This window comes from Stenotrophomonas sp. FR010 (assembly GCF_047520755.2).
GTDB classification, from domain to species: Bacteria; Pseudomonadota; Gammaproteobacteria; order Xanthomonadales; family Xanthomonadaceae; genus Stenotrophomonas; species Stenotrophomonas sepilia.
Window position 1 is genome coordinate 1 of the sequence record NZ_JAXBQT020000013.1, and the last position, 107,031, is coordinate 107,031.

The 107,031-nt window shown below is 65.4% G+C and carries 124 protein-coding genes and 2 tRNA genes (1 of these 126 only partly in view); 86 read left to right on the plus strand and 40 right to left on the minus strand.

Features of this window, described 5'->3' with window-relative positions; genetic code table 11:
* Positions 1 to 212: 212 nt before the first annotated feature.
* Entirely contained in the window at positions 213 to 1,910 is a 1,698-nt protein-coding gene (gene ybaL / locus ACM0PK_RS12880; protein WP_414607158.1) for a YbaL family putative K(+) efflux transporter, read from the minus strand.
* Between the two features lie 198 nt (positions 1,911 to 2,108).
* Complete coding sequence (locus ACM0PK_RS12885) at positions 2,109 to 4,496, minus strand: TonB-dependent receptor plug domain-containing protein (RefSeq protein ID WP_414607157.1); 2,388 nt, start codon at positions 4,494 to 4,496, stop codon at positions 2,109 to 2,111.
* A 334-nt stretch (positions 4,497 to 4,830) separates the two neighbouring features.
* Here ACM0PK_RS12885 and ACM0PK_RS12890 point away from each other — a divergent pair, with 334 nt between their 5' ends.
* Positions 4,831 to 6,696: an ABC-F family ATP-binding cassette domain-containing protein gene (locus ACM0PK_RS12890; RefSeq protein ID WP_005418533.1), complete on the plus strand. Its 1,866-nt coding sequence runs from the start codon at positions 4,831 to 4,833 to the stop codon at positions 6,694 to 6,696.
* 78 nt (positions 6,697 to 6,774) lie between these two features.
* Here the strand turns inward: ACM0PK_RS12890 and ampR are convergent, their stop codons facing one another.
* Positions 6,775 to 7,641: a LysR family transcriptional regulator AmpR gene (ampR, locus tag ACM0PK_RS12895; protein WP_329848126.1), complete on the minus strand. Its 867-nt coding sequence runs from the start codon at positions 7,639 to 7,641 to the stop codon at positions 6,775 to 6,777.
* A 174-nt stretch (positions 7,642 to 7,815) separates the two neighbouring features.
* Here ampR and blaL2 point away from each other — a divergent pair, with 174 nt between their 5' ends.
* The 3 genes from blaL2 (at position 7,816) to ACM0PK_RS12910 (ending at position 10,725) form a co-directional block, all read left to right on the plus strand.
* Positions 7,816 to 8,727 carry a L2 family extended-spectrum class A beta-lactamase gene (gene blaL2 / locus ACM0PK_RS12900; protein WP_111007689.1) on the plus strand — a complete coding sequence of 304 codons (912 nt, stop codon included), beginning with the start codon at positions 7,816 to 7,818 and terminating at the stop codon, positions 8,725 to 8,727.
* Positions 8,728 to 8,812: 85 nt separating this feature from the next.
* A complete protein-coding gene (locus ACM0PK_RS12905; protein WP_414607156.1) occupies positions 8,813 to 10,030 on the plus strand; it encodes a cation:proton antiporter in 1,218 nt (405 codons plus the stop codon).
* Between the two features lie 53 nt (positions 10,031 to 10,083).
* A complete protein-coding gene (locus ACM0PK_RS12910) occupies positions 10,084 to 10,725 on the plus strand; it encodes a hypothetical protein (RefSeq protein ID WP_005410764.1) in 642 nt (213 codons plus the stop codon).
* 50 nt (positions 10,726 to 10,775) lie between these two features.
* Here ACM0PK_RS12910 and ACM0PK_RS12915 read toward each other — a convergent pair whose 3' ends face one another.
* Positions 10,776 to 11,519, minus strand: coding sequence for a DUF3011 domain-containing protein (locus ACM0PK_RS12915; RefSeq protein ID WP_072167666.1), 744 nt, complete (start codon positions 11,517 to 11,519; stop codon positions 10,776 to 10,778).
* Positions 11,520 to 11,677: 158 nt separating this feature from the next.
* On the opposite strand from ACM0PK_RS12915, the gene aspS reads away from it, so the two are divergent.
* From aspS to queC, 18 genes are all read left to right on the plus strand, one after another.
* On the plus strand, positions 11,678 to 13,429 hold the full coding sequence (gene aspS, locus ACM0PK_RS12920) for an aspartate--tRNA ligase (RefSeq protein WP_049415340.1): 1,752 nt from the start codon (positions 11,678 to 11,680) through the stop codon (positions 13,427 to 13,429).
* 16 nt (positions 13,430 to 13,445) lie between these two features.
* Positions 13,446 to 13,763, plus strand: coding sequence for a DNA primase (locus tag ACM0PK_RS12925; RefSeq protein WP_065178902.1), 318 nt, complete (start codon positions 13,446 to 13,448; stop codon positions 13,761 to 13,763).
* Positions 13,764 to 13,794: 31 nt separating this feature from the next.
* The gene (locus tag ACM0PK_RS12930; protein ID WP_049415346.1) at positions 13,795 to 14,316 is read left to right on the plus strand and encodes a GNAT family N-acetyltransferase; all 522 of its coding nucleotides are present in this window, start codon (positions 13,795 to 13,797) and stop codon (positions 14,314 to 14,316) included.
* A gap of 75 nt (positions 14,317 to 14,391) precedes the next feature.
* Complete coding sequence (locus ACM0PK_RS12935) at positions 14,392 to 15,024, plus strand: esterase/lipase family protein (protein WP_032954421.1); 633 nt, start codon at positions 14,392 to 14,394, stop codon at positions 15,022 to 15,024.
* 175 nt (positions 15,025 to 15,199) lie between these two features.
* Positions 15,200 to 15,931: a YebC/PmpR family DNA-binding transcriptional regulator gene (locus ACM0PK_RS12940; RefSeq protein ID WP_005418519.1), complete on the plus strand. Its 732-nt coding sequence runs from the start codon at positions 15,200 to 15,202 to the stop codon at positions 15,929 to 15,931.
* Between the two features lie 105 nt (positions 15,932 to 16,036).
* A complete protein-coding gene (ruvC, locus tag ACM0PK_RS12945) occupies positions 16,037 to 16,558 on the plus strand; it encodes a crossover junction endodeoxyribonuclease RuvC (protein WP_005418518.1) in 522 nt (173 codons plus the stop codon).
* Between the two features lie 13 nt (positions 16,559 to 16,571).
* A complete protein-coding gene (gene ruvA / locus ACM0PK_RS12950) occupies positions 16,572 to 17,165 on the plus strand; it encodes a Holliday junction branch migration protein RuvA (protein ID WP_414607155.1) in 594 nt (197 codons plus the stop codon).
* Positions 17,166 to 17,283: 118 nt separating this feature from the next.
* Positions 17,284 to 19,134, plus strand: a complete 1,851-nt coding sequence (locus ACM0PK_RS12955) for a potassium transporter Kup (protein WP_414485319.1) — start codon at positions 17,284 to 17,286, stop codon at positions 19,132 to 19,134.
* 126 nt (positions 19,135 to 19,260) lie between these two features.
* Positions 19,261 to 20,301 (plus strand): Holliday junction branch migration DNA helicase RuvB, encoded by a 1,041-nt coding sequence (gene ruvB / locus ACM0PK_RS12960; RefSeq protein ID WP_005418515.1) that lies wholly within the window; start codon positions 19,261 to 19,263, stop codon positions 20,299 to 20,301.
* Positions 20,291 to 20,722: a tol-pal system-associated acyl-CoA thioesterase gene (gene ybgC / locus ACM0PK_RS12965; RefSeq protein WP_414607154.1), complete on the plus strand. Its 432-nt coding sequence runs from the start codon at positions 20,291 to 20,293 to the stop codon at positions 20,720 to 20,722. Before ruvB ends, ybgC begins: the two co-directional genes overlap by 11 nt.
* Positions 20,723 to 20,732: 10 nt before the next feature.
* Complete coding sequence (gene tolQ / locus ACM0PK_RS12970) at positions 20,733 to 21,512, plus strand: protein TolQ (protein WP_005410752.1); 780 nt, start codon at positions 20,733 to 20,735, stop codon at positions 21,510 to 21,512.
* 24 nt (positions 21,513 to 21,536) lie between these two features.
* Entirely contained in the window at positions 21,537 to 21,965 is a 429-nt protein-coding gene (gene tolR / locus ACM0PK_RS12975) for a protein TolR (RefSeq protein ID WP_005410751.1), read from the plus strand.
* Positions 21,955 to 23,010 (plus strand): cell envelope integrity protein TolA, encoded by a 1,056-nt coding sequence (gene tolA, locus ACM0PK_RS12980; protein WP_069139342.1) that lies wholly within the window; start codon positions 21,955 to 21,957, stop codon positions 23,008 to 23,010. Before tolR ends, tolA begins: the two co-directional genes overlap by 11 nt.
* 286 nt (positions 23,011 to 23,296) lie before the next feature.
* Positions 23,297 to 24,616 (plus strand): Tol-Pal system beta propeller repeat protein TolB, encoded by a 1,320-nt coding sequence (gene tolB / locus ACM0PK_RS12985; protein WP_414607153.1) that lies wholly within the window; start codon positions 23,297 to 23,299, stop codon positions 24,614 to 24,616.
* A gap of 64 nt (positions 24,617 to 24,680) precedes the next feature.
* On the plus strand, positions 24,681 to 25,199 hold the full coding sequence (gene pal, locus ACM0PK_RS12990; RefSeq protein WP_005418510.1) for a peptidoglycan-associated lipoprotein Pal: 519 nt from the start codon (positions 24,681 to 24,683) through the stop codon (positions 25,197 to 25,199).
* Positions 25,200 to 25,202: 3 nt separating this feature from the next.
* Positions 25,203 to 26,021: a tol-pal system protein YbgF gene (gene ybgF, locus ACM0PK_RS12995; protein WP_019660125.1), complete on the plus strand. Its 819-nt coding sequence runs from the start codon at positions 25,203 to 25,205 to the stop codon at positions 26,019 to 26,021.
* Positions 26,022 to 26,134: 113 nt separating this feature from the next.
* Positions 26,135 to 26,836 carry a 7-carboxy-7-deazaguanine synthase QueE gene (queE, locus tag ACM0PK_RS13000; RefSeq protein WP_111201914.1) on the plus strand — a complete coding sequence of 234 codons (702 nt, stop codon included), beginning with the start codon at positions 26,135 to 26,137 and terminating at the stop codon, positions 26,834 to 26,836.
* Between the two features lie 77 nt (positions 26,837 to 26,913).
* Positions 26,914 to 27,579 carry a 7-cyano-7-deazaguanine synthase QueC gene (queC, locus tag ACM0PK_RS13005; RefSeq protein WP_414607152.1) on the plus strand — a complete coding sequence of 222 codons (666 nt, stop codon included), beginning with the start codon at positions 26,914 to 26,916 and terminating at the stop codon, positions 27,577 to 27,579.
* Between the two features lie 90 nt (positions 27,580 to 27,669).
* Here queC and ACM0PK_RS13010 read toward each other — a convergent pair whose 3' ends face one another.
* Entirely contained in the window at positions 27,670 to 28,623 is a 954-nt protein-coding gene (locus tag ACM0PK_RS13010; protein WP_111201916.1) for a DUF2268 domain-containing putative Zn-dependent protease, read from the minus strand.
* A 167-nt stretch (positions 28,624 to 28,790) separates the two neighbouring features.
* Here ACM0PK_RS13010 and ACM0PK_RS13015 point away from each other — a divergent pair.
* The 4 genes from ACM0PK_RS13015 (at position 28,791) to ACM0PK_RS13030 (ending at position 30,735) form a co-directional block, all read left to right on the plus strand.
* A tRNA-Lys gene (locus ACM0PK_RS13015) sits at positions 28,791 to 28,866 on the plus strand.
* A gap of 318 nt (positions 28,867 to 29,184) precedes the next feature.
* Complete coding sequence (locus ACM0PK_RS13020; RefSeq protein WP_049420139.1) at positions 29,185 to 29,604, plus strand: type II toxin-antitoxin system RelE/ParE family toxin; 420 nt, start codon at positions 29,185 to 29,187, stop codon at positions 29,602 to 29,604.
* A 1-nt stretch (position 29,605) separates the two neighbouring features.
* Positions 29,606 to 30,160, plus strand: a complete 555-nt coding sequence (locus ACM0PK_RS13025; protein WP_080355922.1) for a helix-turn-helix domain-containing protein — start codon at positions 29,606 to 29,608, stop codon at positions 30,158 to 30,160.
* 41 nt (positions 30,161 to 30,201) lie between these two features.
* Positions 30,202 to 30,735: a hypothetical protein gene (locus ACM0PK_RS13030; RefSeq protein ID WP_146110230.1), complete on the plus strand. Its 534-nt coding sequence runs from the start codon at positions 30,202 to 30,204 to the stop codon at positions 30,733 to 30,735.
* A gap of 91 nt (positions 30,736 to 30,826) precedes the next feature.
* On the opposite strand, the gene ACM0PK_RS13035 is transcribed toward ACM0PK_RS13030, so the two are convergent.
* Positions 30,827 to 31,981, minus strand: a complete 1,155-nt coding sequence (locus ACM0PK_RS13035; protein WP_065428172.1) for a site-specific integrase — start codon at positions 31,979 to 31,981, stop codon at positions 30,827 to 30,829.
* Positions 31,982 to 32,364: 383 nt separating this feature from the next.
* Positions 32,365 to 32,766: a hypothetical protein gene (locus ACM0PK_RS13040; protein ID WP_414607151.1), complete on the minus strand. Its 402-nt coding sequence runs from the start codon at positions 32,764 to 32,766 to the stop codon at positions 32,365 to 32,367.
* A 92-nt stretch (positions 32,767 to 32,858) separates the two neighbouring features.
* Between ACM0PK_RS13040 and ACM0PK_RS13045 the strand changes: the two genes are divergently transcribed.
* A complete protein-coding gene (locus ACM0PK_RS13045) occupies positions 32,859 to 33,077 on the plus strand; it encodes a hypothetical protein (RefSeq protein WP_049420130.1) in 219 nt (72 codons plus the stop codon).
* A gap of 8 nt (positions 33,078 to 33,085) precedes the next feature.
* On the opposite strand, the gene ACM0PK_RS13050 is transcribed toward ACM0PK_RS13045, so the two are convergent.
* The 11 genes from ACM0PK_RS13050 to ACM0PK_RS13100 are packed head-to-tail and all read right to left on the minus strand — an operon-like array spanning position 33,086 to position 38,432.
* Positions 33,086 to 35,068 (minus strand): DNA cytosine methyltransferase, encoded by a 1,983-nt coding sequence (locus ACM0PK_RS13050; RefSeq protein WP_049420128.1) that lies wholly within the window; start codon positions 35,066 to 35,068, stop codon positions 33,086 to 33,088.
* Complete coding sequence (locus tag ACM0PK_RS13055; RefSeq protein WP_049420127.1) at positions 35,061 to 35,759, minus strand: hypothetical protein; 699 nt, start codon at positions 35,757 to 35,759, stop codon at positions 35,061 to 35,063. The genes ACM0PK_RS13050 and ACM0PK_RS13055 overlap by 8 nt, the downstream gene beginning before the upstream one ends.
* Positions 35,756 to 36,148: a hypothetical protein gene (locus ACM0PK_RS13060; protein WP_180850672.1), complete on the minus strand. Its 393-nt coding sequence runs from the start codon at positions 36,146 to 36,148 to the stop codon at positions 35,756 to 35,758. The genes ACM0PK_RS13055 and ACM0PK_RS13060 overlap by 4 nt, the downstream gene beginning before the upstream one ends.
* A gap of 7 nt (positions 36,149 to 36,155) precedes the next feature.
* Complete coding sequence (locus ACM0PK_RS13065; protein WP_180839901.1) at positions 36,156 to 36,644, minus strand: hypothetical protein; 489 nt, start codon at positions 36,642 to 36,644, stop codon at positions 36,156 to 36,158.
* Complete coding sequence (locus tag ACM0PK_RS13070; protein ID WP_111007519.1) at positions 36,641 to 36,880, minus strand: hypothetical protein; 240 nt, start codon at positions 36,878 to 36,880, stop codon at positions 36,641 to 36,643. Before ACM0PK_RS13070 ends, ACM0PK_RS13065 begins: the two co-directional genes overlap by 4 nt.
* The gene (locus ACM0PK_RS13075) at positions 36,877 to 37,203 is read right to left on the minus strand and encodes a hypothetical protein (RefSeq protein WP_111007518.1); all 327 of its coding nucleotides are present in this window, start codon (positions 37,201 to 37,203) and stop codon (positions 36,877 to 36,879) included. Before ACM0PK_RS13075 ends, ACM0PK_RS13070 begins: the two co-directional genes overlap by 4 nt.
* Positions 37,200 to 37,472 (minus strand): hypothetical protein, encoded by a 273-nt coding sequence (locus tag ACM0PK_RS13080; protein ID WP_164072186.1) that lies wholly within the window; start codon positions 37,470 to 37,472, stop codon positions 37,200 to 37,202. Before ACM0PK_RS13080 ends, ACM0PK_RS13075 begins: the two co-directional genes overlap by 4 nt.
* Positions 37,473 to 37,487: 15 nt before the next feature.
* Positions 37,488 to 37,808 carry a hypothetical protein gene (locus ACM0PK_RS13085; RefSeq protein ID WP_080355944.1) on the minus strand — a complete coding sequence of 107 codons (321 nt, stop codon included), beginning with the start codon at positions 37,806 to 37,808 and terminating at the stop codon, positions 37,488 to 37,490.
* Between the two features lie 2 nt (positions 37,809 to 37,810).
* Complete coding sequence (locus ACM0PK_RS13090) at positions 37,811 to 37,960, minus strand: hypothetical protein (protein WP_180839899.1); 150 nt, start codon at positions 37,958 to 37,960, stop codon at positions 37,811 to 37,813.
* Positions 37,957 to 38,211, minus strand: a complete 255-nt coding sequence (locus ACM0PK_RS13095) for a hypothetical protein (RefSeq protein WP_049420714.1) — start codon at positions 38,209 to 38,211, stop codon at positions 37,957 to 37,959. Before ACM0PK_RS13095 ends, ACM0PK_RS13090 begins: the two co-directional genes overlap by 4 nt.
* Positions 38,208 to 38,432: a hypothetical protein gene (locus ACM0PK_RS13100; protein ID WP_049420713.1), complete on the minus strand. Its 225-nt coding sequence runs from the start codon at positions 38,430 to 38,432 to the stop codon at positions 38,208 to 38,210. The genes ACM0PK_RS13095 and ACM0PK_RS13100 overlap by 4 nt, the downstream gene beginning before the upstream one ends.
* Before the next feature lie 278 nt (positions 38,433 to 38,710).
* Between ACM0PK_RS13100 and ACM0PK_RS13105 the strand changes: the two genes are divergently transcribed.
* Positions 38,711 to 39,004, plus strand: coding sequence for a hypothetical protein (locus tag ACM0PK_RS13105; protein ID WP_049420710.1), 294 nt, complete (start codon positions 38,711 to 38,713; stop codon positions 39,002 to 39,004).
* A gap of 9 nt (positions 39,005 to 39,013) precedes the next feature.
* Here ACM0PK_RS13105 and ACM0PK_RS13110 read toward each other — a convergent pair whose 3' ends face one another.
* Together ACM0PK_RS13110 and ACM0PK_RS13115 are read right to left on the minus strand one after the other, a co-directional pair.
* Complete coding sequence (locus tag ACM0PK_RS13110; RefSeq protein ID WP_049420709.1) at positions 39,014 to 39,367, minus strand: hypothetical protein; 354 nt, start codon at positions 39,365 to 39,367, stop codon at positions 39,014 to 39,016.
* Positions 39,321 to 39,854 carry a hypothetical protein gene (locus ACM0PK_RS13115; RefSeq protein WP_414607150.1) on the minus strand — a complete coding sequence of 178 codons (534 nt, stop codon included), beginning with the start codon at positions 39,852 to 39,854 and terminating at the stop codon, positions 39,321 to 39,323. Before ACM0PK_RS13115 ends, ACM0PK_RS13110 begins: the two co-directional genes overlap by 47 nt.
* 77 nt (positions 39,855 to 39,931) lie before the next feature.
* Here ACM0PK_RS13115 and ACM0PK_RS13120 point away from each other — a divergent pair, with 77 nt between their 5' ends.
* The 24 genes from ACM0PK_RS13120 to ACM0PK_RS13235 all read left to right on the plus strand — a co-directional run bounded on the left by ACM0PK_RS13120 (position 39,932) and on the right by ACM0PK_RS13235 (position 67,431).
* Positions 39,932 to 40,258, plus strand: a complete 327-nt coding sequence (locus tag ACM0PK_RS13120) for a helix-turn-helix domain-containing protein (protein WP_049420706.1) — start codon at positions 39,932 to 39,934, stop codon at positions 40,256 to 40,258.
* A gap of 297 nt (positions 40,259 to 40,555) precedes the next feature.
* Positions 40,556 to 41,110, plus strand: coding sequence for a hypothetical protein (locus tag ACM0PK_RS13125; protein ID WP_219629916.1), 555 nt, complete (start codon positions 40,556 to 40,558; stop codon positions 41,108 to 41,110).
* A 407-nt stretch (positions 41,111 to 41,517) separates the two neighbouring features.
* Positions 41,518 to 43,932, plus strand: a complete 2,415-nt coding sequence (locus ACM0PK_RS13130; RefSeq protein ID WP_414607149.1) for a DUF5906 domain-containing protein — start codon at positions 41,518 to 41,520, stop codon at positions 43,930 to 43,932.
* Positions 43,933 to 44,280: 348 nt separating this feature from the next.
* Positions 44,281 to 44,925: a hypothetical protein gene (locus ACM0PK_RS13135; protein ID WP_414607148.1), complete on the plus strand. Its 645-nt coding sequence runs from the start codon at positions 44,281 to 44,283 to the stop codon at positions 44,923 to 44,925.
* 17 nt (positions 44,926 to 44,942) lie between these two features.
* A complete protein-coding gene (locus tag ACM0PK_RS13140) occupies positions 44,943 to 46,841 on the plus strand; it encodes a terminase gpA endonuclease subunit (protein ID WP_495498531.1) in 1,899 nt (632 codons plus the stop codon).
* Positions 46,841 to 47,140, plus strand: coding sequence for a helix-turn-helix domain-containing protein (locus ACM0PK_RS13145; RefSeq protein WP_049400525.1), 300 nt, complete (start codon positions 46,841 to 46,843; stop codon positions 47,138 to 47,140). The genes ACM0PK_RS13140 and ACM0PK_RS13145 overlap by 1 nt, the downstream gene beginning before the upstream one ends.
* Before the next feature lie 125 nt (positions 47,141 to 47,265).
* A complete protein-coding gene (locus ACM0PK_RS13150; protein ID WP_414607146.1) occupies positions 47,266 to 47,484 on the plus strand; it encodes a DUF6148 family protein in 219 nt (72 codons plus the stop codon).
* On the plus strand, positions 47,484 to 49,016 hold the full coding sequence (locus tag ACM0PK_RS13155; RefSeq protein ID WP_414607145.1) for a phage portal protein: 1,533 nt from the start codon (positions 47,484 to 47,486) through the stop codon (positions 49,014 to 49,016). The genes ACM0PK_RS13150 and ACM0PK_RS13155 overlap by 1 nt, the downstream gene beginning before the upstream one ends.
* Position 49,017: 1 nt before the next feature.
* Complete coding sequence (locus tag ACM0PK_RS13160) at positions 49,018 to 51,258, plus strand: ClpP-like prohead protease/major capsid protein fusion protein (RefSeq protein ID WP_414607144.1); 2,241 nt, start codon at positions 49,018 to 49,020, stop codon at positions 51,256 to 51,258.
* 69 nt (positions 51,259 to 51,327) lie between these two features.
* Positions 51,328 to 51,681, plus strand: coding sequence for a DUF2190 family protein (locus ACM0PK_RS13165; RefSeq protein WP_414607143.1), 354 nt, complete (start codon positions 51,328 to 51,330; stop codon positions 51,679 to 51,681).
* An 80-nt stretch (positions 51,682 to 51,761) separates the two neighbouring features.
* Entirely contained in the window at positions 51,762 to 52,193 is a 432-nt protein-coding gene (locus ACM0PK_RS13170) for a structural protein P5 (RefSeq protein ID WP_414607142.1), read from the plus strand.
* Positions 52,193 to 52,534: a hypothetical protein gene (locus ACM0PK_RS13175; RefSeq protein WP_049400519.1), complete on the plus strand. Its 342-nt coding sequence runs from the start codon at positions 52,193 to 52,195 to the stop codon at positions 52,532 to 52,534. Before ACM0PK_RS13170 ends, ACM0PK_RS13175 begins: the two co-directional genes overlap by 1 nt.
* On the plus strand, positions 52,531 to 53,022 hold the full coding sequence (locus ACM0PK_RS13180) for a lysis system spanin subunit (RefSeq protein ID WP_049400518.1): 492 nt from the start codon (positions 52,531 to 52,533) through the stop codon (positions 53,020 to 53,022). Before ACM0PK_RS13175 ends, ACM0PK_RS13180 begins: the two co-directional genes overlap by 4 nt.
* A gap of 23 nt (positions 53,023 to 53,045) precedes the next feature.
* Positions 53,046 to 53,342 carry a head-tail joining protein gene (locus ACM0PK_RS13185; protein ID WP_414607141.1) on the plus strand — a complete coding sequence of 99 codons (297 nt, stop codon included), beginning with the start codon at positions 53,046 to 53,048 and terminating at the stop codon, positions 53,340 to 53,342.
* A complete protein-coding gene (locus ACM0PK_RS13190; RefSeq protein ID WP_414607140.1) occupies positions 53,335 to 53,823 on the plus strand; it encodes a hypothetical protein in 489 nt (162 codons plus the stop codon). Before ACM0PK_RS13185 ends, ACM0PK_RS13190 begins: the two co-directional genes overlap by 8 nt.
* Positions 53,824 to 53,833: 10 nt before the next feature.
* Positions 53,834 to 54,634, plus strand: a complete 801-nt coding sequence (locus tag ACM0PK_RS13195) for a phage tail tube protein (protein WP_014646662.1) — start codon at positions 53,834 to 53,836, stop codon at positions 54,632 to 54,634.
* 70 nt (positions 54,635 to 54,704) lie between these two features.
* Positions 54,705 to 55,355, plus strand: coding sequence for a hypothetical protein (locus ACM0PK_RS13200; RefSeq protein WP_414607139.1), 651 nt, complete (start codon positions 54,705 to 54,707; stop codon positions 55,353 to 55,355).
* Entirely contained in the window at positions 55,348 to 59,094 is a 3,747-nt protein-coding gene (locus ACM0PK_RS13205) for a Laminin subunit alpha-2 (RefSeq protein ID WP_414607138.1), read from the plus strand. Before ACM0PK_RS13200 ends, ACM0PK_RS13205 begins: the two co-directional genes overlap by 8 nt.
* Positions 59,094 to 59,510, plus strand: coding sequence for a hypothetical protein (locus tag ACM0PK_RS13210; protein ID WP_015994706.1), 417 nt, complete (start codon positions 59,094 to 59,096; stop codon positions 59,508 to 59,510). Before ACM0PK_RS13205 ends, ACM0PK_RS13210 begins: the two co-directional genes overlap by 1 nt.
* Positions 59,511 to 59,513: 3 nt before the next feature.
* On the plus strand, positions 59,514 to 63,119 hold the full coding sequence (locus ACM0PK_RS13215) for a hypothetical protein (RefSeq protein ID WP_414607137.1): 3,606 nt from the start codon (positions 59,514 to 59,516) through the stop codon (positions 63,117 to 63,119).
* Positions 63,116 to 64,150, plus strand: coding sequence for a hypothetical protein (locus ACM0PK_RS13220; RefSeq protein WP_279934255.1), 1,035 nt, complete (start codon positions 63,116 to 63,118; stop codon positions 64,148 to 64,150). Before ACM0PK_RS13215 ends, ACM0PK_RS13220 begins: the two co-directional genes overlap by 4 nt.
* Positions 64,147 to 64,464: a hypothetical protein gene (locus tag ACM0PK_RS13225; RefSeq protein ID WP_414607136.1), complete on the plus strand. Its 318-nt coding sequence runs from the start codon at positions 64,147 to 64,149 to the stop codon at positions 64,462 to 64,464. The genes ACM0PK_RS13220 and ACM0PK_RS13225 overlap by 4 nt, the downstream gene beginning before the upstream one ends.
* Positions 64,465 to 65,243: 779 nt before the next feature.
* Positions 65,244 to 66,269: a hypothetical protein gene (locus ACM0PK_RS13230; RefSeq protein ID WP_414607135.1), complete on the plus strand. Its 1,026-nt coding sequence runs from the start codon at positions 65,244 to 65,246 to the stop codon at positions 66,267 to 66,269.
* A 370-nt stretch (positions 66,270 to 66,639) separates the two neighbouring features.
* Positions 66,640 to 67,431, plus strand: a complete 792-nt coding sequence (locus ACM0PK_RS13235; protein ID WP_414607134.1) for a DNA adenine methylase — start codon at positions 66,640 to 66,642, stop codon at positions 67,429 to 67,431.
* Between the two features lie 3 nt (positions 67,432 to 67,434).
* Here the strand turns inward: ACM0PK_RS13235 and ACM0PK_RS13240 are convergent, their stop codons facing one another.
* Positions 67,435 to 68,100, minus strand: coding sequence for an SOS response-associated peptidase (locus ACM0PK_RS13240; RefSeq protein WP_414607133.1), 666 nt, complete (start codon positions 68,098 to 68,100; stop codon positions 67,435 to 67,437).
* 110 nt (positions 68,101 to 68,210) lie between these two features.
* Here ACM0PK_RS13240 and ACM0PK_RS13245 point away from each other — a divergent pair, with 110 nt between their 5' ends.
* The 3 genes from ACM0PK_RS13245 (at position 68,211) to ACM0PK_RS13255 (ending at position 70,066) form a co-directional block, all read left to right on the plus strand.
* Positions 68,211 to 68,708: a hypothetical protein gene (locus ACM0PK_RS13245; RefSeq protein WP_414607132.1), complete on the plus strand. Its 498-nt coding sequence runs from the start codon at positions 68,211 to 68,213 to the stop codon at positions 68,706 to 68,708.
* Between the two features lie 141 nt (positions 68,709 to 68,849).
* On the plus strand, positions 68,850 to 69,824 hold the full coding sequence (locus ACM0PK_RS13250; RefSeq protein ID WP_049420161.1) for a hypothetical protein: 975 nt from the start codon (positions 68,850 to 68,852) through the stop codon (positions 69,822 to 69,824).
* A gap of 143 nt (positions 69,825 to 69,967) precedes the next feature.
* Positions 69,968 to 70,066 (plus strand) — tRNA-Lys (locus ACM0PK_RS13255).
* A 60-nt stretch (positions 70,067 to 70,126) separates the two neighbouring features.
* Here the strand turns inward: ACM0PK_RS13255 and ACM0PK_RS13260 are convergent.
* From ACM0PK_RS13260 to ACM0PK_RS13350, 19 genes are all read right to left on the minus strand, one after another.
* Positions 70,127 to 71,155 (minus strand): site-specific integrase, encoded by a 1,029-nt coding sequence (locus ACM0PK_RS13260; RefSeq protein WP_088497143.1) that lies wholly within the window; start codon positions 71,153 to 71,155, stop codon positions 70,127 to 70,129.
* Complete coding sequence (locus tag ACM0PK_RS13265) at positions 71,155 to 71,367, minus strand: DUF4224 domain-containing protein (RefSeq protein WP_087786648.1); 213 nt, start codon at positions 71,365 to 71,367, stop codon at positions 71,155 to 71,157. The genes ACM0PK_RS13260 and ACM0PK_RS13265 overlap by 1 nt, the downstream gene beginning before the upstream one ends.
* A gap of 11 nt (positions 71,368 to 71,378) precedes the next feature.
* Complete coding sequence (locus ACM0PK_RS13270; protein WP_414607131.1) at positions 71,379 to 71,561, minus strand: hypothetical protein; 183 nt, start codon at positions 71,559 to 71,561, stop codon at positions 71,379 to 71,381.
* Positions 71,558 to 72,499 (minus strand): phosphoadenosine phosphosulfate reductase domain-containing protein, encoded by a 942-nt coding sequence (locus ACM0PK_RS13275; protein WP_414607130.1) that lies wholly within the window; start codon positions 72,497 to 72,499, stop codon positions 71,558 to 71,560. Before ACM0PK_RS13275 ends, ACM0PK_RS13270 begins: the two co-directional genes overlap by 4 nt.
* On the minus strand, positions 72,499 to 72,648 hold the full coding sequence (locus ACM0PK_RS13280) for a hypothetical protein (protein ID WP_312562730.1): 150 nt from the start codon (positions 72,646 to 72,648) through the stop codon (positions 72,499 to 72,501). The genes ACM0PK_RS13275 and ACM0PK_RS13280 overlap by 1 nt, the downstream gene beginning before the upstream one ends.
* Positions 72,641 to 73,681, minus strand: a complete 1,041-nt coding sequence (locus ACM0PK_RS13285) for a hypothetical protein (RefSeq protein ID WP_414607129.1) — start codon at positions 73,679 to 73,681, stop codon at positions 72,641 to 72,643. The genes ACM0PK_RS13280 and ACM0PK_RS13285 overlap by 8 nt, the downstream gene beginning before the upstream one ends.
* Complete coding sequence (locus ACM0PK_RS13290; protein WP_188240682.1) at positions 73,678 to 73,908, minus strand: hypothetical protein; 231 nt, start codon at positions 73,906 to 73,908, stop codon at positions 73,678 to 73,680. Before ACM0PK_RS13290 ends, ACM0PK_RS13285 begins: the two co-directional genes overlap by 4 nt.
* Complete coding sequence (locus ACM0PK_RS13295) at positions 73,905 to 74,195, minus strand: hypothetical protein (RefSeq protein ID WP_165710893.1); 291 nt, start codon at positions 74,193 to 74,195, stop codon at positions 73,905 to 73,907. The genes ACM0PK_RS13290 and ACM0PK_RS13295 overlap by 4 nt, the downstream gene beginning before the upstream one ends.
* Entirely contained in the window at positions 74,192 to 74,644 is a 453-nt protein-coding gene (locus tag ACM0PK_RS13300; RefSeq protein ID WP_087786642.1) for a hypothetical protein, read from the minus strand. Before ACM0PK_RS13300 ends, ACM0PK_RS13295 begins: the two co-directional genes overlap by 4 nt.
* The gene (locus ACM0PK_RS13305; RefSeq protein ID WP_014036662.1) at positions 74,641 to 74,862 is read right to left on the minus strand and encodes a hypothetical protein; all 222 of its coding nucleotides are present in this window, start codon (positions 74,860 to 74,862) and stop codon (positions 74,641 to 74,643) included. Before ACM0PK_RS13305 ends, ACM0PK_RS13300 begins: the two co-directional genes overlap by 4 nt.
* Positions 74,859 to 75,074, minus strand: a complete 216-nt coding sequence (locus ACM0PK_RS13310) for a hypothetical protein (RefSeq protein WP_197596396.1) — start codon at positions 75,072 to 75,074, stop codon at positions 74,859 to 74,861. Before ACM0PK_RS13310 ends, ACM0PK_RS13305 begins: the two co-directional genes overlap by 4 nt.
* Positions 75,071 to 75,688, minus strand: a complete 618-nt coding sequence (locus tag ACM0PK_RS13315; RefSeq protein ID WP_262093488.1) for a lambda exonuclease family protein — start codon at positions 75,686 to 75,688, stop codon at positions 75,071 to 75,073. The genes ACM0PK_RS13310 and ACM0PK_RS13315 overlap by 4 nt, the downstream gene beginning before the upstream one ends.
* A 3-nt stretch (positions 75,689 to 75,691) precedes the next feature.
* On the minus strand, positions 75,692 to 76,441 hold the full coding sequence (locus ACM0PK_RS13320; RefSeq protein WP_414607128.1) for an ERF family protein: 750 nt from the start codon (positions 76,439 to 76,441) through the stop codon (positions 75,692 to 75,694).
* A 70-nt stretch (positions 76,442 to 76,511) separates the two neighbouring features.
* On the minus strand, positions 76,512 to 76,928 hold the full coding sequence (locus tag ACM0PK_RS13325; RefSeq protein ID WP_164235886.1) for a hypothetical protein: 417 nt from the start codon (positions 76,926 to 76,928) through the stop codon (positions 76,512 to 76,514).
* Between the two features lie 97 nt (positions 76,929 to 77,025).
* The gene (locus tag ACM0PK_RS13330; RefSeq protein WP_414607127.1) at positions 77,026 to 77,553 is read right to left on the minus strand and encodes a hypothetical protein; all 528 of its coding nucleotides are present in this window, start codon (positions 77,551 to 77,553) and stop codon (positions 77,026 to 77,028) included.
* 148 nt (positions 77,554 to 77,701) lie between these two features.
* Complete coding sequence (locus ACM0PK_RS13335) at positions 77,702 to 77,956, minus strand: hypothetical protein (RefSeq protein ID WP_414607126.1); 255 nt, start codon at positions 77,954 to 77,956, stop codon at positions 77,702 to 77,704.
* Between the two features lie 124 nt (positions 77,957 to 78,080).
* The gene (locus ACM0PK_RS13340; RefSeq protein ID WP_414607125.1) at positions 78,081 to 78,545 is read right to left on the minus strand and encodes a hypothetical protein; all 465 of its coding nucleotides are present in this window, start codon (positions 78,543 to 78,545) and stop codon (positions 78,081 to 78,083) included.
* Positions 78,546 to 78,680: 135 nt separating this feature from the next.
* Positions 78,681 to 78,845, minus strand: a complete 165-nt coding sequence (locus ACM0PK_RS13345; protein ID WP_414607124.1) for a hypothetical protein — start codon at positions 78,843 to 78,845, stop codon at positions 78,681 to 78,683.
* A gap of 142 nt (positions 78,846 to 78,987) precedes the next feature.
* On the minus strand, positions 78,988 to 79,476 hold the full coding sequence (locus ACM0PK_RS13350; protein WP_414607123.1) for a helix-turn-helix domain-containing protein: 489 nt from the start codon (positions 79,474 to 79,476) through the stop codon (positions 78,988 to 78,990).
* A 71-nt stretch (positions 79,477 to 79,547) separates the two neighbouring features.
* On the opposite strand from ACM0PK_RS13350, the gene ACM0PK_RS13355 reads away from it, so the two are divergent.
* The 31 genes from ACM0PK_RS13355 to ACM0PK_RS13505 form a co-directional block, all read left to right on the plus strand.
* Positions 79,548 to 79,754, plus strand: coding sequence for a hypothetical protein (locus ACM0PK_RS13355; protein ID WP_197619462.1), 207 nt, complete (start codon positions 79,548 to 79,550; stop codon positions 79,752 to 79,754).
* Positions 79,755 to 80,017: 263 nt separating this feature from the next.
* Positions 80,018 to 80,380: a hypothetical protein gene (locus ACM0PK_RS13360; protein ID WP_414607122.1), complete on the plus strand. Its 363-nt coding sequence runs from the start codon at positions 80,018 to 80,020 to the stop codon at positions 80,378 to 80,380.
* 82 nt (positions 80,381 to 80,462) lie between these two features.
* Complete coding sequence (locus ACM0PK_RS13365; protein ID WP_414607121.1) at positions 80,463 to 81,320, plus strand: hypothetical protein; 858 nt, start codon at positions 80,463 to 80,465, stop codon at positions 81,318 to 81,320.
* Positions 81,317 to 82,762, plus strand: coding sequence for a replicative DNA helicase (gene dnaB / locus ACM0PK_RS13370; protein ID WP_414607120.1), 1,446 nt, complete (start codon positions 81,317 to 81,319; stop codon positions 82,760 to 82,762). Before ACM0PK_RS13365 ends, dnaB begins: the two co-directional genes overlap by 4 nt.
* A 2-nt stretch (positions 82,763 to 82,764) precedes the next feature.
* Complete coding sequence (locus ACM0PK_RS13375) at positions 82,765 to 83,232, plus strand: recombination protein NinB (RefSeq protein WP_180895305.1); 468 nt, start codon at positions 82,765 to 82,767, stop codon at positions 83,230 to 83,232.
* Between the two features lie 70 nt (positions 83,233 to 83,302).
* Complete coding sequence (locus ACM0PK_RS13380; protein WP_414607119.1) at positions 83,303 to 83,731, plus strand: hypothetical protein; 429 nt, start codon at positions 83,303 to 83,305, stop codon at positions 83,729 to 83,731.
* Positions 83,728 to 84,300 (plus strand): RuvC family protein, encoded by a 573-nt coding sequence (locus tag ACM0PK_RS13385; RefSeq protein ID WP_414607118.1) that lies wholly within the window; start codon positions 83,728 to 83,730, stop codon positions 84,298 to 84,300. Before ACM0PK_RS13380 ends, ACM0PK_RS13385 begins: the two co-directional genes overlap by 4 nt.
* Positions 84,301 to 84,302: 2 nt before the next feature.
* On the plus strand, positions 84,303 to 84,539 hold the full coding sequence (locus ACM0PK_RS13390) for a hypothetical protein (RefSeq protein WP_050483592.1): 237 nt from the start codon (positions 84,303 to 84,305) through the stop codon (positions 84,537 to 84,539).
* A gap of 72 nt (positions 84,540 to 84,611) precedes the next feature.
* Positions 84,612 to 85,124 (plus strand): hypothetical protein, encoded by a 513-nt coding sequence (locus ACM0PK_RS13395; protein ID WP_414607117.1) that lies wholly within the window; start codon positions 84,612 to 84,614, stop codon positions 85,122 to 85,124.
* A 3-nt stretch (positions 85,125 to 85,127) separates the two neighbouring features.
* Positions 85,128 to 85,442: a hypothetical protein gene (locus tag ACM0PK_RS13400; protein ID WP_032962289.1), complete on the plus strand. Its 315-nt coding sequence runs from the start codon at positions 85,128 to 85,130 to the stop codon at positions 85,440 to 85,442.
* A 4-nt stretch (positions 85,443 to 85,446) separates the two neighbouring features.
* A complete protein-coding gene (locus tag ACM0PK_RS13405) occupies positions 85,447 to 85,677 on the plus strand; it encodes a hypothetical protein (RefSeq protein ID WP_032962287.1) in 231 nt (76 codons plus the stop codon).
* Positions 85,677 to 87,275: a portal protein gene (locus ACM0PK_RS13410; RefSeq protein ID WP_414607116.1), complete on the plus strand. Its 1,599-nt coding sequence runs from the start codon at positions 85,677 to 85,679 to the stop codon at positions 87,273 to 87,275. Before ACM0PK_RS13405 ends, ACM0PK_RS13410 begins: the two co-directional genes overlap by 1 nt.
* Entirely contained in the window at positions 87,272 to 87,514 is a 243-nt protein-coding gene (locus ACM0PK_RS13415) for a Bbp19 family protein (RefSeq protein ID WP_165710856.1), read from the plus strand. The genes ACM0PK_RS13410 and ACM0PK_RS13415 overlap by 4 nt, the downstream gene beginning before the upstream one ends.
* Positions 87,498 to 88,355 (plus strand): hypothetical protein, encoded by an 858-nt coding sequence (locus tag ACM0PK_RS13420; RefSeq protein ID WP_414607115.1) that lies wholly within the window; start codon positions 87,498 to 87,500, stop codon positions 88,353 to 88,355. Before ACM0PK_RS13415 ends, ACM0PK_RS13420 begins: the two co-directional genes overlap by 17 nt.
* Before the next feature lie 225 nt (positions 88,356 to 88,580).
* Positions 88,581 to 89,444 carry a phage capsid protein gene (locus ACM0PK_RS13425; protein WP_180895402.1) on the plus strand — a complete coding sequence of 288 codons (864 nt, stop codon included), beginning with the start codon at positions 88,581 to 88,583 and terminating at the stop codon, positions 89,442 to 89,444.
* 64 nt (positions 89,445 to 89,508) lie between these two features.
* On the plus strand, positions 89,509 to 90,027 hold the full coding sequence (locus ACM0PK_RS13430; protein ID WP_414607114.1) for a hypothetical protein: 519 nt from the start codon (positions 89,509 to 89,511) through the stop codon (positions 90,025 to 90,027).
* A gap of 80 nt (positions 90,028 to 90,107) precedes the next feature.
* Positions 90,108 to 90,698 carry a phage connector family protein gene (locus tag ACM0PK_RS13435; protein ID WP_414607113.1) on the plus strand — a complete coding sequence of 197 codons (591 nt, stop codon included), beginning with the start codon at positions 90,108 to 90,110 and terminating at the stop codon, positions 90,696 to 90,698.
* A gap of 2 nt (positions 90,699 to 90,700) precedes the next feature.
* Positions 90,701 to 92,908: a phage tail protein gene (locus tag ACM0PK_RS13440; RefSeq protein WP_414607112.1), complete on the plus strand. Its 2,208-nt coding sequence runs from the start codon at positions 90,701 to 90,703 to the stop codon at positions 92,906 to 92,908.
* Positions 92,905 to 93,351, plus strand: coding sequence for a GNAT family N-acetyltransferase (locus ACM0PK_RS13445; RefSeq protein ID WP_100450376.1), 447 nt, complete (start codon positions 92,905 to 92,907; stop codon positions 93,349 to 93,351). The genes ACM0PK_RS13440 and ACM0PK_RS13445 overlap by 4 nt, the downstream gene beginning before the upstream one ends.
* Before the next feature lie 3 nt (positions 93,352 to 93,354).
* The gene (locus ACM0PK_RS13450) at positions 93,355 to 93,837 is read left to right on the plus strand and encodes a hypothetical protein (protein ID WP_202909968.1); all 483 of its coding nucleotides are present in this window, start codon (positions 93,355 to 93,357) and stop codon (positions 93,835 to 93,837) included.
* Position 93,838: 1 nt separating this feature from the next.
* A complete protein-coding gene (locus tag ACM0PK_RS13455) occupies positions 93,839 to 95,917 on the plus strand; it encodes a hypothetical protein (protein WP_414607111.1) in 2,079 nt (692 codons plus the stop codon).
* Positions 95,914 to 98,520 carry a zeta toxin family protein gene (locus ACM0PK_RS13460; protein ID WP_414607110.1) on the plus strand — a complete coding sequence of 869 codons (2,607 nt, stop codon included), beginning with the start codon at positions 95,914 to 95,916 and terminating at the stop codon, positions 98,518 to 98,520. Before ACM0PK_RS13455 ends, ACM0PK_RS13460 begins: the two co-directional genes overlap by 4 nt.
* Entirely contained in the window at positions 98,520 to 100,970 is a 2,451-nt protein-coding gene (locus ACM0PK_RS13465; RefSeq protein WP_414607109.1) for a hypothetical protein, read from the plus strand. Before ACM0PK_RS13460 ends, ACM0PK_RS13465 begins: the two co-directional genes overlap by 1 nt.
* On the plus strand, positions 100,970 to 101,299 hold the full coding sequence (locus ACM0PK_RS13470) for a hypothetical protein (RefSeq protein ID WP_495498532.1): 330 nt from the start codon (positions 100,970 to 100,972) through the stop codon (positions 101,297 to 101,299). The genes ACM0PK_RS13465 and ACM0PK_RS13470 overlap by 1 nt, the downstream gene beginning before the upstream one ends.
* A 1-nt stretch (position 101,300) precedes the next feature.
* Positions 101,301 to 101,696: a hypothetical protein gene (locus ACM0PK_RS13475; protein ID WP_414607107.1), complete on the plus strand. Its 396-nt coding sequence runs from the start codon at positions 101,301 to 101,303 to the stop codon at positions 101,694 to 101,696.
* Positions 101,683 to 103,326 carry a phage terminase large subunit gene (terL, locus tag ACM0PK_RS13480; RefSeq protein WP_414607106.1) on the plus strand — a complete coding sequence of 548 codons (1,644 nt, stop codon included), beginning with the start codon at positions 101,683 to 101,685 and terminating at the stop codon, positions 103,324 to 103,326. Before ACM0PK_RS13475 ends, terL begins: the two co-directional genes overlap by 14 nt.
* Positions 103,327 to 103,349: 23 nt before the next feature.
* Entirely contained in the window at positions 103,350 to 103,598 is a 249-nt protein-coding gene (locus tag ACM0PK_RS13485) for a hypothetical protein (RefSeq protein WP_414607105.1), read from the plus strand.
* Entirely contained in the window at positions 103,591 to 104,133 is a 543-nt protein-coding gene (locus ACM0PK_RS13490; protein ID WP_414607104.1) for a lysozyme, read from the plus strand. The genes ACM0PK_RS13485 and ACM0PK_RS13490 overlap by 8 nt, the downstream gene beginning before the upstream one ends.
* Positions 104,133 to 104,516 (plus strand): hypothetical protein, encoded by a 384-nt coding sequence (locus ACM0PK_RS13495; protein WP_414607103.1) that lies wholly within the window; start codon positions 104,133 to 104,135, stop codon positions 104,514 to 104,516. The genes ACM0PK_RS13490 and ACM0PK_RS13495 overlap by 1 nt, the downstream gene beginning before the upstream one ends.
* Before the next feature lie 168 nt (positions 104,517 to 104,684).
* On the plus strand, positions 104,685 to 106,232 hold the full coding sequence (locus tag ACM0PK_RS13500) for a hypothetical protein (protein ID WP_414607102.1): 1,548 nt from the start codon (positions 104,685 to 104,687) through the stop codon (positions 106,230 to 106,232).
* A gap of 1 nt (position 106,233) precedes the next feature.
* Positions 106,234 to 107,031 carry the 5' portion of a LamG-like jellyroll fold domain-containing protein gene (locus ACM0PK_RS13505; RefSeq protein ID WP_414607101.1) on the plus strand. It continues 771 nt past the right edge of the window, so only the first 798 of its 1,569 coding nucleotides appear in the window; its start codon is at positions 106,234 to 106,236; the stop codon falls past the right edge of the window.

The following is a 107,031-nucleotide window of genomic DNA, read 5'->3' on the forward strand; positions in this document are numbered from 1 at the left end:
GGTGAGGGCGCTTTGCTTGCGAAGCACTGCTTCGCAAGCGCCCGAACGCACAGCCGCCAGCGGCTGGGCCGGGCCCCGGAGGGGTACTTGCAGCGGCCCCTGCAAGCGGACCCACCCCGCCATCCCACGGATAGTCAGCTTTTGCCTTTGCCTTTGCCTTTGCCGTTGCCTTGGCAGGTGCAGGGCTGCAAGCCCTGCCGCAAGTACACCCCTCATACCACCGGAATGCTGTGCTGCCCCAGATTCCGGTACGGCGGCGTGGACATGACCATCTCCGCCAGCGAATAGGCCAGCTCGCGCTCGGCCATCACCGTGCCATCGGCACCATGCTCCAGCAGATGCTTCACTTCGGCATCGCTGTGCGCACGTGCCAGCAGGGTCAGGTCCGGGTTGATCGCACGCAGCTTGGCCAGTGCCTCGCCGGCTTCCAGCGGCTGTGGGATCGCCAGCACTGCGATCTTGGCCCGCTCCGGATGGGCCTCGGCCAGCACGCGGTCGGCGGCGGCGCTGCCACGGATCGCTGCCAAGCCCCTGGCGTGCGCCTGCTCGACGTGCTCTTTGTTGTCATCGATCACCAGCACCGGCACGCCGCGATCGCGCAGCACCTGGGCCAGCTCGCTGCCCACCCGGCCATAGCCGATCACGATGGCATGGTCATGCAGGTCGCGCGACGGGCCGGTCGCATCCTCCGGCTCCGGCGTTTGCGGCTGCTTTTCCTGCTTGGCCTGCCATCGGTCGAGCAGGCCGAACACCAGCGGGTTGAGCATGATCGATACCAGCGCGCCGGCCAGCACCAGCGACTGGCCTTCCTTCGGCAGGATCTGCAGCGCCACGCCGAGGCCGGCGATGATGAAGGCGAACTCGCCGATCTGGGCGAGGCTGGCCGAGATGGTCAGCGCAGTGCTGGTCGGGTGGCCGAACGCACGCACGATGAAGAACGCGGCTGCCGACTTGCCGAACATGATGATCAGCACTGTGGCCAGCACCTGCCACGGATGCTGGACGAGGATGTTGGGGTCGAACAGCATGCCGACCGAGACGAAGAACAACACGGCGAACGCATCGCGCAGCGGCAGCGAATCGTGCGCGGCCTTGTGGCTCAGTTCCGATTCGTTGAGCAGCATGCCGGCGAAGAACGCGCCCAGCGCGAACGAGACGCCGAACAGCATCGCCGAGCCGAACGCCACCCCCAGCGCGATTGCCAGCACCGACAGGGTGAACAGTTCGCGCGAACCGGTACCGGCGATACGTTCGAGGATCCAAGGGATGACCCGGCGCCCGACCACCAGCATCACCGCCACGAACAGGCCCAGCTGCACGAAGGTCCAGCCGATGTCGGCCAGCACGCTGCCCAGCGAGTGCGACTCCTTGGCCGCGTCGGGGCCGAACACACCGGCCATCACCGGCATCATCACCAGTGCCAGCACGCAGGCCAGGTCTTCCACGATCAGCCAGCCGACCGCGATCTTGCCGCGCATGGTTTCCAGCAGACGGCGTTCCTCCATCGCCCGCAGCAGTACTACGGTACTGGCCGTGGCCAGCGAGAAACCAAAGATGACGCCGTGAATGGCCGGCCAGCCCATCAGCGAGGCCACGCCCCAGCCGAGCAGGGTGGCCACCGCGATCTGGCCGATGGCGCCGGGGATGGCGATGGCCTTGACCGCCATCAGGTCCTTCAGCGAGAAGTGCAGGCCGACGCCGAACATCAGCAGCATCACGCCCAGTTCGGCCAGCTGGTTGGCCAGCGCCTGGTCGGCGACGAAGCCGGGGGTGAACGGGCCTACGCAGATGCCAGCAACCAGGTAACCGACCAGGGGAGACAAGCGGAGCTTGTTGGCCAGCGCGCCGAAGATGAAGGCGAGCCCCAGGCCAACGGCCACGATGTTGATCAGGTCGGTGTCATGGTGCATCGGCACTCGCAGGAAATCGGGGGTGCCCCGATTTTCACCGATGAAGCCAGATACGGCAAACCTGCCGTCCACGTGCCGTGGCCGGCGGGTTTGCCACGCATTTCTCCTCTACCCCCGCCTTCGGCGCGCCCCTTCAACAAGAAGGGGCTCTCCTCCAGATGCGGCCCGGGGTTGCCGGCCAGCGGCCGGCACTACCGCTTACCAGGTGTACTTGATCCGCCCGTACACATACGCGCCGTTGAAGCCGAACGGCGAGTAGTTGCTGTACGGCAGCATGCCGAAGGTGGAGTTCTGCAGGTCTTCGGTGCGGTCCGGGTACTTGTCCAGCAGGTTGTCGGCGCCCACGGTCAGAGTCCAGTTGCTGCTCGGCTTGTAGCTGGCCGAGGCATCCACCACCCAGGCATCGCCGTAGGTCTGGTCGCGCAGCGCGGTGGCCGAGTTGCGCACGGTGAACTTGCCGTAGCGGGTGGCGGCCAGGCCCAGTTCCCAGTGATCCGAACGCCAGGTGCCACTCAGGATCGCCTTGTCGCGCGGGTAGCTGTCCTCGATGCGGCCGATCTCATCACGGCCGATCAGCGACTGGGTCAGGCCCAGCGTGCCGAACACCGCTGGGGTGCCGCCGACACGGCGCACTTCGGTGTCGTTGTAGCTGTACGCAGCGGTCAGCTCCAGGCTGCTGGCGTTGAACGGCACCGTATAGCTGGACACGAAGTCGACGCCGCGGGTGCGCGTATCCAGGCCGTTGGTGAAGTACGAGAACGCGGTCACCTGCGGCAGGCCGAGGGTGCCCAGCAGCGCGCTGGTGGCGGCGTTGGTGGTGATGCTGGACGACAGCGCGATGCGGTCATCAATGTCGATCTGGTACGCATCGACGGTGATGTACAGGCGGTCGACCGGCTGCAGTACCAGGCCCAGGCTGTAGGAGGTGGACGTCTCGGCCTTCAGCGGCGAGGCGCCCAGTGCCTGCGCGGCCGGGCTGGTGGTCGGGAAGGTGCCGCGCTCGACGAACACGCCGTTGAGGAACTGGCTGGTGACCGCCTGGTAGCCCTGCTGCGCCAGCGACGGTGCACGGAAGCCGCTGGAGGCGGTGGCACGCAGCGCGACCTTGTCGGTGAACGCATAGCGTGCCGACAGCTTGCCGGAGAAGCGGTCGCCGAAGTCCGAGTAGTCCTCGTAGCGGCCGGTGATGCCGGCCGAGAACTTCTCGGTCAGGTCCGCTTCCAGGCCCGCATAGACCGCGTAGTTGTGGCGGTCGGCATGCACTTCATTGGTCGGGGTGAAGCCGGCGAAGCCCTGCGCGCCGCTGCCGGTGTACGAGTTCAGTTCGCCCGGGTTCTGGTCCCACTTCTCCTTGCGGTACTCACCGCCGAAGGACAGCGTGACCGGGTAGGCAAGGCCCCAGTCCAGCGACTTGGTCAGGTCGGCGTTGAAGATGTCCTGCTGGTACTTCAGCGTGCCGTCGTAGAACGAGCGCGGGCTGGTCGCACCGAGGCTGTAGTTGATGCTGTTGCGGGTGTGGAAATCGAGGGTGTTCTCGCCGTGGTTCAGGCTCAGGTCCCAGGTCCAGCCGCTGTCGGTGTTGCCCTTGACCCCGGCCACCAGCGAGCGGTCCTTGGAATACTGGTTGATCTCCGGCACGTAGCCGTCCGGATAGGTCTGCGCCAGCAGCGCGCTCTGCCCGCTGTGGTTGCGCGAACGGTAGAACGCAAACGAGGTGATGTCGCGATTGCTGAGCAGCGCGCTGGCGTAGCCGGTCACGTGGTCGCTGAAGTCGAAGCTGGCGTTGGCCGACGCAGCAGTGGCATCCACGCGCGGGTCGCCGACGATGAAGGTCTTCTGGCCGATGCTGGGGAAGTTGCCGGTGTTCGGCGTGGTGCCGCGGTACGGGCCGGCGCGGTTGCTTTCATCCTGCTGGCTGATCTGGCCGGCCACGTGCACGCGGCCTCGGCCGTTGCCGAACTCGACGCCGGTATCGCCGGAAAGCTGGTACTTGTTGCCGTCGCCGGCGGAGTACTGGCCGTAGTCCACGGCCAGGCTGCCGCCACTGCCGCTGCCCTTGAGCACGATGTTGATGACGCCGGCAATGGCGTCCGAGCCGTACTGCGCCGACGCGCCGTCGCGCAGCACTTCCACGCGCTCGATCGCGGCGATCGGGATCGCGTTGATGTCCACCGCAGACGAGCCACGACCGATGCTGCCGTTGACGTTGATCATCGCTGAGGTGTGGCGGCGCTTGCCGTTGACCAGCACCAGCACCTGGTCCGGCGACAGGCCGCGCAGTTGCGCCGGGCGCACGCCGCTGGTGCCGTCGGTCAGGGCAGGGCGCGGGAAGTTCAGTGAGGGCAGGGCGCGTGACAGGGCGGTGGCCAGTTCGCTGGTGCCGGTGGACTGCAGCGCTTCGGGGGTGATGATGTCGATCGGCGACTGCGATTCGGCGACGGTGCGGTCGGCCACGCGGGTGCCGGTGACGATCACGGTGTCCAGGGTGTTGGCGGCGGTGCCGGCCTGCTGGGCGGCGGCGACGAACGGAGAGCCACCGAGTGCGACAGCGACGGCGGCGGCGATCAGGCTGGTCTTGCGGGTCATCGGGATGGGCTCCGGTTGGCGGGGGCGGCACCGGAATCGACATCACGGGGGTGAGGCGGACGGCGGTTGTTGCGGTGCGCAATACAGCAATTAACGGGATATTCAGTGCCTGTCAAATGCCGGTCATCGGAAAAAACGTTGCAGCAGCAACCATTTAGCCCGGGCAGGCATCGGCGGGGAGGAGACCCGGGACGCGCGCGGCGAGGACGTGGGAGAGAGGAACGTCGGCCACTGCGCATCCCGGGACGCGTCAAGTATTCGTTAACGCTAGAATTGCGTCGCAGGAACAGTGCTCACCAGCACATTCCATCCGGTTATATGGACCCCTTCCCCGATGATCTCCCTTCGTAATTTCGCCTTGCGCCGCGGCGAGCGGCTGCTGTTGTCCAATGTCGACCTGACCCTGCACGCCGGTTACCGGGTAGGTGTGGTCGGCCGCAACGGTGCTGGCAAATCCAGCCTGTTCGCGGCGGTGAAGGGCGAACTGGAGGCCGACAAGGGTGACGTCGACCTGCCCGGCAAGGTCCGTATCGCCAGCGTGGCCCAGGAAACCCCGTCGCTGCCGGACCCGGCGCTGAGCTTCGTGCTGGGCGGCGATACCGAGGTGGCCGCGGTGCTGGCCGAAGAGGCCGAGGCGACCGCCCGCGAAGACTGGGAGGCGGTGGCCAACGCACACACGAAGATGGCCGAGATGGGCGCCTACGACGCCGAAGCGCGCGCCGGCAAGCTGTTGCACGGCCTTGGTTTCCCGGCCGAGACCCACCACCGCGCGGTGTCCTCGTTCTCCGGTGGCTGGCGCGTGCGCCTGAACCTGGCCCGCGCGCTGATGATGCCCAGCGACCTGCTGCTGCTCGACGAACCGACCAACCACCTCGATCTGGACGCGGTGTACTGGCTGGAACAGTGGCTGCTGAAGTACCCGGGCACCCTGCTGCTGATCTCGCATGACCGCGAGTTCCTCGACAACGTGGCCACCCACACCCTGCACCTGCACGGCGGCGGCGCCAAGCTCTACCCGGGCGGCTACACCGATTTCGAGCGCCAGCGCGCCGAACAGCTGCGCCAGCAGCAGATCGCGCACGAGAAGGAGCAGGCCGAGCGTGCCCACCTGCAGAGTTTCATCGACCGCTTCAAGGCGCAGGCCAGCAAGGCCGCGCAGGCGCAGAGCCGCATGAAGCGCCTGGCCAAGCTGGCCGGCACCGAAGCGGTGCGCGCCGAACGCGAGTTCCGCATCGAGTTCGCGCCGCCGGCCAAGCTGCCGTTCTCGCTGATCCGCCTGAATCACGTCGAGGCTGGCTATGGCCAGGACGCGGTGATCCTGCACAACGTCGGATTCGGCCTGGAAGCGGGCCAGCGCATTGGCCTGCTCGGCCCGAACGGCGCCGGCAAGACCACCCTGGTGAAGACCCTGGTGGGTGAACTGGCGCCGATCGTCGGTGAGCGCATGGCGCACCCGGACCTGAAGATCGGCTACTTCGCCCAGCACACGGTGGAGTCGCTGCACGAAGGCCAGTCGCCGATGGAGCACTTCCGCGAGATTGCCCCGGATGCGCCGAACCAGTCGTTCCGCGATTTCCTTGGCAAGTGGAATTTCCCGGGCGACCGTGCGTTCGAGCCGGTCGATGGTTTCTCCGGTGGCGAGCGCGCGCGCCTGGCGCTGGCGCTGATCGCCTGGCAGCAGCCGAACGTGCTGCTGCTGGACGAACCGACCAACCACCTTGACCTGGAAATGCGCGAAGCGCTGGCCGAAGCGCTGGCCACCTTCGAAGGCGCGATCGTGATGGTCTCGCATGACCGCCACCTGATCGGCCTGGTCTGCGATACCTACTGGCGCGTGGCCGATGGCGTGGTCGAGCCGTTCGACGGTGACCTGGATGCATACGCCGCGTGGCTGCGCACCCGTCCGCAGGCGCAGGGCACGAAGGCCCGCATGGAGCAGGTGGAAGAGCCGGTGGTGGTCAAGACCGCCCCGGTGGCACAGGTGGTGCAGAAAAAGCCCGTGAACCCGCACAAGCTGGCCGCCGCCGAGGCCAAGGTGGCCGAGCTGGAAGGTGTGCTGGCCGAGCTGGACCGCCAACTCGCCGACCCGGCCAACTATGCCGATGCCAGCCGCATGGCGGTGATCGGCCGTGACCGCGAAACCGCTGCCGCGCAGCTGGAAAAGGCCGAAGCGGCCTGGATGGAACTGCTCGAGTCCTGACCGGTAGTGCCGGCCGCTGGCCGGCAGCGCGATGCGCCCACAACGATCAAGGGATTGCCGGCCAGCGGCCGGCACTGCCTACGCGCCCTGCGCCTGCAGCCACTCGCGGAAGCGCTTGGCCGGCTCGCGCTCGGCGCGCGAACGTAGCCGCGTCAGCCAGTATCGGCCCAGCTCCAGCGTGGTGCCGAACGGCTGCAGCAGGCGGCCTTCGGCCAGTTCCTGCTCGAACATGCGCAGCGGCAGCAAGGCCACGCCGGCACCGCCGGCGGCGGCCATCGCCACCGTCAGCGAGGAATCGAACACCGGCCCACGGGCTTCCACGCCGCTGACGCCGGCCGCCTGCAGCCAGCGCGGCCATTCGTCGCTGCGATAGGAACGCAGCAACGGCAGCGTGGCCAGGTCGCGCGGCTGCTTCAGCCGCCGCGCCAATGCCGGGGCGCACAGCGGCGCGAAGGGCGCATTGAGGATCGGCGTGCAGGCCTGGCCCTGCCAGTCGCCATCACCGAAGCGGATGGCCAGATCCAGCCCCTCGCCGGCCAGGTCGATGCGGTTGTTGTGGGTCTGCAGGCGCAGCTCGATGTCCGGATGCGCGGCCTCGAATGCGGCCAGCCGTGGCAGCAGCCAACCGGTGGCGAAGGTGCCGACCACCCCCAGCGTCAGCACTTCGCGGGCCGGCCCGCCGGTGTAGCGCGCGATGCTGGCCGAGATGCGTTCGAACGATTCGTTGAGCACCGGATACAGCGCTGCGCCTTCATCGGTCAGCGCCACGCCGCGCGGCAGGCGATGGAACAGGCGGATGCCGAGCCGGTCTTCCAGGCCTCGGATCTGGTGGCTCAGCGCCGCCTGGCTGACACACAGCTCCAGCGCGGCACGGGTGAAGTTCTGATGGCGGGCGGCGGCCTCGAACGCGCGCAGCGCATTCAGCGGCAGGGTCGGGTGCAGCATCGTGCAGTCGTGAGCTGGAGTGATGGCTGATCCTACCCTGTCGATGGAGTTGTTCGTAACAGCAGTGGGTTGAATGCGACAGGAATGAATAATTTTCATGTCTCTCGCTGATATTTCGCGCTGGTCGCCCATCGTGCTGGCCTGAATAATCGAGGGGTTGCCAGGAGATTCCGTATGCTCGCCCGTCGCCGATTCCTGCAGTTCAGTGGTGCCGCCGCCGCTTCTTCGCTTGCCCTGCCGTTGCTGGCGCGTGCGGCAGGCAAGGCCAGCGCACGCGCACCGACCGAGGCTGCCATTACCACCGCCAACGATTTCGCAGCGCTGGAGATGGCCTGCGCCGGCCGCCTGGGCGTGACCCTGCTCGACACCGCCAGCGGTCGCCGCTTGGGTCATCGCCAGGATGAGCGCTTCCCGATGTGCAGTACCTTCAAGAGCATGCTGGCGGCTACCGTGCTCAGCCAGGCCGAGCGTGCGCCCGCGCTGCTCGACCGGCGCGTGCCGGTGCGCGATGCCGATCTGCTCTCGCATGCACCGGTCACCCGCCGTCATGCCGGCAAGGACATGACCGTGCGTGACCTGTGCCGGGCCACTGTGATCACCAGTGACAACACCGCCGCCAACCTGCTGTTCGGCGTGGTCGGTGGCCCGCCCGCGGTGACCGCGTTCCTGCGTGCCAGCGGCGATACGGTCAGCCGCAGCGATCGGCTGGAGCCGGAAATGAACAGCTTCGCCGAGGGCGACCCGCGCGACACCACCACCCCGGCGGCGATGGCCGCCACCCTGCAGCGTGTGGTGCTGGGCGATGTGCTGCAACCGGCGTCGCGGCAGCAGCTGTCCGACTGGCTGATCGACAATGAGACCGGTGATGCCTGCCTGCGCGCGGGACTCGGCAAGCGCTGGCGGGTGGGTGACAAGACCGGCAGCAATGGTGAAGACGCGCGCAACGACATCGCCGTCCTGTGGCCCTTGTCCGGCGGCGCACCGTGGGTGCTGACCGCCTATCTGCAGGCCAGTGCGATCAGCAACGAGCAGCGCGCCGGGGTGCTGGCGCAGGTGGGGCGCATTGCCGATCGCCTGATCGGTTGAGGTAACCGGGAGTCATCCAGAAACGGCTTGCCGGATCGGTTCAGCGCGCGCATCCTGCGCGCGTTCCAACCCCACGGAAGACCCCATGAGCCATGAACTGATCTACCTGCTGCTGATCTTCGCGCTGCTGGTGATCCCACGCGCGTTGCAGCGTTTCAGCCTGCCCGCCCCGTTGACCTGCCTGCTGTTCGGCATCATCGGCATGCTCTGGCTGGGGGATCAGGCACATGATGCGGTGATCGGACTGCTGGCCACCCTGGGCATTTCCTCGCTGTTCCTGTTCGCCGGCCTGGAAGTGGATCTGCAGGCGCTGCGCCGGGGCATGTGGCCGCTGCTGGCACATCTGGTCATCCGTACCGGCACGCTGTTCGGCGTCGGCTGGTTGGCCTGGCGTTACGCAGGATTGCCGTGGCAGGCCGCCGGGCTGCTGGCGTTGGCGCTGCTGACGCCCTCGACCGGTTTCATCATGGACTCGCTGTCGCGGCTGGGCCTGAGCGAGGACGAACGGTTCTGGGTGACCAGCAAGGCCATCGCCGGTGAGCTGCTGGCGCTGGCGGCGTTGTTCATCGTGCTGCAGGCCGGCGACCCGGGGCACATGGCACTGTCCAGCCTGGCGCTGCTGGCGATGATGGTCGGCCTGCCGCTGCTGTTCATCGCGCTGGGCCGCTGGGTGGCGCCGCACGCGCCGGGCTCGGAGTTCTCGCTGCTGGTGATGGTCGGCATGGTGGCGGCCTACATCACCTACCTGCTGGGCGTGTATTACCTGGTGGGCGCGTTCATCGCCGGCCTGGTTGCGCGCCTGCTGCACCAGCGCATGCCGCTGCTGGCCTCGCACGAGAACCTGCACGCGCTGCGCCTGTTCGCCTCGTTCTTCGTGCCGTTCTACTTCTTCAACGCCGGCACCAAGGTGCCCAGCGAAGCGTTGAGCTTCGAGGCGCTGGGGCTGGGCATCGTGATCACCCTGGTGGTGCTGCCGCTGCGCATCGGCGTGGTCTGGCTGCAGCGCCGGGTGATGTTCGGCGAGAGCTTCCGCAGCAGCCTGCGCGTCTCGCTGGCGCTGGCTCCGACCCTGATCTTCACCCTGGTGCTGGCGGCGATCATGCGCGAGCGTTTCCAGATTCCGGCGGTGCTGTTCGGCGCGCTGCTGCTGTACGCCGCACTGACCACGCTGCTGCCGTCGCTGGTGTTCCGCACGCCGTTCGACGTCGATCCGGTGGAGCAGGAACCGGTGGGCGAGGGCGAGGCCGCGCCGGTAGCGGCGGCGACCGAAGCACTGCCGGCAGCACCGTCTGCCGAGCGCTGAGCGGGACTGGCGCGCGGTTTGCGCCCATCGTCCATGGCCGTTAGGGTTGGGGTATGAGACCGATTGCCGTTGCCACTACCGCCGCCCTCCTGCTCAGCCTCGCTGCGTGCACGCAGCGCTCCGACACGGTCGCCCATGACCTGGCGACCGCACCGGCCGATGCGTTCATGGCCGCCATCGCCGCACATTGCGGCCAGGCCTACGTCGGCAAGGTGGTGGAGGACACGCCTGCACCGACCGCCAAGGATCCGTTCGCCGGGCAGCGCCTGGTCATGCATGTGCGCGGCTGCGCCGACCCGGCGCACGAGCTGCGCATCCCGTTCCATGTCGGTGATGACCACTCGCGGACCTGGGTGCTGACCCGCACGCCGAACGGGCTGCGGCTGAAGCACGACCATCGCCACGAAGACGGCAGCCCCGACGCGATCACCCTGTACGGTGGCGACAGCACGCCGCCGGGCACCGCCGAGCGCCAGCAGTTCCCGGCCGATGCCGATTCGGTGGCGATGTTCCGCCGTGCCGACATGCTGGCTTCCACGCATAACACCTGGGCGATGGAGATCGATCCGGATCAGACGTTCGTCTACGAACTGACGCGCCCGGACGGCCGCCGCTTCCGCGTGCAGTTCGACCTGAGCAAGCCGGTCGACCTGCCACCGCCACCGTGGGGCGACGACACAGCACCCGCGCCGTGATCCCCGGGTCGGACCCCTCCTGCGGAGGGCTCTGACCCCAACCCCTCAACTCAACGCGTACCGAAGCGCGCCCGGCAACCGTTGCTCACCCACACCTGGCCCCGTGCGTAGCCCCAGCTACGGCCCTCCTGGCAGGCGCTGCCGGACAGCTGCTGCTGCAGCACCGGCCGGCCCTGGCGCTCATCCCAGTCGCAGTTCTGCGTGCGGTTGTTGTTGCTGCTGCAGGTGATGGAGTAGTTGCTGTTGCCGCCGCCCCAGCCACCGCCCCCGCCGCCCCAGCCGCGAGCTTCGGCGAATTCGGCGCGGCAGCCGTTGCTGACCCACACCGCGCCATTGCGCACCCCCCAGGTACGGCCTTCGTCGCAGGGGCTGCCGGACAGCTGGCGGACCAGGCGGGCATTGCGCCAGCCGACCGGGCAGCTGCGTTCGCGATTGTTCTGGCTCTCACAGCGGATGGTCTCGCCGGGCCGGCCGTTGTTGCCGCCCCAGCCACCGCCGTTGCCGCCGCCCCAGCCACCACGGGCCTCGACGAATTCGGCGCGGCAGCCATTGCTGACCCAGATGCTGCCATTGCGGCTGCCCCAGGTGCGGCCCTCGTCGCAGGCGCTGCCGGACAGCTGGCGGACCAGCTGCGCATTGCGCCAGCCTGTGTTGCACACGCGTTCTCGGTTGTTCTGGCTCTCGCAACGGATCACCCCGCTTTGCGCGGCGGCCGGGGCGGAGGGCAGGGCGAGCGTGGCGATGGTGCCCAGGCTCAGGGTCACGGCCAGGCGGGCCAGGGACAGCGGATTCATGGCGGCATCCCATACGGTGGCAGGTGTCTGACTATAGGGAGGGGGATGATCAAGCCGGTGAGACTGGCCGGATTTGCCCCGGCCGGGGCCTCGGCCGCAGAATACGAGGCTTTCCGGCCCCCATCCGGTGCCGGCGTTCTCCAGCGGAGCTTCCCCCAATGCGTACCCACTTCTGCGGCCTGGTCGACGAGACCCTGATTGGCCAGACTGTCACCCTCGCCGGTTGGACCGACGTGGCCCGTAACCAGGGCGGCGTCTGCTTCATCGATCTCCGCGATCATGAAGGCATCGTGCAGGTGACCGTGGAGGTCGACAACGCCGAAGTGTTCGCCGTGGCGGCTTCGCTGGGCTACGAGGACGTGCTGCAGGTGGAGGGCGTCGTGCGCGCCCGCCACGCGGTGAACGACAAGATGCGCACCGGCAAGGTGGAAGTGATCGCCACTGCCATCACTGTGCTGAACAAGGCTGCGCCCCTGCCGTTCCACGCCCACGAGAACCCGGGCGAGGAAACCCGCCTGAAGTACCGCTACCTGGACCTGCGCCGTCCGGAAATGCAGCGCATGCAGCGCACCCGCATCAAGCTGGTGCAGGCCCTGCGCCGCCACCTGGACGAGAAGGGCTTCCAGGACATCGAAACCCCGATCCTGACCAAGGCCACCCCGGAAGGCGCGCGCGACTTCCTGGTGCCGGCGCGCATGCACCCGGGCGAGTTCTACGCCCTGCCGCAGAGCCCGCAGCTGTTCAAGCAGATCCTGATGGTGGCCGGCTTCGACCGCTACTACCAGATCGCGCGCTGCTTCCGCGACGAAGCGCTGCGTGCCGACCGCCAGCTGGAGTTCACCCAGCTGGACATGGAATTCGCCTTCGTGCGCGAGCGCGACGTGCAGGACTTCGTTGAAGACATGATCCGCGCCATCTTCAAGGAAGTGGTCGACGTCCAGCTGGATGCCAGCTTCCCGCGCATGACCTGGGCCGAGGCGATGCGTCGCTACGGTTCGGACAAGCCGGACCTGCGCATCGCGCTGGAGCTGGTCGACGTGGCTGAGCTGGTCAAGGACAGCGAGTTCGCAGTGTTCACCGGCCCGGCCAACGATGCCGAAGGCCGCGTCGCCGCGCTGCGCATCCCGGGCGGTGCAGCGCTGAGCCGCAAGCAGATCGACGAGTACGCCGCGCACGCCGCCAAGTACGGCGCCAAGGGCCTGGCCTACATCAAGATCGCCGACAACGGCGAGGTCAGCTCGCCGATCCAGAAGTTCTTCAGCGAGGCCTCCTTCGCTGCGCTGGTCGCCCATGTTGGCGCCGGCAACGGCGACATCGTGTTCTTCGGTGCCGGTGGCTACAACAAGGTCTCCGACTTCATGGGCGCGCTGCGCCTGAAGGCCGGCAAGGACTTCGGCCTGGTCGCCGATGGCTGGGCGCCGCTGTGGGTCACCGACTTCCCGATGTTCGAATGGGACGAGGAAGAACAGCGCTACGTCGCGCTGCATCACCCCTTCACCGCACCGGCCGTGGATGACATCGCCGATCTGCGCGCCAACGCCCGTACCGCCGTCTCGCGCGGTTACGACATGGTGCTCAACGGCAATGAAATCGGCGGCGGTTCGATCCGTATCCACCGTCCGGACATGCAGAGCGCAGTGTTCGAGCTGCTCGGCATCGGTGCCGAAGAAGCCCGTGCCAAGTTCGGCTTCCTGCTCGACGCGCTGAACTACGGCGCGCCGCCGCACGGTGGCATCGCCTTCGGCATCGACCGCATCGCCGCGCTGATGGCCGGCACCGAGTCGATCCGCGACGTCATCCCGTTCCCGAAGACCACCGGTGCACAGGATCTGATGACCGACGCGCCGTCGCCGATCGTCGACGCGCAGCTGGCCGAAGTGCACATCCAGGTTCGCCCCAAGACCAACTGATCAGGAGATCCAGGCAATGACCGAGTTTGCGTTTTCGCTGGAGTGGGAAAAGCTGGGCAATGAAGGCTCCGAGGCCAACCTGGTCACCGAGCGTGCACGCGTGTTCGGTGGTTGGCTGGTCCGCGTTGGTACCAGCCCGGCGGCGATGGCCCTGACCTTCGTCGCCGACGGCGAAGGCCGTTGGGACGGTGAAGACTTCGGCGTCGAGGATTACGAGGACGACGAAGAGGAAGAGTACGAAGAGGACGAGGAAGGCGAGGAAGAAGAGGACGAGGACGAAGAGGAGTACGAGGAAGAGGACGAGGAAGAAGAGGAGTCGCCTGAAAAGGCTTGACCCCCGCTTCGCCCTGGCGTCAACTTCCTGCATGTATTCGATCCGCCGCGCCACTGTGGACGATGCGCCGACCCTGTCGGCGCTGGCCGCCCGCACATTCACCGAAACCTTCGGCCATCTGTACCCGCCGCAGGACCTGCAGGCCTTCCTGGAGGAGGCCTACACGGTCGAGCGCCAGCGCGTGATCCTGGCCCACCCCGATTACGCGGTGTGGCTGCTGGAACTGGATGGGGAAGCGGTCGGCCATGCCGCCGCCGGCCCCTGTGGCCTGCCGCATCCGGATGTGAAACCCGGTGACGGCGAACTCAAGCGCTTGTACCTGATCAAGACGCAGCAGAGCTGCGGCTGGGGCAGCCGCCTGCTGGAAACCGCGCTGGCTTGGCTGGAGCGCGAAGGCCCGCGCACGCTGTGGCTGGGCGTGTGGTCGGAGAACTTCGGCGCGCAACGCTTCTACGCCCGCTATGGTTTCGAGAAGGCCGGCGAGTACCTGTTCCCGGTTGGCGATACCAACGATCTTGAATTCATCCTGCGCCGCGCACCGCGCGCGGCCTGACGTTCACCGCCGCTTGCTGCGCGCGCGTGTTCAATCACCTCACGTTCCTGCCCCGCTGACCGCCAGGCTGTTTGCATGACTCCCCCCGTATTGCTGCTCCATGGCATCTGGAATGCCCGCGCCTGGGTCGGGCCGCTGGCCTGGCGCCTGCGCGCGCGTGGTTTCCAGGTGCATGCGTTCGGTTACTCCTCGGTGTTCGGTGGTCCCGACGTGGCGGTGCCCCAGCTGCTGGAACGGTTGGCCGACGCCGGGCCGTTGTCGCTGGTCGGCCACAGCCTGGGCGGGTTGCTGGCGCTGGAAGCGCTGCGGCGCAATCCGCAGCTGCCGGTGCAGCGGGTGGTCTGCCTGGGTTCACCGCTGCGCGGCAGTGGCACCGCACGCTCGTTGTCCGAGCACGGCTGGGGCCTGGCGCTGGGACGCAGCAGCGAGCTGCTGCTCGATGGCCTGCCGGACTGGCAGGGCAGGGCCGAGGTTGGCCTGATTGCCGGCTCGGTGCCGCACGGGCTGGGCAGCCTGCTGGGTGCCATCGACGATGCCTCCGATGGCACCGTGGCACTGGCCGAGACCCGGCTGCCGGGCCTGGCCGACCATTGCGTGGTCCGCACCAGCCACAGCGGCCTGGTGGTGTCGCCCGACGCCGCGCGGCAGACCGCGCATTTCCTGCGTCATGGCAAGTTCGACCACAGCCGCGACGCGGCGGCGGCATAGGGGCGGGAAGGCAGGGCCGCCCTGTAGAGCCGAGCCCATGCTCGGCAGCATTCCGTCGGGCCCATTGAGCCGAGCATTGGCTCGGCTCTACAACAATACGGGCCTAGACACGGTTGCAGCGCCCGATCAGGTAGAATCCGCGCCTTGATCCTGAAGCAGCCAGACGGTAGCACCCATGGGTAGAGGCCCCTCCATCGAAGCCCGCAAGAACGCGTCCGACGCGAAGCGCGGCAAGATTTTCACCAAGATCATCCGCGAGATCGGCGTTGCCGCGCGCGGCGGTGGAGGCGACCCCAACAACAATCCGCGCCTGCGCGTGGCCGTGGACAAAGGCCTGGCCGTGAACATGTCCAAGGACGTGATCGAGCGTGCCATCAAGAAGGCGACCGGTGAGCTGGAAGGCGTCGACTACGAGGAAGTCCGCTACGAGGGCTACGCCCCGGGTGGCGTGGCCGTGATCGTCGACTGCCTGACCGACAATCGCGTGCGCACTGTGGCCGACGTCCGCCATGCGTTCAGCAAGTGCGGTGGCAACATGGGCACCGAGGGCTCGGTGGCCTTCATGTTCAAGCGCCTGGGCGTGCTCAGCTTCGCCGCAGGGGCCGACGAGGAAGCCATCACCGAAGCGGCCATTGAGGCCGGTGCCGATGACATCGTGGTCTACCCCGATGACGGCTCGATCGATGTGGTCACCAGCCCTGACGCGTTCAACGCGGTGAAGGATGCGATGGCCGCCGCCGGCCATGTCGCCGACCACGCCGAGATCACCTTCCGCGCGGACAACGACATCAAGGTTGAAGGCGACGTCGCCCTGCAGGTCAAGAAGCTGCTGGACATGCTCGAAGACCTGGACGACGTGCAGGACGTGTATTCCAACGCCGAACTCGGCGCCGACGCCTACGCCTGAGCCGTCTTCGACGGCCTGGGCGCGGGCCGTTGAACGGTCACCGCGGACAGTCATGAGCCCCTACGCCTGCCAGCGCATCCCGTTCCGCCCCGCCAGGAGTGCAGCATGACCCGCATCCTCGGCATCGACCCCGGTTCGCAGCGGACCGGGGTCGGCATCATCGATGTCGATGCCGCCGGCCGCGTCACCTACGTGCACCACCAGCCATTGGTGCTGCTGGGCGCCGACGACTTCCCGCAGCGCATGAAGCTGCTGGTGCTGGGCCTGGCCGACCTGTGCCGCGAGTACCAGCCGCAGGAAGTGGCCATTGAAAAGGTGTTCATGGCCCGTAATCCCGATTCGGCGCTGAAGCTGGGCCAGGCCCGGGGCGCGGCGATCTCGGCCGTGGTGCTGCGCGACCTGCCGGTGCACGAATACGCCGCCAGCGAGATCAAGCTCGCCGTGGTTGGCCGTGGTGGCGCCGAAAAGCAACAGGTTCAACACATGGTCGGGCTCATGCTCAACCTGAAAACCAAGCTGCAGGCCGACGCGGCCGACGCGTTGGCGGTGGCGATCACCCATGCCCACGTACGGGCAACGGCCAACCGCCTGGGGCTCAGTGCCCGCCAGGCGTGGGGCCGCAAATGAGGAGCTGCACGCAATGATCGGTCGACTGCGCGGCATCGTCGCCTACAAGGCGCCGCCGTGGCTGATGGTGGACGTGAACGGGGTGGGCTACGAACTGGAGGCGCCGATGAGCACCTTCTACGACCTGCCCGAGCTCGGCCGCGAGGTCACGCTGTACACCCACTACGCGCAGAAGGAAGACAGCGTTTCGCTGTACGGGTTCCTGCGCGAGGGGGAGCGGCGCCTGTTCCGCGACGTGCAGAAGGTCAGTGGCATTGGCGCGAAGATCGCGCTGGCGGTGCTGTCCGGCGTTTCCGTCGAGGAGTTCGCGCGCATGGTCCAGGCCGGTGACATCACCGCGCTGACCCGCATTCCCGGCATCGGCAAGAAGACTGCCGAGCGCATGGTGCTGGAACTGCGTGACCGTGCCGCCCAGTTCGGTGCCGGCGGCGCGCTGCCCACCGGCAGCGGCCCGGCCCCGGCCGACCCGCTGTCCGATGCCACCGTGGCCCTGCAGCAGCTGGGCTACAAGCCGGCCGAAGCGGCACGCATGGCCCGCGACGCCTTCAACGAAGGCGACGAAGTGGCCACCGTGATCCGCAAGGCGCTGCAGTCGGCGCTGCGCTGAGCCGCGTCCCTTTCCTTCAACGAACCGCCTGAGCGTCGCCAGGAGTCCCATGTCCAGCAGTCAAACCCCGCACGCAGCTGCCGCCGGCAGCCACGGTCACGCCCCTCCAGCAGGAGGCATGGCGCTGATCATCGGTGCGATCGGCGTGGTGTTCGGCGATATCGGTACCAGCCCGCTGTACACGCTGAAGGAGGCGTTCTCGCCACACTACGGGCTCAACAGCGACCACGACACCGTGCTGGGCGTGCTGTCGCTGGCGTTCTGGGCGCTGAACATCGTGGTCACGCTGAAGTACGTGACCATCATCATGCGCGCCGACAACGACGGCGAGGGCGGCATCATGGCGCTGATGGCGTTGACCCAGCGCACGCTGCGCAACGGCTCGCGCTCGGCCTACGTGGTCGGCATCCTCGGCATTTTCGGTGCGTCGCTGTTCTTCGGCGACGGCGTGATCACCCCGGCGATATCGGTGCTGGGTGCGGTGGAGGGCCTGGAGGTGGCCGCGCCGGGCCTGCATGCCTTCATCGTGCCGATCACGGTGGTGGTGCTGTTGATGGTGTTCGCGGCGCAGCGCTTCGGTACCGAGAAGATCGGCAAGGCCTTCGGCCCCATCACGTCGGTCTGGTTCATCTCGCTGGCGGCGATCGGCATCTACAACATCGTCGATGCGCCGGAAGTGCTCAAGGCATTCAACCCGTGGTGGGCGATCCGCTTCTTCATGGAGCACAGCTGGCATGGGATCTTCATCCTCGGCGCAGTGGTGCTGGCGGTGACCGGTGGCGAGGCGCTTTACGCCGACATGGGCCACTTCGGTGCCAAGCCGATCCGACACGCCTGGTACTTCTTCGTGCTGCCGTGCCTGGTGCTGAACTACCTGGGGCAGGGCGCACTGGTGCTCAACCACCCCGAGGCGCTGAAAAACCCGTTCTTCGAGGCGGTGCCGCCGTGGGCGCTGTACCCGATGATCATCCTGGCCACCATGGCGGCGGTGATTGCCTCGCAGTCGGTCATCACCGGTGCGTTCTCGGTCTCGCGTCAGGCGATGCAGCTGGGCTACATCCCGCGCATGCGCATCAAGCACACCTCGCACGACACCATCGGCCAGATCTACATCCCGGGCATCAACTGGGGCATCGCGGTGATGGTGATCGGCCTGGTGCTGGCCTTCCGCAGCTCGTCCAACCTGGCGGTGGCCTACGGTATCTCGGTGTCGGCCACCATGCTGATCGACACCCTGCTGCTGGCCCTGGTGGCCCGTTCGCTGTGGCCGAAGGCGCGCGCCTGGCTGCTGCCGCTGTGCGTGGTGTTCTTCATCATCGACCTCGGCTTCGTCATCGCCAACGGTGCCAAGCTGCTGCAGGGCGCCTGGTTCCCGGTGGTACTGGGGATCTTCCTGTTCACCATGATGCGCACCTGGCGCCGTGGCCGCGAACTGCTGCGCGATGAGATCCGCAAGGACGGCATCCGCCTGGATACCTTCCTGCCTGGGCTGATGCTGGCACCGCCGGTGCGCGTGCCGGGCACTGCAGTGTTCCTCACCGCCGACCCGACCGTCGCCCCGCATGCGCTGATGCACAACCTCAAGCACAACAAGGTGCTGCACGAACGCAACGTGTTCCTGCACGTGGAGACCCTGCCGATCCCGTATGCGATGGAAGGGCAGCGGCTGAAGATCGAATCGGTGGGCGACGAGTTCTACCGCGTCTATGTGCGCTTCGGCTTCATGGAAACCCCGGACGTGCCGCTGGCGCTGATGCGCTCGTGCGACCACGGTGGCATCTACTTCGACCCGATGGACACCACCTTCTTCGCCAGCCGCGAAACCATCGTGGCCACCGCCAACCGCGGCATGCCGATTTGGCGCGACAAGCTGTTCGCGCTGATGCACCGGAATGCCGCGCCGGCCACGGGCTTCTTCCGTATTCCCGGCAACCGCCTGGTCGAACTCGGGGCCCAGGTCGAGATCTGAGGTCTGGTAGTGCCGGCCGCTGGCGGGCATCCGCCGCACCACCGGTGTTCATGGGGTTGCCGGCCAGCGGCCGGCACTACCGTGCTTCCGGCCCCGGAATGCAACCATTTACCGCATAATCACGGTATGACCGACGACCGCATCATCGGCGCCGGCGCCACCCGCGAGGATGACGCCGCCGACGCCAGCATCCGCCCCAAGCGCCTGGCCGACTATCTCGGCCAGGCCCCGGTGCGCGAGCAGATGGAGATCTACATCGAAGCGGCCAAGGGGCGCGGCGACGCGCTCGACCACGTGCTGATCTTCGGGCCGCCCGGCCTGGGCAAGACCACGCTCAGCCACGTCATCGCCAACGAACTGGGCGTGGCCCTGCGGGTGACCTCCGGCCCGGTGATCGAGAAGGCCGGCGACCTGGCCGCGCTGCTGACCAACCTGCAGCCGCACGACGTGTTGTTCGTGGATGAGATCCACCGCCTGTCGCCGGTGGTCGAGGAAGTGCTGTACCCGGCGATGGAAGACTTCCAGATCGACATCATGATCGGTGAGGGCCCCGCGGCCCGTTCGATCAAGATCGACCTGCCGCCGTTCACCCTGATCGGTGCCACCACCCGCGCCGGCCTGCTGACCGCGCCGCTGCGCGACCGCTTCGGCATCGTCCAGCGGCTGGAGTTCTACAGCGTCGAGGAGCTGACCCGGATCGTGCGCCGTTCGGCCACCATCCTCGGCATCGACTGCACCGCTGATGGCGCCGGCGAGATCGCGCGCCGCGCGCGCGGCACCCCGCGTATCGCCAACCGCCTGCTGCGCCGCGTGCGCGACTACGCGCAGGTGAAGGCGGGCGGCCACATCGACGAGGCCGTGGCGCAGGCCGCGATGAAGATGCTCAAGGTTGATCCGGAAGGCTTCGACGAGCTCGACCGGCGCCTGCTCAAGACCCTGGTCGACTATTTCGATGGCGGCCCGGTCGGCATCGAGTCGCTGGCCGCGGCGCTGTCCGAGGAGCGCGGCACGCTGGAAGACGTGGTCGAGCCGTACCTGATCCAGCAGGGCTTCCTGGTGCGCACCGCGCGCGGCCGCATGGCCACCCACAAGGCCTACCGGCACATGGGCTTGAAGCCGAAGAACCCGCCGCAGGATCTGTTCGCGGAGGTTCCCGATGTCGGTTGAGCCACTATTCAGTTGGCCGACACGCATTTACTGGGAAGATACCGACGCAGGCGGCGTGGTCTACCACGCCCGCTACGTGGCCTTCATGGAACGGGCCCGGACCGAATGGATGCGTGCGCTCGGCTACGGCCAGGAGCGCATGCGCGCCGAGCATGGGATGGTCTTCGCGGTGCGCTCGATGCAGATGGATTTCATCAAGCCGGCACGGCTGGATGACACCCTGCAGGTGAGCGCCCACCTGGTCCAGCTGAAGAAGGCCAGCATGGTCTTCGACCAGCAGATCCTGCGCGACGGCGAGCTGCTGCTGTCGGCCCGGGTCCGCATCGCCGCACTGGAAGCGGCCAGTTTCCGCCCGCGTGGCATGGACGAGGCCGTCCTTGCCATGCTGCAACCCCACCTCCACCCCGAATCCGAACACTGAGGAACAACGGATGATCGCAACGCTCCTGGCCCTGCAGGCCACGGTCACCGAGGCACTGCCGGCCGACGTCAGCAACGCCGCGACACAGACCCTTGCCCAGGCCACCACCGGCGGCGGCATCAACTACCTCGAACTGATGGCCAAGGCCAGCCTGCCGGTGAAGATCATCGTGCTGCTGCTGCTGGTCGGCTCGTTCGTCAGCTGGGTGATCATTTTCCGCAAGGCCCGCGTGTTCAAGCAGGCCACCCGCGAAGCTGACGAGTTCGAGAACCGCTTCTGGTCCGGCGCCGACCTGGGCAAGCTGTACAGCGCCGCCACCGACCGCAGCCGCAGCGTGACCGGCCTGGAAGCCATCTTCGAAGCTGGTTTCCGCGAGTACACCCGCCTGCGCGACAAGCGCCGCCTGGATGGCCGTGCGCAGCTGGAAGGCGCGCAGCGTGCCATGCGCACCACCTACACCCGCGAAGTGGACCAGCTTGAGCGCAACCTGGAACTGCTGGCCAACATCGGTTCGACTGCCCCGTACGTGGGCCTGGTCGGTACCGTGTTCGGCATCATGGTGACCATGCACGACATGATCAGCAGCGGTGCGCAGGCCGGTATCGCCGCCGTCGCGCCAGGCATCTCCGAAGCCCTGTTCGCCACCGCCATCGGCCTGTTCGTGGCGATCCCGGCGGTGTGGGCCTACAACCGCTTCACCACCCGCGTGGAGCGCATGTCGGTGCGGTTCGAGACCTTCGCCGAAGAGTTCAGCTCCATCCTGCAGCGCCAGAGCGCTGGCGACGAGTAAGCGCCTGACCCGGGAGTCCAAGCCATGTCCGCTGCCATCGGTCGCCGCAAGCGCCGCAAGCTGAAATCGGAAATCAACGTCGTTCCCTACATCGACGTCATGCTGGTGCTGCTGATCATCTTCATGGTCACCGCGCCGCTGCTCACCCTGAGCTTCGACGTCGACCTGCCGCAATCCAACGCCAAGGCGCTGGAAAGCAAGCAGGACCCGGTGATCGTCTCGGTGCGCCAGGACGGCCAGCTCAGCCTGAAGCTGCCCGACGCCAAGGAGCCGACCGCCGTGTCGGCCGAGGAACTGGAAGGCCGCCTGGCCGGCATCGCCGCCCAGGACAAGGGCGTGCGCGTGATCGTCGCCGCCGACCGTGCCGTGGCCTATGAAAAGGTCATCGCCGCGATGGATGTGATCAAGCGCGCCAAGGTAGACAAGGTAGGCCTGGCCACCGATGCACGCTGACGCCCTGCCACCTCCGCAGCAGCGCGAACCCGGCTGGGGCCTGCCCCTGGCGCTGGCGTTGCTGGTGCACCTGCTGGTCGCGCTGGTCTTCATCGTGGCCTGGTTCTGGTCGCCCGAGCGCAACACCGACGCCGCCGCCGGTGATCCGTCGGTGGAGGCCAGCCTGGCGCTGTCCGCGTCCGAAGCGTCCGCCGCCCGCCAGGCCCTGCGCCAGTCCGAAAAGCTGGAGGACCTGCCGCCGCCGGTGGCCGAGCCGGTTCCGGTGCCGGAAGACACCATTCCGCCGCCACAGCCGATTCCCGAGCCGCGCCCACAGGACGCCCCCACGCCGCAGCAGCAACAGGCACAGGAGCGTGTCGCGCAGCCGGATACCAAGGACCAGGAAGCGGTCAGCGCGTTGGCCATCTCGCAGGAGAAGGCCAGGCAGGAGCAGGAAGCCAAGCGCCGCCAGGAGCAGATCGACCTGACCGAACGCAAGCGCCAGGAAGAGGCCGAGCAGAAGCTGCGCCTGGCCAAGCAGCAGGAAGAAGACGCGAAGAAGAAGCTGGCCGATCAGGCGCGTCAGGCTGCGGACAAGGCCGAGGCCGAGAAGCAGAAGAAGATCGCCGAGATCCGTGCCCGCCGCGAACAGGCCGAAAAGGAAGCCAAGCTGGCTGAGCAGAAGCTGCGCCAGGTCGCCGCCGCGCGCAATGCCGCGGGCAGTGCCGCCGCCGGTTCCAGCGGTGCGTCCCAGCCGGCCGCCGGTGGTGGTGGCAACAGCGATGATCTTTCGGCCAAGTACGCCGCGGCGATCCAGGCCAAGGTGCTGTCGCAGTGGGTGCGGCCGGACACGGTGCCGCTGGGCCAGCGCTGCCAGATCACCATCACCCAGATTCCGGGTGGCACGGTGATGCAGGCCAAGGTCAGCCCGAACTGCCCGTACGACGAGGCCGGCAAGCGTTCGATCGAGGCCGCCGTGCTCAACGCGCAGCCGCTGCCGTACCGTGGCTTCGAGTCGGTGTTCGCACGCACGCTCAACTTCACGTTTACTGCCCAGGATCGCTGAGGCGGCGGGCCGGGGCGGCTCTCGAGCCACCCGCGCCCACGGTTGTCGCGCTTGCCTCTGGTGTGCTCGGTTTCGACCGGGCAGGCTGTGGGCTGCTGTCGAACACCGTCCTCCGGGGCGGCGTGACCAGGGCAGACGGTGCGATGTTAGCCACGACGTTAACGGTGCGTGAGAAGACGGGCTGGAACTGACCCGGAATTCACGTACCCTTGGTTCATGATTGCGAAGCGGTTCACTCCCGCTTTGTTATCCCTCGTTCCGGTTTCCCCTTATTGTTGAGCGCTCCATGAAAAAGATGCCTCGCTGGCTTGCCGTGTTTGCGGCCCTGTTGCTGCCCTTTGCTGCTGTCGCGCAGCAGAAGGGGCTGGATATCGACATCATCGGCGGCAATGCCTCCGCGCTGCCGATCACCATCGTGCCGATGCCCTATCAGGGTTCGTCGGCCGCTCCGCAGACCGACGTCGCCGGCGTGGTCCGTGCCGATCTGGAGCGTTCGGGCCAGTTCCGCACGCTGCCGGAAGCGCAGATCGCCGAGAAGCCCGTGCGGGGGGGGGATATCCAGTTCGCGACCTGGCGCGCGCTGAAGCAGAACTACATCGTGGTCGGCCGCGTGCTTGATGCCGGTGCGGGTGCCTACCGCGTCGAGTACGAACTGTTCGACGTGCCCAAGGGCGAGCGCCTGCTGGGCCTGGCGATGACCGCCCGTGGCAACGCCATGCGCGACGTTGCCCACCAGATGGCCGACGCCATCTACGAAAAGATCACCGGTGTGCGCGGCGCCTTCTGGACCCGCATCGCCTACGTGACCGCCAGTGGCAAGGGCGACGCCATGCGCTACGCGCTGATGGTGGCCGATTCCGATGGCTTCAACCCGCAGACCATCGTGCGCTCGGCCGAGCCGCTGCTGTCGCCGTCGTGGAGTCCGGATGGCAGCAAGCTGGCCTACGTCAGCTTCGAGCGTGGCAATTCGGCCATCTACATCCAGAACATCGGCACTGGAGCGCGCGAGCTGGTCACCAGCTTCCGCGGCATCAACAGCGCCCCGGCGTTCTCGCCGGATGGCCGCAAGCTGGCCCTGACCCTGTCGCGCTCCGGTAACCCGGAAATCTACGTGATGGACCTGGGCAGCAAGCAGCTGACCCAGCTGACCAACCACTTCGCCATTGATACCGAGCCGACCTGGGCACCGGACGGCAGCGCGGTGTACTTCACCTCCGATCGCGGCGGCCGTCCGCAGGTCTACAAGGTCGGTGCCGGTGGCGGCAGCGCCGAGCGCGTCACCTTCCAGGGCAACTACAATGCCAAGCCCTCGGTGTCCTACGATGGCAAGAAGATCGCCGTCGCCCAGGGCTCGGGCAACAGCTACAAGATCGCGATGATGGACAGCTCGCTGGGGTCGCCCCGCTGGAGCACGCTGTCCCCGGGTTCGCTGGATGAATCTCCGAGCTTTGCGCCCAACGCAAGCATGGTGCTGTACGCCGCCCGCGAAGGTGGCCGTGGTGTGTTGTATGCCGTTTCGGCCGATGCGCGGGTTCGCCAGCGCCTGGTCCTGGCCGACGGTGATGTGCGCGAACCGGCATGGTCCCCATACCGTACCCAGCGCTAAAAGAGTGTTAATATTTTCGTTGTCTTGAACCCCTCATCGGCTTAGGAGCCACAAAGGTATCGCCATGAACAAGTCCACCCGCGTTCTGCTTGTTTCCCTGCTGTCTGTGGCCGTCCTGGCCGGTTGCTCGAAGAAGGTGAAGGAAGAGCCGGCAGCCCCGGTCGACACCGGCACCTCGACCACCACCCCGACCGGTCCGTCGACCTCCGGCCTGTACGGCCCGGGCGATCTGGACACCGACGCCTGCCTGCGCCAGCGCGTTGTCTACTTCGACCTGGACAAGGAAGACGTGAAGCCGGAATTCCAGGCCATCATGGCGTGCCACGCCAAGTACCTGCGTGACCGTCCGTCCTCGCGCATCACCCTGCAGGGCCACACCGACGAGCGCGGTTCGCGCGCGTACAACCAGGCCCTGGGTGAGCGTCGTGGCAACGGCGTCAGCTCGGCCCTGCAGGCCAACGGTGGTTCGGCTTCGCAGCTGACCGTCGTGTCCTACGGTGAAGAGCGTCCGGTCTGCACCGAGTCGAACGAGTCGTGCTGGTCGCAGAACCGTCGCGTCGAAATCGTCTACACCGCGCAGTAATCCATGCGCATTGGCATCAAACTGATGCTGGTCGTTGCGGCAGCCCTTGTGGCTGCCGCACCGGCGCACGCACAGCGACAGAGCCTGGCTGACCGTGTCGGCGCGCTCGAGCAGCAGATGTACAACAACAGTGCCAACCAGGACCTGTTGAACCAGATCAATCAGCTGCGGCAGCAGGTCACCAGCCTGCAGGCCTCGATCGAGCAGTTGCAGCATGACAACGCCCAGCTCAAGCAGTCCGCCCAGGATCAGTACCTGGATCTGGACAGCCGCCTGAACCGGTTGGAAGGGGGCAACGCCGCCCCGGCCCTGCCGCCCGTTCCGGCGAGCGCGCCGAAGGCCGCACCGGCCCCGGCAAAACCCGCAGCGGCGGCCACTTCCGAGCGGCCGCCTTCGGTCCATGGTGATGCTGGCAGCCTTGCCGCCACCGGCGACGAGCGCACCTCCTACAACGTTGCCTTCGATGCGTTGAAGGCCGGCAGGTACGACGATTCGGCGCAGCTGTTCCTGAGCTTCCTGGAGTTGTACCCGAACGGCGTCTACGCGCCGAACGCGCTGTACTGGCTGGGCGAGAGCTACTACGCCACCCGCAATTTCCCGATGGCCGAGACCCAGTTCCGAGAGCTGCTCTCGCGCTATCCGACCCACGACAAGGCCGCGGGCGGCCTGCTCAAGATCGGCCTCTCGCAGTACGGCGAGGGAAAGGTCGACCAGGCCCAGCAGACGCTGGAGACCGTCGTGGCGCAGTACCCCGGTTCGGACGCCGCGCGCACCGCGCAGGACCGCCTGCAGTCCATCCGCCTGGGCAAGCAGATCCGCTGATCCGCTGAGCGGGCGTACAATAGGTGCCCTGTAGAGCCGAGCCCACGCTCGGCTGCTTTCGTTTCCGGCCACGGTAGCCCACCCGCCACGTGTCCAACCAAGAAGTACCCGCCATGACCGCCGTTACCCCGTCAAACGCCGTCGCCACCCCCAGCGACATCGTGCAGTCGCCGCTGCCGCGCCTGAAGATCACCGAGATCTTCACCTCGCTGCAAGGCGAGGCCGATACCGCCGGCTGGCCGACCGTGTTCGTGCGCCTGACCGGCTGCCCGCTGCGCTGCCAGTACTGCGACACCGCCTATGCCTTCCACGGCGGCACCTGGTGGGACATCGACGACATCGTGGCCGAGGTGCTGGCCCAGGGCGTCCGCCACGTCTGCGTGACCGGCGGCGAGCCGCTGGCGCAGAAGCGCTGCCTGGTGCTGCTGCAGAAGCTGTGCGATGCGGGCATGGATGTCTCGCTGGAAACCTCCGGCGCGCTGGATGTCAGTGCAGTGGACCCGCGCGTGTCGCGCGTGGTCGACATCAAGACGCCGGGCTCGGCCGAAGCCGCCCGCAACCGCCTGGAAAACCTGCCGCTGCTGACCGTCCGCGACCAGATCAAGTTCGTCATCTGCAACCGCGAGGACTACGACTGGGCCAAGGCCATGGTCGCCGAGCACGGCCTGGTGGAGCGTTGCACCGTGTTCTTCTCGCCGAGCAAGGGCGAGATCAGCGCGCGGCAGTTGGCCGACTGGATCGTCGAAGACCGGCTGCCGGTGCGCTTCCAGATGCAGTTGCATAAAATCCTGTGGAACGACGAGCCGGGCCGATGAGCCGGCGCAGCGTTCCCTGATGTAGCTCCGGCGCGGGACAGCGTGCTGGCTTTCCCCTCCCAACCGGAAGATTTCCCATGAAGAAGGCAGTCGTGCTTGTCTCCGGCGGCATGGATTCAGCCGCCGTCATCGCCATGGCCCAGGAACAGGGCTTTGCCGTGCATGCCCTGAGCGTGCGCTACGGCCAGCGCCACACCTCCGAACTGGATGCCGCCGCCCGCGTGGCCAAGGCCCAGGGCGTGGTCGCGCACAAGACCGTGGACGTGGACCTGCGCAGCATCGGTGGCTCGGCGCTGACCGATGACATCGACGTACCGGAGGCGGGCGGTGCCGGCATTCCGGTCACCTACGTGCCGGCGCGCAATACCATCATGCTGTCGCTGGCCCTGGGCTGGGCCGAAGTGCTCGGTGCCAATGACATCTTCTGCGGCGTCAACGCCGTCGACTACTCCGGCTACCCGGACTGCCGCCCCGAGTTCGTGGCCGCGTTCCAGGCGCTGGCCAACCTGGCCACAAAGTCGGGCGTGGAAGGCGCCGGCATCAAGGTGCATGCCCCGCTGCAGTTCCTCAGCAAGGGCCAGATCGTCAGCGAAGGCGTGCGCCTCGGCGTGGACTTCAGCCTGACCGTGTCCTGCTACAACGCCGACGCCAACGGAGCTGCCTGTGGCCACTGCGACGCTTGTCGCCTGCGCGCACAAGGCTTTGCCGAAGCCGGCGTGCCCGACCCCACGCGGTACGCCTGACCGCGCCTGGTAGAGCCGGCCGCTGGCCGGCTTCCCCGGTGGGGCAATCACTCCCTCGGTGGTGCCAACCGTTGGTCCGCACTCCTTGACCTAGCGGGCCTGCAACCATCCCGATGCCTCGATGAAGGCCCGCACCGCAGCCGGATCGGCATAGTCCAACTCGATCATCTGCGCGACAGCAGTCCTCTCGTCGGTCTGCCGGCGCATGTACTCCTGCGCAATGCGGTAGCCGGCGTAGTAGCCCAGGTCACTCACCCCGAACGGATTGCGCGCGCTGTTGTACAGCCAGTTGTCCAGGTTGTCCCCGTGCATCTCCGCACGGAAGCGCGCGCGGATTTCCGCTTCGTGCGCTGGCCCATAGGTGTACAGCGGCAACGCCGGGCGGCGCCCGCTGATGCGCTCTGCCACGTATTCGGCCACGCCTTCGCGTACCGCGTACTGGGCCAGGCTGCCGGTGGTCTCGCGCTGCTGGGTATGCACGTATTCGTGCAGGTTGTTCTGCGCGTTGTTCGCACCGGGGCGGCTGTCGTAGAAGATCCGCAGGCGGCTGCGCATCGGCTCGGGCAGCTCGCTCACGTCCACGCGCTCATCGCCGAGCGCCATCTCCGCGCCGATCAATACCTTGTTGCCCAGCGTGGTGCCGCCTGTGCGCAGCACGCCCACTGCATAGGTGATGGTGGCTGGACGCAGTGCCGGGTAGAGCGCCCGGAACGCAGTCAGGTCGCGCTCCAGCGTGGCGCTGGCGAGCTGTGCGTTGGCGGTGAGCGGCCGCACCGACGTCCAGAAGCGCGGCCACGCCCACATGGCCACGGCGTATTCGCGGGCAGTGTAGTGGCGCACCTGCATCAGCGCATGCAGCCCGGGGCTGCCGGGATCGATGTAGCGTTGCTGGACCAGCGCCACCCGGCGTTCGCCATCGGGTTCGGCGCGCACCGCATCATAGGTGGCCCAGAAGCGGGCGATGTCGTCAGTGACGACCTGGGATGGGGCGGCCAGGGCTGCGCAGGGCAGCAGGGCGGCAAGCAGGCTGGCGATCAGACGCATCCATGGCTCCGGGAAAGGATCACAGATGGGATGCGACAATGGCCCGAAAGGTTTAAGCCGCTGGTAGTGCCGGCCGCTGGCCGGCATCCTCGACACACCGGGGTTTCACGCGACCGGCCAAAGTAGGGTAGAATGCCCACCCCGCCGAAAGGCTGGGGCAGTGCAATGGGCCGTTAGCTCAGTCGGTAGAGCAGAAGACTTTTAATCTTTTGGTCGAAGGTTCGAATCCTTCACGGCCCACCAGTGAAATCAATGACTTAAAGGCGCCCGAGTGGCGCTTTTTTCGTCAGCTCCGTAATTGACTCCAGAATTCTCCCTGCCATCGGCGCCGTGACGAGACTCGCTAATCAGGCCCAGAAGCCTTTAGCTGCCTCGATAGGCACTGCTGATCTGTGCGTGAAAGCTTCTTATCTCTTTGATTTCTAACGACAATTGCCTCTTCCTCGGTGCGTGATATGCTCCATTCAACAAGGAACGTAGTCTTAGGGGGCGACCAATGAACGGATTGAAATGGCTGAACGTACGTGCCATTCCTTTTCCATAACTCGTGAGTTATATTGAATGTCCTGGACGATCAATGTAACGACCGATGCGAAGGAGTTCTTGGATGGACTCACTGCCGACGAAAAGGTGGAAGTGTTCGCAACTATCAAGCTGCTCAGCGAGGTGGGGCCGGCATTGCGTCGTCCCGCCTCAGGAACTCTGCGTGACAGTGACCTGTCCAACCTGAAAGAGCTCCGCATCCGTTTTGAGCGTAAACAGTTCCGCATCATCTATGCGTTCGACTCTGAACAGAATGCAATTCTGCTCGTCGGTGGTGACAAGGTCCCACTTGGCGAGAAGCTCTGGTACCCCAAATACATTGCCAGAGCGAAGAAGCTCTACGAGGCGCATGAAGCCGAGATTGAGTTGAGGCGCCGACAAGCTACTCACAGTCCTCGTGGGAAGGTGGCCAAACGTGGAAAGAAGCAGGGGAAGTAAAATGGCAACGTTGAATTTTGAAGAAATCCTGGCCGCGCAGCCGCTCGCTGTTCAGCGTTCAATTGACGCTCGTTTCCATGAGCTAGTGTCTGCCTACCCGCTTGCTGACTTGCGCTGTGCCGCTGAGTTGACTCAGGGTGATGTGGCGACTCGGATGCAGATCAGTCAAGCCGCAGTGTCCAAGATGGAAGCCCGAGACGATGTCCTGCTTTCGACTCTTTTTCGCTTCGTGGAAGCGATCGGCGGAAAGCCACGCTTTTGTATTGAGCTAGCAGATCGTGAGTTCGAAGTCTGCCATTCCGAGCGTGGCGCATCTTCTGCGTTCCATCTGCGAACACATCCGCGCGGTGCTTTTACTCCTGACGATATCTATGCCAACACTATGCATAGAGCCAGGGCTGGACGAGCTGCGAAAGTCTTCGGTGCATTGAATGGTGCATGGACTCACGGGCATGCAGCCTTGCGTTCAGGCTGGATGAGCGCCGAGTCTTCATCCTCGGTCGCGGAGAACGATGTGTGCTATGCGTCGACTCCGGAACTTGGTCTGGCTGCATGAGAACTAGCCCCTTACAGGTTGGAAAGGTCACTTACACGGATGTGAACATCCGTGCTACGCCTAATGTCGAAGCTGCCGCGATTGAGCGCGACCTGCCGATCGAGATCGAGGCCGCTGTGTTCTACTCAGCGAATGGGCAGCATTTCGCCACATTGACTGTGACCCAGAAGGATGAGCAATTCGCGTACACGATAGAAGTGTCTGCATTCGCTCCATTCACCATTGATGTCGTTGGTTGTGCCGAGGCTTACAAGACTGCCTTTAATCCAGGTGTAGTCGGTGTAAACGTGGTCCGTGTGATCTACTCCTCAGTGAGGGACATGATCGCAGGCGTGACGGCGCGCGCGCCGTGGGAGATCGCGTGCATGCCCACCATGATCATCGAGCCTCGCGACATTAGCCTGAACTATGAGCAGGACGGCCGAGAGGAGATCCTTCGATCTCAGTTTGGAATGACGGACGAGAAGATTGATGAGCTGAATAAGGCAAGGGCAGCTCAGAAGGCTAGTGCCCAGAAGCCCTCTGCTCAGAGGTCAAAGCGTAGGATGCCCTCAGTACCGGCTCAGTCCGAATAGTTGTACTGGGTGAGTTGAGCGTGAAATAAGGGCGGCCTCAGGCCGCCCTTTGTGTACTTGGTGTCCTATGGGAGAGTGACCATCCCATGCTCTAGAGATCTTTGATCGTTGAAGGCTTTACGCGTGGAACGCTCTTGTCGTAGACCTTCATCATCGCATCGGTCACGCCTAGTGCGTCCTGGCGTTCAGCGCGGTTGCCAGCCGTGTCGGTACCGCCCTTTCGCTTGAGGTCGTGGAGGCTGAAGCGCTCCTCGACCGAGATGACCCCGGCGCTGATCGCTAGTTGGATGAAGCGCTGCCAGGTGCTGTCCAGGCTCGTCTTCTGCAGCGGCTCGCCGTGTTCTGCGAGGAAAAGGAAGCGCAGGTCGGCGCGAAGCTGCACGGGCAGCCCGTGGTGCTTGATGATGCCGTCGCGGCGCGCAATGGCAGCATCCCAGGCGCTACGCAGTCGCGGCGTCCATTCCACCAGATTATCCCGGCTGCGCTTCCGTCGATTGGTGTGCAAGCCCTCGGCCGTCCCTTGTGCTTCGGTCAGGGTGAGGGTCTCAATGCCACGCAACCGACAGAGGTAGCCCAGCTCCATGATCATCCATAGATACTGTGGCACCGAGCCCTCAGTTCTCGCTGGTCGCTGGCTGCGCTCCTGTGCGAATTTAAGCAGCTTGATGTATGCATCATCGGTGGGCAGTCGCTGCCGCTTGCGCTCCTTCGCCTGTTCCAGGCCCTGCGCGGGGTTGTGGTTCACGATGCCCCGATTCAATGCCCAGCGGAAAACGAGCCGTGAGTAGCGCAGCACCTTGTTTGCTTTCGTGGGTGTGCCTGCCGATTCAATCCGATCAATAAGGCGCTGGAAATTGTGATTCCGTAGTTTGTTGACTTGGAGCTTGCCGAACGGCACGCCCAGGTTCGTGGGGTAGCCCACTAGGACATTACGCGCCGACTCGTAGTCCGCACGCGTGCCAGCCGCGAGCCCCTTGAACTTGGCACTGTCGTGGTACTGAGTGCAGACCCATTCCACAGTTCCGGTGCCTTCTGCTGACTCCATGAGGCCATGCAATTCGGAGAGCTTGGCTTCGGGACCCGCGACCGTTCGGCGAGTTTTCCGGGGGCCATCGATGCCAGTCGTGGCTTCGAAGATGTACCAGCGGCCACGGCCCGTCGCATCCCAGTAAACGCCCTTGGGGATCTTCGTCTGGTCGATGTGTGACGGGATGGATGGATTGTGTTTTCGCGGTCGAGGTGCCATCAGATTACGTCAGTCCCATATGCATCGTTCGACGCCTGCTGCAGTCCGAGAGCGGCGTTCATTGCTGCTGCCGTGGTCCAAATTCCACCTTTGCCGTCGTACTTGTAGCGGATGCCGCAAGTACGCGCCCAAGCCTCTACTGTTGCGAGGCGCGGACGCTCGCCAGGTCTGCAAAGTTCCTGTAGATCCTGAAATTGGAGAACTTCTCCGATCAAGCGGGACCTCCTTCGGCAAGGCGGAATCGTGACGGTGACCAGTCACAGCTTTCATCTGCGGGGATGTGGCCGAACATCGCTGTGCATCGACGGCAATGCACGCAGTCGCCGCAGGTCTTACGCTCGGGCAGATCCATATCGTCGCCGGTGCGGCCATACGGCTTTCGCTCAGCCATGGTCGGGCCCCTTCTTGCATTGGTTGCAGGGAACGCTGTCGGGCGCCCGGATGGAGAACCTGGTGCCACGCACGTGCTCCCCTGGGCGGATAACGATGTGCCAGCCGGCCTCGCGGGCCCCAAGCAGGCGCAGTTCGTTGGTGCCGAACTCGTCCAGGCCGAGCATCTTCGCGGCGAGCTCGATGTGGTTCGGCGAGATGGGCCGGTCGCGGTAGAACAGGTCGTAGACGTTGTGCTTCGAGCAGCCCCAGACCTCTGCCAGGTCCTGCATGCGCTTGCCTTCCTCCAGTAGGTGGCGCTTGAGGTGCGAGCGCACGCTGTCGATCGAGCGGGGGATGCGAATCGGACGGCCACCGGCGGCCATGCCGTTGTTGGCGTGCTGGCGGCGGCTCATAGAAGCCCCCTGGCGGCTTGGGCCGGGTACCGGCTGCCATTGACCAATGAGCGGCTTCCGGCGAGCATCTCGGGACCAGCAAGGAGCGCGTCATGAAGCCAGAGATCAAGAGTGATTCGTTGAGCACCAGCTACTACGGCCAAGACATCTACGTCGAGGCTTGGCAACCGGAAGGCGGGAAGGCATTTGTGCACCTTGTACAAGCCGGTGAGCTCCCTGATATCGACAAACCCGACTGCGGGGAGCACGACACGCTCGAACAGGCGCTGCACGCTGGTCTGCGGTTTGCGACTACCTTGATCGACAACTAGCGCTGAGCTCATGCGGCCTCCGCCAGCGGCAAGGCCACCGGGTCTAGGTTGGCGGCGATCAACGCGTAGAACGGTGGCGGGCTGACGCTGTTTCCGCACATGCGGACCTGGGCCGTGGTCTTCAACACTGTGCCGTCGGCGGTGCGGTCGATGATGTAGGTCACCGGGAAGCCCTGCGCACGGAACAGCTCGTGCGGCTTGAGCATGCGCAGGCCGATATCCACGATGACGTAGGGCGTGCCCTTGATCACCACCGTGACCAGCGCTAGGCGATCCTTGGTGGTCACGGTGTCCACGGGATCGTGCAGATTCACGGCGATGCCGCTGCCGTAGTACTTCACCAAGAACGCTGCCACACGCAGGGCGCCTGCCTCTTGCTCGGGCGACAGCTGGGCCAGCTCGGCCTCTGGCAGGGCATGCCCGCCGTTGCCACTGGCCATGACCGTGCCGACTGGTGACCGGGCATCTTTGCTGCCAGTACCCCAGCGCTTGGGGCCATCCGGCCGACCTTCGCCGTGCGCGGCCTGCACCATGAAAGCCGAGGACACGCCAAGGGCATGCGCGGCGCCCGCTGGGCGCGCGGCACCAGCACCAGAAGTGATCGTTGGCACCGGCTCGGTGGCGCCCCTGCCGATGCTGTCGCCGCGGAACTTCACCAGATGCGGCGCGGCCACAGCGTGCTTTACACCGCCCGCGACAATCGTGCCCAGCGGCTGCTGCAGATCCAGCGCACGAGGGGCCTGGCCCTCGCGCTCGCCATAGCCGGTCTGGACAAGTGTCGGGGATACCACCGAAAAGTGCCCACCCTTCACCCCGGCGCAGACGGTAGGAAGTGGCTCGCCCGCTGCCATCGTCCGCTGACGGCTTGCGTTGGCATGCTCGGTGAGGAACGGCGCCAGCTCGGGCGCCACCAGCATCAGCTCGCCGCGATTGGCGGCGGTGATAGTGCGCATGGGGTCGCGCACGCTATGCACGCGATCGCCGCCCTGGTGCGTTGCAGGGACGATGAAGGGATCGGCTGAGTTGATGACGTGCCGCATCACGCCCTTGGCGATGCGGCGCATGGTGGCGTCGGCCAGCGGCCGGTCCCGAGTAAAGATGGACGGGCAGGGAATCGAGAAGTCCAGGCAGTCAGCAGCAGTCACGCGCGGCTTCTGTCCCGGGGCTGGCCCATGGGTCGGCTCGGGCCACACGATGGGCTGGCCATCGCGGCGGCCGAGCAGGAACAGGCGTTCGCGGCTGGTGCCGGCGCCGTAATCGCTGGCCACCAGCTTGCGCCACTCCACCGCGTAGCCCAGCGCCCGCAGTGCTGCGACGAACTGCAGCCAAGTGCGGCCGCTGTAGCGCTTGTGGGGGACAAGAGCCTGGCGCTCGACGGGCACCCGCTCGCCCTTGTTGGCGACTCGGTTGACCATGACCGGCTTGCCACGCCGGAACATCGGCTTTCCCGACTCCGGATGCACGGCCTGGACCAAGTCCAGGGTGATCACCCGGCCGGTCCTGGAGCAGCGCTTTGCCACCAGCGGACCCCAGGTCAGGATCTGCCACACGTTCTCCATGGAGATGATGCGCGGCGCGGTGTTGGTCCCGTGCAGCCGATCAGCACGCAGCAGCTGGCCAACCCACTTCAGTACCACCCAAGACAGTGCGCGGGTCTTGCGGCTGCGCGGCTGGCCGCCCTTGGCCTGGCTGAAGTGCGTGCAGTCCGGCGAGGCGTGGAACCAGCCGATGGGCCGGCCGGCCACGTCCACGCGCGGGTCGGCGTGCCAGATATCCTCGCGGTGGTGCTGGGTCAGCGGGTGATTGGCGGCGTGCATGCCGATGGCCAGCTCGTCGTGGTTGTAGGCGAGGGCGGGATCGATGCCGATGGCCTGCTTAAGCCCTTCCGATGCGCCGCCACCGCCGGCGAACAGATCCACGACGATCTCGCCGGGGCGCAGGCGGGAGACCTGTGGCGGCGGGAAGTTGAAGGAGCGGGAACCGTCAGCCATGTGCTGCCTCCCAGGCGACAAGCGCCTCAGCTGCAAGCGGCCGCACGAACCATGCCGCTGGGCCATCTTCGGTATCACCCAGCCAGACCAAGCGCCAATCTGCGCCGGGGCCAGTGGGCTGCCACGCGCGCATCTCATCCCAGTAGCGATGGTCCCCGGTCTCCACGGCTTCTTCGGTGAAGTCGCCAAACGTCACCTGCAGGTCGAATCCCTGTGCGAGGAACAACGGCCGTAGCGACACCTCGCGACCGTCAGCCCACTTGGGCACGTCCGGGTGGCACAGGATCTCGCCGTCGGCGTTGCGCGCCGGGAGGCGACTCGGGTGGTACAGGCCGCGCCACGGGTCCGCAGGATCGATGACAGTGCGGCTCTGATTCCTGACCAGCTCCAGCAGTTCGTCGGCCTGCGCCAGCCGGGCGCGGGTCGTATCGCAGAGAGGCGTGTCGCCATCCTGCATGCTGCTGCGCAGGGTGGCGCGATAGGCGGTGACGGCGGTTTCGAATACGCGCAGATCCTGCAAGCGTGGCAGGCGGTGGTGCAGATCCCGCAGCGCGGTTTGAGCCTGGCCGAGGGTGATGGCCTTTGCTTGGTTGGGCAGCCACACAGCCTCGACAGCGAGCGCGCTGATCGTTTCGAATGCGTCGCGCAGAACGGGGCAGTTCGTGGGGAGAGTGGCAAGTTTCTCGGTCATCGGCGGGCCTGCTTGAATTGGGTGTCGGTGTTGACGAACGCGCCAGCGAGCGGCACTACCTGGGACGCTTGCTCGGCGCCAGCGGAGCGAAGGGGGAAGGGCGCGGCATGGCGATAGCGCCGGTTCGGGTCGGAGGCGAACCGGCCGGCGTCGATGCGAATCACCTGGTACTCAGTGAAAGCCTCATCCGGAAGCACTTCGCGTGCTTCCTCGATCAGCGCGACAAAGCGCGCCTGCCACTCGACCGGCATCGATTGCAGGGTGCGTCGCGGCACCACGTGATAGGCGGCGCGGCTGAGGCCGAAGGCGCGCCAGACGGGGCCATCGGAATAGGTACTGCCGGGCCTGCCGGGTTCGGTGGCGGTCGCGGGGTGGGATTCGCTGCTCATGCGTGCCTCAGTCCATCTCATGGGCTGCCATGCGCTCTGCATAGCTGCCGTGGTTGGCGGTGTGCCGGCTCATCAGCGGGCGAAGTGGGGTGTGCCCGAGCACCTCGATGTGCCCGCCCGCTGCGAGGAAGGCGTCCAGGTCGTCGGCTAACTGCTGCCGGTCGAGTTCCCTGTGACGAATCGTGGTCGCCGCGTCACTGACGCCGGTGAGCGGACCTACCACGCAGGTCGGTCGCTCCCGCGCAGGTACCGCGCGCAGCGGCGCGATCGCATGTTGCGTGTGGCTGGAGAGGCGCCAGATCCCGCGCACGCCCGAGCGGTGACAGATGGCCTGGCCGCTGCGCGCCAACCCCTTCAACGTGTAGCCGATAGCCTGGTGCGTGCTGTTGATGCGACCAGCGGTCTTGATCTGTTCGACCGTAGCGCCTTGCGGGAACATGGACAGGACCTTGCGCACTTCGGCGGCCCGGCCGATCTGTTGCGGGCGGGCGCTCATGCGCGGGCCTCCGCGAGCATTTCGCGCATTGCCCAGCCGTGGTGCAGGACACGCGATGAGTGGTGAGCAACGGCATCCGGATTGTTGGTCAGGACGAGCGTGTCCTCCAGTGGATACGCGGTGTGGCCGTCCCAGTCGTCCAGTACCTCACGCAGGCCAAAGTGCGTGCGCAGTTCCTGTGCGTTGGAGGTCTTGCCGCAGCGTTGCGGCCCATAGATGACAACAGAGCGGTTCATGCGGCGATTCCTCGCGTGCGGCGCGTAGCGCGGTTGTTGGGGGAGATCGAACGAACACGCACGCCTTGGCGGTCGAGCCAGCGGTGCGCGGCCTGGGCGGCAAGTCGGTTGAGGGAAAACGAGACGCCGCCGAGGGTGAGCGAGTGGTGCGATACCCCCACGCTCCGGCTGGCGCTGGCGGCGACCTTCAGGAGCGACTCGCGCGGCGCGGCGGTGTAGAGGCCGGCCCATAGCCAGCCCTGGCAGACCATCAATACGAGTGACTCGCCCTGATGGCCGGTGGCGAATTGCTGCTCCACTGGCAGAGTGGGTTGCACGCTCATGCCGTCATTGCCAGGTCGCGGGCCTTGGCGATCTCCGCCTCGGCGGCGGCGATGCCGGTGGCGGTCAAGGTCGCCTTGCGCGGCAGCTGCGGGTCGTCGTACCTGATCAGCACGCGCTCATCCAGCCAGTTCATGACGCGGCGCGTGAACAGCTTCTCGGGGCGGTTGCGGGGCGCGAATCCGTTGGCGGTGCGGTGGAGGGTGAGGTCCGAAGCGCCATGCGCTGCGAGCAACGCGGCTTTTTCCTTCGGCTTGAGTGGAGCGGACATGGCTTGTTCTCCTGGTCAGGCAGCGATGGGCGTGGAAGGGGAGTCGGCAGCGATCTCGGCAAGGACCTCGCCGCGATTGCGGGCGAGCAGAGAGATCGGGATGCGCAGGTGTGCCAGGCTTGCTTCCGTCCAGCGCAGCTCTGCCAGCGCGGCTTTTTCCATCGGTACCGGGCGGGTGGCGAGGCCACACCTATGGCATTCGATGTGCAGCAGCGGCGGGCAGGGGGCGCCCAGGCGATGGCCGGTAGGGGCGCCCTCGGTCACCACGACGTGAGGTCGATGGCCGGGACCACACAGCGGCACGGAATCGGGGAGCGGGCGAGAGGTCTGGCGCATGGTCAGCCCCTCACCGAGGTGCTGATCGCCCAGCGTGCCTTGGCCGCATCACGGTCTGTGTGCGCCTGGTGGATCTCGGCGATGCGCAGCGGCACGACAACTGCGGCCACCAGTGCGACGGCGGCCCAAGCGAGGCGGAGACGCCGGCTCATGCGACACCTGCCTGCACAACGACAAGGGTGCCGTCACTGGTGATTCCAGGACGCCCGCCCGTTGCCTCGCACAGAGCCTGCTGCAGGTCGAGAGCGTCCTCTTGCCAGAATTGAGCGGCGTCCTCTGCTCGCCACAGCTGTTCCCGAAGCCGCTCATTCTCGACAGCCAAACGTGCGGCCTCTGCGCAGAGCTGGCTGAACGCCAAGCGGTCGAGACGGCGCCAGATCGCGCCTGCAGTTCGTGCGCTCATGCCCGCACCTCGGCCGACAGGTCCCGTGAGCAGGCCTCCAGGCGGAGGCTGGCGACGCCCATGCGCCGGGAGCGGCGCAGCTGGTTGCGGTTGTGTTCGCCCTTGCTGCGGACCCAGAGGGTTCGGGCGGTGCTGTGATCGCGTGCTGCCACGGCCCGCAGGGCCTTCACGGCCAACAGCGGCAGCAGGCAGGGGCTTGGATCGGCGTAGCGATGGGACATGGCGCGCTCCTGTTCGAAGGAGGGCGCCGGCGGGTCAGGTGCCGAGGGGGCGGCTGCTGCCGGTCAGGGGAGGGGCCGGCAGGGTGGCGACCCGCCGGTCGCCCGCCAGCTGGAGAGCTGGCAGGGCGGACTCTACAAACAAACTTGCGTGCAAGTCAACAAGAAAACTTGCGCCAGGAGCGATGCAGTGCTCAGGACGTGCGTTTGGTCGGGCATGGCACCCGGCTGAATAGGCTGATGGGTGTTAATCTCCGGCCCTTCAAGGGAGGAGGGGGCCTATGGACGTGTTCTTCAGCACGATGGGTGCGTTGGGTGTTTGGCTTGTGGCGCTTGCCGTGTTTGCATTGGCAGTGCTGGGGCTGCTCATGCCCTTGGCGGTTTTTGGTATCAAGCCCCTATTGCGAGTCCTGATCGAGGAGCAGCGCAAAACGAACCGCATGCTCGCAAAGCAAGGGCTTCGGGATCAGGGCATAGAGCCAAGGGACGTGGCAAGTGTTGCCACGTCCAGAGATGACGGCGAGCCGCAGACGCTGGAGGAATTCATTCGCGAGCGTGGTGAGCGTAGGCCGTGATACCGCCAACTAAGGGCGTGGCAGCACTTCGGCCATGTTCTTGATGAGGCCAGTTTGTTCAAGGGGGAAGCCTTCCATGATCGCTTCCCTCGCTTCTTCCATCTCGCACAGCAGCGTGCGCAGCTCTGTCGGGGATAGGTCGCTGAGACGTTGTCTCAGGATTAGGTGCTGGTCGACCAGCCAGTTGAGCTGGAAGGCTTCGCGCAGAAGGCGAATCCTCCGAATGTATGCCAGGGCGATGGCGTCGCTAGGTCCAGTCGTAAGGCACTGGCGCAGGCACTTTCCGTCGGGCGGCCGAGCCTGCTGCCGAACCTTGCTAGCGAGTGCCAGCGCGAGAGCTTCCAGTGCTGCCGCTTCCTTCATGATCAACCCCCTTTGAAATCTGGCGCTTCCGCAGGTGTGCGGTGAAGTCGACCACGTTGTCCGGCGTAACCGCCTTCTCCTGGCGGGCAGCCAGGTAGTTGTGAGCCAAGATGACAATCGAGGCGTCGTTCGCGTCTTCTGGGTCAAACGATGACCCAAGAGCGAGGCAGGCCAGGCGGACAAGTTGATACGACGCGGCAAGCGTAGGGGCGTCGAGTTGCACGGGTTGAGACTGTGCAGAACGAGGTGAAAAGAGCGCGCTAAGAGGCTCGCTTTTGTCCCAGCTTAGGAACTGTTCCACCGACATGCCGAATGCGCGTGCCAGCTCCAGCATGTACCTGGGGCGACGGGTGGGGGTGTCCAGTAGTTGCTGGATATGCTGGTACTTCACGTTGGGAGCACCAGCAGCGCGGACACGGGCTGCGAGAGCCTCCACGCCAAGCCCGTGGGCCTCCATAAGGCCCCGTGTGATTTCACCGATCAACATGCAAACGATCTTGCACTGTTGATTCGCAAGAAAGATTGCGTTAGTTTGTCGCAAGAATTCTTGTGAACGGACATTCCATGACCCCTCTGCAACGGGCAATCGCGATCTGTGGGACCCAGAGTGAGCTGGCGCGGCGCGTGACCGGCAAGCCCGCGACTGGCTACGTCTATCACTGGCGAAAGAACGGTGTGACCGAGGAGGTGGCGATTGCCATCGAGAGGGCGGTCGCCTCGGCGATGGCTGAGAACCAGGACGCCGCGAAGCGAGCCGACACCCTCGGAGGCAGAGTGACCGCTGACGAGCTGATACCGGATGTGCGCTGGGAGCGTGATGCGGGTGGTGCCATTGTCGGCTACTTCAAGCGCGTCAGCGGACCGGCGGGGGTGGCTAATGTCAGCCCGTGACCCAGCGCTAATCTTCTCCATAGCTCGCCACGGCTGGGTGCGCGGACACCGAAGGTACCGTCTTTTCCGAGTCTGGCAGCAGATCCGCAAGAGCGGGGTGGTTCTGGCGCTCTTGGTGATGATTACTCTTCTTGTACTCGGAGCACAGGGGCGCCCACAGGACCGCAACAACGCCGCCCACCCCCGTGTGGACGTCAAAGGATCGGATGGCCTGAAAGCGCATGCGCTGAGGGAACGTAATGATCTCTGGCATGGCAGCAATGTTGAGGGCAGCGTTCCCCGGCAGGAAACGATGAAATGCTCGGCATTTCAGGGGGCTGCGTGACCTGTCTCCGATCCGACCTGTACTGGCGGGACGCCCTGCACAATGCAGTGGCCCGCGCCCCTGGTGGGCTGCAGGATGCGGCGGCCCACATCAGCAAGCGCCGAGGCAAGTCGATATCGGCGGAGACGCTGCGGAAGAAGCTCCGGGGCATCGATGGTGAGTCGGTCTCTATGGAGATGGCCGAGATCCTGACGGACTACTTGCTGCTGTTCGTAGGCACGCAAGACATTGCCACGGACTGGGTTTGCTCGCTCGCAGGTCAGTACAGCCTGATGGTTGACTACGTCCCGCCGCCGCCGAAGGCCGGGTGGTCCGACGAGCTGGCAGCGATCCAGGCAAAGCTGCTGGAGCTGCACAAGCTGACGGGGGCATTGGCTGGTGCAGGTATCGATGCCTTGGCCGACCAGCGACTGACCGTTCCCGAGGCGGATCGAATCCAAGACCTGTCGCGTGAGGTACGCAAGCTCTGCTACCGCCTGGAGCGCAATGCATGCCGTGCGGCTGGACAGCAGGGGATGGAGGACTGAAGTGGCGACCCACCACGCCCATCGATCCAAACATCGAAGGCGTGGCCTACCCAGCGCATCTGCGCGACAAGCCATGGAACTCGCAGCCCTGGCGCTGACTGATGCAGTGCCCGGGTTGATTGGTGAAGAAGCGATGGCAGAGCGCGAGCGCATACGCCAGAGACAAGAGCAACAAGACAACCGGCAGCACTGTCTGCCTTTGGGGAACCCTGATGTACCAAGCAAGCATTGATGCGGCCCCATCCCCCCGGGTGGCTTGTGAAAGGCCGTGTGCTGGCCGCGCTACTGAATCCGCCCTGGGATCGAGAGGCGTTCTCGATACCAGCGATGGGTCCTTCCTGGGCCTGACGAACGCGGGTATTCGGACGCGCATTTCCTGGGTACATAGCGGCTCGGGAAACTACTGAATGTCTGAGAATTATGGGGATGTGCTGCAGCAGCTGCAGTCTGCCGGGCTGCTGGTCACCGAACTGGACACCACCGGGCGCATGGTCCGGTGCCGCGTCGAAGGTTCACGCGAGCGCCGGGGCTGGTACGCGCTCCACGAACTGAACACCTCGGCCGGCGAAGTTCTGGTCGTCGGTACCTACGGCGTCTGGCACGGCAACGAGAACGGCGCGACCAAGGTTGATCTGCGTAAGCGCGACAAGACCTTCTCCGATGAACAGCGCGAAGCGCTGCGCAACCGCCTGGCCGAGGATCGGCGCAGGGCGGAGACCGCCCGGCAGACCCAGGCGAAGCGAGCGGCAGAGCGAGCGTCGTCCGCCTGGGCCAAGGCCAATGCCGTTGGCGAGGCCGACTACTTGGTCAGCAAGGGCGTGCAGGGTTTCGGCCTGCGCTATGGCACCACGGGCGCCGCACTTGTCCCGCTGCTCGACGTCAACGGACAGGTGCATGGCCTGCAGGTGCTGCGCAGCGCGAAGCTGGCGGCGGCAGGTCACAAGCCTGCGAAGGAATACTGGCCGGCCGGTATGGTCAAGAAGGGCCACTTCCACCTGATCGGCGGAAGTCCCCAGTGGATCCTGCTGGTGGCCGAGGGCTACGCCACTGCGGCCACGCTGCACATGGCTACGGGCTACCCGGTGGCCGTGGCGTTCGATGCCGGCAACATGCTGGCCGTCGCCTCGGCCCTGGCGAAACGCTATCGCGGCAGCAAGATGCTGCTGTGCGCAGACGACGACGTGTTGCAGAAGTGCCGGCAATGCAAGAGCCGCCTGGTGCTGGCCGATCATCCGCAGTTCTGCCCATCGTGCGCGCAGCCGCATGGCGCATCGAATGCCGGCCTGCTCGGTGCCGAGGCCGCAGCGCTCGACGTGGGCGGAGCGGTGCTGCACCCGGTCTTTGCCGATGAGCCGGCCAGGCGTGAGCGCTTCATCGACACTGGCCGCAAGATCAGCGACTTCAACGATCTGCACGCCCACGAAGGCCTGCATGTCGTGCGCGCGCAGGTCGAGGCCCGTCTCACGGAGCTTTCATGGCGGGTTCCTGCAGAAAAGCGCGCGCCTTCCCTCACCAGCAACGGGGGCGAGGGCAATGATCGTCTTGCTCCCATCCACTCGCTGACCGAGCTGCTCGAGCGCTTCGCACTGGTGTACGGGCAGGGCGGCACGGTGTTCGACCACAAGGAACACATGCTGGTTGCGCTGGGCGACATGCGCGACGCCTGCGTGCGTAAGGAATTGCACCGTGCGTGGATGGAGCACTCGGATCGGTCCATCGTGCGTGTCCGCGAGGTCGACTTCGACCCCTCGGGCGAGAAGCCGGGCGTGACCTGCAATCTTTTCGCAGGCTGGCCGACGGTGCCGCAGGAGGGCAACTGCGACCGGCTGCTGCAACTGCTCTGGCACATGTGCGGGAACGAGGCCAACCAGAAGGCGCTGTACGACTGGGTGGTCAAGTGGCTGGCGTACCCGCTGCAGCATCCGGGTGCCAAGATGAAATCGACCATCGTCATCCATGGTCCGCAGGGCACCGGCAAGAACATGTTCTTCGATGAGTACATGAAGCTTTACGGTGAGTACGGCCGCGTGCTTGACCAGGCCGCCCTTGAAGACAAGTTCAACGACTGGGCAAGCCGCAAGCTGTTCCTGCTGGCCGACGAAGTGGTTGCACGCACCGAGGTCTACCACCTCAAAAACAAGCTCAAGGCGCTGATCACCGGTGATCGCATCCGCATCAACCCGAAGAACATCCAGGCCTACGAGGAAGACAACCACGCCAACCTGGTGTTCCTCTCAAACGAGGCGATGCCGGTCGTGCTGGAAGAGGATGACCGCCGCCATGCGGTGATCTGGACCCCGGACAAGCTGAGCCTGGAGTTCTACACCGAGGTGCTGGCCGATATTCGCAACGGCGCGACGGCGGCGCTGCACCACTACCTGCTGCAGGTTGACCTGACCGGCTTCACCAACGGCACCAACCCGCCGATGACGCAGGCCAAGGAAGAACTGATCGGCCTGAGTCAGGACAGCCCGCAGCGGTTTCTGGACGAGCTCTACGGCGACGACATTCCCGGGCTGAAACCCATGCCGGCGCTGTCGAAGGAGTGGTACGAGGTCTACAAGGCGTGGTGCGCGCGCGAAGGCATGCCACGCCCGGCGCCGTCACCAAAGTTCATCAACGCGCTGGTGCGCAAGCGCCAGATCCTTCACCCCGACCGGGCGCGGAAGCGCTACCAGATTGAGCAGACCGTCAACGGGCCACATGGGTTCCTGATGCTGGGCGACTGCACGGTGCCTGACGGCAAGACAGAGGCCGCATGGCTGGGCGACCAGGTCGTTTTGTTCCGCCGCATGTACGCCGACTACAAGGGGCGTGCGTGATCACTATGCCCATCAATGTGCGGGGTGTGCGGGATGTGCGGGCAGATGTGCGGGCATTGAATTGCTGCGAATCGCTTGCGGCAGTAGACGTGTGCGGGACGTGCGGGTATTGGCCTACATGGGCGGGCGCGGGCGCGGGCGCGAACGAGTATCGCGATCCCATGACGCAATGCGCCTCGCGTGCATATATGGGTGACCGCACATCCCGCACACGCCGCACACGCCTTGTGCCACGTCGATTCAGCGGCTATCGCGTCCCGCACATGACGCCGCACAGCCCGCACATGCTCACGCGCGCGCGTTTTTCCGCTTTAACGATCTTCGAAGGAAATGGAGTAGGGGGAAGCAATGGCTGAGGAAGACGTGACGATCACTGGCAAAGAGCTGGCCTCGCTGATCGGCTGCAAGCCGTCCTACGTGGTAGAGCTGAGGAAGAAGGGCAGGGTGGTGGTGGGTCAGGGCGGCAAGGGATTCCTGAAGTCCGCCTCCCTGGAACTGTACGCACGCACCGCAGACCCGGTCTATGCCGGTGTCGCCCAGCGCCACGCAGATGAGCGCGGTAGCGCGCTGGTGGGGAGCGGGGAGGGGGCCGATGCAGTCGACGCCGACATCGATGACGACGAAGACGATGGCGACGACGACGATGCCAAGCCTTCACGGGTGGGTCGGCCCCAGACCCCGGACTCTGCGCGCAAGGCCAAGGCGCTGGCCGACAAGGCAGAAACCGACGCGCACATGGCCCACATCGCGCTGCAGAAGGAGCTGGGGCTGCTGCTGCCGCGCGCGGACGTGGAGGCGTTTCTCGCTGAGCATGCGACGACGTTCCGGGGTGCGATGGAGCGCCTGGCCGATACGCTGGCGCCGCAGCTCGCCGCAACGCTGGATGAGGCCGGTTGTCGGCGGCTGGTCTGGGATGAGGTGAGCCACGCCCTGGAAGAACTCAGCCAGGGCTTCCGCACGTTGGCGGCCAAGGCAGCGGAGGCTGCGGAATGATGGAGGCACAGAGCTGCATGGCGTCGGTGCTGGCGCGATCGCTGCAGCCGCGGCGGCCCATGAGCGTTTCGCAGTGGTGCGACGAACACATGCGCCTGTCCACCAAGAGCGGCAGCAAGCCCGGGCGCTGGGTGACGGACCGCAACCCGCCACTGCGTGAGCCGATGGACAACATGTCCGCCCGCAGCCCGGTGCATGACCAGGTCTGCATGTTCCCGATCCAGTTCGGCAAGAGCCAGCTGGCGACCAATGCCATGGCCTACTGGATGGACTATGCGCCGGGCCCGATGATGTACGCGCTGCCGGGTGAGGTGTCCATGAACAAGTGGATCGCCCAGAAGCTCAACCCGATGATCGAGGTGTGCGCTGCGGTCAAGAAGGCGCTGACCAGCACCGCCAGCCGCGACAGCGCGAACCAGCGCACGTTCAAGGACTTCGCTGGCGGCCAGCTGTTCGTGGAGCACATGGGCAGTCCGCAGCGCCTGAAGTCTTCGACCGTGAAGTACCTCCAGGTGGATGAGATCGATGAGGCGCCGCAGCAGCTCTCCACGGGCGACGATCCGGTGAAGATGCTGGACGGCCGCACGTCGTCCTTCCCAACGACCTACAAACGCCAGTACATCAGCACGCCGGGCATCGCCGGGCTCAGCCGCATCGCCAAGCTGTACGACAAGAGCGATCAGCGCCGGTATCACGTGCCGTGCCCGCACTGCGGCCATTACCAGGCGCTGCAGTGGAGCGGCCTGGTGTGGTCGCCCGACAAGAGCCACGCGTGGTACGCGTGTTGCGAGTGCGGTGTCGCCATCGAGGAACACTTCAAGACCGACATGATTGCCAACGGGCGCTGGGTGGCGGCCAACCCGGACTCGCCGATTCGCGGCTACACCATCAATTGCCTGTACTACCAGTTTGGCCTGGGGCCGCGCTGGTTGGACCTGGTGAAGGAGTGGCTAGAGGCACAGGGTGATCCTGCCTCCCTCAAAACCTTCGTGAATGATCGGCTGGCCGAGACGTGGGAAGACCCGTCGATGCGCGCGGTCAAGCACAACGTGATCAAGGATCGTGCCGAGCCGTACGCCCTGCGGTTGGCTCCCCTCGGGGTGCTGGCGGTGACGGTGGGTGTGGATACCCAGGATGGCCGCCTGGCGGTCCACACCATCGGCTGGGGGCGTGGCATGACCGCCTGGACCTTGGACTATGTGGAGCTGCAGGGTGATCCCGCAGAGGATTCCGTCTGGGTTGCGCTGACAGACCTTCTGAACCGCGCCATCGAGCGAGCGGACGGCGCTCTTCTGCGCCCGATGGCCGTTGCTATCGATGCCGGTGGCCACCGCACGGAGGCGGTAAAGAACTACGTGCGCCAGCGGCGTGTCACAAGGCCCATGTGTATTTTCGGCGCCGTGCCGAACAATGCCCCGGTTCTGTCGAAGGGCAAGCTGGCTGACGTGACCTGGAACGGTAAAACGGACAAGCGTGGCATCACCATTCACCACGTAGGCACCGTGGCTGCGAAGCACTATCTGTATAGCCGCCTCTCTGCCGATGCGGAGCGCGCCGTCGAATCGCGTCTAGTGCACTTCAGCGATGAGCTGCCGGATGAGTACTTCCCCGGTTTGGTGTCGGAGGTCTACAACCCGGTGAAGAACCGATTCGAGAAGAGGGTTGCACGTAACGAGCCGCTGGACACTTGGGTCTATGCCTATGCTGCCGCGCACCACCCGGAGGTCCGCCTGCATCGCTACACGCGCGCAGACTGGGACGTGCTGGAGGCCCGCCTGCTGCTGACCGTGAACAGCACGGATTCCCGTGAAACAGAGGCTGCGCCTGCCGAGGTCGAGGCGAAGATTGTTTCGCGTGGAACCCAACAGGTCCGGCCGCGTAGCAGCGGACTGGCGCGAGATGGGTGGGCGCTGTAATGGCAAAACGTACCGAGTCGGCCGAAGAGCTGAGGGAGCGGATCCTGGCCGCCATGCGGGCCGACATTGGCATCAGTGAGCGCATGGCGCTGCCGTTCGTTGAGTCGGTGATGCAATGCTTCGCCGGCGAGCAGCCGTACTTCCCTGCCGCAGTTCGGACCTATCCCCTGGCCGAGATTCGTCGTTCTTTAGAGGCTGGGATTCCCGTGAAACAGGTCATGCGGGACTTTGACGTGTCGAGATCAAAGCTGCACGAGTTGTTCCCTGGCGGGCTCCCGAGAAAGGAAAAACAGGTGTAGTCCACGGTTTCAATGAAAGTGGGGACAAATTAGTTTTCTGCTTCTTTTAAATCAGTTAGTTACGCGGGCTGCTGTCCACGAATTTATTGAGTTCGTGGACAGCGCTATCCGTAGCCTATGTTGTCATGAAGACTGCTCAGGAAATGTTGGATTTCTACATCGACGCGGAGATCGCCGTCCTTTCGGGCCAGACCGTTCGCATCGGTGATCGCCAGTTGTCCCGAGCGGACCTGGCTGAGATTCGTTCCGGTCGGAAAGAGTGGCAGGCTGCGGTCCTGCGTGCAGGCTCGGTTGCCGGTCGTCGGGCGCGCTGGGCGAATGCAGATTTCGGCGGGAAGACCTGATGTCCTCCGCGCAGATCGCCAAGGCACGGTTGGATGCCGCACTCAGCGCGGATCGCGCCATTCAATCGGCGCGGGCTCAGATGGCTCCGGTCATCGCTCGCGCGCACGAAGTCACGCGGCCGTCGCGAAACCGAAAGCTGGCGAGGGACTGGGGCAGTGGCAATGCCATCGCAGGCATGGATGCGCGCCAGCTCCGCGATCAGGCCCGCCATCTGGAGCGTGACCTTGATCTGGCGGACAACGCGTTGAACGTTCTGGTCCAGAACACGGTTGGCGCAGGCATCGACGTGCTCTCTGCACCTCGGCTCCCCGGGCAGCCGATCAACCGCGATCTGGCACTGCAGCTGGACGACCTCTGGGACGCTTGGTGGGACGCGCCCGAGGCCACCCGCACGCACGATTACGGCATGTGCCAGCAGCTGCTGGCACGCAGCTGGTTCCGCGACGGTGATGCGTTCTACCAGGACCTGATCGGCACAGTGCCGTTCTTCGAGCACGGCACTGTTGTGCCGTACAGCTTCGAGATGTTGGAAGCCGACCTGGTGCCGTTGGACTTCAACGATCCGGCGCGCAACATCCTGCAAGGTGTCGAGCGCAACGCCTGGGGTCGGCCTATCGCGTTCCACGTCTACAAGAGTCATCCGGGCGATCCGATGGGGACGCGGCTGGAGACCAAGCGGGTTTCTGCCGAGTTCATGCACTGCATCGCGCTGATGAAGCGCCTGCACCAGGTACGGGGGCTCAGCGTGTTCGCGAGCGCCATGTCCCGATTTGAGGACGTGAAAGACTACGAAGAATCCGAACGCATTGCTGCCAAGGTGGCGGCGTCGATGACGTTCCAGATCAAGAAGGGCAGCGGCGAGCAATACGGCGCGGACTTGGGCGGCCAGGCCATCCTCCAAGACGGTGTTCCGATTCGTGAGCTGCGCCTTGCCCCCGGTGCGATCTTCGATGATCTGTTGCCCGGCGAGTCGATTGAGAGTTTGGGCACCGACCGGCCGAATCCCAATGCCGCCACCTGGCGGAAGGAGCAGTTGCGCGCAGCTGCCGGTGGCATCGGCGTGAGCTATTCCAGCCTGTCGCTGGACTACAACGGAACCTATTCGGCACAGCGTCAGGAGCTGGTCGAGAAGTGGGGCAGCTACTTGATGCTGGCCGAACGCTTCATTGCGCTGTGCGTGCGACCGCAGCGCATGCGTTTCGTGGAGGCATGCGTGCTTTCGGGCCGCGTGCGCCTGCCCCGCGGCTGGACGCTCCGGGACCTGGCCGCTTCAACGTACGTCCGACCGGTGATGCCGTGGATTGATCCGTTGAAGGAGGCCTACGCGCGCGGCGAGGCGGAGGACCGCGGCTGGGTGTCGCCGCAGCAGAACACGCTTCAGTACGGCAACAACCCCGCTGAGGTCCTGCGTCAGCGTCAGGACTGGCAGGAGCAGACCCAGCCCCTTGCGCCGCCGGCGCCTAACACCAGTGCAGAAGCGCGTGCCCAAGTCTTGGGCCAGCTGACGCGCGATCTCTCCAGGAGCGAATGACATGCATGCACGCCTGTTGGCCAGCGCGATCCAGAATACGATCCGCGCGGACGCGGCAACCGAAGCCGAGCTCGGCCCCGCGCTGTATCAGGTCCGCGCGGAGGCCGATGTCGCCGACGTGATGATCTATGGCGCCATCGGTGGCTATCTGTTCGAAGAGTCAGTGTCCGCTGCCGACCTGGTCGAGCGGATCGGCCAGATCACGGCGGGCACCATCCACGTGCGGTTGAACAGCGTCGGTGGTGTCGTCGCCGATGGCATGGCAATCCACAACGCGCTGCAGGCCCATCCGGCGCACAAGATCGTCACCGTGGAGGGGCAGGCCGCTTCCATCGCCTCGCTGATCCTGCAGGCCGGCGATGAGCGCCGTGTCTATGCCAGCTCCTTGGTCATGGTTCATGCGCCGCGTACCGTCGCTGCCGGCAGCGCTACGGCATTTCGTCAGAACGCGGAGGCGCTGGACGCGCACGCGTCGGCAATGTTGGAGGCCTACGCGGCCCGCTCCGGCCGGCGTGAAGAGATGGAGCGACTGCTCAACGACGACGCCGACCACTGGTTCTCCGGTCCGCAGGCCGTAGATGCCGGTCTGGCCGACTTGGTGGTGGATGCCGACCCCGGAGCCACGGCTATGTGGTCGTCGGCATCTACGGTCGCCATTCGCGGCTATTTGCAGTCCATCGAGGGTGCTGGCGCTCCCGTGTTGTCCCAGCTGCGTCGAAGCATCGTCGCCAGCCTCTCTCCGCAAGTATTCGCCTCGCTTCCCGAGGTCAGCCAGTCGGCCGTGATCGGCCATATCGAGGATCCAACCATGAAGAAGCAGTACAGCGCCATCCTCGCGAACGCCGGTCGACAGAGCCCGGCAGTCGCAACCACCGCTGCCGCGCCGGTCACCCCGGTCGTCGCCGCGGCTCCCGTTCCCGCGCCGACGCCGGCCGATCCGGTCCAGGCCGCGCTGAGTGCGTTGCGTGAGCGCAACACCCAGATCCAGGCAATTGCGCTCCCGCACATGGGCAACGCACAGGTCCGTGAGTACGTGGATGGCGTAATGGCGCAGGCAGACTCCAACATCACCGCCGACGCGGTGGGTCGCCACATCCTGGCACTGCTGGGCAGCAACGCTGCACCGCTCAATGGCGGTGCGGCCGTCACCGCTGGTACTGACCAGCGCGATCTGACCCGCTCGGCCATGTCCAATGCGATCCAGGCCCGTGCCGGTCTGGTCCAGGCGACGGACGGTAACGCCTTCCGTGGCATGTCCCTGACCGAGATCGCCCGCGCTTGCGTGCAGCAGGCCGGTGTGGATACCCGTGGTATGGAGCGACTGGAAGTGGTGGGCATGGCCTTCACCCACAGCAGCTCGGACTTCCCGCAGCTGCTGGGAGACGCTTCGCGCCGGGCGCTGCTGCAGGGCTACCAGGAAGTGGAAGAAACCTTCGACCAGTACACCCGCCCGGTGAATGTGAGCGACTTCAAGCCGACCAACCTGGTGGGTCTGGGCGCCTTCTCTGATCTGGATGTCGTCCCGGAAGGCGGGGAGTACAAGCAGGGTTCGTTCTCCGAGCAGTCGCAGGCCATGAAGATCGTGACCTACGGCAAGCTGTTCACCATCACCCGCCAGGCCATCATCAACGACGAACTGGGCGTGTTTGGCGACGTGCCGCGCAAGATGGGCCAGGCGGCACGCCGTACGCTCGCCAAGGCCGTGTTCGATCTGATCAACAGCAACCCGATCCTGGCTGACGGCAAGCGCCTGTTCCATGCTGACCACAAGAACCTGCTCCCGGCTGCACTGATCAGCACCGCCAGCGTCAGCGCGATGCAGGCTGCCATGCGCCTGCAGAAGGATGCGGATGGCAATCTCATCCAGGTGCCGATGCGCGGCCTGCTGACGCCGGTGGCGCTGAGCGGCTTGGCAAAAACCGTGCGCACCGCCCAGTTCGCCGTGGGCGCGGGCGTTGGCAGCAACGACCCCAACATCGTGCGCGAGACCTTCGAAGTCTGGGATGACGGCCGTCTGGACGCCAAGGATGCACAGGCCTGGTACGGCATCTCCAACCCCGCCTACGTGGATGGGATCGTGGTGGGCTACCTCGACGGCAACCAGACACCGTACCTGGAACAGCACCAGGGTTTCACCGTCGATGGCGTGGCTTGGAAGGTGCGCCTGGATGCGGCGCCGGCGATTGCCGATTTCCGCGGCATCTACAAGAACCCCGGTAACCCGGCACCCGCTCAGGGCTGATCGCCCGCCATGGAGATCGCCACGAAAGCGGCGGTCTCCTGAACCCTTTCACGCATCCGGAGAGTATTTATGAAGAACGCACATCAGGACGGTCGCGTGCTCGACGTGACCCTGACCGCTGACACGAAGAGTGGCGAGCTGGTGGTACAGGGCAAGCTGGTTGCCGTCGCTGTGACCGACGGGAAGGCCGGCGAGACCATCGCTACGCACGTCGAAGGCGTGTTCGAGCTGCCCAAGCTGCCGGCCGCCGTGTTCGCTGTCGGTACCGCCGTCAACTGGGACACCGATGCTGGGCATGCGACCGCCGGTGCAGCCGGTGTCGACCAGGTGGGCGACATCGGCTTCGCTGTCTACCCGGCCGAGGCCGGCGCCCTGAACGTTTTCGTCCGGCTGACGCCGGGCTCCGCCGCAGCAGGCGCGTAACCGAACAGGCCGGCACCGCTCACATACGCCCGGGTGGCGTGAGCGGTGCCGGTTCTTCCACAGCGACTACGGGGGATCGCATGGGCACCACCAGCACGCCGCGCGGCGTACGCAACAACAATCCTGGCAACATCGACCGCACCAGCACGCCGTGGCAGGGTGAGGACCGGACAGCTGCGGCTATCGCCCGTGAGCAGCGCTTCTGCGTGTTCCTGACCCCGCAGGCTGGGTTCCGCGCCCTCGCGAAGACCCTGCTCACCTACCAGCGCAAGCACGGCCTGCGCACGGTGAAGGAGATCATCGGGCGCTGGGCCCCACCGGTGGAAAACGATACCGGCGCTTACGTCCGGCAGGTTGCCACCGCCGTTGGTGTTGCGCCTTCGGAAGTCATCCGCTTGGACAACGCGATCACCCTGAGTCGCCTGGCTACGGCCATCGCCAAGCATGAGAACGGAGGCATGTACTGGCGCCCGGATGTGATCGACGCCGGCGTTGCAGAGGCGCTGCGCTGATGGTCGGCGGCGGCGTCACTGGCTCGGCACCCTGGTGGGCTGCTGGCAGCGTGGTAGCGCTGTGGGTGCTACGCGAGACGTGGACGGCGTTCCTCGCGCACAGGAAGGAGCGCACGGAAACCGACGCGAACGTGGATCTCATCAAGGGCCTTTCCGAGCGCATCGGGTTTCTGGAGCAGCGTGTCACTGCTCAGGACGAGCGGCTGCAGGCCGAGATGCAGATGCGCCTCAAGGCGCAGGAGGACGCAAGCGCGCTGCGTATTCGCGTCCGCCAGCTTGAATCCACGCTGCGCGGCCTTGGTGCGGTCATCCCGCCCGAAGACCCGGTAGTGTCCGCATGATCCGCGCCCTCATCGTTGCCATCCTCCTGCTGCTGGCTGTCGTTGTCTGGCAGCGCGGCTCGGTCTCCATCGCGCACCGTGCGGCCGACCAGGCCGCGTCGGCCCGTGACGCTATGGAAGCTGAGCGTGATGCTGCCCGCGCCGAAGCCAATGCCGCGGCCGAAACCCTGAAGGCGGAGCGCAGCAGCGCCGCCGCCGCGAACGCCCTGGCCTCCAAGTACGAAAAGGAAAAGAACGATGCACAGACGGCATCTGATCGCCTTGTCGCTGATCTTCGCGCTGGCAACCAGCGCCTGCACCAGCGTTGGCAAGCGTCCATCGCCACCGCAGAGCTGTCCGCAGCCGCCGCTGCCGCCAGCCAGCCTGATGGTCGAGCCGACGACCGAATCGAAAGTGCGGGCCGAGCTGTTGGCGCCGCCGCCCAGTGCGACGCCCAGGTGAGGGGGCTGCAAGCGTACGCGCTTCTGTGTTCGGGGGGTGTCCGGTGAGCGAGCGGGACTTCTTGCGTCAGATGGACGCAACCATTCATGGTGCGCTGGCAATCGCGGGCATGGTATCCACCGCCACGGTCAAGTCGGAGAAGACCGGCGTCGTGACAGAGGGCGTACGGGCCTACGTCGACCGCGATGTGGAGACCATCGGAGATCTGCAGCAATTCGTTGCTGGACGGGTCGAAATCACCTACCTGCGAGCCGATGTTGACCCGGAGCAGGGTGATCGCGTCGAGGTCGATGGCGAGGACTTCGTGAACGTGAAGAAGCTCAGTGACGACGGCTCACGCAGCCGCTGGCTGGTGCGCCGTGGCTGAGCTGGCTGAACCCCTCTCCTGGCAGCTGGTCGAGTTCTTGCGTGATCGCGTGAAGCTGATCCGCACGTCGGCCGGATTCCGCACCGATATCGGAAGCGGGCTGATCGTGGTGGACGATGATGAGGTGCCCGAGGACCAGTCCGAGCCCGCCACCGTCATCTCGGTCCAGCAGCTCTCGCGGAGTGGAGGCGGTAGCGCGCAGGCCAGTTCCGACGCCGCTATCACCATCGAGTTCGAAGTTCCTCGCGGGAGCGGTCGGGAGAACCCACGGTTGCTGGTTCACCGTGCCAGGCACGACCTGATCCGCGCCCTGACGCTGAACGCCAAGATGCTGCCGATGGGCGTCACCGCCTTCGAACTGCTGACAACCCAGATGGCAACTCTGGAAGACGACGCAGGGCACTCCGCCGTAGTCGCTCAGATCACCGCGCGGGCTGGTCTGACCGAAACCTTCGAGCCCGTCCCCAACCCGAACCCGTAGGAGCAACACCATGGCACAGCCCAAAGTCCGCAAGTTCGCAGGCGATCTGCGTTTCTGGGAGCACGGCGCGAACGGCGCCCGCATTCCCGTCATCCCGGAGCCGGCTGACAAGTTCGGCAACCAGCCGTTGGAACAGTCGTCGCTGACGTTCAGCTACGAAGCTGGCGACTCGGTGGAGATCAAGAGCAAGCGCCGCGACGCACGCTATCAGCAGATCATCCACAAGGATTCCAACCCCGGCGTCACCAGCGTCTCGATCACTGCGCTGGAAGTGCCGACGGCCATCCTGGCGCGCATGCTGTACGGCACGCTGGTGGCCACTCAGGTCGCAGCCGGCACCGCGACGGACGTATCCGTGACTGTGGCTAGCGTGGACACGCCGGTGAAGCTGCCGCACAACTTCCTTCTGTCCGATACCGAGCCGACTTTCAAGAAGGGCACGGTCGACTTGGTCAAGGGCACGGATTACACCCTCGACTCCGCGCATGGCCTGCTGATTCCGAAGTCCGGCGGCCAACTGCAGGCTGGCGATACCGTCGTGGCGAACTACAAGTACGACGCGTATCTGGAAACCGCTATCAGCGGCGGCACCACGCCGAGCAAGTCCTTCCAGATCCTGGGCGACATGCAGGACCGCATCAGCGGCGACGAGGGCTTGCTGACAATCCCGAACGTCGACCTGACCGTGGACGGCGACGTGGACTGGTTCAGCGATGAGCCGATCCAGGTGACCCTGACCGGCCCGGTGATCTTCCAGGCCGGCGAGGCCGATCTCTATACGTTCAAGATCGCAGCGCAGTCGGCGGGCTGAACGAGCTGTTGCGTTCGGCAAAGGGAGGGCGCCCGAACGGCGCCCTCCAAGCATGAATCAGGAACGTTCAGTGGCGTCCAATCGCAACAACAACCTGCTCAAGTACTACGTCAGCGGTCGGCGGGCAAAGGGCTTCCACGGCCTCACCGACCTGGCTGGCGACGTGCTGAACCGGTACGACCTGTCAGTGCAGCGTGCTTTTGTTGGGCTGCAGCGCCGGGCCGGGCCGGCCACTGCGCAGGAGGTGCGCGCCTCCTACAACGTCCGGGCCTCGGCTCTTCGCGGTAAGTACCGAGTGGAGACAGGAGAGCGAGGTTACAGCACCGGCAAGCGCGGCAAGGATGATTTCCTCTCCATCTGGGCAAGTACGCGGCAGATTTCGCTGATCGAGTTCGGTGGCCGTTGGGCCGGCCGTAAGTCCAAAGGCGCGACAGCCAGCATTGGCCTGGGCGAATCGAAGACCTACGACGGTGCCTTCATAGCCACGATCAAGGGTCGCAGGGCCATCCGGGTGCGCAGCTGGGATCGGGCGCGGCAGAAGCGCCACGGCCGTGGCCCGGTACGCATCCTGCGTGGACCCAGCCCGTTCGAGATGCTTTCCGGTGCTGATGGCAATAGTCGGGCCCTGGCGGCGCGGCGTCGCCTGATCGACCGTTTCCACACCACCTATCTGACTGAGCTGCGCCGTCAGTGGCGCGTCAACGGAAACACCAATGGCTGATCGGCTGGAAGAAGCAATCCGCGTTGTCATCGAAACCCGGGGCCGCGAGGGTGTGGAAGAACTGCGCGCGGCGTTTGGCGATCTGGGTGACGTATCGGTCGAGACGGCTGGGAAAGCTTCGAAGCTTTTGGACTCGCTGACCGGCCTGAACGCAGCAGCTGCGAAGGCGGATGCGTACGACGGGATGCTGGCTAACCTTGCCGAGCTGGAGCAGCAGTTTGACGCCAACCAGAAAGCCGCGCTGGCCCTCAGCCTCGGCATCGGCGAGATGGAGAAGCCATCCCGCGAGGTGCTGGCTACCCAGCGTGAGTTGCGCAAGGAGGGCGAGCGCCTGCAGAAGGCGCTCCATGAGCAGTGGGATGCTGTCGCCAAGGCCGATAGCGAGCTGTCCTCGCTGGGCGTCAATACCGCCAACCTGGCCGACCACCAGCAGCGTCTGCGGGTCGAGGCCACACGTAGTGCCGCAGCACTCAGTGAGCAGGCCCGAGCCGCAGCGGCTGAGGCCGAGGCGGGGCGTCGGCGCAAACAGCAGATCGAGGAGGGCGACGCTGCCTTCCGCAGGCAGGCCAACACCAGCAAGGCGGCGGCAAAGGCGTTGGCCGATTACCGGGAGCGCGCTGATGACGCCGCAGCCGGCAGCGGTGACCTGGCATCGGCCACCGAGAGCACTGTTAGCTGGTTTGGCAGGCTCAAGGCGGTAGCAGCTGGCGCGATCGCATTTGTCGGTCTGAACCGAGTGGTCGATGGCATCAAGGCCATCGTGAAGGAAGGGAGCGACGCCGAGCAGGAGCTGGGGCAGCTGGAAGCGGCCTTGCACGCCACGGGGCGCACCAGTGAGTTTACCGCGCAGGGCCTGGCCGCTATGCGGAAGGAGCTTCAGGGTGGGCTGTTCGACGACGGAGAGATCAGCGCCGCCCAGGTGCGCCTGTTGTCCTACACCAACATCGTGGGCGAGCAGTTCCCGGCCGCGATGCAGATCACCATCGACCAGGCTGAGCGGCTGAAAATTTCGCTGGAGTCATCGGCAGAGGTCGTGGGCAAGGCCCTGCAGACTCCGTCCAAGGCTATGGAAAGCCTGAGCAAGCAGGGCTTCACACTGGATGACAGCCAGAAGTCGCTGATCAAGAGCTTGGAAGCCACCGGCCAGGTGGCAAAGGCGCAGTCCATCATCCTTGATCTTCTGGCCGAATCCTACGGCGGCGCGGCCGCAGCCGCGAAGGTGGGCACGATCGCCGGCCTGTGGAAGACCGCCACTGATCGGTTCAAGGACTGGAAGCAGGAAGTTGCCGACCAGGGTGTGCTGACCTACTTCAAGGACCAGCTGAACACGCTTCTGACCACGCTGGATCGCCTTGCGGCCGATGGCAGCCTGTCGCGCTGGGCCAAGCAGACCGCCCAGGCCATCATCACCATGGCCGAGGCGGTGAAGGGCACGACCCAGTGGGTTGTGGACCATGCGCGCGTGATCGGCCTGATGGCCGCCGCGTACGCTCAATTCAAGATCGTCGGCGCGCTGATCCAGCTGAACGCCTGGCGTGCCTCCCTGATTGCGACTACGAACGCTCAGATCGCCAACAACGCAGCGGTTGCCAGCGGAAGCCGTGGCATCGGTCGGCTTGGCGCGCTGTTGCGTGGTCTGCCAAAGATCGTGCCCATTACCGTCGCTGTACTGGGGCTGGAAGCTGCCATGGGCGGTCTGGATGTCCTCAAGACCGTGGCTCAGGACATCTGGAAGCAGCACGACCCGGCGCTGAAGCGTGCCGGTGAAGCGCAGCGGGCTTACATCAGCCAGGTGCGCGACTCCGCGCTGCAGCTGCGTCAGCAGGCGGTGTCCTTCGTCGCATACCGTGACGTGGTGATCAAGTCGGCCGAAGAGGTTGCGAAGCTGGGTGAGGCCGAGCGGCAAGCCTACGAGAAGCGGCTGTCTGGTCTGGAGCAGTACCTCACCGCGCAGGAGGGGTTCCTGCTGATGCAGCAGAAGGCCGGTGTTGCGACGGCAGCGCAGCTGCAGCAGCTGGGCCAGGTCACACAGAGGTTGCTGGACGTCTCCACGGGCTTCGCATCCCTGCAAGCAGGTGTGAAGACCGCCGCTGATGCTCTGTCCAACGGCATTGGTGGCGCTGCTCAGCAGGTTGTGGCGCAGCTTGAAGGCATTGATGGCAACGCAAAGCTGGCGGCTGAGTCCATCCGTAAGATGTTCTCCGGGCTCAACTTTTCCGATACGGCCAGCCTTGCCTCGGTAGGCGAAGCGCTGGGCTTCATCGCCACCCAAGGTGCTGCGGCCCAGCAGAACGTGCGTGATGGCCTTCTCGCGACGCTGCAGCAGCTGTCGGGTGAAGAACTCGCCCGGTTCCAGGGTGCGGCGCAGGCGGCATTTAGCTCGCTGCCACAGGGGGCAGTGAACGCTGCGGCGGTGCTGCAGACCACACTGCTTGCCGCGATGACCAAGCTGGGCGTGGCCTCGGGCCAGCTGGGGGTCAGCTTCACCCAGGCAGGTCGGGATGCCATCGCTGCGTTCGGTGCTGTCACAGAGAACGCCATTGCGACCGGCACGCAGATTGAGGCTGCGTTCAAAGCTGCATTGGGAAATGTGGCAACACTGGACGAGGCACGTACCTTGGGCAGCCTGCTACAGGCTGCGGGCGAGCAAGGGCGCGTCGGCTTTGACTCGGCAGCGAGGTCGGCGTCCGCCCTGAGCGCACGGATTCGCGAGATCCAGGCCGGCCTCAACCCGCTTGCCGATGAGTTCAAACGGCTTGGTATCCAGTCGCAGCAGTCTCTGGATGCGGCCCGTGACTCTGCTTGGGATGCCTTCGAGACCATCCGTAAGGGCGCGGAGAGCGGCAAAGCATCTGTCGAGGATGTCCGCCGTGCGTTCAGGGCGTATGCCGACACGGCAAAGGCTGCTGTCGCTGACAGCGATGCATGGCGCCGCAGCCAGGTGCAGTCCCAGTTGGACGTTCAAGGTGCTATCTACGACACCGGCGATTCGATGGAGCAGCTTGGGGCAAAGGGTGCAACTGCGATGGGGCGTGTTGAGCAGGGCGCTCAGCGGGCCACCGACGCCATGCGTGAAGTTAAGCATGCATCGGATGAGGCCGCGACCGGGGTCGAGCGGGTGGCTGAGGGGGCTTCTGCAGCCGGCGGTAGCTTGGCGAGCGCCTCAACTGCAGCTAAGGGCTTCTCCCTGAGCATGGGTGAGATCTCTCAGAAGACGAGGGACATGCTTAGCCAGATGAGTGGCCCGAACAGCCTTCAGCAATTCGCCAACATCTGGAACTCGCTGTATGCGCAGCGGCAGGAGCTCGCCAAGTACACCGAGGAGCAGAAGCAGCTGCTCGAAGGCATGGACGAGCTCGCAGGCAAGCGAAAGGAGCTGGCCGAGCGCTTTGACCTGGTCGGCGCCAGCGAGCTCGATAGCGTGGTTCAGCTTGAGAACCAAATCGAAGCGAAGCGGCTGGAAAAGGAAAGGGCCGCGAAACAGGCGGCCGAGGAGCGTCGGAAAGCTGCTGTCGCTGAGGCGGAAGCACAGGCGAAGGCCGACGCCTCCCGGATCAAGGCGGGTGAGGCGAAGGAGCAGGTTCTGGTCATTGACTGGAAGGCGCCTACCAAGGAGATCGTTGCTGGCGCGACTGCAGCCGAGCAGCAACAGGCCGAGCGCATCGCGAACATGGTTGCGCCACTGGTGCTCCGCAAGGTTCAGCAAAGCCGATCCGTGTCTGTGCGGGGGAGGCGCTGATGACGCGCATCATTCTGGGAGGCATCGACCTTCCTGCCGATCTCCAGTGGACCGATGAGTTCACCGCCTGGCGTATCGGTCAGCAAGCGCGCACGAGCTTGACCGGTGCGCTGATCGTTCAGGAATCGGCGCGACAGGCTGGACGCCCGATCACCTTGAAAACTTCTCGTGACGGGACGGCATACGTTGGCGTGGTGGACCTTCCAACCCTCCGAGCCCTTCAGGAAAGCGAAAGCGAGGCGCGCCTGGCGCCCATCAATCTCATCATGCCCGCGCACAACGGCGGGGACCGCCCCTTCCAGGTGCGCTGGCGCCGAACCGATGGCCCGGCGATCGAAGTTGAGCCAACTCGCTTCGCAGTACCGGCACTGGATGCCGACCTCTTCTCTATCACTCTTCGCCTTATGACGGTGTAATACATGACGATCTCCGCTATCGATATCAAGCTGCGCCAGTCGCAGCGACTCACCGACAACCCCGACGGTGGTGGCCGGATGGTGCAAGCCGAGATCATCGACGGCGCCATGAACAATCTTTTCCCCGATATTGGCGATGAAGAACGCACAACGGGGCGAACGACTCTGCGCAAGCTGTTCGTGCATCTGGATACGGCTGCGCCGGACGTGCTGAAGGATGCGATCGGCGTGCTGATCGACCCGCCGAGCGACCCTCGTGTGACCGTGAGCATGTTCGCGACCGGGTCGTACAGCGATGTTCGGCTGGATGCCAAGAACCGCGTCGAGAGCTACATCACGCGCGGCACCGAGTCCAGGTTCATCCTGATGGGCAACCATTTCAGCGGCCAGATGACGATGCTGGTCTATACCACGTCAGATGCGCCCAGCCCCGACATCAATGACAACTTCAGCCTGTTGACCCTCGCCGGCTCCGGGCATGATGAGGCGGAGCAGTACGTTCGCGTGAAGACCGTTCTCTCCAGGACCACTCGCACCTTCACGGACGATCAAGGCGCATTCGAGCGCGATGTTCTCGTGATCGAGTTGATCAACCCGCTGCTGCGGAACTTCTTCGGACAGGAGGTCGTGCGCTACAGCGCAACAAAGCCGGCCACCCGCGTGTATGAGACAAATGTGGTTGACGCGACGAGCTACCACAGCGTCAAGCGCCTCTCTGCGGCTGCCAAGCCTGGCGACCTCTCTGTGGTCGTCGACACGCCGTATGTACCGATTGTCCCCACCTCCACGGCGGAGACGCCGGTGAGCGACGTTCTGGCTGGCATGGGCACCATCAGTCACGTGCAGTCCGGGCCGGTCGGGAGCTTGAGCCAAACGTTCTCCGCGAGCTTCAATGCCGGCGTGGCGGTCAACCGCTACTTGGGCACCGGTGTGGCAGTGGGTAGCGTCAAAGTCATGGCTGGAAGCGTCGAGCTGGTAGATGACGGCAGCGGTGCCCTGGAATCGGCGGCGGTGACTCCCTGGAGCGGAAGCGTCGACTACCAATCCGGGGTGATAACGATCTCCCACGCTACGGGCGTCGGATTGACCAGCCTGAGCATCTCCGCCACTCCTGCCGGCTCAATCTCGGTGCAGGGCTACACCGACGAGATCACGGTGACCCAGAACAACCAGGGAATGGTCTGGTTGATGCAGCTGACCCCTCTGCCGGCGCCTGGGACGATCACTGTCGACTATCGGGCTCTCGGGCGTTGGGTGAGGCTGAGCGATAACGGGAAGGGGCAGCTGGTTGGCAAGCCGGGTCAGGGCGGTGGCACCATCAACTACATGACCGGCTCGGTCGTCCTGACGGCCGGGGCTTTGCCGGACCTGAAGAGCAGCATCATTGGCGCGTGGGGCACGGCGGTTGTGGCAGAGCCTCGGACGGGCGATGCGGCCATTTTGCCGCCCGCGTTGCACTTCACGTTGGGGGAGGGGACCGCGATCCCGGGCAGTGTTCACATGCTGCTCCGCGTCGGCGGGGCTGACGTCGAGGTGACCGATAACGGCGTGGGTGGTCTGCTTGTCGGGGGACAGCTACGCGGCTCGATCGCGTATGCGACAGGTGAGGTAACGCTGCGGCCGGCGACCCTGCCGGACGCTGATAGCCAGGTGTCGGTCACATATGACTGGGGCCAGCAGCTCAATGCGGCCCCACAACCGGTGCCGGACGGTTCCGGGATCGTCTCCTTTGTGCTGCCGCAGGGGCCTGTGCGACCGGGGTCGGTGCTCCTTGATTGGGTGATCAGCGTGCGCCGTGATCGCGACGACATCTCGTCAGCGCCGCAGCCAATGCGTGCGATCGCCAAGGATGATGGCAATGGAAACCTCCGGGCCGTCTCGGTGGGTGACGCCAGTGCCGACACGGTGTTGGGCTCGGTGAACTATGCGACCGGGGCGGTAAGCCTGCAGGCTGGAAAGTTCATGGTCCGCCAGGTGTCCTACCCGCAGTACGAGCTTCAGTCCGGGCGGCTGAAGGTGGTGGGGTACGGCCGCTTGGATGTGCTCGCTGAGTTTTCTGCTGGCACTATCATCTCAGTCGCTTGGCTGTTGTCGGGCGACTCCTCGCAGCAAGCGCAGGAGAGCTTGCCGCTGCCCGCGATGCAGCTGCAGCTGACGCCCACCACCAGTGATAGCGTCGTTCCTGGTAGCGTGCGCTTCAGTTTCCGTGGGCGGACATACGTGGACCGCAGCGGCGGCCTGTATCACAGCATCGACCCTGCCACTGGCGCGGGTGTTTACGCCGGCACGATCGATTACACGTCGGGAGTGGTGAATCTGTCGCAGTGGGTGCCAGGCGGAAGCAATCAGGTCCAGATCCTCTCCCTGCTGACCCGAATCGCTGACCCGGGCGTTGCGTTCATCTTCTTCCGCGCCCCGGGCTCCCCTCTTCGACCGGGCATGTTCACGTTGAGGGCCAGCCGCCTCGACGGTGAGCTGCTGACTGCGACGGCTGATATCAATGGTGATATCGCCACCTCCCAGATGCGGGGCACGGTCGATTGGGAGAGCGGTGTCGTCAAGGTGCAGTTCGGCGAGCTCGTGCCCGTCGCCGGCAATGAGGGAATGCCCTGGTTCGACCCCGCATTGGTGGAAGGGGACCGCGTCTGGCGGCCGGCTCTGGTCCTGCCTGGCTCGATCTACATGGGAGCCGTCGTCTATCGGTCTATCCCCCTGTCTGAGGTCGTGATCGGCCTCTCATCTGTTCGCCTTCCCAGCGACGGCCGTGTTCCAGCGTTCAAGCCCGGGCAGACGGTCCTGATTCACCACACGGCAAAGCACAGCGTTGCGGAGCCCCAGGCGAATCAGGTGCTGAGCTTTGGCCGGACGCGTATCGCAGGGCTGGAAGTCAGGGACGCGGCTGGGAAGCCCGTGGATAGCGCTTGGTACACCGCTGACCTTGATGCAGGGAGCCTGACCTTCAGCGATCCGCTCAACCTTTCCGCATACACGCTGCCAATCGTAGTGAGCGAGCGTGTCGAGGACCGGCGTTTGGTGGTCCAGCCGCAGATCACAGGAGAAATTGAAATCAACACCGGCTTGACCCACGACTACCCGGCTGGCGAATCCCTCATCAGTACGGCGCTGCGGCTTGGCGAGGCGAATGGATCACTAGACCTGCAGGCGCGGGTCGAGAGCCTGTTCGATCAGGCCGCGTGGACCGGAGCCTGGAGCAACATTCCGATTGGCAGCCCGGCGCCTGGCACCTACAACGACACGGACTTCCCTCTCGACGTGACCAACAGCGACGCCATAACGGAAAGGTGGGCTGTGCGGTTCACCAGTTCGACGAATTTTGAAGTCATGGGGGAGACGGTGGGCGTGATCGCCACTGGGAGTACCACAACGGACCTTGCGCCCATCAACCCTCGCACCAACAAGGCGTACTTCAGCATGCGGGCTGCTGGCTGGGGTGGTGGTTGGTCGGTGAACAATGTCGTGCGATTCAATACCGTGGGCGGCTTGGCACCGGTGTGGATGGCGCGGACCACGCTACCTGGTACGCCGGCAGGCGCGACCGACTCCACACGGCTGATGGTCGTGGGCAACGTTGCTGGAGGTGCCCAGTGACGTTGATACCTATCGTCTACCGCAGCACTGATCCGGGAGCGCCTATTCTTAACGGCCAGGCCGGCTCATTGCTTGCCGTGCTCAACGCGATCCTGGTGACAGGGTATGGGGATGGAGCATCCGCGAAGCCTGGCGCAGGCTGGACTCGCCCCTACGCCAGTTCTTCTGTGCAGGTGTTCCGAAACAGTGCTACGACGGGCTCTGGCACCTATTTGCGAGTGCGCGACGATGCATCGGCTGCAACGTTGAACACGGGTTGTCTGGCTCAATTGTTTGCCTACAGTTCGATGTCCGACATTGACACCGGCGCGGATCAAACCCCCAGCGCTGCGCTACAGGCCCGTGGCTCATTCATTGCGAAGGCGCCGACAACAACCGCCGACGCTCGGAGCTGGATTGCCATAGCGACGGAGATTGGTTTCTACCTTTTTACGGCGTGGAGCAACTTTGGCAACGGCCTTGGCCCCTATTACTACGGCGACATTGACACGACAGTCTCGGGCGATGTTTTCCCCTTCGTGATGTTCGGCTCGAACGATCTGACGTTCTACACCCCGGCTTGGAACGCCGACGTCTGCTCGTTGTTCTTTGCATCGCCTTTAGGAGTCGCGGTCGAAGGAGTGTCCAGTCGCGACAATTCGTACGTTCCCGGTGGATTTGTGGTGCGCAGCTACAGCGGCGGGCAGAATGCTCCAGGTCGGGTCGCCACTACTGGGATCGATCCGCCTGCAGGTGGGCAGAACAGGCGTTCATATGGCTCCGGGGCATACCCTGTGGGCCCAGACCGTGCGCACGGGGGATACAACTACATGCGCGCAGCAGTGCGTGAAGCGCCGTTCGCCTTGCGTGGTCACTTGCCGGGAATTCTGGTGCCGCTGCATGCCCGGCCGCACGCAGAGGGCAGCGTAGTGCCCTTCATCGAAGGAATCGGGCTCGGTCAGTGGCTGGCTGTGAACTACAACGTTGTAGAGCCCGATGTCGCCGATCGCAACGGCCAAGTGCTGTTCCGCCTGGATGCGCCCTGGCGATGATTCATGGAACCTTCTATCGCAGTTGGGGTCCCCGAGGCGGCGACGGCTTCCTCGGCGGAAACGCGCCGGAGGGCGAGGACGACGGCCGGGCGAAGATCATGAATGTGCCGAGTCGCGTGTACATCCAGGTTTATGCGATGCAGGACGCCGTCACCTTCCAGTACCTCGCGTCAGTACTGAGCGGCCCAGATGGCGTGTGGCGTCTTCAAGGTATCGATCGAAAGCTGAGGTACCGGCTGATCGGTACTGATGTGGCTGGCAGGGTCAACTCAGCCATCCAAGACGGGGTAGTGCCGGCAAAGATGGAGCCATGATGGCCCAGGGTGGGGCGTTTGTTCGGCTGAACCTTGGTCCGCGCTTCGGTGGCAGTGGCGGCTTCGCGTCACTGAATCTCGGTGTCGACTGGGATGAGAATCCTGTTGAGCCCGTATTGCGAGGTCTTTCGCTAGCCGCCGCTATCACCTGGAGGGGGGCTGCACAGGCCACGCGCTTGACCAGTGTCGGCTGGGGAGCGTCCACGTCCCTTCGGTGCTTGCGGCTCGTGCCATGGGGAGGCGCGTCGCGCGTCGATGGTTCTACGTCAGTGGCTTGGGATGTTGCCCCACGCATAGCCGGCCAGGTCGGTCTGCGATGGGGAAATGCCGCTCGTACGGGCGAGGACATCCTGCTCATGTGGAGCGGGTTGCCGCAGGCGTCCCGATGCCTTCTAGCGTCATGGCGAGGCTGGCTCAGCGTTGCGGGGACCTGCTGTCGCATCGTGTGGATGCGCGGCTCGCCTGTCCGTGGGGATAGGAAGCTGTCGTGGCAGGGTGCGCCCAAGAGGACGAGCGCAATCTGGTCCGATGGCTGGAAACACCTCGGAGCAACCAGGCGATATGGTCGCTTGCCTTGGGGGACTGCGAGGCCGGTGCAGTGGGTTACCCGCCCTCCGGTCAAGCCGGACCCTGATCCAGATCCGGAGCCCGGCGTCCCGCCAGGTCATTCCGTTTCGCTGAACTTGGGTTGCCCCCTGGTCGGGGTTCCCGGTCTTGCCCCCCTCAACCTTGGGACCACAGCGTGCTACGTGGTTCGCCCACAACGCAGGACATATGTCGTGATCAATGAAGTTTCGTTCGTCCGCCTTCCTGACCGGACGCCTATCGAAGTGTCGAGGATCTCCCTCAGCGCAAGCAGAAGCGCTTGGGGGTGGACCTTCGACGTGGAGCTGGCCGACCCAACGCAGCTGCCCCTGCTGAAGCCAACAGCGGCGGGCCCTCGCCAGTTTGAGGTATCCCTGAATGGCCATGTGTGGACCGGCATCATCGAGAGCTTCCAGAAGCAGCGGGAGTTTGCCGATGGCGGAGTTCGGCTCAGTGGCAGGTCGCGAACAGCTCTGCTCGCGGCTCCGTACGCGCCGGCAAGGGTGAAAGTCGCTAACGAGGACAGGAGCATGGCTCAACTGGTTGCTGAAGAGCTGGCTGATACGGGATTTACCAGCGAGTACCAGACGGTCGATTGGACGGTTCCTGGTGGTGCTTGGTTCTATGACGCCAGCACGCCGCTTGAGGCGATTAGCGCGCTGGCAGAGGCGAGCGGGGCGGTGGTCCAGTCCCATCCGCAGGATTTGTCACTTCACGTCCGTGCGAGCTACCCGACCAGCCCATGGCTCTGGCGCGAGACCCAGCCCGCGCATGTCGTGCAGGAGGACATTGTGCTGACCGAGAGCTTGCAGATGCGGAGCGCGCCACTGTACGACGCCGTCGTGGTGACCGGCGAGATTCCGGGCAAAGGAGTCACCTGCAAGGTGCGTAAGGCTGGAGAGGCGGGGCAGCTCTACGCCCAGCAGGTGAGCAGCCCGCTGATCAGCGTAGCTGCAGCAGGCGCTGAGCGAGGACGCAACGTTCTGAGCGATCGCGGTGAGCAGGCAGCCGTGGACTTGACCGTTCCCCTCTTTCCGAAGCCACTGAAGGCGGGGGAAGTGGGGGCCATCATGCCTTTGGATCTGGTGGAGGTCGTCGCCGCTGAGGGCACATGGCACGGCCAATGCGAGTCCTTGCGCATCGAGGTTGTGATCGACCAGCAGGCCGTTGTGATTGAACAGACCGCCACTATCGAGAGGCACTACACCGATGCGGACTGACCTGTGGGATCAATTCGGCGAGCTGGTGACCAGTAGCCCCCGATTGCTGGCGACAGTCACCGCCCACAACAGTGACGGAACCAGCACGCTGACCACTTATGACGGAGTGCAGATGCGGGCGTTTGGTCAGCTCCAGCTGCCCATCCCCTACAACGTGTGGGTTCGGGCTGGGCGCCTAGTTGAGGCCGCCCCCAATTTGCCCCTCATCGAAGTAACCGTCTAGCAAGACAGGGCGCCGCCCGGATGCCGGCAAGCATTCGGGCGGCGCCGCAACACAGGTGATCTCAGCACCTGGCATTGGCCGCAGCCCCGTCGCCCTCGCGAGAGCGGCGGGATTGTCGGCTTCCCCTATCGCAAATACTGAGAAACCATGCCAAAGCCAATCATTTCCTGGCCGGGCGGCAAGCGCCGCCTCCTGAAGCACCTCTATCCGCACTTCCCGACCCACGACTGCTACGTCGAGGCATTCGCAGGCGGTGCCGCGTCGTTGCTCATGCGGCCGTACCCAGCACAGTTGGAGGTGCTCAACGACATCAACGGCGAGCTGGTGTCGCTGTACCGGTGTGTACGCCACCACCTGGATGAGTTCGTGCGGATGTTCCGCTGGTCCCTGGTCTCGCGACAGATGTTCGAGTGGGCACAGATGGAGCGCCCGGAGACCCTGACCGACATCCAGCGCGCAGCGCGGTTCTACTACCTGCAAAAGCTTGCATTCGGCGGCAAGGTACAGGGGCAATCGTTCGGTGTGGTGACGGCTGGTGGGCCGCGATTGAACCTTCTGCGCATTGAAGAGGAACTGAGCGCGGTGCATCTTCGCCTGGCGAACACCGTAATCGAGTGCCTGCCATGGCAGGAGTGCGTGCGGCGCTACGATCGCCCGGGAACACTGTTCTACCTTGATCCGCCCTACTGGGAAACCGAGGGCTATGGCGTTGAGTTCCCGTTTGCTGAGTACGAGGCGATGGCCGAGCTGATGCGCACCTCGGCTGGCCGGTTCGTGGTCTCGATCAATGACCATCCTGAGATCCGCGAGGTCTTCGCCGGCTTCGACCTGGTGCCGCTCCAGTTGGACTACACCATTGGTGGCGGGCAGGGGAGAGGGAAGAAGTTCGGGGAGCTGATCATTAAGAGCTGGGACGACAGCCAGGCCAGCTTGCTCTAGGCATCACGCGACCTGGTGGAGCAGGTCTTCGCGATTGTTGCGTGGCGTGTTGACGGCGCGAGTGACCCTGTACGCCTCCATGGATGGAGGCGAGCTTGCCAGCAGCATCGCCATGGCGTCGTCGGGGCTGGCCGCCATCCACTCATCGATCTGGCTTGCGAGCAGCCACACCGGCATGCGGTCGTGGATGTCGGCCGAGACGCCGCTGCTGTCGCCGGTGATGATGGTGAAGGTGCCCAGGTTGCCGTCGGGCAGCAGGGGGCTGGTGTCCTCCCACAGGCCAGCGGCCAGCAACGGCTCGGCGGCGTGGATGAACCAGGGGTCTTTCTTCCCGTCCTCGGGGCTGACCGACCATTCGTAGTAGCCGGCCATGGGGATGACGCAGCGGCGCTTTTTGAAGGCCGACCGGAACGCCGGCTTGGTGGACACCGTCTCGATCCGGGCGTTGATGGTCGAGCCCTGCAGGCCCTTGGCCTTGGCCCAGAATGGCAGCAGACCCCACGCCAGCCGGGTGACCCGCCGGCCTTCGCCCCGGTCCAGAATCACCGAGGCGCGTTGTGTCGGCGCGAGGTTGTAACTGGGCTGGATCTCGGTCAGGCCGGGGGCAAGGTCAGCCAGCCCCGACTGGCCGAAGTCGATCACGGGGAGCTGGACGAATCGGCCGCACATGGCCGGAGGGTAACCCTGTCGGCCGTGGCCGGGGCGTGATCCCGAACGGTTCAGCCGGTGAACGATCCCTTGTCGCAGCCTTTGCGACCGCCGGCCGTATCCTTCCGGCCATGCGCTCTTCCCACGGCTTCCGCACCGCCTCGATCCCCTCTGGCTGGGTCCAGACCGGTGAGCGCTGGGCGCTTTGGTACAGCGGCCGCGAGACGGCCAGCGTCACGCCCGACGGCGGTCCCGGGGTCCGGCTATGGATGGAAGGTCAGAAGATGTGGCAGGTGAAGGAAGTGCGCGCGGCCAACGTCCGGCAGGCGAAGCGGTACGCCGAGCGCTGGTGCGCGGCCAGACTCTATCCCGATCTGCCCCTGCGCCAGGCGGTTGCCCGGCTGACCGACAGCACCCCGATCCAGCCGGAGCCGCCGCTGCCCGGCCTACCGCCGACCCGTGAGCAGCAGCAACAGGCCCGGCGCCTGGCCGAGGCAGGAGCGAAAGAGGTCGAGCGGATCAAGGCAGCGCTGGAGCCGCGTAGGCCGCCGGCCGAGACGAAGCCCCGTCCGAGGGATGCACGCAAGGCATGGGTGAGGGCAGGGCTCCGCGATCTACGTGGTTGGTGAGCGAGGAAGGTTGCCGTTCTGCCGCTGCTACTATCTGTGCGATTGGCAGGCCACCCCTGCGCCTCCCCGAGCCAACTGCCCTTAAAGGCTTAACGCTCAGGTATGCTCCCAGCCTCGCCACTCTGAACCTGGTGTTAGCAAATGAAACTACAGAAGGAACTGCAGGTATCTGACGTATCTGACCTTGCACGCGCGCGCATTGCATTGGCTTTGCCAGTGCTGAAGGGTGTCTTGTTTGCCCTACAGCGGGAGCGCGTGGAACGGCTCGGTGGGTACGAGAAAATCACCTTGGCTGATCTTGCGCGTGAGTACAGGGAGGGCAGTGGCGACTGTGGAATCTGCTTTGAATACGCCGTGCACGATTCGTTGGTCGCTAAAGACAAGAATGTCTACGATCTTCTCAGTAATGTTTTGAACGACTTCTGTGGCATCAAGACGGGTGCAGAGTCCATTCTGTTTGGAGCTGAGAAGACCGGAAGCATTTCGCTGATAAATACGTCGCAAAGTCTTATCACTAACGATTCGCGAGTCTTGTCAGGAAAGGTGGGGCAACCCGCAAAGTTGAAAAAGCAGTGGGATACGATCCAAAAGGCGCTGCGTGATACCAAGGCCCGTGATCGTCTTCCGTCTAGTATCAAGGGGTTGTGGAAGGCGGATCTGTTCCTTGGTTCTTCCTCCGAGTCTCGGTGGGTCGGAACTTCATTGAAGCTCAATAAGTCTGACTTCCAAAAGGCGGCTGGAATTCGGCTCGGTATCTACCCTGAGACGAAGCTTGGTGAGTCGCCCCGGAGGGACGATGACAACAACCTTGTACTGTGTCCACTGCCCTACGATGCCAGTTTTATGGAGGCATTCTATTCTTCCTTCTTCGCCGTCAAGCAGTTCTTGCTGGCGGACGCCAAAGTGCCCAAGCCTGTCGCTCTTCCTAGCAACGCGGATCGCTTTCTCGCCCAGCAGTTTGAGGACCGTCGAAGCTTTCCAATCCTCGACGTAATTGAAGTGATGTATAGCCTTGGGCAGCCCAACCTGACCGCTGAAAGCGTCGTGGGCCCCGCAAAAGATGATGACCAGGCTCCCATGGACGCAGTGGCACCCGTTGCCCTCAAGTCCGAATAGGAGCCCGCGTATCCTCTGCCGTCGGCGGTGTGAGTTTGGGAATTGCCTATCGGTGTCTGGCTTCCTGGGGGAGGGAGCTTGAGGGCTTACCGTCCGTAAAAATCTCGTAGGATGGGCCAGTAGAAGGGAGTTTCTGTAGAGTCGGGCCGTAAATTATAATTCTATAAGTTGTTGATTTTATTCAATAGATTTATAGACTTTTAATCTTTTGGTCGAAGGTTCGAATCCTTCACGGCCCACCATATGCACCAAGGGTTTCAGCCCTTCCCCCTCGCTCCGCAAAATATCGACCGCTCCGCAATTCACTTCGTCGGGCTGGTCAAAGCACCGCGGCGCTTACGCACATAAATCTCTGTGGTGGTCACTGACTGGTGGCCGAGCTGCTGCTGTGCCTTCCGAATATCGCCAGCCGAATCGGCCTTATCGGTGCCGGCCTTGGCTCGCAGATCCCTGAACTGGAACTGGTCCTTCGGGATGCCGGCACGTTCGCGCGCTCGATCGAAGCGGTAGCGCAGCGCATCCTTGCCGATCGGCAGCCAGTCCTCGCCCAGCAACAGGCGCGTGCTGATCGGCGCATCGTCCGGTCGCTTCCTCGACAGCAGGCGGTCGATCAACACCTTCAGCTCGCCGGTAATGGCGATGCGCATCTGCATCTTCGTCTTGCTCTGGCGCAGCACCAGCACTCCGTCCTTGATGTTGCGGCGGTCCAGCTCGCGCACGTCCGCTGGCCGCTGGCCGGTCAGGTAGGCCAGGTCCATCGCGTCCTTCAGTACCTGGTCTGCAGCGTCGTACACCCGCTGCAGCACGTCGTCCTCCACGTACACGTCGCGGCCGTCCTCCCGGTTGCGGTTCACGCCCGCGCATGGGTTCGGCAGGTCGGTGTAGCCCTTCTTGCGGCACCAGTTCCAGAGGTGCGACAGCAGCGATTTCTCGCGGTTCGCGCTCACCGGCGCATCGCGGCGCCACTGCAGGTAGTTGAACACGTGCGTCGGCCGGATGGCATCGAGCGGTCCCGGTGGGTCGTCGAAGAACTCGATCAGCTTGTCCAGTTCGCGCTTGTTCGCCTTGCGGGTGCCCTCGGCCTTGGTGGGGATAACCTCGACCTGATAGCGCTCTGCGGCCTGGCGGAACGTCAGCTTCGCGCCTGCGGGGATCGTCGACGCCCGTTCGAACTCCGCCCACTTCTGGATGGCCAGGCCGTAGTCGCTACCCAGCGGGGTTTCCTTGCGCGGCTTGCCGCCGTGGTCGTAGTAGTAGTGCACCACGCCGGATTTCTGCTTGCGCTTGCGGAACCGGGGGATCGCCCCCGGCTTTGTCGGCTTCCTTCCCATCATGCGGCCTTGTTCGGTTTCCAATCGGTCGCCGGCGGCGTCTTCGGCTCCGGCTTGCCCTCGATCGCGGACCACAGCACTACTGGCCACCCGTGGGCGTCCAGATAGTGCCGGATCCCGTTGTTGCGCAGGAACTCGGCCTGGCCCTTCCGCCGCGGCGTGCGGCAAAGCGCCTTGATATCGTCACGGGACAGGTAGGGGCTGTCGGCCATGTTGTCCTCCTTCAGTTCGTGGCCAGCGCAGCGCGCAGCTGCTCGGTTGCCTGGGTTGCTGCATCGCGCAGGCGCAGCACCTCTGCGCGCAGGCGGATCACTTCATCGGCCGCGATCACCAGCTGCTCGCGCAGCACGTCCTTGGCCGGCTGCTTCATGCGGCGCGGTTCGCGGGGGAAAAGCTGGGCGGTCACGCAGCACCTCGCTCGCATAGCCCCAGGTCGGAATTGCAGCCGCCGCCGGCCTGCTCCTGAAAGAACAGGTCGAACTGCCGGCCGCCGCGACTCGTGCGGCTCCACTCCACCAGGGTGTCGATCCGCGAATAGGTGCCAGGCCGATCCACGTCGGTAGGATCGGTCACGGCGGGGAAGAACGTCGCGCTGCCTCGCTTGTTCGCAGCGGCTACCAGTGCCTCCCAGCTCCGAATCCGGTCAATGTGATCGGGGAACAGGTCGGCGATGTTGCGCAGCTCTGATTTCCGACAGTTGATGCATGGCATGCAACCGACTCGACCCATGCCGAGGGCATAGAGCGGGTTGGGGGCAATGCCATGTCGGCGGTGCTGGTCCCACACCTGTTCGACAGTCCAATCGAAGATCGGCCGCCACACGTGGCACCCGGACTCATGCCGGTTGAAGCGCGGCTGCTTGGCCCGGTTGGCGGATTCCTCGGCCCGGATGCCGAGCCATTGCAGTACCGGTCCAGCCTTCAGCATCGGCCCGACCACCTGGGTTGTGATGGGGATGGTCTTCAGTTCCTCAGTGCAGAACTGCGCCATGCGCGAGGGAAAGCGCCCCTTGCTGATGCACAAGTCGAGGAACGGGTTGCCCGTCGGCTCATGCAGCGCAGCGGCCTGGCGCTCGACTTCATCGGGGATGCCCTGGCCTGGCCACTTCTGCAGGATGTATTCGCGGTGCTGCGCGAGCTGCCGGCTGAAGTCTGCGCGGACAGTTTCGACCTCGGGGCCGCCGGTCTTGTGCGCCAGCTCCGCCACGTAGTCGTAGACGCGCTGATCCTCGTTGCCCGTATCAGCGAACACGGCACGGAATGGCCGGCCCAGCTCGATTGCGCGCAGGTAGACCGCGGTGCTGTCCTTGCCGCCGGAGACGTTGACCAGGTGTTGGATCTGCATCAGGCCACCGCCTTTCGCCAGCACCAGCGCAGCCCATTGCGCGCGGCGCGGCATGCGCGGCTGATCGCCCACAGGGTGGCGATGCCGGCCAGGAACCCGGCCAGGGCGAACACGTGGACCATTGCAGCGGTGAGCAGCTGGTCAGCCATTGCCGTCTGCCTTGCTGTCGATCAGGGCCAACAGCGTGCCGAACTGAAAGTCGACACTCTCGCCAGCGGCGCATTTTTGCCATGCTTTGCGGACGGCCTCGCGCACCGCACCCAGGTCCACGGCCTGCGCAGGCGTTGCATTTGGCACGGTGCAGTCACGGGTGTTGTTGGCAAAGCGCACGAACAGATGAGCATTCCACTTGTTGCTGATCTGCTCGAACCGCCGCAACGCTGCATCCAGCGCCCCGGAACGCGCGAAACTCTCGTCCGGCACCTCGGCGTCTTCAAACACAATCTTGTAGAACCCATCCGGAGGCAGATGCAGCTCCCCCACCGGCTGGCGGGTGCGAAGCCAGTGCTCCAGCAGGATCGCAACGGAGTCATGCACCGAAGCGGGCAGCGCCCCATCCGGGTTGATGCCCTCCCGCTGCACATGGGGTTCGATCATTTCGGCCAAAGTCCAGTACGTGTCGGCGGCGACGTTCTCTTCCGACTCCACCGGCTGGCGGGCGGCGACTTCGCGCAGCGCTTCAACCCGATCATGCAGAGACTCGGGTAGGTCGACCACTACCGGCTGGCGGGCGGCGAGGGCGGTGCGTGCGTAGTCCTGCATCTGCGAAGCGGTGTAAAGGTTGTTCTGCAAGCCCGTCTTGCTGATCGGGTAATTCGGGTGTGGTAGCGCGGGAAGCTCATCCCCCTGACCACCCGGGGAGGGCTGGGCGGAGAGGGCCTCAGCTGCCGCGAGGGCGCGCGACAGCCAGCGGATGCGGTCCTTGGCGGCGGTCAGGTAGGCGATCGCCGGGGTGGCGCCGCCGACGAGCTCGGCCATGGTCTGCCGCTCGTTGCCGTGCATGAACACAGCATTCGCCAGCTCGTCGTCGGTCAGGTCGCCCATGGCCAGCGCAGCGCGCTCGCAGTCGTAGCGGCTGCCATGCGGGTCCGGCTCACCAGATGCTGCCCAGCGGGAGCCGGGTGTGCCCAACTTCACGCATCCGCCGTGCTTCGCGGTCGCGAGGGTCTTGTCGTTGCTCATGCTGATTCTCCTTTGACGCGGGCGAGGGCGGCGTGGAATGCGGCCCACCGTTCGTTGGTGGCGTCTCGCTTCAAGTGGTCGCAAGACTCGATCATCTCGGCCAATGCGGCATGGGCTTCTTCAAGCGGTATCGCCCGGTGGGTGTAGCCGTCTTCTCGCATGAAATCGGCGGACTCCATGATCACCGCCAGCACATCAACAGCCAGGGTCTTGTTGTCGGTGGTCATGCAACCTCCTGCAGTTGGGAGGCCTGTTCAGCCTCGATCAGGGCATAGCCGATGGCTTCGACGCGTTCGCGCAGCTGGCGGCGTGCGATCAGCAGCTGCAGCGCGATGTGCCGGCGGTGGTCGTTGAGCTGGAACGTCCGCGTCTCGATGTGCAGCTTTCCGGCCAGGTCGCGGCGGAACAGGCGGTAGGTGAGGACGTGGCCGCCCAGCACCTTGTCGATGGACCGGCCCCAGGCGAAGCCCTCGGTGCGCTTCGGCAGCCGGCGGTCGTAGCGGTGGTGGGTCATGCCGCCTCCTGCAGTCGCATCGCCAGCGGCATCAGGAACGTGATTTCGTAGTAACCGTGCGTCATCGGGCCGACAAGGAAGCCTCCATCCGGGTGGGGATCCCATTCGTAAGCGCCGCCGCAGCAGATCACGGTGTGGTTGGTGCCGCGCGGGCTCAAACCCGACAGGAGGTAGTAGGCGTGCGGGTTGCGGGACCGCATGAAGCCAAAGATGTTCTCCAGGGTGGTGTCGCCGCCGAAGATCACATCGACAGAGCAAAGCCCCTGCGTTGCCAGATACTCAGCCTGCCCGGCTTCCCACTCGTAGCCCGGCACCGTGTAGGCCAGCTGCGTGAAATGCGGGACCTCCCACGGTTCCTTGTCCAGAAGGCAGGCAACGGCCGTGCGGTGACAGTCGCCGTAGATATCGTTGTGCGGTTCGTGGCGGAACAGCTGGTGACGGCGGATCATGCGTGGCTCCTGAAAGGCTCGCGCCGCACCGGGCCGAACCAGAGATTGACGTGATTGTTCAAACGCACCTGCAGCGGGTCGCGGCGCAGGGGGCGCAGCGGGTCGTGCAGGCGGCGCTCGGTGTTCCGGCAGGGCGCGCACGCGGCGGTGGCCTTGCCGTTGATCAAGGGGAAGAACCGCAGCGGCAGCCGGGCCGCGCACTTCGTGCAGGTCTTCATGCCGGCGGATCTCCGCGCAGGCCTTCCCAGGTCAGCGGGAACGGGCCACGCTTCAGCCGCGCGGCGGCCATCTTCTTGGACAGGCCCAGCGCCTCGGCCACTTCCATGGTGGTGACGCGCTTCCCGTCGATCACGTGGTCGAACTGGCGGGCGCGGTTGTTGCCGCCGCGCTTCGTGCCGACATGGGGATAGTCGTAGTTGAGGCCCCTCATGCCGCCACCTTCAGGCCGAAGGCCTGGCGCGCTGCGTGGTACTCGCGCAGGAAGCGGTCGAGGTGGCCCTGCAGCTTCTCGGTGAAGCCGTCGCGGTACACGCGCACGATCAGGGCGTCGTAGCCGGGGCAGTAGGACATGAAATCCCACCACTCGCGCTCGGTGATGATCAGGCTGCCGTGCACCTGGGGTTTGTGTTCGTCCGGCACACCGCCGGCGCGCAGCCACTTCACGTGGGTGGGGCCGTCCGGGCATTTGATTTCCAGCCCGCCGTCCAGCTGGATCAAGCTGTCCGGGCTGCAGCCGAGCGTGCCGGCATCGTTGAGGATGAATCCGACCTGCTGCGGCACCACCTCGCGCTCGAAGGCGTACAGCTCGCGCGCGTCGTCCTCGAGGAATTCCCCGCGCTCGGTGTGCCGGTTGCCGGTGAAGGACTGGCCGGCGTCCGGGCGCACAACCTCGTCGATCAGCTGGTTGATGTAGGTGTCAGCGGCAGCCGCGTACTCGCCCTTCTTGGGGGTGATGATGCTGCCGAACTCGCTGGCGGTCGGCACGCCGCGGCGGGCGGCGTACCATTCCGGCGATCGCTGTTCGAAGGTCAGGATCTGCGCCATGGGTCAGTCCTTCGGCTTGGTCGCTGCGGCGGCGCGGTTGAATGCCTCGCGCACTTCCGGCGGCAGGTTGGCCGGCTTGCCGCCGTAGGCCTGCAGCACCTCGGCCTTTCGCTTCGTGTAGTCCTGGTGGGTCTTCAGGCCGTCCGCCACCTGCACCCATTCCTGGGCAATCTCGCGCGCGATGCGCTGCTGCTCGTTCTCGCCGGCAGAGTTGCCGTCGTCGTCGTCGCCGATCGTCAGGTTGAAGATCATCATCACCAGGTAGCGCCGGCCGTAGCTGATGGCCGAGCCGCGCCCGTGCGTGGTGGTCTTGTTCTTCTCGCCCTTGATACCGACGTTGTCGATCGGGGCGTCGTAGGTGTAGGTCTTCGAATACCCACCGTCGTGCATCACGTCGCAGACGATCCCCACGTGGTCGGCCAGTTCCGAGCGGTCGGTGCCGAACGACAGGGAGAAGCCGTGGCGGGTGTAGATCGGGGTGATCAGCCGGTTGATATCTTCGAGCAGCGCATACCGGCTGTTGGTCTGCTTGTTCTTGCCGCGCTTCTGAATCGCGGGCATTTCCTTCTGGCAGGCCTTCATGGCGTCCGCGTAGGCGCGGGCCGCATCACGGTCCTGCATTTCCTTGTGCATTTCCCACATGCGTTCCAAGCGCTCGACACCCTGATCGGGGAGCAGCAGCGCCTGCTGCAGCGCCACGGCAAGGCCGGTGCCCGGCTGCTCGCTGGCTTCGGTGGTGACGATCTGATTCATGGGCATTTTCTCGACATGAAATGAGGTGCCCGGCTCTCGGAGCCGCCGCCGGGCGGGTGTGTGGTGTGGATCAATCGCGGCTTTCGGGGCTGATCGTCAGGCGCCACTTGATTGCCTCGGGGCTGAATGCGCCTGCTGCCAGGCCCTCCGCGATCTGCTTGATCAGAGGCGAGTTCTTCTTCGTGAGCTGGGCAACCATCTGCTCCTTGAGCGCCGCCTGCAGCGTGCCGATCTGCTCCTCGATAGCTGCGCGCGCGGCTTTGCGAATGGCGTCCCCGATGGCCCAGTCCAGCCACGTCTTATGGGATGAGTGGTGGTAGTTGCTCGGCTTTCCTTCGCTGTCCACCTGTGTCGCGAGGATCGTGCTGACCGCCTTTTCCAGCACGTTTGCGCTGCCGCCCAGCGCCTGCGAAATGGCTGCAGTGATGTTGGCCTGGATGATCGGCTCGATGACGTCCTGCGGAATCTGGAGAGTGGGTGCTGCCATGAGAAATGCCTTTGCCGGTACGGCCGGCGTTGTTGGAATGAATGCCGGCGTCGTGGAATCCCGGCCGGCGCGGGGCCCGTGAGGGCGGGGGAATGCGTTACGCGGCCAGGTCTTCCTGCTGCGGCTTGTTGCCCTTGGCCTGCTTGGTCGGCGGGATCAGGGTGATCTCCACGTCTTCCTGGATCAGCGCGCACAGGGCGCCGGCCTGCTCGGTGGTCGGGTGGAACAGGGCGCTGACGCCGACCTGCACGCTTCCGCCGTCCAGAGCCTCGAAGCGGAAGCGCTTCAGGGTCACCTCCGACAGCACCATCGGTTCGGACAAACCCAAGCCGGTGCCGATGACCAGCTGATAGCCCGGGTATTCCTCGTCCCACGACAGCGCGCCGAGGCGGGGGAACTTCACGGCGGTGAGGCCGTCGCTGCCCTCGATCAGATCCTGCTGCTCGCCCTGGCTGGGCTTGCGGTACAGCGTCTTGCGCAGATCCTTATTGAAGAAGTCCAGCACCGCGCTACCGGTGGTGGCCAACAGCTTCAGGTCGCCGGCCATCTTGTTTTCGTCGCCGTGCTTCTCGGCCCGGGGGTTGTAGTTGACGACCTTGGCGGTCGCGTCGATCAGTTCGAACATCGGTGGTGCCTCTCAGGAAGGCCGGCCGCGCCGGCGGGAAGTCAGGACCAGGCCAGCGGCCAGCACATGGCGGCTGCGAGCAAGGCGGTGATGGCGTAGCAGGCGAGGCAGGCGGCGAAGTCGCGCCAGCTGCGGCAGCCGATGGCGGTCAGAAAGCGCATGGGGCCTCCGATTCGCAGGCCGCCACAGCGGCGCGCAGGCGGTCGTCGGCGGCCATTTGGTCTGCCAGGTCGCGGGCTGCGAGGGAGGCGCGGGCGGCGGCGATGACTTCGGCCACGCGGCGATACTCGGCGCACAGTTCGTTGAACAGGTCGAGGTGGGCTTTTCCCACGCGCTCCCGGCGGACGCTCGCGCTGTTCTCGAAGTCTGTGGCCTCGCAGACAAGCAAGCCCAGCAGGGTCATGGCGCGCGGCGTCACGACAGCACCGCCTGCACCGCGACGGTGAAAGCCACACCGAGGCAGAAGGCCAGCAGGTAGCCCGAAGCCAGCTTCAGCGCCTGAAAGTGCAGGGCTCGGTCGGCGGCGGTCATGCGGCCACCTGCTGCAGTGCGCGGGCCATCTCGTCGGCGCACATCTGCGCCCGGGCCAGCATGTCGACCGCAGCCAGACCGCTGCAGGGGCGCATGGCGCGCATCCGGTACAGGCTGTAGGAGTGCCGGCGATCAGCCGCCCGGCGCTCGCTCATGGCCCAGCCGAAGCGGCCCTTGCGGTACTTCGCCACCAGCAGCAGCGGGTCGATCAGGCCGTCGGCAATCTCGCCTTCGCCGCCGCAGCGGCCGCAGACCACGCCGTACTCGCACTGCGGATCGCCGCTGGCGCTGTCGTTGCGGACGTGTTCGCCGGTGCCGTCACAGTCCGGGCAGGCGATGAAGTCATTGGCTGGGTGCAGCGGAAGGCCCCGTTCCTCGCGGGACAGCTCGCAGCAGCGCTGGTGGTCGCGGACGGTGGCATAGCCAAGCCGGGTGGTGCTGCGTGGCAGGTTCTCGAACATTTCGGACCCCGTTTCAGATGGCCCGGAAGGGCCGACGGGGAACAGTAAATCATCGGTTACTAGCGACAGTCAACAAAAAGTTACTTTCGGGGCAAAAAAAAGATGAACGACCGTTGCGTCGTTCATCTTTTCGCTTCAGCCGTAACGCGTGCGGATCAGCCCGGCATCCTCGAACGTTACCCCGTCCCTCATGCACTCCTGTGCCCGTTCGAGGTCGCGGTGTAGTTGGATCAAGTCATCGTCCGGAAGCGCTTCAATGCCCGTGTATCCGAAGCAGGCCTGGTCGATGAGCAGCTGCATGGCTTGCCCCCAGCGCCTGCGGTAGTGGCGAATCATCCGACAATGGGACTCTCGCAGAACAGCGTCCATAAAGGGCTCGTGCTGCTTCTGCACCAAGCGCAAATTGGGGCGCTGAGGCGCTTCGGCTCGCAATGCGGACGCTCTAGCCGCCAGCCGCTGTGCCAGTTCCTCGAACCTGCTTTCCTGCATCGTCTGTCCCTCTGATCCGTCTTGCCAGAACCTTGGTCAGGTCGATGATGTTGCTTGCGGGTGCATCTCCGCCGAACTCTTCGACCACCACGAACGCGGTCTCCAGAAGCAGGGCGTCGCCGACCCATTCGGCCGGGTCTCCCATGATTTCCAGATAGTGCCGGAGCACGTTCACCGCGGCGGCAAGCTTCTCGAAATCCGGTCGCGCAGACTGAGACGAGGCGGCGGTGGCCGATCGCGGGCCTTCACCGGTAGACAACCAGCGAGGGTTCACCGCGAAGTGTCGTGCCCACTCCGTCAGGAACACCCCATTTGGGGTGGTGTTCTGTCCCTTCTCCAGTCGACCGACGTACTGCTTGGTCGTGCCGACAATGTCGGCCATCTGCTGTTGGGTCAGCTGCGCTGACTTCCTCAGCTCTTCGAGTCGGGCACCGATAGTCATGTAACGAATGATTGACTGAAACGGGGAAACCATGGTTGACTGTGCGCGGTAACCAATAGTTGACCAGCCGAATGAACCCGACTCTGACTGAAGCAAAGGCCGCCTTGGGCATTGAGACCAATGCCGAATTCGCCCGTTTCCTTGGACTGCCGCGGCAGTCGATGACCGGGCGTGAAGACGACAAACCGATCCCCGACGCTTGGTGCTGGAAGGCCGCTCAGAAAAGGCCTGACCTGTTTGCACCGACGCCAAAGAAGAATCGCCGTAAGGCCCCGTGACATGACCACCTCATCGCGCCTTGGCGGGGAAGGGCACCACGGTGCCCGTGCCGGGCAGCGGTGGCTCACGGCGCCTGCGGGGGTATGGGCGCACATCGACCCTTCGACCCTGACGGATCAGGGCGAAGCACTTCCCGCTGATCCACTGGAATTTCAGATCCACGACGTTGGATCGCGGCTTACGAACTGACCTGGGCATTCAAGGCTTCCATCTGAGAGGCCTTCTTTTTCGCCCGCAAACCCTTGGCAAATAAAGGCAAATCATGGAAAGCATTGGCAAGCAACAGGACAACCTACGCCTTGTGTTCGGTGTGCACAGCGCGCCGAAGGATGCCCCGCAGAAGCTGCTCCGCCAGATCGAATCGGCCGCGCAGGCCCTGGCGGTATCGATGCAGGCCGGTGGCCACAAGCTGGCGACGATCGCCGCGGCGATTGGCAAGTCGGAGAGCTACGTGTCGCGCATGCGCACCGGCGAACGTCCGATCCCGGCCCGCCTCGTGCTGGCGCTGTGCGCCGCGACCGGCTCCAACCTCATCCGCCAGTACATGGTCCTGCAGGCGGCCCTGGAACAGCCCGACCCGCGCTCGGAGATTGCGCGCCTGGCGGGGATGCTGAGGTCCGCCTGATGGACGCCACTGAAAAGGCGCTGCTGGCTGTGCGTGTGCTGTGGCACACCGCCGCTTACCTCCACATGCTGCGGGGTGCGTGATGGCCCGAATCCGCACCGTGAAGCCTGAGTTTTGGTCCAGCGAGCAGGTGATGGAATGCTCGCCGATGGCTCGACTGCTGTTCATCGGCCTGTGGAATTTCTGCGACGACGCCGGCAACCACGTTGCCAGTGCGAAGACCGTCAAGGCCGAAATCTTCCCCGCTGACGATATTTCCTCGTCGGACGTGCAGCGAATGCTCGACGAGCTTTCGTCGAATTCCCTGATCGCCTTCTATACCAAGGGCGACAAGGACTATTTGCACGTCACCGGCTGGAAGAAGCATCAGAAAATCGACCGTCCCACCTTCAAACATCCGGCCTATTCGGAAGACGATCGACGAGGCCTCGACGAGTCCTCACCCCCGGAAGGGAATGGAAGGGAAGGGAAGGGAAAGGAGAAAGAACAATCCTCGCTTCGCTCGGATTCGTCCGCGTCTTCGCCGCTGACCCTGGACGGTGGCAGCGCAGCGCAGGGTGAGAAGCCCGAGCAGCAGGACCGCAAGCAGATCCGGATCACGGTGATCGCCAACGAGGCCAAGGACGCATACAACGCGATCATGGCCAAGCCGCACGGCGAGCTGCCGGCGTGCACCGTGCTGAACAAACCGCGCATCAAGGCCGTGGAGAAGGCGCTGCCGACCGTGCGCCAGCTGTGCATGCAGCTGTTCGGCAGCGAGCGGGTCACTCCCGATTTCTGGAAGGCCTACTTCGAGACGGCAGCGGCCGATGACTTCCATGCTGGCCGGCTGCCCGGTGGTCCTGGCCACGAGAACTGGAAGCCGGACTTCGAGTACCTGTTGCGCGAAACGGTGATCGCCAAGCTGGCCGACCGTGCGCTGTCCGAGGTGGCCCAGTGAACGCGCTGCCGGACTACTACCGCGAGGAAGGGCTGCGCATGCTGCCGCAGGCGATCGAGGCGGAGCAGGCGGTGCTGGGCGGGCTGATGCTGCGGCCGCAGGCCTGGATGGACGTGCAGGACGTGCTGACCGCGCAGCAGTTCTACCGCCGCGATCACCAGCTGATCTGGCAGGCCATCGAGGACGTGCTGAAGAAGGGCCGCGAGGCCGACGCCGTCACCATCGGCGAGTGGTTCGAATCACGCGGCAAGCTGGAACTGGTTGGCGACGGGGCCTACCTGATCGAGTTGTCGGCCACCACGCCGTCGTCGGCCAACGTCCGTGGCTATGCCGAGATCGTGGCCGAGACGGCCAAGCGCCGCGCCCTGATCGACGCCGGCCAGGAGCTGATCGACGCCGCTTACAGTCCCGAGGGCCGCAGCGCGCTGGACCTGATCGGCTCCGCTCAGACCCGCATCGGCAGCCTGCTGGACAGCGAGCCCTGCGACCTGGAATCGGTGGCGCCGGTGATGGAGCGTGTCTTCCACCGGCTGGGTGAGAGGGCTAACAACGAGGGCGGCATCAGTGGCCTGACCACCGGCGACCACGACCTGGACGAGCTGCTGGGCGGCCTGCAGCCCGGCGGCCTGTATGTGCTGGCCGCCCGCCCCAAGATGGGCAAGACCACCAAGGCAATCAACGTCGCCGAGCATGTGGCGCTGCGCCTGCGAAAGCCGGTGGCGGTGTTCACCTTCGAAATGCAGCCCGAAGAGCTGGGCGACCGCATGCTGGCCAACCAGGCAGGCATCAACGGCACGCGGATCCGCACTGGCAAGCTGGACGACGTCGATTGGGCCAACGCATCCGAGGCAACCCGCAGGCTGTCGCAGGCGCCTATCTTCGTGAGCCGGCCGAAGCGCGCCAGGGTCGAACACGTGTGCGCGCAGATTCGCCGCATGCACGCGCGCGATCCGCTGGGCCTGGTGGTCATCGACTACCTGCAGTTGATGGAAGTGAAGGGCGACAACCGCGCTGCCGGCATCGGCGATATCACCCGGACGCTAAAGCTCACCGCCAGCGAGCTTGGGGTGCCGTTCCTGCTGCTGAGCCAGCTCAACCGCGAGCTGGAAAAGCGGACGGACAAGCGGCCGATCGTCGCCGACCTGCGCGACTCGGGCTCGATCGAGCAGGACGCGGACGCGGTGATCTTCATCTACCGCGACGAGATCTATCACCCCGATAGCCGCTGGGTGGGAACTGCCGAGCTGATCGTGGCCATCCAGCGCAACGGCGCGCCCGGCATGGTCCGGCAGCTCTACCAGCCCGAGTACTTCCGGTTCTCGCCCCTGCCCGAGTACTGGCAGCCCAAGCAGACCAGCGCCAGCGCACCCGCCGCCGGCACCGCACCCAGGCAGAAGCGCGGCTTTGCCGGCGTTGCAGCTGCCCGCCAACAGGAGGACTGAGCGTGAAGAACAACACCTTCATCCTGCGGATCGAGAACGCCCGGGACGCGATGAAAGCCGCGTGGCTGTTCGCCTGCGAGTACCTGCAGGTAGGGCGCGCCGTCCGCGTCACGGTCGAGGAACACAAGCCGAGCCGCAGCCTCGAGCAAAACGCCATGTTCCACGCCATCTGTGGCGAGCTCGCCAAGCGGAAGAAGTGGGCCGGCCGCTACATCGATGACGAGGGCTGGAAGCGGCTGCTCGTCGATGCCTGGGCGCGCGAGTCGAACCGACAGCAGGGCGACGTGGTCCCGTCTCTGGACGGAGCCAGCATCGTCAACCTGTCGATCCAGACCCGGCGCATGACGGTGGCTGACATGGCCGACCTGATCACCTTCGCGCAGAGCTGGGCCGTGGAGAACGACGTGCTGCTGCGCGACGTGGCGCCGCGCCGGGACCAGAAGTTGGCTAACGAAGCGAGGGCCGCATGATGCGAAATGACAGTGCCAGCATGGGCTGGAAGCGACGGTTCCTGCTGTTGCCGCGGTGTGTGGAAGGCAAGTGGCACTGGCTGAAATGGTGCTGGTCCAGGTTCTGCGGCGACTGCACGGAGTGGGTTTTCGAAGAACCGCCTTGCTCAGTCTGCGGCGGAGGGCCTGTCTTCTGCAGACACTGCATGGACCGTCGGGGGATCCGGTGAGAACGAAGAACGCCAAGGCCTTCACCAAGGCCGAAGACGCGCACGTTGAGCTGGTGAAGCTGTGCCCGTGCAGCGTCTGCGGCCGCGCTGCGCCGTCTGAAGCCCACCACATCAACCAGGGCGACCACTTCACCACGGTGGCGCTGTGCACCGACTGCCACCGCGGCAGCGAGAACGGTTGGCACGGCCGCCGCACCATGTGGCGCATCTACAAGATCGACGAAGTAGGCGCCCTGAACGAAACCATTCGCAACGTACTGCTGCTACTCAGCACAAGGGGGATTCGATGACCATGCGCCTCACCTTCGGCATTGACCCGGGCCTGTCCGGCGCGATCGCCACCCTGATCGACGGCGAGCCCGGCCCGGTGCTGGACATGCCCACCATGGACGTGGACGGCTGGGACGAGATCGACGCCCGCGCGGTGACGGTGTTCATCCGCGAACAGCGCGCCAACCACCCCGGAGCCTACGTGTCCGCCTGCATCGAGAAGGTGGGCGCACGCCCGGGCGACGGCGGCACCAGCGCATTCCGCTTCGGCCAGGGAACAGGGAATCTGCAGGCCATCCTCGAGGTGCTTGGCATCCCGACCACTCGGGCGATCCCGGCTGTGTGGAAGCGAACCTTCGGCCTCCTGAAGCAGCCCAAGGACGCTGGGCGCCTCCTGGCCTGTGCCCGATTCCCCGCGGCAGCCAAGACCATGAGCAGGAAGAAGGACAACGGCCGAGCCGATGCCCTGCTCATCGGTCTGTGGCACGAGAACACCCAGCTCGGAAGCCATCTGCTGGGAGGGGAGGGGGAAACTGCCCCTGCTGCGCCTCGCGTGCGCGCGCGCGTTTGCGACGAAGCGGCGGCCTGAGCATGAGGCGGCTGGCGACAGACCCTGATCGCGTCGACTGGTTTCAGGTCCTCACCGACCTGAGCCGGAAGGGCGTGCCGGTGCTGGCCGTGTCGTCAGCCATTGGCGTGCCGCAGTCGACCATCCTGGGGTGGAAGCAGGGCGCGGAACCGAAGTTCGCAGACGGCGAGCGGCTGGTGGCGCTGTGGCTGGGCCTGACTGATCGCCCCATCGAGCAGCTGCCGCGCATGGGGAAATAGTCGGGAATCCGCATGGGCGGGTGGCGAACACTCCGGGCTGTTCGCCACCCATGCAGCCCACAGGAGCAGCACATGCCCGCGCCCGAACTGACCGTGAAAGTCCCCGGCGAAACCGCCGACACCAGCGCCGCCGCCGCCGGCACCACCACCACCACGCCGCCGGATGAGCGCCTGGCCGCCGTCCTGACCCTGTCCAAGCAGACCGTTGCGGTCATCACCGAGGCGCTGCCCGGCTTGGTGGCCGGCGACCTGATCGCCCTGCGCGACCTCGAGGTGGCAGGCAGCAACCGTAAGGGTGTGCTGGAAGCCATCGAGGCCGAGGACGCACGCCGCGCTGCCATCGGCCAAGCCACCGACGACCAGCCGGAATCGTTGGAGGCAGAGGTCGTCCGCCTGCGCGCGGAGAACGAAGAACTGCGCGACCGCGTGCAGCAGATGGAAGTCGAATGGGCTGCCCAGCAGAGCAGCATGGCCATCCAGCTCGGTGGCCAGCGCCAGGCCAACACCGCGGCCCCGGTGTCCAGTGGCCAGGCCGTGCTGACCCCCGACGGCTGGGTTGTCCCCGAGCCGCAGCCGAAGGCCTGAGCCATGTGCGGCAACAAGGCCAAGATCATGGACCCGGCCGGCCTGCTCACCGGCAAGAACGCCAAGTACGCGGATCCGCTCGGCATCACCAAGACGGCCATCGGCGATCCCACTGGCGACCTTCGGAAAGAGCGCCAGCGCATCGCCGCTCAGGAGGCGGCCGACCGCAAGGCCCAGGAGGATGCCAAGAACGTCCTACCGAACGCCCTGGCCGATGCCAGGCGCCTGGCCGCGCAGTCCACGGAATCCACCCTCAACCAGCGACTGAAGCGGCGCAGTTCCTTCGCCGTAAGTCTGCTGGGCTCTGCAGGAGGCTGACCCCATGTGTGGGAAACCCAAGGCACCCAAGGTCGTCGAACGCGACCCCGTGGCCGACCAGCGCGCCGCCGAGGCGCAGGCCACCACCCAATCCAACCTCGAGCTGGCATCGCGCCGCCGCCGCCGCCGCGAGTCGTCGCTGCTGACGCTGGGGGCGCAGGGCCTGGCCGGTGGTAGCGGTGGCCGCTCGCTGCTGGCCAGCGCTGTTGGCAAGTCCACCCTGGGCGGTGCCTGATGAGCGCCGGTGCCCGCATCCACAAGCGCCTCGGTGAGCTGAAGTCTCGCCGGCAGATCCACGAACCCACGTGGCGCCACTGCTTCGAAATGACGTACCCGCTGCGCGCCGATGGCTTCGATGGCCAGCAGCTGGACGCCCAGCAGGGCATGCGCAAGCGCGGCGAGATCCTGGACAGCACCGGCACCGACGGCTGCCGCATCCTGGCCTCGGGGATCATGTCGGGCCTGACCCCGGCCAACTCGCGTTGGTTCGAGCTGGACGTGGAGCAGGCCACCGACGACGAGAAGGAATGGCTCGGCGAGGCAGCCGACACCGTCTGGACCAACATCCATCAATCCAACTTCGACGCCGAAGGCTACGAAGGGTGCCTGGACGCGGTAGCCGCGGGCTGGTTCGTCCTCTACATCGACGAGGCGCCTGACGGTGGTTTCAGCTTCCAGCAGTGGCCGATCGCCACCTGCTACGTGGCCAGCACCCGCGCCGATGGCCTGGTCGACACCATCTACCGGGAACACAGGCTTTCGGCTGAGGCTGCCGCCGCGCAGTTCGGGGCCGAGAACCTGAGCGAGCAGCTGCAGAAGCTGGTCAAGGACAAGCCGCTGGAACTGGTGAGCTTCATCACCTGCATCGAGCCGCGGCCCATGCACGTGGTCGGCGCGCGCTTGGCCAGGAACCTGCCCTTCGCGTCCTGTGTGGTCGAGGCCAACACAAAGCACCTGGTGCGCGAGTCGGGCTACCACGAGTTCCCCTGCGTGGTGCCGCGCTGGATGCGCCTGCCGAACAGCGCCTATGGCGTCGGCCCGGCCTTCGACGCGCTGCCCGACATGCGCATGCTCAATGAGCTGAAGGCCATGCAGCTGGCCGCGGCGGATATCGCCATCGCCGGCATGTGGATCGCTGAGGACGACGGTGTCCTGAACCCGCGCACGGTCAAGGTCGGCCCGCGCAAGGTCATCGTGGCCAACTCGGTCGACTCGATGAAGGAGCTGAAGACCGGCAGCGACTTCCAGCTGGCCGAGTACATGGTGACCCACCTGCAGGCGGCGATCCGCAAAATCTTCATGGCCGATCAGCTGCAGCCGCAGGATGGCCCGGCCATGACGGCCACCGAGGTGCACGTGCGGGTGGAGCTGATCCGCCAGCTGCTGGGCCCGATCTATGGCCGCCTGCAGGCCGAGTACCTGCGCCCCATGGTTACCCGCTGCTTCGGCATCGCCGCCCGCGCCGGCGTGCTGGGTCAACCGCCGGAGTCCTTGGCCGACCGCGAGTACACGGTGAAGTACGTCTCGCCGCTGGCCCGCGCGCAGCGCCTCGAGGAAGTGACCGCGATCGAGCGCTTGGTGCTGAACATGGGTGCGCTGGCACAGGCCACTGGCGATTCCAGCGTGTTCGACCAGCTGGATACCGCCGCGGCCGTCCGCATCACCGCCGAGGGGCTGGGCGTTCCGCCGGACGTGCTGCGCAGCCAGGACGAAGTGCTGGAAGTCCAGCAGGCCAAGCAGCAGGCAGCGGACGAGCAGCGGCAGGCAGCGGCCGTTGAACAGGTGGCCATGGGCGCAGCACAGCAGGCCGTTGGCCAGCAGGCAGCCGCATGACCGACCAGCGCGAACGAGTGACGCCGGAAATGTACGCCCGGGTGTTCGAGAACCACGCCGAGGGGGCGCTGATCCTCGAGGACCTGGTGCGGCGCTTTGGCGGTAACCCCTACGTCCGCGGCGGTCTGGACGGCCAGCGACAGACGGATTTCAACGCGGGGGCGCTGTCGGTCCCCACCTTCATCCTCAATCAGATCAACCAGGCGAACGGAGTACCCAACGATGAGTCAGCAGAATGATGCCCCCAACCCGACCGACGGCGCCCCCGCCGCGCCCGCCCCGGCAGGTGACCCCTCGCTACTCCAACAAGGCGCGGGAGAGGAAAACGCGTGGCTGCCGGAGAAGTACCGTGTAAAGGTCGACGGCAAGGACGAAATCGACTTCCAGGCGTCGGCCCGCAAGCTGGGTGAGGGTTACAAGGCCCTCGAGGCGAAGCTGGGCAGCGGCGCCACCGGCACCGTGCCGGAGAACGCCGATAGCTACCAGCTGACCGTGCCGACCGACGCCGAGGGCAAGCCGCTGGTTGAAGGTGTCGACCTGCAGGATTTCATGGCCGACCCGATGTACAAGGCCCTTGCCACGAAGGCCCACGCGGCCGGCATCAGCAACGAGAAGATGAATTTCTTCGTCGGCGAATACCTGCAGATGGCACCGCAGCTGTTCGAGGCCAACCTGCAGCTTGGCGCCGACGAGGCCCGCCAGACCCTGTCGGCAGTGTGGAAGGACGACGCAGCCATGAAGTCGGGCCTGCAGCGCGCCGCCCGCGCCGCCCAGGGCTTCGCAGCACCGGCCGGCCAGCCCGGCAACTACGACAACGTGATGCAGAAGTTCGGCAACGATCCCGATTTCCTTGCCCTGATGGCCAGCATCGGCAAGGAAATGGGCGAGGACAAGCCGATCGCGTCCGATCCCGTTGCGTTGCAGGACTGGCAGGACCAGGTGGACGAGATCCGCGCCAACCCCGCCTACAGCGACAAGAACCACCCGCAGCACAAGGCGTTGATGCAGAAAATGGAAAGCCTGTATCAGCGCAAATACGGCACGCAGCAGCGCCAGCTCGGCGGCGCAGCAGTCCGCTGAGGCATAGCGAGCAGATCAGGAGAGCCCCGCCAAGCGCGGGGCTTTTTTGTACCCGCGCAAATAGTCGGGATTCCGAATTGGCCGGGCAGCCATCCTGCCAGCCATCGGCCCGGGGTGGCACCCGGATACCCGCGTAAGCCCGCGACGTTGCCACGCGAACCGCACGGCCCCGAGAGGGACACCCGGGCAGGCACGAGCCCCCCTTCAGACCCTTCGGAGCCCTATATGAGCCAGCAGATTACCGAAGCCTTCGTGCAGCAGTTCGCGGACAACTTCCGCCACGTGGCCCAGCAGACCCCGTCCCGCCTGGAAGGCTGTGTCCTTCTCGAGTCGGGCATCGTCGGTATGTCCAAGTCCATCAACCTGATGGGCCAGCGCACCGCACAGCGCCGCCTTGTCCGCCATGGTGATACCCCGATCAACGACCAGATCCACGGCACCCGCTACGTCGACCTGTACGACTGGGAAGACGGCGACATGGTCGACCAGCAGGACAAGATCCGCCTTCTGACTGATCCGACCAGTGACTACGTCAAGGCCATGGTTGCGGCGATGAACCGCTCCAAGGATGACAACATCATCAACGCCCTCGGTGGCTTCTCGCGCAGCACCACCGGCAACATCGCGTTGCCGAACACGCAGAAGATCGCGGTGAACGCGACGGGCATGACCAAGGCCAAGATCATCCGCGCGAAGAAGCTGTTCCGCCAGAACGAGGCGGACGAAGAGAACGGCGAAGAGCTGTTCATGGCCTACACCGCGCAGATGCTCGAGGACGTGCTGACCGATACCACCCTGACCTCGGCCGACTTCATGGCTGTGAAGATGCTGCAGGAAGGCAACATCAAGGGTAAGTGGTGCGGCTTCAGCTGGATTCCGACCGAACGCCTGCCGAAGGTTGGCACCACGCGGTTTGGCTACGCCTGGGCGAAGACCGGCGTGACCCTGGGTCTCGGCGAAGACACCACGACCGAGGTTGGCAAGGATCCGGGCAAGGGCTTCAACGTCCGTATCTACGCCAAGCAGTCCATCGGTGCGGTGCGCTCCGAGGAAGTGAAGGTCGTCGAAATCGCCTGCCTGGACCCCTGATCCATCCGGCGCAGCGGCTTCGGCCGCTGTTCCACCCAACCCATTCGCATACGAGGTAGCCACCATGGCAGTCGTCAACAAGCTCTCCGCCGCACTCGCTCAGCGCGACGGCGTCCCCTCCCAGCTCAACAGCAACGCCGCACCGACCAAGCTGGCCACCGGCCGCGTTAAGGAATCCATCGGCGTCATCGCCGTGGCCAACGGTGACAGCGCGGCCAGCGTGCTGCGCCTGTTCTCGGTGCATTCCAGCTGGCGCGTGAGCGCGCTCCTGCTGTCCTGCACCGCGATCACCGGCGCCGCCGCCGATATCGGCCTGTACGACCTGCCGACCCGCAACGCCGGCGCAGTCGTGGATTCCGACCTGTTCGCCTCGGCGGCAGACCTGGCCGCCGCGCAGAACGGCACGAACGTCCTGATCGAGTCGGGCACCGTCACCCCGGACAAGCTGGAATGGCCGCTGTGGCGCGTGCTGGGCCTGGCCGCTGACCCGGGCCTGTACTACGACGTGGCCGCAACCCTGACCGCTGGCGCGACCGCCGCCGGCAGCATCGCGCTCAAGGGTCACTTCATCGACGGCAACTGATCCAGGTTCCCAACCCGGATAGCAACAGGGAAACCATCCGGGCGCCGAGTGCGCCCGGCTTTTTTTGAGGGCCGCGCACCATGACCAATCCCGTCACGATCTGCTCCAACGCGCTGATGATGCTCGGCGCCAAGCCGATCGCCAGCTTCAGCGAGTCCGAAGGCGCGGGCTCGAACCTCGACCGAGCCAAGCTCTGCGCCGCGCTGTACCCCGGCCTGCGGCTGGCCATCCTGCGTGGTCACTACTGGAACACTTGCGTCAGGCGCGTGCAGCTCTCGCCGGATGAGGTGAGGCCCGCCTTCGGCTATGCGTACCGATTCCGCCTGCCGGGCGACTGGCTGCGCACCTGGGGCGTGGGCGATCGCAACACCCGCGGACGTCTCGATTACCGCACCGAGGGGCGCTACCTGCTCTGCGACGAGCCGATCATGCCGCTGCTCTACGGCGCCGACGTTCCCGAAGATCAGTGGGACACCCTGCTGGTGGACGTGATGACTGTCGCTGTGGCTGCGCGCCTGGCGTACCCGATCACCGCCAGCACCAGCGTGGAGGAAGCCAAGAAGATCGAGCTGCGCGACCTGCTGCGCGAGGCCAGGGCCACCGACGGCCAGGACGATCCGCCGGAGACGTTCGGCGACTTCCCGCTGCTGCAGAGCCGGATGAGGGGCTGACCATGCGCCTGACCCCCGCTCAAACCAACTTCACCGCCGGCGAGATCAGCCCGAAGCTCTACGGGCGCAGCGATATCGACCGCTACCGCAACGCGGCCGAGATCCTCGAGAACGTCATCATCATGGTGCAGGGTGGCGTGCAGCGCCGGCCAGGCCTGCGCTACTGCGCGCACGCCAAACACCAGGACAAGTACGCGACGTTGGTGCCCTACGTCTTCAGCCGATCGCAGGCCTACATGCTCGAGGTCGGCGATGCCTATATCCGGGTGTTCCTCGAGAACGGCGCACAGGTGCTGGTTGAGTCGAGCCCGGGCGTGTTCGCCCCGTTCGAGATCGTCACCGACTATGCCGAGGCCGACGTGGCCGCGATCGACTACGTGCAGAGCGGGGACACGATGTTCCTGTTCCACCCGGACTACGTGACCCGCCGCCTTCGCCGTTTCGGTGACGCCTCGTGGATCCTCGAGGCGGTGCCGTGGGTGGAAGAGCCCTTCGGCGAGGTGGGCTATGCCCCGCCGGTGAGCATGACGCTGGACAGCCTGGCGCTCGGCCCTGGGCGCACCATCACCACCAGCGCAGATGCGTTCCTCGCCGCAGACGTTGGCCGCGAGATTGAGGCCCTGGGCGGCCTGGCGGTCATCACGGCGGTTACCAGCCCGACCACCGCGACGGTCGACACGCAGACGCCTTTCCCTGCGCTGACCACCGCGGCTGGGCAGTGGGTGATCACCGGCAGCCCCTTGGCCGTGCTGACCCCCACCTACCCGGGCGGTGGGGCGAACGATCTGCCGCCGGTTGGCGCCTCGGTGACGCTGACCCTGGACGCGCCTGGCTGGCGCTCGGTGGACGTGGGCAAGTGGGTAGAGCTGAACGCCGGGCTTGTTCAGATCGATGCTGTCAGCTCGTCGACGGTGGCCACGGCGACTGTGCGGCGCGCGCTCACGGCGTTGGTGGCCGTGCCTGCCTTGGCCTGGGTGCTGAAGGGCACGGTGTGGGGCGGCCGCAACGGCTACCCGGGCACGGGAACGTTCTTCGAGCAGCGCCTGTGGCTGGCTGGCTCGCGCGCGTTCCCGCAGACCGTGTGGGGTTCGCGCATCGGCGAATACCTCAACTTCGAGCTGGGCACCAACGACGACGATGCGGTGTCGTTCGACCTGGCCAGCGATCGCCAGAACCTCATCCGGCACCTGACCCAGGTAAACGCCCTCGTGGCGCTGACCAACGGCGGTGAGTTCACCCTGCAGGGCAGCCTGGACAAGCCGATCACGCCCACCAACGTGCAGATCCGCAACCAATCCAGCTTTGGCTGTGGCGACGTCTCACCCGAGCGAGTGGGCCGGGAACTGGTGTTTACCCAGCGTGCCAACCGCAAGCTGCGCGCTCTGTCTGCCGACCGCATTGACACCGCGCAGTACGGGGCACCGGAACTGACCGTGTTGGCCGACCACATGACAGCGGGCGGCATCACCGGCAGCGCCTACGAGGCCGAGCCTGACTCGCTGCTGCATTGCGTGCGCACGGACGGCCAGCTGGCAACCTGCGCCCTCGATCGCGACCAGGAGGTGGTCGGCTGGTCCAGGCAGGTGACAGACGGCCGGTTTATCTCGGTGGCCACGCTGCCGCGCACGGACAGCGATCAAACCTGGGCGATCGTCAGCCGCACGGTGAACGGGGTGCAGCAGCGCTATGTGGAGCGCTTCGACCGCGACGTGATGACCGACGCCTGTGTCACCGCCACCAGCGTTGCAGGCGACACCACCTGGCTGGGCCTCGGCCACCTCGAGGGGAAGACGGTCAAGGTCAAGGCAGACGGTGTGGTGCTGAACGACCGTGTCGTGGCCGGCGGGCAGATCACCATCGAGCGGGCAGCCAAGCAGATCGAGATCGGGCTGGGCTTCTCGCCGCGCGTGAAGCTGCTGCGGCCGGAAATGTACAGCGATTCGGGATCTGCGCAGAGCAGCAACATCCGCGTTTCCGAGGTCGTGGTGCGCGTTCTCAACTCCACCGGCCTGCTGGTCAACGGCCAGGTGATGTTCGCGCGGAAAACCGGCCTCGGCGTGTTGGACCAGCCGCCGCCGCTGCTGACCGGCGATGAACGGGTCGAACAGCTGGGCTGGGAGATGGGCGACTTCCGCATGGAGATCACCCAGCCGCAGCCGTATCCCTTCCACCTGCAGGCAGTGATTACAACCATGACGGTGAACAAATGATCCGCCACGCGACCAACGACGACATGGGCGCAATGCTGATGCTGGCCGAGCAGATGCACGCCGAGTCGGACTACCGCCGATTCCCCTTCGCCATCGACAAGATGGCGCGACTGTTTCAGGCGCTGATGGACGGGCAGGGCGTGGTCCTGGTCGCCGAGCAGGCCGGCCGCGTGGTCGGTGTGATGGCTGGCTACTGCGAAGAAAGCTGGTTCACCCCCGCGAAGGTGGCTGGCGAATACGGCGTGTTCGTCGAGCCCGGCGCCCGTGGCGCTGCGCTGGCCGCTGGGCTGGTGCGCGCCTTCTGCGCCTGGGCGAAGGAGCAGGGCGCCGACCTGATCCAGGTGGGCGTCACCACCGGAGTGACCACTGACCGCACGGCCCAGCTGTACGAACGGCTTGGCTTCCGCCGCACCGGCATTGTTTTCGAGTTCGAAGGAGACTGAACCATGGGTATGGCAGTAATCCCGGTCATCCAGTGGGGCGCATTGGCGCTCAGTGCCGGCGCCGCTATCTACCAGGGCGAGCAGCAGAGCAAATACAACAACTATCTCGCAGCCCAGGCAGAAGCAGACTCGCGCGCCGAGCGTGGCGCCGCGCAGGTCGAGGCCGAGCGCATCCTGAAGGCGTCGAAGCGACAGCGCAGCGAAGCGGTGGCGGCGCTGGCAGCGTCCGGTGTCGACGTGAACAGCTCCACCGCGCTGAAGATCGACGAAGAGATTTCCCGCGGCGCTTCCGAAGACGCATTCCTGACCCTGACCGGCGGCAACGACCGCGCCGCACGCCTCAACGCTGAGGCTGCCGGAGCACGCTATGCCGGCCAGCAGGCGCGGACCAGCGGCTACATCAATGCGGGGACGTCGCTGCTCAGCTCTGGCTCGAGCATTGCCCGCGGATGGAAGCGCACCAGCAGCCTGAGCGGGGGGCGCTGATATGGCACGCATCGATATCGGCCAGTTCGGGCAGGGTGGCGGCACCGCGCCGCTGGTGCGTTCCCGCGTCAGCGGAGCGGGGGTAGGCGACGTCGCGCAGGCGGTCGGGCAGCTGGGCAACGTGGCTGCGCAAATCGGCAACTCGATGGCTGCCGAGGAAGCGCGGGAGGCTGAGGGCTTGGCGCGCGCGAAGGCGGCCAATGCCCAGCTCGACTACGAGCTGCAGGTGGGAGACGTCCAGCGCAAGCTCGAGGACGACGTGGCCACCGGCAACGTGCCGTATGCCGAGGCGGCGAGTCGCTACCAGGAAGCTGTCGGCAAGATCGAGAAACCGGCGATTGCCGGCCTCACTCCCGATTTGCAACTGGCCTACGATCGCGGGCTGCAGCGGACTGTTACTGCCGGGCAGCTCGGCGTCGATCGGGTGGCGCGCACGGCCAAACGCGCCGACTTCCGCGGGCAGTTCGACGCTGCCCTGGACAAGCTGGGCAAGATCGCCGGCATGCCTGGCGCCGATATCACCGCGGTCAACCAGCGGGCGCAGGCCTTCGCGCCGCTGGCCAAGCAGGCCGGCCTGAGCGATGCAGCAGTGGGTAAGGCCCTGCAGGACTTCTACGACCGCACCTGGACGTCGCAGGCCACCCAACGGGCGATCTTCGCCCGCGAGGATCCCGCGGCGCTGAAGACGCTGGAAACCGACCTGTCCAGTAGCGATGGCTTCTATGCCGACAAGCTGGATCCCGAGAAGCGCAACGCGCTGCTGTCGCAGGTGATGACCCGGCAGCAGACCCTGCAGGACCGGGCAGAACGGGCGGCCGATCGCATCGACGCGAAGGCGCAGCGCGTGCTGGGCCAGATCGACCGGCAGATCGCCAGCGCCGTACCGGCAACGCCGGAAATGTGGGCGGCTTGGGCCGATTCGATGAAGGGCGCCAGCCCGGACGTGCGCGCTGAGTTCGACCAGCGCGTGGCCGAGGAAAAGGAAGTCCAGAAGGTACTGCGCATGCCGACAGCACAGCAGCAGACCTACCTGCAGAAGGCCGAGGCAGAGCTGGCCACTGCCGGTGGCACCGTGCAGCGCAAGGAAAACCTGGCGCGCACGCGCTCGGCGATCGAAGCGGCACAGAAGCAGCTGGATGAAACGCCGCTGCTGTTCAACGCATCGCGCGAAGGTGGCGAGGTTGAGCCACTGAACCTGGCAGCGCTGGCCAGCCCGGCCGACGCTTGGGAGGTGGGTGCGCAGCTGCAGAACCGCGCCGCCACCATCGACAGCATGCGCAAGCGCTATGGCTCTCAGGTTCAGATGGCCGTCCTGCTGCCGCAGGAAGTCCAGGCGCTCAGCGAGCAGCTGAAGCAGGGCACCAGCACGCAGCAGGCGCAGATGCTGGCCCAGCTGCGCACGGCGACCATGGATGACAAGGTGTTCAACGCGGCCATGAAGCAGCTCGCGCCCGAGCAGCCGGTGGTCGCCTACGCCGGCATGCTGGCCACCCGTGAGCGCGCACAGGTGACGCTGCAGAAACACTGGTTCAAGGATGACGAGGCGGCCAGCGGCCGGGACGTCGCCGCCACCATGCTCGAGGGCAACCGGCTGCTGCAGGGAAAGGGTGATTCCAAATTCCCGCTGCCACCGGAAAAGGAGTTCCGCGACCAGTTCACGCGCGACACCGGCGCCCTGTTCGCTGGCCGGCCAGGTGCTGCTGACGTCGCCATGCAGGCGGTGCGTGCGTACTACACCGGCCAGTCTGCTGCCGACGGCGATCACTCGGCCGAGGTCAACAGCGACCGCATGAAGAAGGCGATCACTGCGGCGCTGGGCGAGGTGGTCGACGTCAACGGACGGGGTGAGGTGCTGGCGCCTTGGGGCATGGGCTCGGACACGTTCGAGGATCAGGCGGAGCAGGCATTCACCGAGTCCGCGAGGGCGGCGGGCCTGCCCGACACGGTGGTGGGCAGCTTCAGCAAGTACGGTCTGCGCCAGCAGAGCGAGCGCACCTACTACGTGACCCGCGGGCGTGAATTCCTGACCACCAAGGATGGGAAGCCCCTGACCATCACCATCACCGGGAGCGGCCGATGAGCGTTTTCGATCTGGACGAGCAGGGCCGCAAGCAGCTCGACGAGCGGGCGGTGGCCAATCCGCTGGACCTGTCGAAGGTGAAGCCTGGGTTCTTCGAAGGCCTGGGCTCGTCGGTTTTCAGCGGCACCATGCGGGGCGGTGCGCGGGCCGGCACCGCCGTGCTGACCGCCGGTGTTGTCCCGGTAGCGGCGCGGGACGATTACCTCTCGTCCTTTATGACGGACGACGTGGCCGACTTCCTGCAGGCGCAGGGTGTGGCCAATCCGACGCGCGGCGCCACCACCGCCGGCCAGGATGCCTACTTCGCGGACGTGGTGGAGGGGATCGGCCAACGGGCAGTCGACGCCTGGACGCCGGACCCCACGGAAACGGGCACCGCCGGGCGCGTGCTGGGTGGTCTGGCTGAGATCGTGCTGCCGCTGGCTGCGGCGGGTGGCAATCCATCGCTGCTGGCAGCAACTGAGGGCATCGAGCGGCCGGCCTCGCTGGTCAAGCAGGGTGTCGGCGCAGGCACTGCGCAGGCGGTCGGCCTGGCCGGCTCCGTCGGTACGCTGGCCGGGTTCAAGCTGCCGGCCGCATTCGGATCCACCCTCACTCAACGGCTGGCCACCGGCGCCGCGGGCAACCTACTGCTGGGTGCCGGTGTCTCGGGCGCGCAGTACGCTGCACTGCAGGCTGGTGGCAACGCTGAGCAGGCCAAGGCCTTCGATCCGCTGGACGTGGAAGCCCGCGCCGTTGACGCGCTGACCGGCCTCGCCTTCGGTGCGCTGGCGCATGCCACCGCGCCGCGCATGCCCCTGGAACAGCGCGATGCGCTGCTGACCGCGCGCCATGCTGATCGCTTCCAGCGCACTGCCACCGATCCGCTGGTTGCCGACGAAGGCGCGGCCATCCGTGGCCAGGACGCGCTGCAGGACGCGCTCGAGCAGCTGGCACGCGGCGAGCCGGTGAACGTGGTCGACACGATCCGGCCGTCGGACTTCCTGCTGCCGTTGGCCGATCAGGCAGCGGCACCAGTGGCGGCGCTGTCGGGCTACCCAGCCTTCCGCCGCGCGCTCGAGTCCGGCGGCCGTGCTGATGCGCGCAACCCTGAATCCACGGCGCTGGGCATCGACCAGTTCACCGCCGGCACCTGGCGCCGAATGGTGGCCAAGACCAAGCCGGAATGGGCGCAGGGACTGGACGACGCGCAGCTGCTGGCGATGCGAACGGATCCGGCACGCTCGGCAGAAATGGTGGCGGCGCTCGATGCGGAGAACACCGCGGGATTGCAGGCCGAGGGGCTGCCAGTCGACGCCTACACCCTGTATGCCGCGCATCATTTCGGCTTGGCCGGTGGCCGGCGCTTTGCCCGCTCCGATGGTGCCACCCCGATGGACCGGATCCTGAGCCGCGGGCAGCTCGAGGCCAATCCCTACCTGCGGGGCCTGACCAAGGACGAGGCGATCTCCAACTGGAACCAGCGCGCCAAGCGTGCCGGCGTGCTGCCTGACGGTGGGCTGGTCGACACCAACCCGGCGGGGCAGGCCCTGCGGGAGCGCCTGGTGACGGACCCGGACAAGCTGCTGCGCGACTATGCCGCCCTGGAAGACTCGGACGGCGGCCGGGTGCTGAACACCGACACCGCCCGCGAGCTGTCGCCGGAATACCTCGCCGACCGCACCCGCAGTGCTGACGTGCACGAGGCGGCCAGCGACACCATCAAGCTGCTCTACGAGCAGAAACTGGCCCAGCCGACCCCCGAGGGCTTCGATTCGACGGTGTTGTTCACTGCCGGTGGCACCGGGGCGGGCAAGACGTCTGCCCTGAAGGCCCGCGGCGAGGTGGTCGGCCGGCCAGAGATCATCTACGACACGAACATGAACACCCTCAGTTCGGCCGTGGACAAGATCGAGCAGGCCCTGGCCGCAGGCCGGGACGTCGATATCGTCTATGTGTACCGGGATCCGGTGGATGCGCTGACCAATGGCGCAATCCCGCGCGCCCAGCGCCAGGTTGAGCGCTTCGGCACCGGCCGCACTGTGCCGCTGCGGGAGCATGCCCGCACGCACGCTGGGGTGCGCCCGACCATCGAGGCCTTGGCCGCCCGTTACGCGGATGACCCCCGGGTCAACATCGACGTCATCGACAACAGCGGCGGCAAGGGTCAGCAGAAAATGACCGATCTTGCAAGCCTCCCCCGAGTGGAGGAAGATAGTCTCCATGGCAGCCTCCAAGACGCCCTCGACCAAGCCCGTGCAGGCGGACTCGCAGAAGACCTCTACCGAGGATTCGGCGGCCCTGGACGCGGCGCACCAGCAGCGCTGGGGCGAGATCTGGCAGGAAATGGCCGACGCCAAGGCGGCGCGCAAGGCTCGCCTGGCCGCGAAGCCGGCGGCCGCGGCGAAGTAAGCCCCACCCCCGAAACACCTCTAGATGCGGCGCGCATTCTCGCCGCCGAAGATCCCAACGCCTCAATCATGGTTGGCACTGACGCTGATGGCGGTGCGGTGCATCGTTCTGTGGCTGACGAGATTGCGGATATCGAGGCAGAGCTGGCGCAAGCCACTGCCGACTCTGCTGCCTTCCAGGCGGCGATCAACTGTGCGTACAGGAGAGGGTGATGCAACCAGCATGCGTCCAGGAAGTCGCGGCCGCTATCGGCCGCCAGCCGTCTGCAGCAGAAGTTGCCAGCATCGAGGCGGGGCTGAAGCGCCACATGCAGCAGTTGGCTCGGACAAACCCCGATTGGCGCTCCCTTTCACGCCAGCAGCGCGAGCAGTTGGCTGCGGAAGCCGCGCAGGCTGAGGCGCTTGCGGAAGCAACCAAGGCCGCCCAGCGGCGCGCAGACAACCTGCTGGCCCAAGTACGGGAGACGGAACGAATCCGCGATCGGGCTGCGCAGCTGAGCGGCCGAGGCAGAAAGAACACTGCGCATGCTGCCGTGTTCGAACGATTCCTTCAGGTGGACTCAGCCTCGGCCGGCGTCATCAAGGAATACATGGGGCAGCTGATGCCCGCGCTGCGAGCCGTTGAGCCACGGTTCTTCGGGCTGTTCGAGAATCGCGAAAACGTCGTAGCGTTCGCACGTGCGGTGATCGACGGTGACGATTCGAACCCTGTTATGAAGAAGGCCGCCGAAATCTGGTTGCCGGTCGCGGAAGCGATGCGCCTGCGGTCCAACAACGCGGGAACGGCGATCGGGAAGATCGACTACGGCTATCTTCCGCAGCCACATGACGTGGGTAGAGTAGCCCGGGCCGGCAAGCAGGCATGGGTGGACTTCGTCTTTCCGCGGCTGAGGCGCGAAGCGTTCCTGCGTGAAGATGGTTCCCCAATGGGGGACGCCGAACTGCGGGACTTGCTCGGGAGCGCGTTCGACACGATCTCCACTGAGGGGCGCAGCAAGCGCGTGCCTGGCACACAGGGAAGAGGCTCGAGGGCCAGCCGATTCGACGACGCTCACCGCGTGCTGCACTTCAAGGACGCCGACAGCCACGTCGAGTACATGGATAACTTCGGTCGCGGCTCAATGCTGGAAGCCGTCGTCGGGCATGTGAGTTCGATGGGGAAGAACATCGCGATGATGGAGGAACTCGGCCCCAACCCGAGCGCTACTGCCAGGATGCTGCGGGAGACGGCCGAGCAGCTGGACAACAAGACCGGCGCTCGTTCGTCTTGGCACGAGCAGACCACGCTCGAGAATGTATGGGACACGCTGTCGGGTCTGACCGCGCAGCCGGTCAGCGCCAAGATGGCGCAGAACTTCCAAGCTGCTCGAAGCCTGAACGTCATGTCGAAGCTGCAGGGCGTGATGCTTTCCTCGATCACCGACGTACCGACGCTTTTGATCAATGCGCGGGCGTCGGGGGTACCGCTCGGCGACGCCCTGAAGACGATGTTCAAGGGATTCGGCAAGCATGGGCGCAAGGTCGCGGAAGACCTTGCCATCGGTATGGACGAGATAGGCAGTGAAATGTCCCGCTGGCACACGGAGGTGTTCGCTCAGAATTGGGCCGACAAGCTGGCCAACACCACGATGAGGCTTACCCTGGTGGAGGCATGGACCAATGGACTGCGCCGTTCAGCCGGGTTGATGCTCTCGCGGGCAATGGAGCGGATGAGGCACACCCCTTGGGATCAACTAGACGAGTGGGGACGGCGGCGCATGGAGAGTGCAGGCATCACGCCGGAGGATTGGGCTATCTGGCAGCAGGCCGAAGCTCGCGACGGCATGTTGACCAAGGACGGAATACGCGCTGTCGACGCCAGCGAGGCGGATCTGAACCGCGCAACCGCGCGCTTCCTCGGCTACCTGGATGCCGAATCGAAGAACATGGTTACTGCTCCCGACCTCATTACGCGCTCGATGATGCAGCAGGGCACGCGCGCAGGTACGTTCGGTGGCGAAATGCTGCGAACCTTGCTGGCATTTAAGATGTTCCCAGCGTCGATCTTCAACAAGACCCTGCGGCGCATCCGCGATATCCCGACCACTCAGGGAAAGATCGCCTATAGCGTCTCAATGATGGCAAGCCTGCAACTGTTCGGCGCAGCCGCTCTGCAGCTGAAAGACCTGGTGCAAGGCAAGGACCCGCGGGACATGACGACTGCAAAGTTCTGGCAGGCGGCGTTCGTCCAGGGCGGTGGCGCTGGCATTCTCGGTGACGTCTTCTACACCGGCATGGGGGGCGACAATCGAGGCGGCCAGGCGAACTGGGCTGGGTTGGTGGCCGGACCAGTGTTTGGCACCGGCTTCGACGCGTTCAATGTGCTGCGCAAGGGCTCCGGCTGGGCCTTCGGTGATGAGAACCCCGACGAGCTGCAGCGAGAATTCGGCGCCGAGGCGTTCCGATTTGCCAAGGGCAACGCGCCGTTTGTGAATCTGTGGTACCTGCGTGGTGCGCTGGATCACATGTTCTTCCATGATATTCAGGAGCAACTCAGCCCCGGATACCTACGGCGCATGCGTAAGCGCGCACAGAAGGACTGGAATCAGAGGTACTGGTGGGAGCCTGGTGAGGCAATGCCTGATCGGGCTCCCGATTTCGAAGCAACTACAGGAGATCGATGATGGGACCTGGTGCGATGTTTGTGGGGATGATGGCCGAAGTGACAATTCCAACGCTCCTGTTGTTCGCCCTCTGCTACATGGCGATGGTGGGGAAGCGTCGCTTCGGGGCCATTCGGGGGATTTCTGCATTTCTCGTAGCTCTGATCGCTGGAGGCGCGGCATACGCGACGACCTGCTTGATCCTCAGGCTTGGGTCGGCATCCGGAGGAAATGGGGACGACCTTTCGATGGTGCTGATCTTGCTGCTTCCGCTCATTGCGTCAGTGGCTGCGATTCGGTTCCTCGCGCCGAAGAACGGCGGCGATGCTGGACCGCCAAGCGGAGGCTGACATGCGCGAAGACCAATACCTGCGGCTGCAGGCCCTGAGCGAGAAGCTGGCCGAGGCCTTCATCGAGGAAGCGGACCCGGCCACGTGGACCGGCGCCGGTAAGGCGCCCAGCGAGATGGACAAGGCCGAGCGCGGCGACCGCTACTGGTGCAAGCGCAACGCGGCGGCCACTGGTGGGCTGCTGCTGCGCGTCGGCTCGCTGGTGTCGATGATCCAGCGCGACAGCAGCGGCAACGGCGGTGCCGGTGAGGTGGGAGCCGCGGACGATCAGGACGGCGACGGCGGACTGGAAGCCGAGGTAGCAGCGGCGGAGAAGGAGGGCAAGCGGCTGCTCGACCAGGTGATGAAGCAGCAGCGCCGCGCAGCCGAAGTGGCGAAGATCCATGGCAAGTCGTGACGTCTCGTTTCTGACGTTCTTCCTGATGTGGGCACGTGTCCAGGGGTGGACCGTGCCCCTGCTGCATGTGCGCATCTGCACGTGGCTGGAAACCTGCACGGATCCAGAGCGGGTATTGATGGTGTTCCGCGGGGCGGCGAAGTCCACGATCTACGCGGTGTTCAAGGCCTGGACCCTGTACCGCAACCGCGCGCACCGCTCGCTGGTGTGGTCGGCCGACAACGACACCGCCGGCATGCTGACCGCCGACACCATCAACGTGCTGCGCAACCACCCGCTGTGCATCGGCATGCTGCCCCGGAAGCCAGGTGCAAAGCGCTTTTCGGTGCTGGGTTCGCGGGACGCCCGTAACGCCAGCATGCGCGCGGTAGGCGTCACCTCGAACGCCACCGGTGCGCGCGCGGACGCCGTGGACTTCGACGATATCGAGGTGCCCGGCAACATCGAGACGCCCGAGGCCCGGCTGAAGCTGCGGCAGCGCATCAGCGAATCGACCCACATTGCGGTGCCTGGCGCGCAAAAGACCTTCATCGGCACGCCGCACACGCACGACAGCATCTACCCGGAGCGCATTGCCGCCGGCGCGTCTACGCTGATCATCCCGCTGTTCGCGCACGCCACACGGTACAAGCAGACCGACAGCAAGACCCGGTACCCGATCAAGTTCACGCCGGCCGACGACGGGCTGTATGTGGTGATCGGCATCCACAAGCACGCCCGGGTGCTTGTCGAGGGCACCGACTACCGGGTGGACCGCGGCGAAGTGGTGTTCGCCAAGCCGCCCGGCGCCGTGCTGGATATCTACAGCGGCTGCGCCTGGCCGGAGCGGTTCGACCGGAACGAGATCGAGCTGCGCCGGAAGGAGACGCGCACCCTCAACGCATGGGACAGCCAGTACATGCTTGAAGCCAAACCCATCGAAGAGATCCGCCTGGACCCGGAGCGGATCACCCCCTACGCCGTCGAGGCGGTCATCAGGAAGGCCAACGGCACGGCTGCCATGTTCCTGGGCGGCGTGCAGATCGCCATGGCGTCGGTGCGCTGGGATCCGGCCAGCGGCAAGCTCAACTCCGACGTGTCGGCCGTCGCCGTGGTGCTGCAGGACCTGATCGGCCGGCGCTACCTGCACCGCATGGAGCAGTTGACCGGCGAGGTGGCGGAGTTCGACGACACCGGAAAGGTCATCACCGGCGGCCAGGTGTGGCAGCTGTGCGACCTGATCGAGTCGCTGAACCTCCCGCGCGTGGTGGTGGAAACCAACGGTATCGGCGCCTTCGCTCCGGCCGTGCTGAGGGCCGCGCTGAAGCAGCGCCGGCTGCGCTGCGGCGTGGCGGTGGAGCAGGCGGTGGCCAACAAGAACCGCCGCATCCTCGAGGCCTGGGAGCCGCTGCTGGAATCGGGCGGCCAGCTGTGGGCGCACGTGAGCGTGCTACGTGGGCCGCTGTGGGATCAGATGAAGGAATGGATCCCGACCGCGCCGAACCAGAAGGACGACTACCTGGACGCCGGCGCGGGCGCGCTGACCGATACACCTGAACGAGTCGGGCAGATAGTCGGGAATCCGAACATCACCGCGCGGGACGATTGGCGCCACAGCGCAGGGGAGCATGAGGTCGTGTTCGAGCGCTGAACGTCCACCCGTTCGGAGCCTCGATGAAAGAGCAGATCACCCAAGACCTGGCCGTGGCCGCGGCGAAGATTGCCCCGGTCGCCGGCGTCACGGTCGGCACGTACAACCCCGGGTACACGCTCAGCGACTGGGCCGTGATCTGCACGATCCTGTTCACGCTATTGCAGATGTTCAATCTGCTGGTGAAGAACTGGGGCGCATGGACCGACTGGGGGCGAGCTCGCTGGCTGGCCCTATGCCGGTTGATCGCCAAGGTGGCCCGCCGTGGCTGACCAGGCACCGAGCGGCAAGGGCCGCAAGTTCGGGTTTGCCGCCGCGCCGGCCGCGCTGATCCTGGCGCTGGTCGCCGCGCTCGGCCAGGACAACTCCGCCCACGAGGGCAGGAAGTACGTGCCCTATCGAGACTCGGGCGGTATCTGGACCGTCTGCGCCGGCATCACCGGGCCGGCCGTTGTGCCCGGTCGGCGCTACACCCCAGCCGAGTGCGGGAAGCTCGAGCAGGACTATGTGCAGGCCATGCTGCACAACATGGGCCGCTGCGTTCGCGGGGAATTCGAGTTCCACGAGGTGAAGGCCTGGGGCCATTTCGCCTACAACGTGGGCAACAACGCGTTCTGCAGCAGCACCGCGGCCAAGCGCCTGAACGCCGGCGAGCGCACCGCCGCCTGCGATGAAATCTGGAAGTGGCGCTTCGTCACCATCGACGGCGCCAAACGCGACTGCTCACTTCCGCAGTGGCGTTCGAAGTGCGGCGGCATCATCGACCGCCGGCAGTGGGAAATGGCCACCTGCAGAGGAACCCTGTAATGACCCCGCGACAGGCAATCACCATGGCCGTGGTGGTGGTGCTGCTATCGATCGGCGGCTGCTACTACCTGAAGGGGCGAACGGACGCCGCCACCTCAGCCGAAAACAAGGCGCTGCAGGCCCAGGTCCGGGCCACCAGCACCAGCGTCCAGATCAGCCGCGACACTGCCGCCGCCGTCGACCTGGAAGCCCACGAAACCCGCGAACGCACCGCCAAGGCGGTGGAGGCCATCCATGCGACTTCTTCCGATCCTGATCCTGCCGCTGCTGCTGACGTCCTGCGCATTGCTCGGGAGGCGCACGACCGCGCCATACGCGCCGCCTGCCGGGTGCAGCGAACGAGCGATTGCCCTGCGGCCGCCGGCACCGCCGACAGACCGTGATTGGGTGAAGTGGTCCGCGGCCTATGTGGGCGCGGTCGGCGCCTATGAGGACAGCGAGAACAAGCGCGCCTACACCGCCGAGTGCCTGGACGAACACCGGGGGAAATAGTCGGGAACCCGAAGCGGGGCCAGGCCGACCATCTGCTGCAGTCTCCCGCAGGTGCCGCCATGACCGTCCCCGCCTACACCGGCCCCAACACCTCGATCGCCAACGGCGTCACGACGGTGTTCCCCTACAGCTTCCGCATCCTCGACGCGGCCCACATTCGGGTCACCGTCAACGGCCTCGTCCGCATCCTCGGCACGCACTACACCGTCGAAGGCGTGGGCAATCCCGCCGGCGGTAATGTCGTGTTCGTGGCGCCGCCGGCAGCCAATGCCAAGGTGGTGCTGCACCGGGCAATGCCGATCGTCCGAGTCATCAACTACGAGAACCTGGGCGACCTGCTGGCGCAGACCCTCAACGAGGATCAAGACGCGCCGGTGATGATGATTCAGCAGCTTATGGCCGACTCCATGCTGCTGGTGCCGGACCCCGAAGGCAGCGGCGACATGGTGTGGGATGCCAAGGGCTCGCGCATCATCCACGTGGGCGATGCCACCCAGGACATGGACGCCCTCAACAAGCGCACCGCGCTGGTGCTGATCGAGCAGGTGCAGAACGGCGGCGGCACGGTGGGGGTTTCACCTCAGCTGTGGACCTTCGTCGGCGACGGCGAGGTGACAGACTTCCCGCTGGCCGGGGCTGACGTAACGGACCCGCTGTTCTACGACACGGCGGTGGAGCTGGCCGCCAACGCGGGCAACTACAAGGTATCCCGCCCGGTCGATGCCAACGGCGTAGGCGAGTTTCTGATTGTGCCAGGCGTCAGCGGAGCGCCGCCGGCTATCAGGTTCCTGCAGCCCCTCGGGGACGGCGTCCGGGGCTTTACGACCCTGCGCGGCTACGCGCGGCCGTGGATCGGACAGCAGCCGATCTACACCGTTGCGCCCCGAATCATCAGCGTAACCGGCAACGTCACGCTGGGCGGGGACATGCACAACACCCTGATCCTGGCCAACTCGCCGAGCCCAATCACCATCACCATGCGCGCCAACACCGGCGGCAGCGCTGACTGGAAGGAGGGTCAGTTCTTCTCTGTGATGCAGGTAGGAGCGGGGCAGGTGACGTTGGCAGTCGAGGGCGGTGGTGGGCAGCTCAATGTGCCGGCCAGTTTCGAGGCCAAGACCCGCGCGCAGCGCAGCATCATCAGCGCCACCAACATCGCGCCGGATGCTGATGCTTGGGTGGCCGCCGGCGACATGTTGCGGGTTGCCTCGGCACCGGACCTGCAGTGCTTTGAGCTGATCGACCGCACGGTCTTGTTGACCGCTGACATTGCCATCGGCAATGGCAAGGACAGCCTGGTGCTTCCCTACGGCCTGCTACTCGACACGGTGGCCAATGGAGGAATCTACGCCACCCTTTCCACCGCACAGGCCTCGGGTACGCCGCTGACGATCGACGTCAACCGCAACGGCACCAGCATCCTGGCCACGAAGTTGACCTTCGATAGCAACGAGCGCAGCACCACTACCGCAGCCACTCCGCCGGTGCTGGTGGCCGGTGGCGACGTGCTGGCCAAGGGGGATGAGATCACCATCGACGTGGACCAGGTGGGCACGGCGGGCGCCCGTGGCCTCCGGGTGTACCTCGTCGGCCAGAGGGCCTCCTGACATGTCCGCGCGCCTCTACGATCGTCCCGATCTTGACCAGCGCGAAGGGCGGCTCGCCCTCTACGTCACGGGTTCACTGCCAAATGCGATGCCCTCCCAAGCGTACGAAGGCCGCCTTCAGATCACCAACCCGGTTGGCGCGTGCACCGTTCGGCAGATTGATGGCGACACCTTGCCGCCGGGTCATCGGCTGTATGTCGACCAAGCAAGCCGCCAGGTAGTTCTGGCCTGGCCGGCGTTTCAGGAGAACGCCGCACCGATCGCAAATCCAGGGTTCGAGGATGGACCGACGGGCTGGGAGGCGGGCGCCGGTTGGGTGATCGCAACGGAGAATCCTCCGGTGGGGCTGTGGGCGGCCGGCTACAACAACAACCAGGGTGAGTCGGTCATTTCCAGCACTTCGCGTTACGCGGTATATACCGGGCAGCGCACCAGTGCAAAGTGCAAGGTGCGGCAGGGTGCGTCGGCCGAAGGCAATGCCGGTGCCTCGGTCCTGCTCGAATACCGGGACCAGGATGGCCAGGTTGTCGGCAGGGTGGAAGGCAACCGGGTCATGTCAGCCAGCAAGAACCGAGTGTACGACTCCGACGTGGTTGGTACCGCTCCGGCGGGGGCGGCCACGATCAACATCGCAGGCAACGGTATCCGGTACCGGGAGAACAAGATTCTCTTTGTGGATGCCTTCGAGTGGGATCACACGGTCGCCGCTGCAGGCGTCAATCACGAGGTCACCTACGCAATCACCCTGCTGGTAAGCGATTCGCTTGGCAGGAGCGCAAGGTGGGAGGGCCGGGTAGTT

What these genes read in the sequence shown, in the direction of transcription:
- ybaL (WP_414607158.1), bottom strand. Translation starts at nt 1,910, where the DNA reads ATGCACCATGACACCGACCTGATCAACATCGTGGCCGTTGGCCTGGGG.
- ACM0PK_RS12885 (WP_414607157.1), bottom strand. Translation starts at nt 4,496, where the DNA reads ATGACCCGCAAGACCAGCCTGATCGCCGCCGCCGTCGCTGTCGCACTC.
- ACM0PK_RS12890 (WP_005418533.1), top strand. Translation starts at nt 4,831, where the DNA reads ATGATCTCCCTTCGTAATTTCGCCTTGCGCCGCGGCGAGCGGCTGCTG.
- ampR (WP_329848126.1), bottom strand. Translation starts at nt 7,641, where the DNA reads ATGCTGCACCCGACCCTGCCGCTGAATGCGCTGCGCGCGTTCGAGGCC.
- blaL2 (WP_111007689.1), top strand. Translation starts at nt 7,816, where the DNA reads ATGCTCGCCCGTCGCCGATTCCTGCAGTTCAGTGGTGCCGCCGCCGCT.
- ACM0PK_RS12905 (WP_414607156.1), top strand. Translation starts at nt 8,813, where the DNA reads ATGAGCCATGAACTGATCTACCTGCTGCTGATCTTCGCGCTGCTGGTG.
- ACM0PK_RS12910 (WP_005410764.1), top strand. Translation starts at nt 10,084, where the DNA reads ATGAGACCGATTGCCGTTGCCACTACCGCCGCCCTCCTGCTCAGCCTC.
- ACM0PK_RS12915 (WP_072167666.1), bottom strand. Translation starts at nt 11,519, where the DNA reads ATGAATCCGCTGTCCCTGGCCCGCCTGGCCGTGACCCTGAGCCTGGGC.
- aspS (WP_049415340.1), top strand. Translation starts at nt 11,678, where the DNA reads ATGCGTACCCACTTCTGCGGCCTGGTCGACGAGACCCTGATTGGCCAG.
- ACM0PK_RS12925 (WP_065178902.1), top strand. Translation starts at nt 13,446, where the DNA reads ATGACCGAGTTTGCGTTTTCGCTGGAGTGGGAAAAGCTGGGCAATGAA.
- ACM0PK_RS12930 (WP_049415346.1), top strand. Translation starts at nt 13,795, where the DNA reads ATGTATTCGATCCGCCGCGCCACTGTGGACGATGCGCCGACCCTGTCG.
- ACM0PK_RS12935 (WP_032954421.1), top strand. Translation starts at nt 14,392, where the DNA reads ATGACTCCCCCCGTATTGCTGCTCCATGGCATCTGGAATGCCCGCGCC.
- ACM0PK_RS12940 (WP_005418519.1), top strand. Translation starts at nt 15,200, where the DNA reads ATGGGTAGAGGCCCCTCCATCGAAGCCCGCAAGAACGCGTCCGACGCG.
- ruvC (WP_005418518.1), top strand. Translation starts at nt 16,037, where the DNA reads ATGACCCGCATCCTCGGCATCGACCCCGGTTCGCAGCGGACCGGGGTC.
- ruvA (WP_414607155.1), top strand. Translation starts at nt 16,572, where the DNA reads ATGATCGGTCGACTGCGCGGCATCGTCGCCTACAAGGCGCCGCCGTGG.
- ACM0PK_RS12955 (WP_414485319.1), top strand. Translation starts at nt 17,284, where the DNA reads ATGGCGCTGATCATCGGTGCGATCGGCGTGGTGTTCGGCGATATCGGT.
- ruvB (WP_005418515.1), top strand. Translation starts at nt 19,261, where the DNA reads ATGACCGACGACCGCATCATCGGCGCCGGCGCCACCCGCGAGGATGAC.
- ybgC (WP_414607154.1), top strand. Translation starts at nt 20,291, where the DNA reads ATGTCGGTTGAGCCACTATTCAGTTGGCCGACACGCATTTACTGGGAA.
- tolQ (WP_005410752.1), top strand. Translation starts at nt 20,733, where the DNA reads ATGATCGCAACGCTCCTGGCCCTGCAGGCCACGGTCACCGAGGCACTG.
- tolR (WP_005410751.1), top strand. Translation starts at nt 21,537, where the DNA reads ATGTCCGCTGCCATCGGTCGCCGCAAGCGCCGCAAGCTGAAATCGGAA.
- tolA (WP_069139342.1), top strand. Translation starts at nt 21,955, where the DNA reads ATGCACGCTGACGCCCTGCCACCTCCGCAGCAGCGCGAACCCGGCTGG.
- tolB (WP_414607153.1), top strand. Translation starts at nt 23,297, where the DNA reads ATGAAAAAGATGCCTCGCTGGCTTGCCGTGTTTGCGGCCCTGTTGCTG.
- pal (WP_005418510.1), top strand. Translation starts at nt 24,681, where the DNA reads ATGAACAAGTCCACCCGCGTTCTGCTTGTTTCCCTGCTGTCTGTGGCC.
- ybgF (WP_019660125.1), top strand. Translation starts at nt 25,203, where the DNA reads ATGCGCATTGGCATCAAACTGATGCTGGTCGTTGCGGCAGCCCTTGTG.
- queE (WP_111201914.1), top strand. Translation starts at nt 26,135, where the DNA reads ATGACCGCCGTTACCCCGTCAAACGCCGTCGCCACCCCCAGCGACATC.
- queC (WP_414607152.1), top strand. Translation starts at nt 26,914, where the DNA reads ATGAAGAAGGCAGTCGTGCTTGTCTCCGGCGGCATGGATTCAGCCGCC.
- ACM0PK_RS13010 (WP_111201916.1), bottom strand. Translation starts at nt 28,623, where the DNA reads ATGCGTCTGATCGCCAGCCTGCTTGCCGCCCTGCTGCCCTGCGCAGCC.
- ACM0PK_RS13020 (WP_049420139.1), top strand. Translation starts at nt 29,185, where the DNA reads ATGTCCTGGACGATCAATGTAACGACCGATGCGAAGGAGTTCTTGGAT.
- ACM0PK_RS13025 (WP_080355922.1), top strand. Translation starts at nt 29,606, where the DNA reads ATGGCAACGTTGAATTTTGAAGAAATCCTGGCCGCGCAGCCGCTCGCT.
- ACM0PK_RS13035 (WP_065428172.1), bottom strand. Translation starts at nt 31,981, where the DNA reads ATGGCACCTCGACCGCGAAAACACAATCCATCCATCCCGTCACACATC.
- ACM0PK_RS13040 (WP_414607151.1), bottom strand. Translation starts at nt 32,766, where the DNA reads ATGAGCCGCCGCCAGCACGCCAACAACGGCATGGCCGCCGGTGGCCGT.
- ACM0PK_RS13045 (WP_049420130.1), top strand. Translation starts at nt 32,859, where the DNA reads ATGAAGCCAGAGATCAAGAGTGATTCGTTGAGCACCAGCTACTACGGC.
- ACM0PK_RS13050 (WP_049420128.1), bottom strand. Translation starts at nt 35,068, where the DNA reads ATGGCTGACGGTTCCCGCTCCTTCAACTTCCCGCCGCCACAGGTCTCC.
- ACM0PK_RS13055 (WP_049420127.1), bottom strand. Translation starts at nt 35,759, where the DNA reads ATGACCGAGAAACTTGCCACTCTCCCCACGAACTGCCCCGTTCTGCGC.
- ACM0PK_RS13060 (WP_180850672.1), bottom strand. Translation starts at nt 36,148, where the DNA reads ATGAGCAGCGAATCCCACCCCGCGACCGCCACCGAACCCGGCAGGCCC.
- ACM0PK_RS13065 (WP_180839901.1), bottom strand. Translation starts at nt 36,644, where the DNA reads ATGAGCGCCCGCCCGCAACAGATCGGCCGGGCCGCCGAAGTGCGCAAG.
- ACM0PK_RS13070 (WP_111007519.1), bottom strand. Translation starts at nt 36,880, where the DNA reads ATGAACCGCTCTGTTGTCATCTATGGGCCGCAACGCTGCGGCAAGACC.
- ACM0PK_RS13075 (WP_111007518.1), bottom strand. Translation starts at nt 37,203, where the DNA reads ATGAGCGTGCAACCCACTCTGCCAGTGGAGCAGCAATTCGCCACCGGC.
- ACM0PK_RS13080 (WP_164072186.1), bottom strand. Translation starts at nt 37,472, where the DNA reads ATGTCCGCTCCACTCAAGCCGAAGGAAAAAGCCGCGTTGCTCGCAGCG.
- ACM0PK_RS13085 (WP_080355944.1), bottom strand. Translation starts at nt 37,808, where the DNA reads ATGCGCCAGACCTCTCGCCCGCTCCCCGATTCCGTGCCGCTGTGTGGT.
- ACM0PK_RS13090 (WP_180839899.1), bottom strand. Translation starts at nt 37,960, where the DNA reads ATGAGCCGGCGTCTCCGCCTCGCTTGGGCCGCCGTCGCACTGGTGGCC.
- ACM0PK_RS13095 (WP_049420714.1), bottom strand. Translation starts at nt 38,211, where the DNA reads ATGAGCGCACGAACTGCAGGCGCGATCTGGCGCCGTCTCGACCGCTTG.
- ACM0PK_RS13100 (WP_049420713.1), bottom strand. Translation starts at nt 38,432, where the DNA reads ATGTCCCATCGCTACGCCGATCCAAGCCCCTGCCTGCTGCCGCTGTTG.
- ACM0PK_RS13105 (WP_049420710.1), top strand. Translation starts at nt 38,711, where the DNA reads ATGGACGTGTTCTTCAGCACGATGGGTGCGTTGGGTGTTTGGCTTGTG.
- ACM0PK_RS13110 (WP_049420709.1), bottom strand. Translation starts at nt 39,367, where the DNA reads ATGAAGGAAGCGGCAGCACTGGAAGCTCTCGCGCTGGCACTCGCTAGC.
- ACM0PK_RS13115 (WP_414607150.1), bottom strand. Translation starts at nt 39,854, where the DNA reads ATGTTGATCGGTGAAATCACACGGGGCCTTATGGAGGCCCACGGGCTT.
- ACM0PK_RS13120 (WP_049420706.1), top strand. Translation starts at nt 39,932, where the DNA reads ATGACCCCTCTGCAACGGGCAATCGCGATCTGTGGGACCCAGAGTGAG.
- ACM0PK_RS13125 (WP_219629916.1), top strand. Translation starts at nt 40,556, where the DNA reads ATGCTCGGCATTTCAGGGGGCTGCGTGACCTGTCTCCGATCCGACCTG.
- ACM0PK_RS13130 (WP_414607149.1), top strand. Translation starts at nt 41,518, where the DNA reads ATGTCTGAGAATTATGGGGATGTGCTGCAGCAGCTGCAGTCTGCCGGG.
- ACM0PK_RS13135 (WP_414607148.1), top strand. Translation starts at nt 44,281, where the DNA reads ATGGCTGAGGAAGACGTGACGATCACTGGCAAAGAGCTGGCCTCGCTG.
- ACM0PK_RS13140 (WP_495498531.1), top strand. Translation starts at nt 44,943, where the DNA reads ATGGCGTCGGTGCTGGCGCGATCGCTGCAGCCGCGGCGGCCCATGAGC.
- ACM0PK_RS13145 (WP_049400525.1), top strand. Translation starts at nt 46,841, where the DNA reads ATGGCAAAACGTACCGAGTCGGCCGAAGAGCTGAGGGAGCGGATCCTG.
- ACM0PK_RS13150 (WP_414607146.1), top strand. Translation starts at nt 47,266, where the DNA reads ATGAAGACTGCTCAGGAAATGTTGGATTTCTACATCGACGCGGAGATC.
- ACM0PK_RS13155 (WP_414607145.1), top strand. Translation starts at nt 47,484, where the DNA reads ATGTCCTCCGCGCAGATCGCCAAGGCACGGTTGGATGCCGCACTCAGC.
- ACM0PK_RS13160 (WP_414607144.1), top strand. Translation starts at nt 49,018, where the DNA reads ATGCATGCACGCCTGTTGGCCAGCGCGATCCAGAATACGATCCGCGCG.
- ACM0PK_RS13165 (WP_414607143.1), top strand. Translation starts at nt 51,328, where the DNA reads ATGAAGAACGCACATCAGGACGGTCGCGTGCTCGACGTGACCCTGACC.
- ACM0PK_RS13170 (WP_414607142.1), top strand. Translation starts at nt 51,762, where the DNA reads ATGGGCACCACCAGCACGCCGCGCGGCGTACGCAACAACAATCCTGGC.
- ACM0PK_RS13175 (WP_049400519.1), top strand. Translation starts at nt 52,193, where the DNA reads ATGGTCGGCGGCGGCGTCACTGGCTCGGCACCCTGGTGGGCTGCTGGC.
- ACM0PK_RS13180 (WP_049400518.1), top strand. Translation starts at nt 52,531, where the DNA reads ATGATCCGCGCCCTCATCGTTGCCATCCTCCTGCTGCTGGCTGTCGTT.
- ACM0PK_RS13185 (WP_414607141.1), top strand. Translation starts at nt 53,046, where the DNA reads ATGGACGCAACCATTCATGGTGCGCTGGCAATCGCGGGCATGGTATCC.
- ACM0PK_RS13195 (WP_014646662.1), top strand. Translation starts at nt 53,834, where the DNA reads ATGGCACAGCCCAAAGTCCGCAAGTTCGCAGGCGATCTGCGTTTCTGG.
- ACM0PK_RS13205 (WP_414607138.1), top strand. Translation starts at nt 55,348, where the DNA reads ATGGCTGATCGGCTGGAAGAAGCAATCCGCGTTGTCATCGAAACCCGG.
- ACM0PK_RS13210 (WP_015994706.1), top strand. Translation starts at nt 59,094, where the DNA reads ATGACGCGCATCATTCTGGGAGGCATCGACCTTCCTGCCGATCTCCAG.
- ACM0PK_RS13215 (WP_414607137.1), top strand. Translation starts at nt 59,514, where the DNA reads ATGACGATCTCCGCTATCGATATCAAGCTGCGCCAGTCGCAGCGACTC.
- ACM0PK_RS13225 (WP_414607136.1), top strand. Translation starts at nt 64,147, where the DNA reads ATGATTCATGGAACCTTCTATCGCAGTTGGGGTCCCCGAGGCGGCGAC.
- ACM0PK_RS13235 (WP_414607134.1), top strand. Translation starts at nt 66,640, where the DNA reads ATGCCAAAGCCAATCATTTCCTGGCCGGGCGGCAAGCGCCGCCTCCTG.
- ACM0PK_RS13240 (WP_414607133.1), bottom strand. Translation starts at nt 68,100, where the DNA reads ATGTGCGGCCGATTCGTCCAGCTCCCCGTGATCGACTTCGGCCAGTCG.
- ACM0PK_RS13245 (WP_414607132.1), top strand. Translation starts at nt 68,211, where the DNA reads ATGCGCTCTTCCCACGGCTTCCGCACCGCCTCGATCCCCTCTGGCTGG.
- ACM0PK_RS13250 (WP_049420161.1), top strand. Translation starts at nt 68,850, where the DNA reads ATGAAACTACAGAAGGAACTGCAGGTATCTGACGTATCTGACCTTGCA.
- ACM0PK_RS13260 (WP_088497143.1), bottom strand. Translation starts at nt 71,155, where the DNA reads ATGGGAAGGAAGCCGACAAAGCCGGGGGCGATCCCCCGGTTCCGCAAG.
- ACM0PK_RS13265 (WP_087786648.1), bottom strand. Translation starts at nt 71,367, where the DNA reads ATGGCCGACAGCCCCTACCTGTCCCGTGACGATATCAAGGCGCTTTGC.
- ACM0PK_RS13275 (WP_414607130.1), bottom strand. Translation starts at nt 72,499, where the DNA reads ATGCAGATCCAACACCTGGTCAACGTCTCCGGCGGCAAGGACAGCACC.
- ACM0PK_RS13280 (WP_312562730.1), bottom strand. Translation starts at nt 72,648, where the DNA reads ATGGCTGACCAGCTGCTCACCGCTGCAATGGTCCACGTGTTCGCCCTG.
- ACM0PK_RS13285 (WP_414607129.1), bottom strand. Translation starts at nt 73,681, where the DNA reads ATGAGCAACGACAAGACCCTCGCGACCGCGAAGCACGGCGGATGCGTG.
- ACM0PK_RS13290 (WP_188240682.1), bottom strand. Translation starts at nt 73,908, where the DNA reads ATGACCACCGACAACAAGACCCTGGCTGTTGATGTGCTGGCGGTGATC.
- ACM0PK_RS13295 (WP_165710893.1), bottom strand. Translation starts at nt 74,195, where the DNA reads ATGACCCACCACCGCTACGACCGCCGGCTGCCGAAGCGCACCGAGGGC.
- ACM0PK_RS13300 (WP_087786642.1), bottom strand. Translation starts at nt 74,644, where the DNA reads ATGATCCGCCGTCACCAGCTGTTCCGCCACGAACCGCACAACGATATC.
- ACM0PK_RS13305 (WP_014036662.1), bottom strand. Translation starts at nt 74,862, where the DNA reads ATGAAGACCTGCACGAAGTGCGCGGCCCGGCTGCCGCTGCGGTTCTTC.
- ACM0PK_RS13310 (WP_197596396.1), bottom strand. Translation starts at nt 75,074, where the DNA reads ATGAGGGGCCTCAACTACGACTATCCCCATGTCGGCACGAAGCGCGGC.
- ACM0PK_RS13315 (WP_262093488.1), bottom strand. Translation starts at nt 75,688, where the DNA reads ATGGCGCAGATCCTGACCTTCGAACAGCGATCGCCGGAATGGTACGCC.
- ACM0PK_RS13320 (WP_414607128.1), bottom strand. Translation starts at nt 76,441, where the DNA reads ATGAATCAGATCGTCACCACCGAAGCCAGCGAGCAGCCGGGCACCGGC.
- ACM0PK_RS13325 (WP_164235886.1), bottom strand. Translation starts at nt 76,928, where the DNA reads ATGGCAGCACCCACTCTCCAGATTCCGCAGGACGTCATCGAGCCGATC.
- ACM0PK_RS13330 (WP_414607127.1), bottom strand. Translation starts at nt 77,553, where the DNA reads ATGTTCGAACTGATCGACGCGACCGCCAAGGTCGTCAACTACAACCCC.
- ACM0PK_RS13335 (WP_414607126.1), bottom strand. Translation starts at nt 77,956, where the DNA reads ATGACCCTGCTGGGCTTGCTTGTCTGCGAGGCCACAGACTTCGAGAAC.
- ACM0PK_RS13340 (WP_414607125.1), bottom strand. Translation starts at nt 78,545, where the DNA reads ATGTTCGAGAACCTGCCACGCAGCACCACCCGGCTTGGCTATGCCACC.
- ACM0PK_RS13345 (WP_414607124.1), bottom strand. Translation starts at nt 78,845, where the DNA reads ATGCAGCTGCTCATCGACCAGGCCTGCTTCGGATACACGGGCATTGAA.
- ACM0PK_RS13350 (WP_414607123.1), bottom strand. Translation starts at nt 79,476, where the DNA reads ATGACTATCGGTGCCCGACTCGAAGAGCTGAGGAAGTCAGCGCAGCTG.
- ACM0PK_RS13355 (WP_197619462.1), top strand. Translation starts at nt 79,548, where the DNA reads ATGAACCCGACTCTGACTGAAGCAAAGGCCGCCTTGGGCATTGAGACC.
- ACM0PK_RS13360 (WP_414607122.1), top strand. Translation starts at nt 80,018, where the DNA reads ATGGAAAGCATTGGCAAGCAACAGGACAACCTACGCCTTGTGTTCGGT.
- ACM0PK_RS13365 (WP_414607121.1), top strand. Translation starts at nt 80,463, where the DNA reads ATGGCCCGAATCCGCACCGTGAAGCCTGAGTTTTGGTCCAGCGAGCAG.
- ACM0PK_RS13385 (WP_414607118.1), top strand. Translation starts at nt 83,728, where the DNA reads ATGACCATGCGCCTCACCTTCGGCATTGACCCGGGCCTGTCCGGCGCG.
- ACM0PK_RS13390 (WP_050483592.1), top strand. Translation starts at nt 84,303, where the DNA reads ATGAGGCGGCTGGCGACAGACCCTGATCGCGTCGACTGGTTTCAGGTC.
- ACM0PK_RS13395 (WP_414607117.1), top strand. Translation starts at nt 84,612, where the DNA reads ATGCCCGCGCCCGAACTGACCGTGAAAGTCCCCGGCGAAACCGCCGAC.
- ACM0PK_RS13400 (WP_032962289.1), top strand. Translation starts at nt 85,128, where the DNA reads ATGTGCGGCAACAAGGCCAAGATCATGGACCCGGCCGGCCTGCTCACC.
- ACM0PK_RS13405 (WP_032962287.1), top strand. Translation starts at nt 85,447, where the DNA reads ATGTGTGGGAAACCCAAGGCACCCAAGGTCGTCGAACGCGACCCCGTG.
- ACM0PK_RS13410 (WP_414607116.1), top strand. Translation starts at nt 85,677, where the DNA reads ATGAGCGCCGGTGCCCGCATCCACAAGCGCCTCGGTGAGCTGAAGTCT.
- ACM0PK_RS13415 (WP_165710856.1), top strand. Translation starts at nt 87,272, where the DNA reads ATGACCGACCAGCGCGAACGAGTGACGCCGGAAATGTACGCCCGGGTG.
- ACM0PK_RS13420 (WP_414607115.1), top strand. Translation starts at nt 87,498, where the DNA reads ATGAGTCAGCAGAATGATGCCCCCAACCCGACCGACGGCGCCCCCGCC.
- ACM0PK_RS13425 (WP_180895402.1), top strand. Translation starts at nt 88,581, where the DNA reads ATGAGCCAGCAGATTACCGAAGCCTTCGTGCAGCAGTTCGCGGACAAC.
- ACM0PK_RS13430 (WP_414607114.1), top strand. Translation starts at nt 89,509, where the DNA reads ATGGCAGTCGTCAACAAGCTCTCCGCCGCACTCGCTCAGCGCGACGGC.
- ACM0PK_RS13435 (WP_414607113.1), top strand. Translation starts at nt 90,108, where the DNA reads ATGACCAATCCCGTCACGATCTGCTCCAACGCGCTGATGATGCTCGGC.
- ACM0PK_RS13440 (WP_414607112.1), top strand. Translation starts at nt 90,701, where the DNA reads ATGCGCCTGACCCCCGCTCAAACCAACTTCACCGCCGGCGAGATCAGC.
- ACM0PK_RS13445 (WP_100450376.1), top strand. Translation starts at nt 92,905, where the DNA reads ATGATCCGCCACGCGACCAACGACGACATGGGCGCAATGCTGATGCTG.
- ACM0PK_RS13450 (WP_202909968.1), top strand. Translation starts at nt 93,355, where the DNA reads ATGGGTATGGCAGTAATCCCGGTCATCCAGTGGGGCGCATTGGCGCTC.
- ACM0PK_RS13455 (WP_414607111.1), top strand. Translation starts at nt 93,839, where the DNA reads ATGGCACGCATCGATATCGGCCAGTTCGGGCAGGGTGGCGGCACCGCG.
- ACM0PK_RS13460 (WP_414607110.1), top strand. Translation starts at nt 95,914, where the DNA reads ATGAGCGTTTTCGATCTGGACGAGCAGGGCCGCAAGCAGCTCGACGAG.
- ACM0PK_RS13465 (WP_414607109.1), top strand. Translation starts at nt 98,520, where the DNA reads ATGCAACCAGCATGCGTCCAGGAAGTCGCGGCCGCTATCGGCCGCCAG.
- ACM0PK_RS13470 (WP_495498532.1), top strand. Translation starts at nt 100,970, where the DNA reads ATGGGACCTGGTGCGATGTTTGTGGGGATGATGGCCGAAGTGACAATT.
- ACM0PK_RS13475 (WP_414607107.1), top strand. Translation starts at nt 101,301, where the DNA reads ATGCGCGAAGACCAATACCTGCGGCTGCAGGCCCTGAGCGAGAAGCTG.
- terL (WP_414607106.1), top strand. Translation starts at nt 101,683, where the DNA reads ATGGCAAGTCGTGACGTCTCGTTTCTGACGTTCTTCCTGATGTGGGCA.
- ACM0PK_RS13485 (WP_414607105.1), top strand. Translation starts at nt 103,350, where the DNA reads ATGAAAGAGCAGATCACCCAAGACCTGGCCGTGGCCGCGGCGAAGATT.
- ACM0PK_RS13495 (WP_414607103.1), top strand. Translation starts at nt 104,133, where the DNA reads ATGACCCCGCGACAGGCAATCACCATGGCCGTGGTGGTGGTGCTGCTA.
- ACM0PK_RS13500 (WP_414607102.1), top strand. Translation starts at nt 104,685, where the DNA reads ATGACCGTCCCCGCCTACACCGGCCCCAACACCTCGATCGCCAACGGC.